76 protein-coding genes and 2 tRNA genes (2 of these 78 running past the window's edge) are annotated in these 115,343 nt (G+C 34.4%); 38 read left to right on the top strand and 40 right to left on the bottom strand.

The genetic code is table 11. The features are described 5' to 3' along the window. Both ACWA1F_RS10775 and ACWA1F_RS10770 read left to right on the top strand, forming a co-directional pair. Window positions 1-189: the 3' portion of a GH35 family beta-galactosidase gene (locus ACWA1F_RS10775; RefSeq protein WP_456893755.1), read on the top strand. It extends 1,434 nt beyond the left edge of the window; only the last 189 of its 1,623 coding nucleotides appear in the window; the start codon falls outside the window, past its left edge; it ends in the stop codon at window positions 187-189. Window positions 190-356: 167 nt separating this feature from the next. Then, complete coding sequence (locus ACWA1F_RS10770; RefSeq protein ID WP_456893754.1) at window positions 357-2,264, top strand: sialate O-acetylesterase; 1,908 nt, start codon at window positions 357-359, stop codon at window positions 2,262-2,264. Window positions 2,265-2,415: 151 nt separating this feature from the next. Here the strand turns inward: ACWA1F_RS10770 and ACWA1F_RS10765 are convergent, their stop codons facing one another. Further along, window positions 2,416-3,291 (bottom strand): LysR substrate-binding domain-containing protein, encoded by an 876-nt coding sequence (locus tag ACWA1F_RS10765; RefSeq protein ID WP_456893753.1) that lies wholly within the window; start codon window positions 3,289-3,291, stop codon window positions 2,416-2,418. Window positions 3,292-3,394: 103 nt separating this feature from the next. Between ACWA1F_RS10765 and ACWA1F_RS10760 the strand changes: the two genes are divergently transcribed. Beyond that, window positions 3,395-4,150: an MBL fold metallo-hydrolase gene (locus tag ACWA1F_RS10760; RefSeq protein WP_456893752.1), complete on the top strand. Its 756-nt coding sequence runs from the start codon at window positions 3,395-3,397 to the stop codon at window positions 4,148-4,150. Between the two features lie 95 nt (window positions 4,151-4,245). On the opposite strand, the gene ACWA1F_RS10755 is transcribed toward ACWA1F_RS10760, so the two are convergent. Continuing rightward, complete coding sequence (locus tag ACWA1F_RS10755) at window positions 4,246-4,857, bottom strand: RNA polymerase sigma factor (RefSeq protein ID WP_456893751.1); 612 nt, start codon at window positions 4,855-4,857, stop codon at window positions 4,246-4,248. Window positions 4,858-5,136: 279 nt separating this feature from the next. Here ACWA1F_RS10755 and ACWA1F_RS10750 point away from each other — a divergent pair, with 279 nt between their 5' ends. From ACWA1F_RS10750 to ACWA1F_RS10720, 7 genes are all read left to right on the top strand, one after another. Continuing rightward, window positions 5,137-6,288, top strand: coding sequence for a FecR family protein (locus ACWA1F_RS10750; protein WP_456893750.1), 1,152 nt, complete (start codon window positions 5,137-5,139; stop codon window positions 6,286-6,288). 281 nt (window positions 6,289-6,569) lie between these two features. Continuing rightward, window positions 6,570-10,166, top strand: coding sequence for a SusC/RagA family TonB-linked outer membrane protein (locus ACWA1F_RS10745; protein ID WP_456893749.1), 3,597 nt, complete (start codon window positions 6,570-6,572; stop codon window positions 10,164-10,166). A gap of 17 nt (window positions 10,167-10,183) precedes the next feature. Beyond that, entirely contained in the window at window positions 10,184-11,587 is a 1,404-nt protein-coding gene (locus tag ACWA1F_RS10740) for a RagB/SusD family nutrient uptake outer membrane protein (protein ID WP_456893748.1), read from the top strand. Between the two features lie 65 nt (window positions 11,588-11,652). Next, window positions 11,653-12,855, top strand: a complete 1,203-nt coding sequence (locus ACWA1F_RS10735) for a redoxin domain-containing protein (RefSeq protein ID WP_456893747.1) — start codon at window positions 11,653-11,655, stop codon at window positions 12,853-12,855. A 214-nt stretch (window positions 12,856-13,069) separates the two neighbouring features. After that, window positions 13,070-14,203, top strand: a complete 1,134-nt coding sequence (locus ACWA1F_RS10730; protein WP_456893746.1) for a redoxin domain-containing protein — start codon at window positions 13,070-13,072, stop codon at window positions 14,201-14,203. A gap of 120 nt (window positions 14,204-14,323) precedes the next feature. After that, entirely contained in the window at window positions 14,324-17,095 is a 2,772-nt protein-coding gene (locus tag ACWA1F_RS10725; RefSeq protein WP_456893745.1) for a M16 family metallopeptidase, read from the top strand. A 219-nt stretch (window positions 17,096-17,314) separates the two neighbouring features. Continuing rightward, window positions 17,315-19,318 carry a protein-disulfide reductase DsbD family protein gene (locus ACWA1F_RS10720; protein ID WP_456893744.1) on the top strand — a complete coding sequence of 668 codons (2,004 nt, stop codon included), beginning with the start codon at window positions 17,315-17,317 and terminating at the stop codon, window positions 19,316-19,318. Between the two features lie 80 nt (window positions 19,319-19,398). Here ACWA1F_RS10720 and ACWA1F_RS10715 read toward each other — a convergent pair whose 3' ends face one another. From ACWA1F_RS10715 to ACWA1F_RS10610, 22 genes are all read right to left on the bottom strand, one after another. Next, complete coding sequence (locus ACWA1F_RS10715; RefSeq protein ID WP_456893743.1) at window positions 19,399-20,235, bottom strand: DUF6734 family protein; 837 nt, start codon at window positions 20,233-20,235, stop codon at window positions 19,399-19,401. Window positions 20,236-20,239: 4 nt separating this feature from the next. After that, complete coding sequence (locus tag ACWA1F_RS10710) at window positions 20,240-20,818, bottom strand: hypothetical protein (RefSeq protein WP_456893742.1); 579 nt, start codon at window positions 20,816-20,818, stop codon at window positions 20,240-20,242. Between the two features lie 2 nt (window positions 20,819-20,820). Then, the gene (locus ACWA1F_RS10705; RefSeq protein WP_456893741.1) at window positions 20,821-24,534 is read right to left on the bottom strand and encodes a tail fiber domain-containing protein; all 3,714 of its coding nucleotides are present in this window, start codon (window positions 24,532-24,534) and stop codon (window positions 20,821-20,823) included. Window positions 24,535-24,679: 145 nt separating this feature from the next. Then, window positions 24,680-28,186: a tail fiber domain-containing protein gene (locus ACWA1F_RS10700; RefSeq protein WP_456893740.1), complete on the bottom strand. Its 3,507-nt coding sequence runs from the start codon at window positions 28,184-28,186 to the stop codon at window positions 24,680-24,682. 202 nt (window positions 28,187-28,388) lie between these two features. Next, window positions 28,389-29,267, bottom strand: coding sequence for a DUF5977 domain-containing protein (locus ACWA1F_RS10695; protein WP_456893739.1), 879 nt, complete (start codon window positions 29,265-29,267; stop codon window positions 28,389-28,391). 11 nt (window positions 29,268-29,278) lie between these two features. Continuing rightward, window positions 29,279-30,076, bottom strand: a complete 798-nt coding sequence (locus ACWA1F_RS10690; RefSeq protein WP_456893738.1) for a DUF5977 domain-containing protein — start codon at window positions 30,074-30,076, stop codon at window positions 29,279-29,281. 343 nt (window positions 30,077-30,419) lie between these two features. Beyond that, window positions 30,420-30,692, bottom strand: a complete 273-nt coding sequence (locus tag ACWA1F_RS10685) for a hypothetical protein (RefSeq protein ID WP_456893737.1) — start codon at window positions 30,690-30,692, stop codon at window positions 30,420-30,422. Window positions 30,693-30,726: 34 nt separating this feature from the next. Next, entirely contained in the window at window positions 30,727-33,705 is a 2,979-nt protein-coding gene (locus ACWA1F_RS10680) for a hypothetical protein (protein ID WP_456893736.1), read from the bottom strand. A gap of 95 nt (window positions 33,706-33,800) precedes the next feature. Then, window positions 33,801-39,575 carry a VWA domain-containing protein gene (locus ACWA1F_RS10675; protein WP_456893735.1) on the bottom strand — a complete coding sequence of 1,925 codons (5,775 nt, stop codon included), beginning with the start codon at window positions 39,573-39,575 and terminating at the stop codon, window positions 33,801-33,803. 12 nt (window positions 39,576-39,587) lie between these two features. Next, window positions 39,588-46,901, bottom strand: a complete 7,314-nt coding sequence (locus ACWA1F_RS10670) for a hypothetical protein (protein ID WP_456893734.1) — start codon at window positions 46,899-46,901, stop codon at window positions 39,588-39,590. A gap of 757 nt (window positions 46,902-47,658) precedes the next feature. Next, window positions 47,659-48,132, bottom strand: a complete 474-nt coding sequence (locus tag ACWA1F_RS10665) for a hypothetical protein (RefSeq protein WP_456893733.1) — start codon at window positions 48,130-48,132, stop codon at window positions 47,659-47,661. After that, window positions 48,113-51,496, bottom strand: a complete 3,384-nt coding sequence (locus ACWA1F_RS10660) for a pyroglutamyl-peptidase I family protein (RefSeq protein ID WP_456893732.1) — start codon at window positions 51,494-51,496, stop codon at window positions 48,113-48,115. The genes ACWA1F_RS10665 and ACWA1F_RS10660 overlap by 20 nt, the downstream gene beginning before the upstream one ends. Before the next feature lie 2 nt (window positions 51,497-51,498). Continuing rightward, window positions 51,499-54,585, bottom strand: coding sequence for a S8 family serine peptidase (locus ACWA1F_RS10655; RefSeq protein ID WP_456893731.1), 3,087 nt, complete (start codon window positions 54,583-54,585; stop codon window positions 51,499-51,501). Beyond that, window positions 54,582-55,829, bottom strand: a complete 1,248-nt coding sequence (locus ACWA1F_RS10650; protein WP_456893730.1) for a hypothetical protein — start codon at window positions 55,827-55,829, stop codon at window positions 54,582-54,584. The genes ACWA1F_RS10655 and ACWA1F_RS10650 overlap by 4 nt, the downstream gene beginning before the upstream one ends. Before the next feature lie 135 nt (window positions 55,830-55,964). Continuing rightward, on the bottom strand, window positions 55,965-56,456 hold the full coding sequence (locus tag ACWA1F_RS10645) for a hypothetical protein (RefSeq protein WP_456893729.1): 492 nt from the start codon (window positions 56,454-56,456) through the stop codon (window positions 55,965-55,967). A gap of 28 nt (window positions 56,457-56,484) precedes the next feature. Continuing rightward, window positions 56,485-56,937 carry a CHAP domain-containing protein gene (locus tag ACWA1F_RS10640; RefSeq protein WP_456893728.1) on the bottom strand — a complete coding sequence of 151 codons (453 nt, stop codon included), beginning with the start codon at window positions 56,935-56,937 and terminating at the stop codon, window positions 56,485-56,487. Further along, window positions 56,934-57,221: a cell wall anchor protein gene (locus tag ACWA1F_RS10635; RefSeq protein WP_456893727.1), complete on the bottom strand. Its 288-nt coding sequence runs from the start codon at window positions 57,219-57,221 to the stop codon at window positions 56,934-56,936. Before ACWA1F_RS10635 ends, ACWA1F_RS10640 begins: the two co-directional genes overlap by 4 nt. Window positions 57,222-57,528: 307 nt before the next feature. Then, entirely contained in the window at window positions 57,529-57,774 is a 246-nt protein-coding gene (locus ACWA1F_RS10630) for a hypothetical protein (RefSeq protein ID WP_456893726.1), read from the bottom strand. 1,356 nt (window positions 57,775-59,130) lie between these two features. Then, window positions 59,131-59,370 (bottom strand): hypothetical protein, encoded by a 240-nt coding sequence (locus ACWA1F_RS10625; RefSeq protein WP_456893725.1) that lies wholly within the window; start codon window positions 59,368-59,370, stop codon window positions 59,131-59,133. Window positions 59,371-59,608: 238 nt separating this feature from the next. After that, window positions 59,609-60,316: a DUF3164 family protein gene (locus ACWA1F_RS10620; RefSeq protein ID WP_456893724.1), complete on the bottom strand. Its 708-nt coding sequence runs from the start codon at window positions 60,314-60,316 to the stop codon at window positions 59,609-59,611. Window positions 60,317-60,336: 20 nt separating this feature from the next. Then, entirely contained in the window at window positions 60,337-60,615 is a 279-nt protein-coding gene (locus ACWA1F_RS10615; protein WP_456893723.1) for a hypothetical protein, read from the bottom strand. Then, complete coding sequence (locus tag ACWA1F_RS10610) at window positions 60,608-60,745, bottom strand: hypothetical protein (RefSeq protein ID WP_456893722.1); 138 nt, start codon at window positions 60,743-60,745, stop codon at window positions 60,608-60,610. The genes ACWA1F_RS10615 and ACWA1F_RS10610 overlap by 8 nt, the downstream gene beginning before the upstream one ends. Before the next feature lie 299 nt (window positions 60,746-61,044). Between ACWA1F_RS10610 and ACWA1F_RS10605 the strand changes: the two genes are divergently transcribed. Next, a complete protein-coding gene (locus ACWA1F_RS10605; protein WP_456893721.1) occupies window positions 61,045-61,728 on the top strand; it encodes a S24 family peptidase in 684 nt (227 codons plus the stop codon). Window positions 61,729-61,806: 78 nt separating this feature from the next. On the opposite strand, the gene ACWA1F_RS10600 is transcribed toward ACWA1F_RS10605, so the two are convergent. After that, window positions 61,807-63,411 carry a class I SAM-dependent methyltransferase gene (locus ACWA1F_RS10600; RefSeq protein WP_456893720.1) on the bottom strand — a complete coding sequence of 535 codons (1,605 nt, stop codon included), beginning with the start codon at window positions 63,409-63,411 and terminating at the stop codon, window positions 61,807-61,809. A 235-nt stretch (window positions 63,412-63,646) separates the two neighbouring features. Here ACWA1F_RS10600 and ACWA1F_RS10595 point away from each other — a divergent pair, with 235 nt between their 5' ends. From ACWA1F_RS10595 to ACWA1F_RS10515, 17 genes are all read left to right on the top strand, one after another. Beyond that, window positions 63,647-64,108 (top strand): hypothetical protein, encoded by a 462-nt coding sequence (locus ACWA1F_RS10595; protein ID WP_456893719.1) that lies wholly within the window; start codon window positions 63,647-63,649, stop codon window positions 64,106-64,108. Window positions 64,109-64,510: 402 nt separating this feature from the next. After that, a complete protein-coding gene (locus tag ACWA1F_RS10590) occupies window positions 64,511-65,521 on the top strand; it encodes a LacI family DNA-binding transcriptional regulator (RefSeq protein WP_456893718.1) in 1,011 nt (336 codons plus the stop codon). A 200-nt stretch (window positions 65,522-65,721) separates the two neighbouring features. Then, window positions 65,722-68,814 carry a SusC/RagA family TonB-linked outer membrane protein gene (locus ACWA1F_RS10585; protein ID WP_456893717.1) on the top strand — a complete coding sequence of 1,031 codons (3,093 nt, stop codon included), beginning with the start codon at window positions 65,722-65,724 and terminating at the stop codon, window positions 68,812-68,814. An 11-nt stretch (window positions 68,815-68,825) separates the two neighbouring features. After that, on the top strand, window positions 68,826-70,340 hold the full coding sequence (locus tag ACWA1F_RS10580; RefSeq protein ID WP_456893716.1) for a SusD/RagB family nutrient-binding outer membrane lipoprotein: 1,515 nt from the start codon (window positions 68,826-68,828) through the stop codon (window positions 70,338-70,340). A 423-nt stretch (window positions 70,341-70,763) separates the two neighbouring features. Next, a complete protein-coding gene (locus ACWA1F_RS10575; RefSeq protein ID WP_456893715.1) occupies window positions 70,764-72,752 on the top strand; it encodes a beta-mannosidase in 1,989 nt (662 codons plus the stop codon). A gap of 331 nt (window positions 72,753-73,083) precedes the next feature. Then, entirely contained in the window at window positions 73,084-75,351 is a 2,268-nt protein-coding gene (locus tag ACWA1F_RS10570) for a GH92 family glycosyl hydrolase (RefSeq protein ID WP_456893714.1), read from the top strand. A gap of 186 nt (window positions 75,352-75,537) precedes the next feature. Continuing rightward, window positions 75,538-77,820 (top strand): GH92 family glycosyl hydrolase, encoded by a 2,283-nt coding sequence (locus tag ACWA1F_RS10565; RefSeq protein ID WP_456893713.1) that lies wholly within the window; start codon window positions 75,538-75,540, stop codon window positions 77,818-77,820. Between the two features lie 6 nt (window positions 77,821-77,826). Next, window positions 77,827-79,290 (top strand): glycoside hydrolase family 125 protein, encoded by a 1,464-nt coding sequence (locus ACWA1F_RS10560; protein WP_456893712.1) that lies wholly within the window; start codon window positions 77,827-77,829, stop codon window positions 79,288-79,290. Between the two features lie 22 nt (window positions 79,291-79,312). Then, window positions 79,313-80,212, top strand: a complete 900-nt coding sequence (locus ACWA1F_RS10555; protein ID WP_456893711.1) for an ROK family protein — start codon at window positions 79,313-79,315, stop codon at window positions 80,210-80,212. Window positions 80,213-80,473: 261 nt separating this feature from the next. Further along, the gene (gene tpx, locus ACWA1F_RS10550) at window positions 80,474-80,971 is read left to right on the top strand and encodes a thiol peroxidase (RefSeq protein ID WP_306158862.1); all 498 of its coding nucleotides are present in this window, start codon (window positions 80,474-80,476) and stop codon (window positions 80,969-80,971) included. A 13-nt stretch (window positions 80,972-80,984) separates the two neighbouring features. Further along, on the top strand, window positions 80,985-81,359 hold the full coding sequence (locus tag ACWA1F_RS10545) for a diacylglycerol kinase family protein (protein ID WP_125721653.1): 375 nt from the start codon (window positions 80,985-80,987) through the stop codon (window positions 81,357-81,359). Window positions 81,360-81,377: 18 nt separating this feature from the next. After that, window positions 81,378-83,834, top strand: a complete 2,457-nt coding sequence (locus tag ACWA1F_RS10540; RefSeq protein WP_306158858.1) for a DNA translocase FtsK — start codon at window positions 81,378-81,380, stop codon at window positions 83,832-83,834. A gap of 7 nt (window positions 83,835-83,841) precedes the next feature. After that, window positions 83,842-84,534, top strand: a complete 693-nt coding sequence (locus ACWA1F_RS10535) for an outer membrane lipoprotein periplasmic chaperone LolA1 (RefSeq protein ID WP_456893710.1) — start codon at window positions 83,842-83,844, stop codon at window positions 84,532-84,534. An 8-nt stretch (window positions 84,535-84,542) separates the two neighbouring features. Continuing rightward, entirely contained in the window at window positions 84,543-85,994 is a 1,452-nt protein-coding gene (locus ACWA1F_RS10530) for an LptF/LptG family permease (protein WP_456893709.1), read from the top strand. 5 nt (window positions 85,995-85,999) lie between these two features. Next, complete coding sequence (gene ribB, locus ACWA1F_RS10525; protein ID WP_456893708.1) at window positions 86,000-87,133, top strand: 3,4-dihydroxy-2-butanone-4-phosphate synthase; 1,134 nt, start codon at window positions 86,000-86,002, stop codon at window positions 87,131-87,133. A gap of 1 nt (window position 87,134) precedes the next feature. Further along, on the top strand, window positions 87,135-87,533 hold the full coding sequence (locus ACWA1F_RS10520) for an acyl-CoA thioesterase (protein WP_125721663.1): 399 nt from the start codon (window positions 87,135-87,137) through the stop codon (window positions 87,531-87,533). A 151-nt stretch (window positions 87,534-87,684) separates the two neighbouring features. Then, window positions 87,685-87,769 (top strand) — tRNA-Ser (locus tag ACWA1F_RS10515). A gap of 157 nt (window positions 87,770-87,926) precedes the next feature. On the opposite strand, the gene ACWA1F_RS10510 is transcribed toward ACWA1F_RS10515, so the two are convergent. Beyond that, on the bottom strand, window positions 87,927-88,124 hold the full coding sequence (locus tag ACWA1F_RS10510; RefSeq protein ID WP_306158928.1) for a YqaE/Pmp3 family membrane protein: 198 nt from the start codon (window positions 88,122-88,124) through the stop codon (window positions 87,927-87,929). A 282-nt stretch (window positions 88,125-88,406) separates the two neighbouring features. On the opposite strand from ACWA1F_RS10510, the gene ACWA1F_RS10505 reads away from it, so the two are divergent. Further along, window positions 88,407-88,491, top strand: a tRNA-Ser gene (locus ACWA1F_RS10505). A gap of 494 nt (window positions 88,492-88,985) precedes the next feature. Here the strand turns inward: ACWA1F_RS10505 and ACWA1F_RS10500 are convergent. The 9 genes from ACWA1F_RS10500 to ACWA1F_RS10460 form a co-directional block, all read right to left on the bottom strand. Further along, complete coding sequence (locus tag ACWA1F_RS10500) at window positions 88,986-89,243, bottom strand: DUF6952 family protein (protein ID WP_008462029.1); 258 nt, start codon at window positions 89,241-89,243, stop codon at window positions 88,986-88,988. A gap of 17 nt (window positions 89,244-89,260) precedes the next feature. Beyond that, complete coding sequence (locus ACWA1F_RS10495) at window positions 89,261-89,569, bottom strand: thioredoxin family protein (protein ID WP_007805605.1); 309 nt, start codon at window positions 89,567-89,569, stop codon at window positions 89,261-89,263. Between the two features lie 230 nt (window positions 89,570-89,799). After that, window positions 89,800-90,438 carry a peroxiredoxin gene (locus ACWA1F_RS10490; RefSeq protein WP_089054578.1) on the bottom strand — a complete coding sequence of 213 codons (639 nt, stop codon included), beginning with the start codon at window positions 90,436-90,438 and terminating at the stop codon, window positions 89,800-89,802. A 125-nt stretch (window positions 90,439-90,563) separates the two neighbouring features. Further along, window positions 90,564-92,177 (bottom strand): glycoside hydrolase family 3 protein, encoded by a 1,614-nt coding sequence (locus ACWA1F_RS10485; protein WP_456893707.1) that lies wholly within the window; start codon window positions 92,175-92,177, stop codon window positions 90,564-90,566. 2 nt (window positions 92,178-92,179) lie between these two features. Next, the gene (locus ACWA1F_RS10480; protein WP_456893706.1) at window positions 92,180-92,629 is read right to left on the bottom strand and encodes a GNAT family N-acetyltransferase; all 450 of its coding nucleotides are present in this window, start codon (window positions 92,627-92,629) and stop codon (window positions 92,180-92,182) included. Window positions 92,630-92,872: 243 nt separating this feature from the next. After that, the gene (locus ACWA1F_RS10475) at window positions 92,873-93,214 is read right to left on the bottom strand and encodes a tetratricopeptide repeat protein (RefSeq protein ID WP_456893705.1); all 342 of its coding nucleotides are present in this window, start codon (window positions 93,212-93,214) and stop codon (window positions 92,873-92,875) included. A gap of 22 nt (window positions 93,215-93,236) precedes the next feature. After that, window positions 93,237-94,508: an MFS transporter gene (locus ACWA1F_RS10470; protein ID WP_456893704.1), complete on the bottom strand. Its 1,272-nt coding sequence runs from the start codon at window positions 94,506-94,508 to the stop codon at window positions 93,237-93,239. Further along, a complete protein-coding gene (locus ACWA1F_RS10465) occupies window positions 94,495-96,066 on the bottom strand; it encodes a glycoside hydrolase family 10 protein (protein ID WP_456893703.1) in 1,572 nt (523 codons plus the stop codon). Before ACWA1F_RS10465 ends, ACWA1F_RS10470 begins: the two co-directional genes overlap by 14 nt. Before the next feature lie 253 nt (window positions 96,067-96,319). Continuing rightward, window positions 96,320-97,528 carry an anhydro-N-acetylmuramic acid kinase gene (locus tag ACWA1F_RS10460; protein WP_456893702.1) on the bottom strand — a complete coding sequence of 403 codons (1,209 nt, stop codon included), beginning with the start codon at window positions 97,526-97,528 and terminating at the stop codon, window positions 96,320-96,322. Window positions 97,529-97,713: 185 nt separating this feature from the next. Between ACWA1F_RS10460 and ACWA1F_RS10455 the strand changes: the two genes are divergently transcribed. Next, a complete protein-coding gene (locus ACWA1F_RS10455) occupies window positions 97,714-98,088 on the top strand; it encodes a hypothetical protein (protein ID WP_456893701.1) in 375 nt (124 codons plus the stop codon). 29 nt (window positions 98,089-98,117) lie between these two features. On the opposite strand, the gene ACWA1F_RS10450 is transcribed toward ACWA1F_RS10455, so the two are convergent. Then, window positions 98,118-99,014, bottom strand: a complete 897-nt coding sequence (locus tag ACWA1F_RS10450; protein WP_456893700.1) for a hypothetical protein — start codon at window positions 99,012-99,014, stop codon at window positions 98,118-98,120. Window positions 99,015-99,084: 70 nt separating this feature from the next. Here ACWA1F_RS10450 and ACWA1F_RS10445 point away from each other — a divergent pair, with 70 nt between their 5' ends. Then, window positions 99,085-99,525, top strand: a complete 441-nt coding sequence (locus ACWA1F_RS10445; protein ID WP_456893699.1) for a DUF6896 domain-containing protein — start codon at window positions 99,085-99,087, stop codon at window positions 99,523-99,525. A 135-nt stretch (window positions 99,526-99,660) separates the two neighbouring features. On the opposite strand, the gene ACWA1F_RS10440 is transcribed toward ACWA1F_RS10445, so the two are convergent. Continuing rightward, complete coding sequence (locus ACWA1F_RS10440; RefSeq protein ID WP_456893698.1) at window positions 99,661-100,263, bottom strand: hypothetical protein; 603 nt, start codon at window positions 100,261-100,263, stop codon at window positions 99,661-99,663. A 362-nt stretch (window positions 100,264-100,625) separates the two neighbouring features. Beyond that, window positions 100,626-101,276, bottom strand: a complete 651-nt coding sequence (locus ACWA1F_RS10435) for a mechanosensitive ion channel family protein (protein WP_456893697.1) — start codon at window positions 101,274-101,276, stop codon at window positions 100,626-100,628. Window positions 101,277-101,825: 549 nt separating this feature from the next. Between ACWA1F_RS10435 and ACWA1F_RS10430 the strand changes: the two genes are divergently transcribed. Continuing rightward, window positions 101,826-104,732 carry an FAD-binding and (Fe-S)-binding domain-containing protein gene (locus ACWA1F_RS10430; protein WP_456893696.1) on the top strand — a complete coding sequence of 969 codons (2,907 nt, stop codon included), beginning with the start codon at window positions 101,826-101,828 and terminating at the stop codon, window positions 104,730-104,732. Window positions 104,733-105,184: 452 nt separating this feature from the next. Here the strand turns inward: ACWA1F_RS10430 and ACWA1F_RS10425 are convergent, their stop codons facing one another. Then, entirely contained in the window at window positions 105,185-106,345 is a 1,161-nt protein-coding gene (locus ACWA1F_RS10425) for a Gfo/Idh/MocA family protein (RefSeq protein ID WP_456893695.1), read from the bottom strand. Between the two features lie 974 nt (window positions 106,346-107,319). Between ACWA1F_RS10425 and ACWA1F_RS10420 the strand changes: the two genes are divergently transcribed. Continuing rightward, complete coding sequence (locus ACWA1F_RS10420) at window positions 107,320-109,254, top strand: amino acid permease (RefSeq protein ID WP_456893694.1); 1,935 nt, start codon at window positions 107,320-107,322, stop codon at window positions 109,252-109,254. Between the two features lie 271 nt (window positions 109,255-109,525). Beyond that, window positions 109,526-110,620, top strand: coding sequence for a DUF695 domain-containing protein (locus tag ACWA1F_RS10415; protein ID WP_456893693.1), 1,095 nt, complete (start codon window positions 109,526-109,528; stop codon window positions 110,618-110,620). An 89-nt stretch (window positions 110,621-110,709) separates the two neighbouring features. On the opposite strand, the gene ACWA1F_RS10410 is transcribed toward ACWA1F_RS10415, so the two are convergent. After that, complete coding sequence (locus ACWA1F_RS10410; protein ID WP_456893692.1) at window positions 110,710-111,936, bottom strand: aminotransferase class I/II-fold pyridoxal phosphate-dependent enzyme; 1,227 nt, start codon at window positions 111,934-111,936, stop codon at window positions 110,710-110,712. Window positions 111,937-112,329: 393 nt separating this feature from the next. On the opposite strand from ACWA1F_RS10410, the gene ACWA1F_RS10405 reads away from it, so the two are divergent. From ACWA1F_RS10405 to lpdA, 4 genes are all read left to right on the top strand, one after another. After that, the gene (locus ACWA1F_RS10405) at window positions 112,330-112,788 is read left to right on the top strand and encodes an Lrp/AsnC family transcriptional regulator (RefSeq protein WP_456893691.1); all 459 of its coding nucleotides are present in this window, start codon (window positions 112,330-112,332) and stop codon (window positions 112,786-112,788) included. Between the two features lie 222 nt (window positions 112,789-113,010). Beyond that, a complete protein-coding gene (locus tag ACWA1F_RS10400) occupies window positions 113,011-113,256 on the top strand; it encodes a hypothetical protein (protein ID WP_456893690.1) in 246 nt (81 codons plus the stop codon). After that, on the top strand, window positions 113,237-113,536 hold the full coding sequence (locus tag ACWA1F_RS10395; protein WP_456893689.1) for a type II toxin-antitoxin system RelE/ParE family toxin: 300 nt from the start codon (window positions 113,237-113,239) through the stop codon (window positions 113,534-113,536). The genes ACWA1F_RS10400 and ACWA1F_RS10395 overlap by 20 nt, the downstream gene beginning before the upstream one ends. 497 nt (window positions 113,537-114,033) lie before the next feature. Continuing rightward, window positions 114,034-115,343: the 5' portion of a dihydrolipoyl dehydrogenase gene (lpdA, locus tag ACWA1F_RS10390; protein ID WP_456893688.1), read on the top strand. 94 nt of this gene lie beyond the right edge of the window; 1,310 of the gene's 1,404 nt are visible here — the first part of the coding sequence; its start codon is at window positions 114,034-114,036; the stop codon falls past the right edge of the window.

Below are 115,343 nucleotides of genomic sequence, written 5' to 3'. Positions count from 1 at the left end.
CTTACTTTTAAGTCTTTAAAAGAAAACCTAAATGCAGGAATTTTAAAAACAGATCAAGGAATATTTGAAAATGAAGTTTGGAGAACAATAAGGCATTTCAACGGAGATCAAACCCATCAAGGCAGACATTTAAGAATCTCAGTTGGCGATTACGAAATCCAAAAAATAAAATTATATACGTATGAGTAGATTTTTTAGCCACGAATTCACGAATTTTTCTAATACCTACTTTCTGCAAATTATTCAAATTTCACGAATTATAATTCGTGAAATTCGATTGTTGTAGACAAAGTAATGAATAAAAAATTCGTGAATTCGTGGCAGAAAAAAAACTCGCAACAAAAAGTAAAAACGTAATGAAAAAAGTATTATTAGTATTTTTAATAACCTTTAGCATAAACGCTCAAATAAAACTTCCGAGACTTATAAGCGACGGAATGGTTTTACAGCGCGATACCAAAGTCAATATCTGGGGCTGGGCAACACCAAATGAAAAAATAGAACTCGATTTCAATCATAAAACATACAACGCAACAACAGCTCAAGATGGAAAATGGTCGATTCAGATTCCGTCGCAAAAAGCAGGCGGACCGTACGAAATGATTTTGAAAGCATCCAACACAATTATGCTCAAAAATATTCTTTTTGGCGATGTTTGGCTGTGTTCAGGACAATCGAATATGGAACTCCCGATGGATCGCATTAAAGACAAATACAAAGAAGAAATTGCAAAATCGACTAATCCAAATATTCGACAATTTTTAGTGCCTGACGAATATTATTTTGCAAAAGAAAGAAACGATTTTTCATCTGGTTCTTGGGTAGAAGCAAATCCTATAAACGTTTTACAATTTACAGGAGTTGGCTATTTCTTCGCTTCAGAAATTTACGAAAAATATAAAATTCCAATCGGATTAATTAATAGTGCTTTAGGAGGTTCTCCAGCAGAATCATGGATCAGTGAAGAAAGTATTAAAAAATTCCCAGAATATGAGCAAGAATATTTGAAATTTAAAGACGGAAAACTCGAAAAACAGATCGACGAAAACGATCGTAAAGTAAGCTCAGAATGGTATAAATTAGTAAACAATACCGATCTTGGATTAAAAGATAAATGGAAAAATGAGATCGATAATTCCGATTGGAAATCCATGAATATTCCTGGTTATTGGGCAGATGGCGAATTGGGAAAAACAAACGGATCGGTTTGGTTTAAAAAAGATTTTGTTCTCGAAAAAATAAATGAAAATCACGCAAAATTGATTTTAGGACGAATTGTCGATGCCGATTCGGTTTTTGTAAACGGACATTTCGTTGGAACAACTTCATACCAATATCCGCCAAGAATTTACTCTTTTAATGCGAATGTTTTAAAAGAAGGAAAAAACGAAATTACCATTCGAATCATCAATAATTCGGGTAAAGGAGGTTTTGTAACCGATAAACCTTACGAGCTCATTATTGGCGATAAAACCATCGATTTAAAAGGAACTTGGAAATACAAATTAGGTTCAAAAATGGAGCCGCTTCCGGGACAAACTTTCGTGCGCTGGAAACCTGTCGGACTTTATAATGCCATGATCGCACCGCTAAAAGAATATCCAATAAAAGGTGTTTTATGGTATCAAGGCGAAGCCAATACTAGAAAACCGTTAGAATATGGTGCTTTGATGGAAGCTTTAATTTCGAACTGGCGTGCACAGTGGAAGCAGGAAAAATTGCCGTTTTTATTGGTGCAATTGCCTAATTTTATGGAACCAAAAATGGAACCTACTGAGAGCAATTGGGCTGCTTTGAGACAGCAGCAATTAAACACGTTGAAAGTTCCAAATACAGGATTGGCGATAACAATAGATTTAGGAGAATGGAACGATATTCATCCTTTAGATAAATACGATGTTGGAGCTAGGTTAGCATTACAAGCTAGAAAATTGGTTTATGGTGAGAAAAATCTAACAGCTTCTGGTCCGCTTTTTCAATCAATGAAACAAAACGGAAATAAACTAATTCTAAGTTTTTCTGATATTGGAACAGGATTGCAAATCAAAAATGGAAATGAATTAAAGGAATTTGCCATTGCAGGAGCTGACGGAAAATTTGTCTGGGCAAAAGCAATTATCGAAGGCGACAAAATTGTAGTTTGGAATGATGCCGTTGCAAATCCTGTAAAAGTACGCTACGCTTGGGCTGATAATCCTGCAGAAGCTAATTTATACAATAAAGAAAACTTGCCAGCTTCGCCTTTTGAAGCTAGTTTGAAGTAAGTTTTTTTTTAGCCACGAATTTCACGAATTACACCAATTTATTCACTTTGTGTTTTAATTATTCGAATTTTACGAATTAGAACAATTAGTGTAATTGAATTAAAATTAAAAGAAATTAGTGTAATTCGTGAAATTCGTGGCTAAAAAAAAATCATTTCAAATTCTCTGTCAAAACCTTCAAAAAAGCTGTAACCGCTTTTTTCTCATAAACTTCCTTCAAAGAAATAAGCATTGCGGTGCGCGTCATATTTTTACCGCTTATCGGAATTGCGTACAAATCTTTTTCGTTTTCAATTGTAGTTTTCGTTAAAATTGTATGCCATTTTCCTGTTTTAATTAATTCCAATAAAGTCGGAATATCATTTATTTCGATCGTGACTTTTGGATGTAAATTACTTTTTTCAAAAGCCTTGCTGATAAATTGAGTCGTGCTGAAACCGCCCGCTGGCATTGCAAGCGGCAATGTGCTGATTTCTTCCAGAGAAATGGTCTTTTTATTTTTTAAAGCAGTTTCAGATGAGGTAACCAAAGCCATTGGCGAGGTAAATAATTCGAGGTATTTAAAATGTGCTTCAGAAGCAATTTCTTCAAAAGTCAGAATTACATCAAGCTGAAAATGATTGAGTTTTTGAATGAGTTCCTGCGAAGTTCCGAAGATAATTTCGAACTGAATTTTTGGATATTCAGAACTAAATAAAATCAAAGCTTTTGTAACTACATGACGGAGTGCATACGTTACGCCAATGGCAACTTTTCCAGTTTCCAGATTATTTAAATCTTTTAATACTTCCAATCCGTCAGAAGCTTTGTTTACCGATTGCTGTGCATAAACGGCAAATAAATCTCCAGCTTCAGTCAGTGTAATTCGTTTTCCAATTCGGTTAAAAAGCGGTACTTGAAGTTCATCCTCGAGCTGTTTTATTTGCTGTGACAATGTACTTTGACTGATGAAAAGTGCAGAAGCAGCTTCGGTGAAATTCAGTAATTCTTTTGCTTTTAGAAAATATTTAAGCTGACGAAGTTCCATTTCTAAATCGGTTTTATCGATTGATTTTATCGAAAAATAAGGTTTTACAAATATAGAAATTCTTAAGAACTTTGCTTTATTGTAAAATTACAAGCAGAACAAAATGAAAATTATAGCTTTACAAGAAGGAAATTATATTGTCAATTCTCAAAAAGAATTTCAGCTTTTAGAAGAAAACACAACCGAAACTGGTTTAAAAATGGCGATTCAGCCCTTTCTTGTTATTACAGATAATGATGTTATTTTAATAGATTTCGGTTTAGGATTTGTAAATAACGGCGTTCCGTTTATTTATGAAATGCTAAGAAAAAATAATATCGAACCTCAACAGATTACTAAAATTCTGGTTTCGCATCTGCATAAAGATCATATTGAAGGAATCGGTTATTTCGAAAATAATCAATTCGTTCAAAATTTTCCAAATGCGAGAATTTATATTCAAGAACGAGAAATAAATTACGCTTTAGAACAATTGCAAAATCCGTCTTACGTTCCTGAAATATTAAATGAGCTGAAAAATTTACCAAACGTTGAATTGTTAAATGAGGACAGTGGCAATATAACTGACGAAATTTCCTTTGAAGTTACGGCAGGACATACCAAGTTTCAACAAGTATTTTGGATTAAAGCTGATGGCGAAATTGTTTTTTATGGAGCAGATGATTTGCCACAAAAAAGATATTTAAAAATTCCTGTAGCCTACAAAACCGATTTCGATGGAAAACGTGCCATGGAATCTCGAAAAAAATGGGAAATTGAAGCTAAAGAACAAAATTGGAAAGTGCTTTTGTACCATGATATGAAGACGCCTGTTTTGGATTTTACAGAAGAAGGAAGCGAGATGAGAGACGCTGTATAGAAACAAGAAGCAAGAGACAAGATTTTATTTTGAGCCAAAATAGAGAAGGAAGAAATAAGATATTCATTTATGCCTTGAAACAATAAAAGGAAAATTCAGATTAAATTATTTAGTCTGAATTTTTTTTTAGCAGAAAACAAAAGAAACAACACACTTCTAACTTTTTCCTCCAATGAAGAGCGCAAGATTGAAAATGCTTTTGTAATCTGCGCTTCAACCGTTTTAATGGAAACATCCAAATGTTCTGCGATTTCGATATTGGTTAAACCTTCTTTTTTACTCAGAATAAAAACCTCCTTGCATTTTGGCGGTAAATTTTGAATTTCTTTGTTTACCGCATTCAAAACCCTTTGAAAAGATTCAGAATCTTCTTCCTGGACAATTCCGTTTAAGGCATCATAATATGATTTTTCAAGAGAAAAGAGAGATTGGTTTTTTCGATATAAATCGATAAACTCATTATAGGCCAGTTTGTAAAGGAAACTTTTCAGCGAATGATCTGTTTTTAATCTCGTGCGCTGTTCCCAGACCTTAATAAAAACATTCTGTACGATATCTTCGGCACTGTAAACGTTCTTTACCAAGCTGTTAGCATATACACAAAGTTTATGATGATACGTGTCGATAAGGTACGTGTATGCGCTTTCATCTCCATTTCTAAGAGACTCAATTAGAATAGTATTATCGCTGTAATCATCAATCTTCATAAAAACAAATATATAAATTAATAGTTTTTTAGGTCAAAAAGTAAACTGAATTTGCTCAAATCGACCTCTTTTTTGCCTTTCTATTTGAAAATTATTACAAATAGAAAAATAAAAAAATGCAAATATAAATCATTTACTTTATAATTTCTACCAAATTAGTCGAGTTTTGTTGAAAGAAAACACTTGTGAAAAATAAAAAATTCATCAAAATGAAAAAAACTTTATCAAATTGTTAGGGTTTTGTTTTTTGGCTTCGTAATAATATTAAAAACGACTAAAATGACAGCAAAAAAGTCAGAGAGACTAATTGTTAAATTTATCACAAATCAAGCTTCTCAAGAAGAGATTGAGCAGCTTACAGAGTGGTTAAAAGAAGAAGAGAATCAACTTGTATTTAAGGATTTTGTAAAAACCAATTATGCAATTGATACTGCTTTGAACACTTTTGATTCTTCTGAAGTTAGAAAACAGCTTTCAGAAAGAATTTCGAAAGAAAATAATGTTTTTTATAAAAGAAGATTTTCATCGTATTATAAATATGCTGCGATTTTGGTTGTGGCTTTGGGCGGATTTTATTTCTATAAAAATTCTGGTTCCGAGCAAGTTAAACAAAACGTTATTATTCCGAGAGTAGACGAGATTGTTTTACAATTAGGAAACGGATCGTCGGAAACTATTGATATTTCTGGTGCAAAAAATGTAACGGATAAAGATGGAAATGTTATTGGAAAACAGGACAAAAACAAATTGGTTTACAACAAAGCTTTTACAGAAGGAGAATTGGTTTACAGCACATTGAAAATTCCGTACGGGAAAAAATTTGATGTACAATTATCAGACGGAACCTTGGTGCATTTAAATTCTGGAACCTCTTTTAAATATCCGGTGCAGTTTGTTAAAAATAAAAACAGGCAAGTCTATTTAACGGGTGAGGCATATTTTGAAGTAAGTAAAGACAAAAAACATCCTTTTACAGTAAATGCGCAACAAGTTAATGTTGAGGTTTTAGGAACCAAATTTAATGTAGACTCGTATAGTAACAATAGCAGTACTGATGTTGTGCTGGTTGAAGGTAAAGTTTCGCTTTATAAAGATCATAAAACCAACCAGAATCAGGTTTACTTAACGCCAGGTTCTAAAGGTTCGAGCGAGAAAGGACAGAGTGAAATTGAAATCGAACAGGTGAACACCGATTATTATACCGATTGGGTAAAAGGAAGTCTGGTTTTTAAAAATGCTTCTTTTGATGCTATTATAAAAAAATTAGAGCGCCAATACAATGTGACTTTCATTAACCGAAATAAAGCACTCGGAAAAGAAATTTTTAACGCTCGTTTTGACAATGAACCGATTGAAGTGGTTTTGAAATATTTTAGCGACAGCTACGCCATTGATTATACTATTGACCGAGATAAAATAACGATTAAATAGAATTAAGAATTAAGAATTAAGAATTAAGAATTAAGAATTAAGAATTAAGAATTAAGAATTAAGAATTAAGAATTAAGAATTAAGAATTAAGAATTTCAATAATCCACAAAGGATTAAATCTAAAATCTACAATCAGAAATCTAAAATAGAAGATGCCTATGTAACAAAAATCCAAAATGAAGGATCGTTATAAAAAAACCGGAAAATGCGCCAACATTTCCCGGTAGAGTATATGCGGTCAGTTAATTAACCAACCAACATTAAAAAAAACATTTAAAAGTATGAAAAAACTCTTGAACAGAATCAGGTTTGATAAGCCTTTTTTGAAATTTGATTTGAAAATGAAATTGACCACATTATTTCTGCTAACTGCCTTAACAGTAATGCACGCCGGAACCACTTATTCTCAAAAAAACAAGATTTCTTTTAATGCCAGCAATATGACCGTTGCCAAAGTGATTGAAAGATTGGAATATACTACAGATTATAGATTTGTCTATAATGTAAGATCTGTAGATTTAAACAGAGTAATCGATGTAAATGCATACGAAACCTCAATCGAAGTTATTTTAAATAGAATTTTTAATAATACCAGTACCGATTTTAAAGTATCTGGAAACCATATTATTTTGACTCCCAAAAAACTTTCTGCCGATAAACCAGCGGAAGAGAAAAAGCCTGTAGCCGATTTTATCGTAAAAGGTAGAGTTACAGACGAAAAAGGGATGCCTTTGGTAGGTGCAGCAATTTCTGATAATGGTTCAGGAAGAGGTGTTCAGACCGATTTTAATGGAGATTATCAGATTATTACGGTAGGCAGTGAAACGACTTTGGCTTTTGCTTATTTAGGATTTGTAAGACAAGAAATTAAAGTTGAAGGTAGAAGTGTTATCAATGTTGTTTTGAAAGAAGATGTTTTGGAGCTTGAAGGGCTAGTTTTAAAAACGGGTTATCAGGATATCTCTGCAGAAAAAGCAACAGGGTCTTTTTCTAGTTTAAAAGCTAAAGATTTTCAAGAGCAGCGTTTAAATAGTTTAGACAAAATTTTAGAAGGACGTATTGTCGGATATCAAGACGGAAAAATTCGTGGAACGACCTCTATGAATGCTAATGCTACAGCTCCGTTATATGTTATTGACGGTTTTCCTGTTGAAAATACTAGATTAACACCTTATTCAAATATCGAAGAAAATCTTCCTAACCTAAACTTAGAAGACATCGAAACAATTACGGTTTTAAAAGATGCGGCAGCTTCTTCTATTTATGGTGCTCGTGCGGCAAATGGAGTTATAGTAATTACAACGAAAAAAGCAAAAGAAGGAAAAACAAACATTTCGTTTTCTAGCAATTTGACTGTTACACCTTACCGAAATTATACTGGCAATCTTACTAGTTCTGCTGATATTATTGGTTTAGAAAGAGGATGGGCAGAAGGAAATCCTAATTTAAAAACCGCTAATGCCAATACTTATGCACAATCATTATTAAACAATGCAGCATTTACCAGTTTGGGAATGCAGACTATTTTAAATGGTTACGCCGGAAATATTACGCAGGCAGATATGAATAATCGTTTAAACCAACTGGGGGCTCAAGGTTATAAATACTACGATGATGTAGCAAAATATGCTAAGCGCGATCAGTATTTCATGCAGCACAACCTTAGTTTAGGGAAAGCAAGTCAAAACAATACTTTTAATGCTTCGATCACTTATAAAGACAATCAGTTGGAAGATATGTATTCTGAAAATCAGTCGGTTGGTATTAATTTGAAAAATTCGACTCAGATTAACAACTGGCTTTCTTTAGATTTAGGAACTTATTTAAACTACGGAATCGGAGATACTCAGTATTATAATCCTATTAATCCAGCAAATGTTTCAGACAATCCTGGATTTAAATGGCAACCATACAATCAATTAGTAAATAACGACGGAACTAATTTTGTTTCTACTGCTGCTTCTCGCTACAATAATTTTACGCTTAATTCTATGCAGACTTATGGTCTTTACAACATGGATATTACGCCGATGGACGAATTAGGAAGAAATTTAACTGAAAACAAAAATTTCTTAAACAGAACATTTGCCAAGTTTAATGTAAAATTCAGCCACGCTTTTACTTACAACGCTATGTTCCAATACGAGTTTGCTTCAGATCGTGCAAGTCAATTGTTTGCTAAAGAATCCTATTATGTTAGAAATAAAGTAAATGGTTTGGTAACACTTGCTAATAACAAAGCAGTTTACAATTTGCCTTATGGAGATATTATTAAAGAAACCAACCAATTCTCTAATGCTTATAATTTCCGTCAGCAATTGAACTTCAATCAGACTTTTGCAGAAAAGCATGATTTTTCTGCTATTGCAGGTATGGAAATCCGTCATTCTAAACAAGAATATAATGATAACACACGCTATGGTTACGATGCACAAGCCTTATCTTTTACTGCGATAAATCAAGCCGATTTATTAAAAGTATACGGAGCTGTTTTTGGTGGATATATGTCACAAAATGATTTTGGATTACAAAAAGAATTACAGAACCGTTATGTTTCTGTTTATTCTACAGGAGGTTATACGTATGACAAAAGATATTCTCTTACTGGAAGCATTCGTTGGGATCGTTCAAACCTTTGGGGAACAGATAGCAAATACCAAAACAAACCTATCTGGTCTGTAGGTGCGGGCTGGAATATTAACAATGAATCATTTTTTGATGTTGATTGGGTTGATGCTCTTAAACTGCGTGGTTCTTATGGTATTGCAGGAAACATTGCTAAAGATTCGGCTCCTTATTTAACCGCTTTTTATTATGCTAATGCCAATGTTGGAGGAACTTATGGAAGTGTGGGTAAAAGACCAAATCCTGAGTTGTCTTGGGAAAAAACAACAACAACAAATATTGGTTTAGACTTTTCATTCTTTAAAAGCAGATTAAGCGGAACTCTAGATTTGTACAACAAAAAAGGTCAAGATTTGTTAGCAACCAGTCAAGGAATTCCAACAGAAGGATTTGGATATTCTTCTTACACGCTTAATAATGGAGAAATGACCAACAAAGGTATCGAAGCTACTTTAAGAGGAACAATTGTAAAAACGCCTTCTTTCTCTTGGGATGCCGCTGTTTTGTATGCCTATAATAAAAATACAGTAGATTTTGTAAATGTAAAAGCTCCTGTGTACTATTTACAATTAGATTACCCAACGGCTTATCCTAGAATTGGAACCAGTTTTAACGCCATTTACGGTTACCAATGGGCAGGCTTGAGCGATACAGGAGTACCTCAAGTTTATGATGCTTCAGGAACTACAGTAAAATATAATCCAGGCCAGTTAGACGCAATTAAAGATTACGGTTCAACAGTTCCTACACACAGTGGTTCTTTTCATACTTCTGTCGATTATAAAAACTTCTCGCTTTCGGCTCTTTTCATTTATGAGCTAGGACATAAAGTGAGAAACACATTCCTACCGATGTTGAGTAACACTTACAATGGTGCACTGGGAGGTTATGTAACGGATATAACGGTGGTAAACAATAATATCGCAAATCGTTGGATGCAGCCAGGAGACGAAGCATATACCAATGTTCCGAGAGCGGTTTACGAATATGAAGCCGATTTTAATTCAGAATCTCGTACTATTTATTCTTATGCAGATATTAATATTTTGGATGCTTCAAATGTAAGATTGAGTAACATTTCGTTAGCGTATCAAATGCCAAAAGACATTATTAAAAGAGTAAAACTAGACGGAGTACGATTCAATTTGAATGCAGAAAACGTATACACTTTTGCCAAAAGCAGAGATGCCAAATACATGCTAGGCGGTTTTATATCTCCAAGTTTTGTTATGGGAGTAAATGTTAATTTCTAATTTATAAAGACTAGACGATGAAAAATATATATAAAAAAGTAGCGTGCGTATTGGCTTTAGGATTGACTTTAGCATCTTGCGAAGACTATTTGAACGATGTGCCAAAAGGAGCAAAATCGCCAGAAACATTAGCAGATTATGAAGCTTTTTTACGCGATGAATACAACACAAGATTAGATATTCTAGGAGCTAATCACGTATTAAATGACCAATTTGTAACAGCCGCTTCACTAACAAGCAATAGATTGTATAATGCCAATTATATGTGGGACGAAAATGCAGATCGTATTGCAATAAAGGTATCAGACGAATCGTACTATTATACAGCTTATAGCGGAATTTCAGCTTTTAATTTAATTATTGAAAATGCGCTTTCGACAACCCAAGCGACTGAGCAAGAACAGAGAGTGGTTTGGGCACAAGCAAAAATAATGCGTGCCATGAACTTCTTTTATGTAACTAATTTTTATGCAGATACTTATGTAGCTTCTACAGCTTCTACAAAATTGTCAGTTCCGTTAATTACAAGTGCCAATATTAATGCGCCAAGCAAACAAGTAACCATTCAGGAAATGTATGATTTTATTCTGAATGATATTAAAGAAGCTTTACCGTATTTGCCAAAGGTTTCTCAAACCGCTTTGCACCCTAATTTAGGAGCCGGTTACGCTTTTTATTCAAGAGTTTATCTACAAATGAATAACTATACAGAAGCTTTAAAATATGCAGATTTGGCATTGGCAGAAAATAATAAATTATTTGACTGGGTAGCTTTTTACGAAGCAAATAAGACAACTATAGATGTGCCAAATTCATACACAACTGCTGTATCGCCAATGGGTTATAACAATGTCGAAAATTATATGTTTAGACACGGATCAAATCGTTCATTAGGAAGAGAACCAAGTATTCCAGTAGAAAGAGCGGCGCGTTTTGAAACGGGTGATTTACGTTTAAAATCTCGTTGGAAAATAAGAACCGTGGGTGCTGACACTTATTACTATTCGATATTGTCAGGAATGTACAATTTTGGAGGACTTACAACTGTTGAGGTTTATTTAATTAAAGCCGAGTGTTTAGCACGTGATAATAAAATCAGCGAAGCATTGGCAATTTTAAATGCAATTCGTAAAACACGTATTCTTCCTGCATCGTATCAGGATATTGCAACTACAGATAAAACAACTGCTTTGAATGCTATTTTCAAAACAAAAAATAATGAATCTGTACAGACTCTTATTCCTTATGCAGATGCAAGACGTTTAAATGCAGAAGGTGTTTATAAAGTTAGTTTTAGCAAAGTTGTAAATGGAACTACTTACACCTTAAAATCTGATTCTCATTTATGGACATCGCCTTTCCCGCAAGGAGCAACGCAAAATCCAGGAAACGGAACAATTACACAAAACGTATCAAAATAATAATCTAAAAGCTTCCCGATTAGATTTCCCGAAAGGGAAGCTTTTTCTAAAAATATCAATCAAAAATGAAAGCAATTCAAAACAAAATACTAGGATTATGCATCTGCTTGTTTATGGTTTCAATAAACATTCAGGCACAAAAGAAAAAAACGGGACCAGCTCAAACTTCTTCTTATGCAATTGAAGGAAACATCACAGGTTTAACCGACGGAACAGCCGTAAAATTGATTCCAGGAGCAACACATTCATCTGAACTGCCAGTTGCTGAAACGGCATTAAAAGACGGGAAATTTACTTTTGAAGGAAAATTAAAAGAACCTCGTTTTTTCTATGTTGTCTTTGGTAAAAACAAAGGAAATATTTCTGTAATGGTCGAAAATTCAAAAATAAAAATTACAGCGGCTGGAACAGTTTCAGATAACGAAGGAGAATGGATTTCGTTTAAAAATGTAGTAATTACGGGATCAAAATCTCATGATTATTATCTGAAAGAAACTGCTTTTAAAGAAGAATTGAATAATGATTATGCTGAATATCATAAAGGGACTGAAGAATTAGGCAAATTGTATTCAAAAGCTAGAGTTGCAGGAAACAAAAAAACAATGGATTCAATTGCAAATACTCCAGAATGGAAAGCTTTTGAAGCAAAAGAAAAAGCCTTTTTTACGAAAGTAGAAAAAACAACATTAGACCTTATAGCAAGACATAAAACTAACTGGTGGGGACCATTTTTTATGATGACGCAATACAGCTATTTTACTCCAGAACAAAAACCGATTTACGAACAATTTTCTCCAGCTGCAAAGCAAAGCTATTATGGCCAAGTAGTAGATAAAGATTTGAATCCGAAATCATTAATCGGAACAAGCATTGCAAATTTTGGATTAAAAGATAAAGACGGAAAAACATTAAATGCAAAGGATATTGTTGCAGGAAAAAAATACATTTTAGTAGATTTTTGGGCTTCGTGGTGTGCTCCTTGCCGAAAAGAAATTCCGAATTTAAAAACAGCTTACACAGAATATTCAAATAAAGGATTTGAGATTTTAAGTATTTCGATTGATAAGGACGAAAAAGCTTGGCAGAAAGCGCTAGGTCAAGAAAACATGCAATGGCCAAATTTGTATGATGATGATAAAGTAAGCAAAGCATTCAATGTAAAAACCATTCCGGCAACTTATTTAGTAGATAGTAAAGGTGTAATTATTGGGGACAATTTAAGAGGTGCAGAATTGGAAGCTAAGCTGAAGGAACTTATGAAATCTTAAGGATTTTAGTGGTCAGTGACCAGTCTTTTAGTGTTCAGTTTACCAAATGAACTGATCTATAATATTGAAACATATAAAGAAATTTATTTTTTACACATAGAAAGCTATGTTTATTCTAATAAGTGAAACGTCTTTTAAAAGGCTTACAAAATCTATGATTCTATGTGTTTTAAAAAAAAAAAACATCGCAATCAATTAAAATAAAAAATATAACATGAAAAGTACAATTTTAAAATCGAGCCTATTCGCTTTAGCGATAGCGACAGCGCTTACTTCTTGTGCTAAGAAAGAAGGATATACCATTAATGGTAAAATTGCTGGATTGGACAAAGGAATCGTCTACTTGGAATATGCAGACGAAAAAGGAGATAAAAAGATCATTGATTCTGCCGAGGTAAAAGAAGGTGCATTTACTTTTACTGGAAAAACGGGAGAACCTTTATTTCATACAATAAAAATTAAAGGGCAAGAATACGGAGCGTATTTTCTTCTAGATAATGAAGACATTACGGTTGAGGCAAAAAAAGATTCTGTTTTTAAAGCTAAAGTAACAGGAGCAACTCAAAACGAATTCTACAAATCGTACTACGATAACGAATTCAAAAAAATACAAGCAATTGCAGGTCCGATTTACAAATTATCTGATTCGCTAACACAAGGCGGAAAAGTAAAACTAACTGCAGAACAGCAAACCAGGATGGATAAAAAATGGAAAGATTTGGGCGCTTTCGCGGATGATCTGACAGATAAATTCATTAGAAAAAACAAAGATAATTTAGGTGGAGCATTGGTTATCGAAGACCGAATTGTGTCTTACGGAACTCCTGAAAAAGTAAAAGAATATTACACGATTTTATCTCCAGAAATTCAGAAATCATTCTACGGAAAAAAATTAAAAGCTTCAATCGATCTTAATGAAAAAACGGCGATTGGTGTTGCTGCACCTGACTTTTCTCAAACGGATATTAACGGAAAAGTCGTGAAATTATCAGACTACAAAGGAAAATATGTTTTAGTAGATTTTTGGGCTTCTTGGTGCGGTCCATGCCGAAAAGAAAATCCAAACGTAGTTCTAGCTTACAAAACGTATCATGATAAAGGTTTTGATGTTTTGGGAGTTTCTCTAGACGACAAAAAGAAACTTTGGGAAAAAGCAATCGAAAAAGACGGCTTAACTTGGACACACGTTTCTGATTTAAAAGGATGGCAAAATGAAGCGGCTGTTTTATACGGTGTAAAAATGGTTCCTACCAACTACTTAATTGGACCTGACGGGAAAATCGTAGCTAAAAACCTTAGAGAAGCTGAATTGCAATCTAAATTGAAAGAGATTTTCAGCAAATCGTAAATTTTTAAGTATTCAGTGATCAGTTTTTTAGTGTTCAGTCCGATACCGAATTGTAACTGAACACTAAAGACCTGAACACTGAACACTAGATACAGAACACTCCAATAAACTCTAAAAAAAATGAAAAAATACATCTTTCTGGGCTATTGCTCATTAGCTTTCTGCGCCCTTATGTCAGCGCAAGGCAAATCGGTTAACTTTAAGAAAATTAAAGAATTAGGCGGAATCGAAGAATATTTATACCAGCCCAACGGAATGAATGTTTTGCTGTTGCAAGATAATGCTTCACCTGTTGCAACTGTACAAATTGTATATCGCGTAGGTTCTAAACATGAAGTTTTAGGAAACACTGGATCAACGCACCTTTTAGAACATTTAATGTTTAAAGGAACGCCAACTTTCAACAAGAAAAACGGAAACACAATTACTGATGTTCTGCAAAATACTGGAGCACAGTTAAATGCTACGACTTGGTACGATCGTACGAATTATTTTGAAACATTGCCAAGCGATAAAATCGAATTGGCACTTCAAATCGAAGCAGACAGAATGCGTAATTCTTTATTATTGAAAGAAGATAAAGAAGCAGAAATGACAGTGGTTCGCAACGAATTTGAGCGTGGAGAAAACAATCCGAATAGTTTATTAGATAAAGAAATTTGGGCTTCGGCGTACATTGCACATCCGTATCATCATTCTACAATTGGCTGGAAATCGGATATTGAAAAAGCATCGATTGAAGTATTAAAAAATTTCTACAATACCTATTACTGGCCAGATAATGCTACTTTAACGATTATCGGAGATTTCAAAAAAGACAATGTTTTTGAATTGATCGAAAAGTATTTCGGAAAAATTACAAAAGCGCCAAATGTAATGCCTCAGCCTTACACAGAAGAACCTCAGCAATATGGTGCGCGTAAAATTGTAGTGAAAAAACCTGGAGAATTGGGCGTTGTAAGCAAAGCCTATAAAATTCCAGGAGCGTTACATGAAGATCTTCCTGCGTTGAATATTTTAGCTCAGATTATTGGCGTTGGTCCATCAGCAATTTTAAACAAAACTTTCGTAGACACGCGTTTAGGAATATATTCTTATGCTGAAGCAACAAACTTTAAAGAAGTTGGACTTTTAACGATTGGAGTTGGTTTTCCAACCACTTCAAAACACGAAGATATTGATTCTAAAATCAGCGAAGTCGTAACTAAAATTCAGAAAGAAGGTGTAACTCAAGAAGAAGTAAACCGAGTTGTGGCAAAAATCAGCGCGCAGACTATTTTAGTACGTGACGGTTCTGGAGTTATTGCATCGGCATTAAACGAAGCGATTGCTTCTGGCGACTGGACAGATTACATTACAGGAGTTGACCGATTGAAAAAAGTAACTCCGGCGGATGTTTTGCGTGTAGCCAATAAATATTTGGTTGAAGACCAGAGCACAACAGGATATTTTATTCCGAAGCAGGCTGGCGCTCAAAATAATGATTCAGCAAAAGCCAGTAATTATATGCCAGAAAATGGTCCGTTTTATTACAGACATTCAGAGGAAGGACATATTCACGAAGAGGTTTCGTCAGTTCCAACTTCAATTAAAAATACCTCGCAAGAAGTAATTTCTACAGAAACGTTAATCGAAAAATCGGCTTCTGCTTTCAAAAGAGAAAAAGTATCTGGAATTGATGTAGTTTCAGTTAAAACTTCAGCAAAAGATTTTGTTACGGTTGCAGCGAGTATTTCGTTAGGAAATTATGCGAGCGAAACTAAAAATGATGTTATTCCAGCGCTGACTGCTTCGATGCTATCAAAAGGAACAACCTTAAATGACAAGTTTAAATTCTCAGAAAAACTGCAAAAATTGGGAGTTTCTTTAAATGTGAATGCTTCTACATTTAAGATAAATATTGGATTCAAATGTTTGAAAAAAGATCTGGATCAGGTCATTGCTTTATTGGCTGAAGAATTGAGAAATCCGTTGTTTGATGCTAAAGAATTCGAAAACTTAAAACAGCAATTTATCGGAAATACACAACAAGATTTGAATGATCCAGGCGAAAGAGGAAGCATTGCTTTATCGCAAGCCATTTATCCGAAAGGAAATCCAAATTACAGTTTAAGTGTTGAAGAAAATATTGCAAACATCAAAAACGCAACTTTGGATGAAGTAAAAGCTTTCCACAAAAAATATTTCGGAACAGCTTCTATGCGTCTCGTAATTGTAGGTGATACAGATGGCGCAAATTTAAACGCTTCTTTAAAAAAATCATTCAAAAATTGGAATGGCGGAGTTACTGAAAAACTGAAATTTGAAGAAGCTGTAAAAGCTGCTGCAAAAACAGAATTGGTAACCATTCCAGAAAAACCAAGTGCAGAATTATTCATCGGTCAGTTTACAGGATTAAAAAGAGCCGATGCTGATTATATTCCGTTTTACATAGGAAATTATACTTTAGGTGCAGGTTTCGCTGGACGTTTAATGCAGACGGTTCGTGATAATGATGGTTTAACGTACAACATTACTTCAGGTTTAGGCGGTAACATTGAAACTGGCGGTTACTGGTTTGTAAACGCTTCTTTCAATCCGAATTTATTTCAAAAAGGTCTAGATGCTACAATGGTTCAGGTAGATAAATGGGTAAAAGAAGGCATCACAGCATCTGAATTAGAAAACAAGAAAACCAACCTAATTGGAAGTTTTAAAGTAGGAATGTCTACCACAAACGGAATGGCGAGAACGATTTTAAGTTTTATCGAAAGAGGTTTAGAGCCAAGTTACATCGATCAGTATCCGAAAGATATCGAAAAAGCGACTTTACAGCAGGTAAATGACGCGATTAAGAAATACATTCAATTGGATAAAATGATTATCATTAAATCGGGATCGCTTGATAAATAGTTTTCAGTCTTGAGAATTCAACTTTGTCAAAGTTTCAAACTTTGACAAAGTTTTCCTGGATCCAAAATCTAAAATCAACAATCTGCAATCTAAAATTTTTAATAGTCGTCTTTCATTATTTCATTTTAGAATCTGAATTAGTAAGCCATTTTCTATGAAAGACCAAAAGAGCTGTTTTGCCGACAGCTCTTTTTTTCAACCAATCAAACCAAAAAACAAATGAGAAATACCATAATTGCATTCCTGTTATTGCTCTCGGTTTCCATGTTCGGACAAATGTATAATCCTGTAAAATGGTCGACAGCTGTAGAAAAAATTTCAGATAAAGAATATATTTTAAAAGCCCAGGCCGTCATACAATCTGGCTGGCATTTGTACGGACAATATATTGAAGAAGGCGGGCCTTCGCCAACGGCTTTTACTTTTAAAAATCAGCCTAAAAAATTCGAATTAATCGGAAAAACGACTGAAGATAAAGGACACGAAACAGTCGATAAAATCTTCGATATGAAAATTAAATATTTTGAAGATAAAGCGGTTTTTACACAGAAAATCAAATTCACTTCAGAGATTTCAAATATTGCTGCAGAAGTAGATTTCATGGTTTGCGATGACAGCAACTGCTTACCACCATCTACAGAAGAATTAACTTTTAAAATTCCGAGCGAAAAGAAATTGGCTTCCGCCGAAGAAACTCCGATCGTAAAAGAAGATTCTGTAATTACAGAAGAAAAAGCGGTTTCTGAGAAACCAGAAAAAAAATCAAATGAAATTACAGATTCGCCAAAGAAAAGCGAATCAAGAGGATTACTGACTATTTTTATTTTAGCTTTTTTATCAGGATTTGCAGCATTGCTAACACCTTGCGTTTTCCCGATGATTCCGATGACGGTAAGTTTTTTTACCAAACAAAGTAAAAGTAAAGCGGCTGGAATTAGAAACGCAATGATTTACGGATTTTCAATCGTAATTATTTACGTTTTATTGGGTTCGATCGTAACCGCAGTTTTTGGTGCCGATTCGCTAAACGCACTTTCAACAAACGTTTGGTTCAACTTAATTTTCTTTATTTTATTGGTCGTTTTTGCCTGTTCGTTTTTGGGCGCTTTCGAAATTGTTCTGCCAAGTTCATTAGCCAACAAAGTAGATTCGCAAGCCGATAGAGGAGGGCTAATTGGAATTTTCTTTATGGCATTGGCTTTAGCAATTGTATCTTTTTCGTGTACCGGACCAATCGTAGGAACTTTATTGGTTGAAGCAGCTTCAAAAGGCGGAATCGCTCCGATTGTTGGAATGTTAGGATTCTCGATTGCGATTGCATTGCCATTTTCATTATTTGCTGCTTTTCCGGGTTGGTTAAATGCACTGCCAAAATCGGGCGGATGGCTGAATACGGTAAAAGTAGTTTTAGGGTTTTTAGAACTGGCTTTGGCTTTCAAATTTTTATCCAATGCCGATTTAGTATTGCAATTGCACTGGTTAGAAAGAGAAGTTTTCCTTGCGGTTTGGATTGCCGTTTTCGGAATGCTGGCTTTTTATTTATTTGGAAAAATTACATTGCCGCATGATTCTCCGTTAAATCATATTTCAGTTGGAAGATTAGGTTTCGGATTGATCGTTTTGAGTTTCACGATTTATCTAATTCCAGGGCTTTGGGGTGCACCGTTAAAATTAATCAGCGGATTTCCACCTCCAATGCAGTACAGCGAATCTCCAAACGGACTTGGAGTTTCAGGCAATTCTGAATTGAAAATAACAGGCTCGTTGCCAGAAGGAGCAGAGCACGGTCCGCAAAATATCATCACTTTCCACGATTACAATAAAGGAATGGAATATGCTAAAAAAGTCGGAAAACCAGTTTTATTAGATTTCACTGGATATGCCTGCGTAAACTGCCGAAAAATGGAGGAACTGGTTTGGTCAGATCCGAAAGTATTAGGCGTTTTAAACAATGATTTGGTTTTGATTTCGCTTTACGTAGACGATAAAAAAGAACTTCCAAAAAGCGAACAATATGTTTCTGAAACTACTGGAAAGAAAATCAAAACCATCGGCAACAAATGGAGCGATTTACAGATAAAAACCTATAAAGCGAATGCACAGCCGTTTTATGTAATTGTTGATCATAACAGTGCCAACTTGGTTGAGCCGTCTGCTTATAATCCGAATATTGAGGAGTATTATAGTTGGCTGCAGAGTGGGGTTGGGAAGTTTGGGAAATGATTGTTTATTATGATATAAAAAGAAACCTCCAGAGTCTAAATTTGACTTTGGAGGTTGTTTTTATCTACTACATTAAAATTTTACGATTCTTTTTTATCAAATTTTAATAGTTCTTCTATTGATTGATAATAATTAGGATAAATGTTTTTTACATGTTCATTAAAACTAGTTGCAATTTCTTCTTTGTATTTATCAATTAACAAATGAAAATACCCTGTTTCAGATGCTAGTTTGTATTGTGGATCTATAATTGTACCGATAGACATTTTTAATTTATCAGCAATGAGAGCCCAAAAATACTGTTCCCAGACAACACATAATTTGTGAAGCGGAACAAGAGATTTGAACTTTTGCTCATTATTATCAATGAAGTTAAATACGGAATTGCAGAATAATTTATTGAATTCAAGATTGTTACATCCGTAAATTCCAAGATTTACGGCGTGTTTTTTATCAGAGAATCCAATCGGCAAATTTGTTCCATGATTTTCTAATAGGTCAATATATGGAACATATGTTTTATTATAATTATCCATACTGAAAGGTTCAAAGTTTTGAACATATAAATCATGGTTGAGTAATTTTTGTGAAAAAGGTTCAAACAAAATTACATCCAAATCAACATGCAAAAATGGCTCTTTCTGAATACTGTACGCTTTAATTTTTCCCAAAGCCCATGAACCTTTGTCATATTTTTCTAATTCATCAAGATCAGTTTTGATGGATTCGAAGGGCAATCCTAATTTTTCAATCCATATTTTACTTGCACTATCAGTAACCATTTCTACTCTTCCGTAATGTTTGTAGCTATTAAGAACTGATATTACCATTGATGACAACATTAGCCTTGAGCTAAACCAATTGCTAGGCTTTTTCAAGCCATCACCAGTATCCCAGTAACTGTATACAACTTTCATTGAATTATTTTATATGAATTATGATAGTGTATTGGGGGCCAGATGATGTGACTGTCGCTCTTAAACTACTGCCAGTATTGGAAAAATATCCATTTGTACTGTTATATCCTGCGTTCATATAAAAATAATTTGATGACGTTAAACCTACAGTAGGGGTATATAAATCTAGAACAAATGTTCCATTAGAGAATATAAGGTTAGTATATGAAGTGCTAAAATTGAAGCTTGCTCCACTAGCAAGAGTAGGAAGAGTAATATTGGCAACTGTAGTTCCGTTTGCTTTAACTGTCATATAAGTCGCGCTAATGGTGCGTCCTGTCTCATTCCAGATTACACCAGTATTTACTGTTCCACCTCCACTAGAACCACCTCCAGAAGAAATTGCTTTATGATTATATCCTCTCCATTCGCTCATAGAGGAAGGCGAGAGGCCATTTGGTTTAATAGTGCTATTCTGGTTAATAGCGATGTCATAGCCATTTTTCTCGGCATCATTTAATGATATTTGCAATGATGGTGAGTTTCGTTGTAATTCTGTATTGATCTGACTCATCGATATTGGTTCTGTTGATAAAATTGCCATTTTTAATTAATGTTTAAATGTTTAAGAATTAGTTTCAATTTTTCACTCTGCTCTTGAATCTGCGCCTGTTGTTTTTTAACTGCTTCAAATAATACAGCAACCGCATTTTGATATTTAACAGCTTTTGTTCCGTCTTCTCTGGTAAGAACCAATTCAGGAAAGTTTTCTTCAAGTTCTTGAGCAATAAATCCGATATTGTCTTTTTGGTCGTTATCAGTTCGATCATAAACAACTCCTCGTGAAGCTTGAATTCTTTCAATTACATTTGAAATTGGTCTGATATTTTCTTTAACTCTCGCATCAGAAAAAGCGGTAACATCTCCAGAGACAGTTAAAGAAGCTCCTGTAATTGCTCCTGAAAATGCGGAGAATGCTGCATAATTACCAGAATGTAAAATGTCATACCATCCTCCCCATGTTGTATCAATTCCTTTTCTAAGTCTAAGACCAGGTAATCCAGAACCATTTACACCGCTTTCATTTCTAAATGCTAATTGATATGAAGAGTCCCCCGTTGAAGATGTGTTGCCATCCCAAGGAGCAAAGGTCATAACTCCTCCATAATTTCCTGATCCTCCAATTGCGGCAGCATGCGCAAAATCAAAATTAACGGTTCGTGCAAATGTATTTGGTAATCGGTCAGCTAAAGTTCTTGGTCCATCTGTAAAAGTTATTCTTCTTGTTGAAGTTGAAGTTTCAGCATTTCCTCCAATGCTTAGTGAACCAGCTGTCCCAGTTAGACCAGCTCCGCTTCCACTAAAGTTATTAGCAATTACTGTTCCTGTGCTTGATTGAATTTTTACAGCATCACAGGAAAATGCATAAGTCGAAGCATTACCAGTCATTGGATTTGTTCCTTGACTAACTCCCCAAAGGATTGGATAAGCCGCAACATCAGTTCTATTAGCTAACAAATCGACATATCTTGAAGAACCTCCAGCACTTCCTGTAATATTTATGCCCCAGTTTCCATTGGCACCTGTTCCTGTTAAAGTTGGTGAATATGAATTGTAATTACCCTCATGCAATAGTCGTCTCCATGGCGTAAAAGTTGTTCCATTTGAGCTCCATCCTCTAAACCATAATGAATCATTATTATGGCCTCCAGCTATTTGCAACCCTGTATCGATACCTTTAGCAACAATTAAGTTGTTGTAAGATGAGCCAGGACCATTTGTTCCTGTTGAATTAACATTGTAAAAGCCTGAAGTAAGAGCAATATTATAATTAAGATCTGATCTTGTTCCGTCTTGATGAGGAACTTTATCAGTATTATTAATTGGAATTATAATATTTGCAGAACCATCAAATGAAATACCGTTAATTGTTCTCGCTGTTTGTAATTTAGTAGCTGTAGCAGCATTTCCTCCAATACTGAATGTTTGCGAGATGCCTGTTAAACCTGAACCATTTCCGGTAATTGTTCCTGATGTCCAAATTCCGTCACCAATTGCAGATTTAGCTACTCCATTATTGCACCACACCATTTGATGTCCGCCAGCCATAGTTCCTTCTGATGGATTATTGGTGTGTTTATATGCAAGGCCATATAAAGTGCCAAAAGTTGAACCATCAATAGAGCTTCTATAAGCCGTTCCAATAGACCAAATTGATTGCGTTTTTGTAGAATCGTAAGTTCCAAAAATTCCTTCTGAGCGATCAGTTCCAGGAAATATAATATCTCCGCTCATCGTTCCGCCAGCTAACGGCAATTTTGTTGAATCGGCTATAGTAATGTTTGCAGAACCATTAAACGACACTCCATTAATTGTTCTTGCAGTTTGAAGAATAGTTGCTGTTGAAGCGTTCCCTGTTAAAGCTCCTGAAAAAGCTGGTGCCGTAACTGTACCTGTAAAGATAGGAGAGGCTAGAGGAGCTTTTAAAGCATCATTTCCATTTAATTTATTAATAGCTGTTAAAATAGAATCGGTTGCGACAATAGTCCCCGCTGTTGAAGTATAGCCAGTCAGTACCGAAGCAATTGATCTTGCATTTGAAAAATATAAGTTGCCAGATTCAGGAACATTGGCCGTAGTTAAAACCTGCCAAGTTTTATCTCCTCTCCAATATTGAGAAGTTGTACCCGCAGCAATACTATTTTCTTTTGTTGAATCAGCAATCGTAATGTTTGCAGAACCATCAAAAGAAACTCCATTGATTGTTCTAGGACTTGTTAATTTCGTAGCAGACAAAACATTTTTAGCAGTATCGGCAGTATTATCCACACTTCCAAGACCGACATCAGATTTAGCCAATGTTACAACGCCAGTTTTCCCCGCAACGCTATCTACCGCACCACTTGTAATGTAAACATATACTGATCCTCCCCAACGATAGGTTTTGTTGGTGTCTTTTGCAATATAAATTTTACCAGTTTCGCCAGTTGTTGGAAAACTAGCCAAATTTGTAAATTCCAAAACATCATCTACATAACTTGGCAGTTGTGATGTTAGAATAATACCGCTGGCATCAAGTGTAGCCACTCCATTAGCGGCACCTTTTTCGCTAGAAGCAATTCTTGGAGTTGAATCTGTAGCACTGATTGTGATATTTGCAGAGCCGTCAAAAGCAACTCCATTGATAGTTCTGGAGGTTGTCAGTTTGGTTGCAGATAAAACATTTTTAGTGGCATCAGAAGTATTATCTGCGTTAGGCAAACCAACAGCAGTTTTGTCTAGCGTCTGCCAGCTTTTATCACCTCTAAAATATTGACTTGTAGTGCCTGAGGCAATGTTTGCTTGTTTTGAGTTTAGCTGTGTCTGAATACTAGATGTGGCATCATTAAAAGTATTTTGATTGGCCGTTTGAAATTTTCTCGATGCAGTTTCACTAATTTGATCGGCTGTATAATCTCCTGTTTGAGAGGCAACAGCTCCGTTACGGCCAAAAACAGTCGTAACAGCATTTGGCGGAGTCAGCAATTCTTGCCAATCGCTTATTAATGTTGGATTTGTTCCTTTTAAGACATAAGATTTATTTACATCGCTTCTAATTGCCATATCTCCTGTTTCTGCAATTAATGCTAACATGGCAGTTTGGGAAGCGGCTACGAAAGTATTTTTAATTGCAATTGAAGGCAATTGAGCAGCGATAAGTTTTCCGTCTGCTCCTAGTCCTGCATAACCATTAACTGCATTTTTGTTTGCAGTATTTTCAGGAGTAAATCCGAGAGCAGATTGTTTTGCATTCCAAGTGGCTTTTTCAGCATCAGAAACAAAACGATTATTAGCATCTTGTGCGATTATGCTCGGAGCATGAGTTGTTGGATGTGTGTAGTTTACAAGTGTCCCCAGACGCGTAATTTCTGAATCAGAAAGAAGGCTTTTTCCTGCTGCCTTATCAACTTTATTGTTTTGCAGCACTTTCCCCATTTCTGCAGATAATGCTTTTGTAGCTCCACCAGTTGTAAGGTCATTTACCAAAATATTATTTAGCGACGCTTGGATTGCTTCGATAGCATCTACTAATTCCTGAACGGTATTTAAGTTTGCATTATCAGAAGCAAGTAAAGCATTAATATTGTCAATAAGACCTTTTAAGATTTTACCTTGTCTGGCATCCAGAGATTTGCCTTCTAGGGTATAATCCAATGCATTGTAACTGATATTTTTAATATTGCTAAACTCTAATTCGCCATTGGAGTTTGTAATTAAAATTTGATCAGAACTGTTCGTTTCTAGGTCGGATACTTTTATCCTATTATGATTTGTATTCATATGAATTGATTAAATTATTTAGTTTTTACTGGTTTTAGAAAAAATAGAAATAAGTAGAAGCTTTTGTATTGAAAGCAAAATAGACAGTTCTAGATAGGTTTCTCTATGAATTATAGACAGTAAAGCATAAGGAGAATTTAAAGTTCTATTCGCCAATTTTAGCTAATAAATAATCTATCTGAGCTTGCTGTTCTTTTATAGCTTCCACTAAAAGAGGAACTAGTTTAGCATAGTTAACAGTTAAATAGTTTTCACCAGATTTAGAAATTTCCTCTCCTTCTTCTGTAACTTTTCTATCAAATGGAGCAGTAGTAACAACTTCAGGCAAAATGGCTTGTACTTCTTGTGCAGAAAGTCCGATTTGCAAATCAGTAGATTTATAACCAAAGCTTTTCGCCAAACGATTGTTCTTATAATAAAAACCATTTAAAGTTTTAACTTTATCAATAGCATTGGTAATATTGCCTTTTCTCGTTTTTAATCGTTCATCAGAATAGTAAGCAGTTATATCTCCAGTTGCAACAATACTATTATTAACCAAAAGTTGTTTATTGCCATAAATTTCTACGTTAGTTGAGTTTTGCATCCAAATTCCTCCGCCATAAGTAGAACTGTACCAACCTGATTGTCCTCCAGATCTGAACCACCCATCGCATGAAAATGAGTTTGCAACTCCTGCATCATACCCAGCAGCAAATCTTGATCCGGTAACAGCTCCTGAAGTCCAAATACCAGTACCAATAGCTGTTTTAGTAGTTCCAGCTTCCATAACTAATAGTTGATGGCTAAGTCCAGCGATTGACTGACCTCCAACATTAGAATGCGTCCAAGCTAATCCGTAGCAGTTGTTAGTGGCAGTTCCATCTGCAGATAATTTATAGGCATCACCCATAGCATAAACTCCCTGATAACGTGTTGAAGAATAAACACCAACAACACCATTACCATAGTTGTCATCAATATAAAGGTTACCATTTGCTCGATCTGTTCTATCAGAAATTCTTGCAGAGTCGACTCTAAGACCGTAAGTATTAGCGCCATTCCATCCCATTAGAGATGGGTAAGTAGAAGACCAAGGAATTTGAGCATTGACATTATTTACAGAAGTGCCTGAAGGAGATACAGATGCCGAAGCGTCAAAAATAGTATGGCCAGCGCCATAATTATTCCAGTTCATCTGGTTGGCTATTGTTGCAGTGCTGGCATTTCCAGATAATGGCCCAACAAATGTTGATCCAGTAAAGACACCATTTGCGCTAATACTAGCAATATTGTTGTTAGCCAAGCGAAATATCCATCCTCGATTTGAAACTCCCTCCATAGTAAAATAGGTTGCCCAATCTCCACTTACAGATCCATGCCCGCCATAATTTGATGTTGTAGCAAACATTAAACCGTATGAAGGTCTTCCATTTACGGCACCAGCATATAAAGAAAGACCTTGTCCGTCTCCTGTCGTTTGAGCTACACCTAATGCGGTACTTGTAGTTAATCCTGATGTAATGAAATTTCCATTGTTAGCGAAGATGAATTGTGATCCCGCATTTGTTGCATTTCCAAAATGGATTCCAATTGAATCTGTGCCATATTGACCAGCACCGCCTTGAAAAAAACTAAGGCCATACTGATCTGAATCTCCAAAAGACCAAATTCTGTTTCTTGTATTTGTGGCATAATTGGCAGTTTGGAAACCTGAACCAGAAGATACTATACCGGAAAATGCTGAATAGTTTTTGTAAGTATTCGTATTTATTGCCGGATAGACCGTTGTGTTTAATGTTTGATTTGGAACTGATGAATCATTTGTGATTGTCCATCCATTATTCCAATCAGCTTCCCTATATCCACCAACAACATCAAAAACTGCAGCACCAGAATAGCTTCCACCTGATAGCCATACATAAGCTTTTCCGTCAGAATCTTTCCCCATAATTACATTTAGAGGGCTAGTTCCACATATCATGACCGCTTTTGGAGAATACCAATTATCAATAGTTTCGTATAAATAACCAGAAAATTGAATGTCATAGGCTTCATATGATTGATATAATCTAACCGTAAACGATACCATTTTTGCAGAATTTGCTGCGAATGGCAGTTTTACTTTTAAGCCACTTACTGTACCACCCGTTAGGAAGTATGTTGCAACTGGCGTACCACTATCTTTGTTAGAAGAAATTACAGACGAAGTTGTTGCTAATCCTAAAGTATTTATAAAATTTTCAGGAGTATAATATCTTAAATATTGATCATTAGATGCAAAAATTCTGTTTATTGGAGTAGCTCCGCTATCACCAGAAATGGTATTGATCCATCCCGCTTGGATATAGCCATTTTCATCTGTTCTGACAATCTTATTTGCCTCATTATTTCTTGACGAATGAACTGCTAATCCACCCGCGGTATTTGCATTTCCAGTTACATTGATATTCCATGTGCCCGAAGCTCCTGAACCTGTAGTAGACACTTTCGAATTTAATTGTGTCTGAATCGAACTTGTAGCATCATTAAAAGTTTGTTGAGTTGCAGTTTGAAATTTTCGAGAAGCTGTTTCAGTAATTTGATCAGCATTGTAGTCGCCAGCTTGAGCAGTAACGGCACCATTTCTTCCAAAAACTTTTGTTACCTCGCTCGTTGGCGTTAGTAATTCCTGCCAGTCAGTTAAAAGAGCTGAATTGGAGCCTTTTAAAATAAAAGATTTGCTCAAATCGGTTCTTACTGCGATATCTCCCGTTTCTGCAGTTAATGCTAACATAGCCGCCTCTGAAGCAATAACGAAAGTGTCATTTACGGTAATTGCAGGGAGTTGAGAAGAAATTAGTTTTCCATCTGCTCCTAAACCAGCATAACCATTGGCAATATTTTTATTCGAAGTATTTTCAGGAGTAAATCCCAAAGCACCTTGTTTCGCGTTCCAATTTGCTTTTTCAGTATCCGAAACAAATCGGTTTTCTGAATCTTGTGCAATAATATTTGGAGCGTGAGTAGAAGGATGCACATAATTTGATAGTGTTGCCAAACGAGTAATCTCAATATCAGAAATTAAGCTTTTTCCAGTAACTTTATCGACTTTATTGGTTTGCAAAGTTTTTCCCATTTCAGCCGATAAAGCTTTTGTAGTGCCTCCAGTACTTAAATCATTTACGACTATTGTGCTTAGAGAACTGCGGACCACTTCAATCTCATCTCCTAATTTTTGGAGTGTATTTAAATCGACATTGTCTGAAGCAAGCAGTTCGTTTGCATCATCAATTAAATCTTTTAAGATTTTTCCTTGTCTAGCGTCTAAAATTTTGCCAGGAGCAATATAATCAAGAGAATTATAAATACTTGTTTGAATGCTATGTATATCTGTAGATAAGGTACTTAAAGAACTGTGGACCACTTCAATCGCATCTCCGAGTTTTTGGAGTGTATTTAAATCGATGTTGTCAGAAGCAAGCAAATCGTTTGCATGATCAATTAAATCTTTTAAAACTTTTCCTTGCCTTGCATCTAGGGCTTTACCTGGAACAATGTAATCAAGGGAGTTATAGCTGATATCGTTTATACTACTAAATTCTAATTCACCATTGGTATTGGTCATTAAAATTTTGTTTGGGTCATTTTTTTCTAAGTCGGCGACTTTTATTCTGTTGTGATTAGTATCCATTTTTGTTTATTTATAATTGCTACGTATTTGAAGCATTTCTTTGGAAATGACATACACGTAAATCCAAATTCTACATTCTTTTTTTGACTAAAGATTATTTGATGGCCAATTTTAAAAAGAATTGTTCTGTAGAATTTGGATTAAATACTTGTAGCGTTTTTAAAAGAAGAAGCTATTTTATTACTTTAATTGGCGCTCAATTTTAATTATCATTATGATTTGCCTCTTTATAGTTGTGAGTTAAAATTCCATTTGCGAAATAGGTGTGAAATGGATTTAAAGTCATTGGATAAATATTTCGTTTTTCTAAATTGACTACTACTGAGGTCACCGGAATAATTTCTTGATCTATTTTATATAAATTATCGCCAACCAAAATTTCTCCTAGAGGAATAAACCTCCAATATCCGTTTCGCTGAATTAATTGTAGGTGGGTAGGAGTAGCCTCTAACAACCCTTCATTAACAATAATTGTTTTATCGGCAACTTGTTTTGCAATTTTTGTAATAGGTGATATAATTCTGTTTTCAGATAAACATTCACATGACCATTTGTATAATTCGTCAGGAATATTGGTATCGTTAAGCGTTTCAATTTCGGTAGAAAGCAATAATTGGTCAAGCGTAAGTTTTTCAATTGCTTTTCTTGTTCCGTCAGGTAATGTTATTAGCGTGCCTTCAACAAAACATCCGGTACCTCCGCCTCCGCCTCCGCCAGAGGTTGGAGTGACTTCGCATGTTCCTGCAATATTTGCATGAGACTGTACATTTGTTGCTAACCACACGTCTGCTTGTGCATTGGCATCTGCAAGACTTACGGTAGAAACAAATTGATTTGTAAGAGCAGTAAGTGTAACGGTGCTTCCGCTGTATCCCGATCCACAATCGTTCTTTTTCGCGCTTAATCTTTTTTCTACACTATAATATCTTATACTAGGAGCACATGTTGTAGTGTCTAAAACAGGTGCGATATAATCAGGATCTGTAACTACATTTGGTTTAGTTGGCTGTCCTGTTGGGCTTCCGTCATCAACATAATATAATTCGAGTGCCCCAAAAGATTTGTATCCTGTATTTCCCATATTTTTTGTTTTTAATATTTAATTACGATTTTTCCTGTAGACGAGTCTTTGATGTAGGTAACGTATCCAAGATTAGTAACGGCTTCAATGTTTTTAGCCAAATTGGTTCCTTGGATTGGTACTTTTTTAGAAAAGTTCTTTCGATCAACTAGAGTTCCGCCAACATTAATGATGTCATAACCTGATTTTTGCATTGTGCCGCCGAGATACGTAACTATTTCGACATCTATATTTCCTGTTTCGACAGTTCTATACCATGAACCAGCCATTCTTATCTGAACAGTACTTAAAGTAGGGTAGTCTGTTGTTATTTTACTGAAATTAACAAGACAGGCTTCAACACCATTTGCTTGCGTATTATCACCCGCCCACATGATGTAAGAATCTGCAGCTAGGGCATTTTGTGGAATTTCGTTATTAAATCCGTGACCCCAACCCATCCATTTATTATCTAAGATGGTTCCTGAATTAATGATTCCGGTATAAGTGTCAAAATCTTGTCCTGCTCCTAATGCCCATTTGTATCTAATAACCATGTAGTTAAAAGGGGATAAGTTTACATCAGGTTCAACAACACAAGACGGATTCACTCCTCTCCAGGCTGTAATTCTGCACGAACCTACGTTATTCGCATAGGCCTGAACATTTGCAGCTAACCATGCATCAGCTTTTGCATTGGCATCTTCAACACTTATTGTTGATACAAATAGGTTTGCATTGGCAGTAAGTGTAACGGAAGTTCCCATGACTCCGGCAGCGCAATCATTTTTTGCCGCAGTCAATGACTTGGCTATATTGTAATATTCCATACTTTGTTTATAATTGATTATGATTTGTCTCAACTTAGCGAAAGACTGCTTTAAGCAAAAACTAAGTTTGATGAGGTGAAAAGCTATTGTATGCGCTTTTTGATTTCACCTTTTTGAAGTGCTATTTATTTTATCGCTGAAAAATTGAATTTTATAAAAAAGCAATAATTTAAATGAAGCAGATTGTCTGGAAGTAAATAGACGAAGACTGCCAATAGGAAGTATGAACTTGATTTGTACAAATTCAAAAGCTGTAAAGCCCAAATAAAAGTTAATAGGAACCACGTCAGAGACTGGTAAACTTGTGGTTCCTAAATAACTATCTAAAAATTATGATCAAGAATTATTCTTGTTCTTGCTTTACAATTTCGCCAGTTTCAATGTTCACGCGAATGTCTCCGTATTCTTCTTTAATTGCTTTTTCCAATTCATTGAAGTTTTGCTGTTGAACAGCAATCTGGCTTAAAATATCTGCTTTTTGAAACTCGTATTGAATAGACAATTCTCCCAATGATAATCTTGCCTTATCCATAAAGACATTAAAATCTTGCAATTTCTTTAATTGTTCTGCTTTGATTGTTTTTGCTTCTTCTTTGTTGATTTTTGTATTTTCCATTTTTATTATTGTTTTTTATTTTGACTTTTAATGTTTAATTATAAACTCGAATTTCTACAAATATTGACATACTATCGGTTGCGCTTCCGCCATTTTGAACTCTAAATTCTATGGTGTCAACGCTTTGAACACCAACAGACAATGTTCCTCCAGCACTATAAATAACGCCGTTTGCAAATGATCCAAGACATACAGTTTTTAAAGTATTAAATGTACCTGCTAAAGTCATTGCATAATAACCAGCACTAATTCTTGAAAAAGTTGGAACACCTCCTAAAGTGTTTTCTAATATTAATGCAGTTGGAGGATTTGTTCCGGATTGTGTCAATTTGGCTGTATAGACTTTATAGGGTAACGCTTGAGGAGAAGATGTTGTTACAGACCCATCTGCCATTAAGTATTGTGAGCTTGTACCGCCAGACTTTTTATACGAATTGGCAGTGATATCTCCTTCTTTATTTAGTCGAAATGTTGAAGTTCCATTATTTATTGATTCAATAGCAAATCCTGTTGATGCTGGACCGGCAGCCAATACAAGATTTCGTCCTACTGTATCATTTTGAATTGAATTAATACATGTACTGCCGAGTCCGGAGTTTGTAAGTTTTATAAGAGGTATAGATCCTCTTGTTGAGGTCATAGATATCATACCTAAATCTGTGCTGCTACTATTAAAAGTCTTAATCCCTGTTATAGTTTGATGAGTTGTTTTATCAACATAATTATCCAGTTCAGATGCTTTTGCATATTGAACATCTTCTAGATAAGTTGTTTTTATGACTTTCCCTACGGAATCAGTTGTAAGAACATTTTTAGAGATTGAACCACTTACTTTAATGATACTATATAGTTGACCTACAAGAATCTCATTTAAGTTTAAAATGACAAGGCCTGTGATTGAATATTCAAATCCAGAGGCATAGATAATCGGAGTTCCTCCTCCAAAAGGGACTCTGTATACAACATTAAGATAATGGAACAAAATGTCACCATTAGAAAATGAAAGTAATCTTCTAAATGAGTAATTACCACTTAGATATACTGTTTTAGATCCCCCGCTAGGTGGAATTTTATAAAGAGTCATACTATCATTGTAGCCATCTGCGACTATAATATCTCCGTTTGGGAGCTCAGTAATTGATCTAAGTGCAGTAAATCCGGTGGCAAATACAGTTGACGTTCCGCCTCCAAAAGGGACCTTATAAACGGTAGTGTTAAAAACTCCTAAAAAGTCACCATTTGCAAGTATAACTATATCATCATACTTTCTTTCACTTGAATAAACAACTTTGCTTCCTCCTCCAAATGGTATTTTTTCAACATTAGTTCCATTTGAATTAGAAAGTAAAACATCTCCATTAGGGAAAGACTTCATATAAGAAGTAGAGTTGTATGATGTCACATTATATGATGAGGGAGTACCTCCACTCGATGGAGTTATGCTAACATTGTAAGGAGCTCTTGCTGATTGAGTTAACAAATCGCCATTTGGAAGTCTACATAGATTATAATCATTATCAAGTCCTGTAGAATACGGGGCGCTATTTATAAAAGTAGGTAATTTACTTAACACAAATCCACTGTTACCATTTGTTCCACTATCAATAACTAACTCTCCAGTTTTGGTTTCGGTAGCATATCCTGTTTTATGTAAAACATTATCTAAGTCACCACCGCTTGCACCAATCTTCTTCTCAACCCCATCACTACCCATTACATACATATCAGTATTAGTACCGTCTTTTTTGGCATATAATTTAGCATGATCTGCTATTGCAGTTGGAGTAGTAGAACCCGCTAAAGTCAAGAATCCATCCGTAATATCAGCTTTTTCGTTTAAGGTTGTAAATGAAGTTCCAGATACGTTTCCATCGTGTGTGATAAATGCTTTTTCTTGTGTTTCTTTTTGAATGCTAATCGCCTTTCTGTTGACATTTGGAGTGCTAGTATCAAAAGTTGAAGTGGTAGCATTAGAACTTGAGTTTTGAATTAATTTTAAACAGTTCGCACTATTATTTTTCTCAATTGTTAAAACATCATTTGCCGAAGTATTGTGTGTTAACTTTAAGGCACCATCTTTAGTTTCATTGCCAGTGGTATGAATTACAATTGCGTCTTCAGCGTAAACTTTATCATCAAAAGAACCGTCTCCTTTTACAAATTTTTCAGCTGTTCCGCCTTCGGTAACAAATTTTTTAGCTGTTACAATTCCCTCCGCATCAATTTTGGCTTTTACAACATTATCTTTCGATACTTGCAAAGGATCTCCTGTTGCGGTTGAAGAAGAATTTACTTGTAAACCTGCTCCAGCTCCAGTGTTTGATACTTTAACACCAGTTCCTGTTGCTGTATTTTGAACCGCAATACCGCTTCCGGCACCGCTAACTGTTACATCCAATACTTTTGCGGCAGCATCGGCACCGCTGTTTGTTAATACAATTCCGCTTGTTGAGGTAGGAGTTGTGTTGTTAAAAGTCAGGATTCCGTTTTTAGTCTCATTTCCTGAAGTATGTAAAAAACTTGTAAAGTCAATTTGTTCGCCAGTACCGCCTCCTGGATTTGGAGTTAAATTTTTATACCAATAATCGACTTCAATATTTCTATTATCAATGTTTCCCGAAAAAGTAATTTTGGCCATTTCGTAATTGATGATGTAATCTCCATCATTTCCTTTGCCTTCTTTCTCAAGCAATAATTGTCCATTTTTAAATACTTTAACACTAAAATTAACTGGTGCATATTGTAAATTAATGGTATTGCCAACAAAATTGTCAAAATGCTCTTTAAGAGGCATGTAGCTATTTCCTGTAATGATACCGATATTTTGTAAACCTGCGCGTAAAAGAGCAGGAGTTACATAATGCTGGTCATCGGTTCCTGTTTCGACCATTTGAAAATCGGCTTTGTCTTCGTCAATATGAACGAAACTTTTAAATACCTCTTGGAAATCTTCGTGTGACGGAATATCTCCTTTTTCGAATTTGTAGCCAATGTTAGTTCTGTCTGTTGCCATGTTGTTTGAAATTTATTTTCTTTCTGTAAATATTATTTTTGATTAGCTTGATTTTGAATCCCAACAAATAATTTCGTTGGGATTCATTTTAGAATTTATAGGGTTAGAATTTTTTCTTCACTACTAAACATGCCTGAAGAGTTTTCAGCAAGCACTTTGAAATGATGGTAGATTCTTTCATCATCAGCATTTTTAATAGTTAATTCATCGGTTTCCAATTTGGTCTCCAGTAAAGCCAATGTCACTGTGTTTTCATTAGAAATTTTCTCTTGAATCTTATCCCAGTTTCCTTGATTATTCATTTTATACAAATGATATTTACCATTATGGACCGTTTTCTCCCAATTGAATACAATTGGTTTCAATACAGATTCATTTTCTCCAGTTGGAACGCCAGTAGCTGTTAATTCTGGAGATTCTGGAGCTCTATTATCAGCAATTATTGTAGCAGTAATTTTTGATGGTTGAGACGGCGTATAATCTATATTGATAATTGGGTTAAGATCGGTTGAGCTAGGATCAGCGTATTCAATTTCTCTTGAAACCGTAATTCTATAGAAAAGACCATCACCAAAAGGAACGCTTTCTAAATCTTCAAATTCATCATAAACCGTCCAAACACTATTAAAATCAGTAGATAAGGTGTCTTCATTAATCAGAATTTCTTTGACAGGAGTCATTGTTCTAATCGATTGTGCATCAAGCATATTTTTTGCACGATAGATATTTATTTTTCTGATGTTGTATTCTGGTTTGTAAGCATTTAATTCAATTTGAATAGAAGGCTTGATTCCTAAAACCTGATTTTCTAAAACAGGCATAATTCGCTTAATTTCTGGTGTTTGTGGCGGACTTGAAGGAACTAGTTTCACAGGTCCTAAGAAAGTGCTAAACTCACTGAAATTCATTTTGATATCCATTTCACGAACACCATAGAAATAAATGTTTTGTGAATTACCGTCTAGATTAAAATCTGTAAACTGCGTTCTAAATTCTGCTGCATTTGTGATTTTCATCATTGGAGCAATGTCTAAATCAGGATGCGGATATTTTAAAACATTACCATTCTTGTCTTTGATGGTTTGCTTTTTATTAACCGGCACATAGTCATTATCATTAATATATTCGTAAATGACAGGTACTTCAGTAAGTGGTACAAAAGTGGCATGAATGACTTGTTCTATAAAGTGTATTGCTAATAAATCTTCTTCAATTCCCCCTGTCTTAGGAATAATAACTTGATTAAGAGCTGTTAAAGTGGTTACGTCTGGAACACTTTGATTTTGTGATGTATTATGCCATTTAATAAATTCATTAATTTCATCTCTCAGTAATTTGCTGTCAGGAACTGGAAAATGATAATTTTCTTCAGAAACAGATTCAGGAGGATAAGCTTCGTAATTAGCTTTATTCTGTAATCCGTTAAAGTCTAAGAAATTTTGCCATCTATTAGTAAAATACGCTTCATTATTTCCGCCAAGTTTACTAAGCTCTTCACGAATTGCGGCAATTGTTGCGGTCTCGTATAAAGCACTTAATAAAGCTTGATCATTTGCCCTGTAATGCAGCATTCCGTAAGGTTTGTGCGTGTATCTAGTTGTGAACGTGTATGTTGATCTGTTGAAAAAGTCAGGTCTAGTGGCATACAAAGCTCCTTTTACATCCTCAGGTTTTACAGGTTTTTCAATTCTGACCGCATACATTGGAGTTGGCGCACTAATTTTAGAATCATAATCGTAACCATTCGAATGGCTGCTAATTCCGAAAATTGAATAATGGGTATTTTCTCCTTCTCTTGGCTGAATGTTTGCAGCTGTAATTCCGTTTGAAGGATCAGAAAAAAGATATACTTTGTAACTTGGATAATAGTTTACTTTTTGCTCTTTTGGGTTGTGGTTTGCATCCTCTTCAAGAATAATATGATCATAAGTCGGATCCATTTCTTGGGTTCCGTCTTTTTTAATTTTAAAATTAGGATCATTGACAATTAACACTAAATCCTGGTCAGTTCCGATATTGTCTGCACGAACAACTTTAAATTCTTTTCTAGATTTTACAGGAATAGGATTAGAGCCTTCAAAACAGCTTGTAGTAAATAAACGTACAGTACCGTTCATCCATTCAACCGAATGTTGGTTGCCATTATTGAATTGTGGATGCTGAGCTAATTTTAACCCTTTGAAAGTAAGCTGATACAAACCAAAATGTTTTTTCTCTGTCGTTGGAAGCGGAATTGGGTTTCCGTCTTTATCTAATACATATTCTCCATTGGCATCTACTTGATAAGCTTGCTCTAGAACTTTTTTAATTTCTACTTTATCATTCCAAATTCCTCTAGTTTTTTCTACTTGTAAAGTGTCATTTCCTGGACTGTCTTTTTGTGAAACAATTTCTCTATTTACAGTTTTTAAGGCTTGCGGTATTTGAACCTGAAAACCAATTGGACTTGGCTGGCGCCAGTTTGCAGGCGTTAGCATATTTTCAACTAAAGAACATAATTCGTTAACTGGTTTTTTGATTTGCTTAATCTGTTCAGAATCAATTGTTGCATTCCCATCAGAAAGGCTTTGACCTACTTCTTTTTTAAGTACTTCAACATCTGCATATCCAAACTTTCCTGCTGTAGTAACAACATTAATATTCTGAATGATATAGTTTTCCTCACCAACTGTTAAAATACCTCCGATAAATCTATCTTTATTAGCATTGGTTAAATTGATTTTAATGTCTTCGCCGCTACTTAGAATTTTGTATTCGTTAATTCTAATAATTGATGTAAGTTCATTTGAAGGACTATCAGTAATGTTTGCAATTTTTGCATGTTCAATCTGAGGAAGACTATCTCTAAAATAAACTTTAAAATAATCAGCAAACAGCTCTTCGTTATCTGGATAGATTTTATCAGAAAGTAAGGCGTCCTCTTTAGTCATTCCATCTGGAATACTGTAACTTAATAATTCCTGAGCAGAATAATATTCAAAAAGAAGTCGGATGTAAGTTTTATCAGTTATTGCATTATTGTCTAAAAGCGTTTTCAGTTTAACCTGCTCATTCATCGAAGTAAACATCAACGGATTTTCTTCTGTAATTAATAAAGAATTAATTCCAGTTGGAGGCATTAGCGTATTATTCGGTTTAATATGAGAAGTAATCTCTAACTGTCTCCCAGAAGTCGCTCTCGAGAAAATATTAATACCATAACCTTGATATACATAGGTTTGCAAACCTGTTTTTTCTTGGCGAACATTCAAAAAAGATTTTCCGGACTCAGGAATAATAATTGGTGAAGGTTCAAAAGAAGCATCGGCTAAATCTTTGGTAACGTTGGAATAAGCTGTGTCACAGGCTAATTCTGGTTTTTGCCAATTCAACTCACCTTTAAATTTATAATCAACTCCAGCATAGATAGGGAATGTAAAAGAACTTCCGTCAAATTCGTCTGCAGAATCAAAAAAAGAAGTATTTACACTATAATCTGCAACGTCATTCATAAACAAACTCACATACCTTTTCTTTCCATCAAAACTATAGCCGTTAGGATCTGTAATTTTTGCTGATTGATCGTCTTCATCTGAACCTGCGTTAAGGCCAGGTAAATATTTACTCAATTGTACAGGAAGAGGCAAACGTTCTGTGTTTACAGAAGTTGGAATACTCATCGAAAGGTGCTGTACTTCTTTTGGAGTTGTGCCTCCTTCTAAATTTTTAAAAGTAACGTACTCTGTCAGATAGATATATTCACCAGAAAGAACCGTTTGATCAATATCAATGCATCCTAAACCTAACATTCTGGCAATATGATAATCATTTGCAGCAATGTTCAATAAATCAAGATTCGATATTTCAGTTGTATTTTCTTCAAATTTTGCTTCATCTCCAGGTGCAGGTTCGTTGGCAGGAATATTATCTTGAAATTTGATAGTTTCTACTGCAGTCGGATTTGTACCGTCAAGACTCAATTGGATGTAACTTTCAACAACTTGTTTGATGTTTTTATCATCCTCACCTTTAGGGAGGCTCCATTTATTTTTATAGTTGTTTACGTTGACGTATTCTCCATCATTAAATTTTAACCATTTTCCGTGAACAGCATTTAGTTTTGGTTCTAATTGTTCAAATGCTTTACTGTCAGTAGTCGTTAAAGCATATTTTCCTTTTAAATCCCAATTTCCACTTGTATTTGCATTTTGGATAAAATCACCATAAAATTCAAAATTGATTTCGCTTAACAAACATTTATTTGCTTTAAAGCGAAGGCTTCTTCCGTTTTCAGCAACAACACGAATAGCATTAACCTGTGCAGAAGAATAGGATTTACGATTTGTAACTCTTTTTGATGCAGCAATGCTGTTTTCAGCTACAGATAATGTTTCTAATTTAACAGTGCCTGAGATATCTGCAGCATTAAATTTAAGTTCTGCAGCAAAAAACAATTCGGTTTTGTTTTCAATCTCAATGATTTCGTTTCCATAAGCTTGAATAAAACCAGATGGATCTGTCATCGGATTAATGCTAGCTCTTGTTAAAAGATATTTTGCTTTGTTTTTGAAATAAACATAGATTGATCTTTGCAGAGCAGGAGTTTTATAAACCCATAATGCTTTATTGTTATCTACAGACTGAGGTTTTTTCGTTAAATCTAATTTATAGGCGACTTTAGCATAAGGCGCTCTGTACAGTTTTACGAAATCGTCTGGTTTGTTAAAATTAAGATTACCGCCTTTATATAAATCTCCTTTTGGAAGGTGGTTTGCTCCCAATTCTCCAGCCAAAAGCCAACGAAGATGAATACCTTTTGTACTATCAATACCTTTAGAACCTGCCGCTGCGATCTGCAAACTTGTAGATTGCAAAGCAGTTTTGCTAGAATTAATATCAACAATATAAACCTCTTTGGTTACAGTAAAACTGATTTTAAAATTGTTAGGATTTAAAACACCTGGTAAAACAATTAAAGCATTGTGGCTTTCCATTGCAGAAGGCGTTCCGTCAATTCGGATTTTTGCTTCTACGCTCGCCAAACCAGAAATAACAACGGTTTCTTCAAGTCTGAAAATCAATCCGCCAAGATTACTTGCATTGTGAATTCGTATTCCCGCTGGCAAAGTAATAGGAACGCGGCTTTTGTTTCTTAGAACCAAAGTTCCTGCACTTTCGTGTACGGCAAGACCTTTCTTTAAAACAGGATAAACCAATTTATTTTGAATAATGCTCACATTAGGCAAACATCCAATTTGCGCCCCTGATAAATCACTACTTAACTTATTTAATTCTGCTCCTAAAGTGCTAAAATCAGGAACTCTGATATAGTCTGTATTTAGCATAGAAAGACCGCTGTTTTTTAGCACAGGCGTTTTTCCTAAAAAGTTAGTAATTGGTGTTACCAACTCGGTAGCATTGTTTACGGTGCTTGTGACACCGTAAACAAAAATATGTGATTTATCATCCAGATTTTGATATAAATTTTTCAGCAAATCGGTATCATTGACCTGAAAACCATCTGTAACAACTACGACAACGTCTGGAATTACGGTCAAATTATTCACCACTTCTAAACCAGAAGCCCAGTGATCAGATTGAGGATCGGCCGATCTTGAACCAAAACCGTTAATCCAACTTAAAAAACTCGAAGTATTTCCCGAAATTCTTTTTTGAATAACATGCTCTGATCTTGAATTGCTGTCGCTGCTAGACATTCCGATTAACGAAAGTGTAATTTTGCTTTGAGCTTGAGAATTGATAAATGAAGTCAGCCCATCTCGTATTTGCTGCGCTTCATTGCCATTTATCGAACCCGACTCATCGACAACGATAGCGATGTACGTTTCGCAACCTGAGGATTGGCTTTCTTGAAGATTTATAGAACTCATTTTTATTGTTTTTTAAAGATTTATATTTTCAATAGTTAAGGTTACCGGCTCAGCAGCACGAACTGTTAATGGCGTTGAATTGGCATCAACAGTTCCGTTGTTATTCCACATTCTGTATTCGAACTTGATATTTAAACTTGAATCAGTAATTTTTTTACTGTCATTCATAATTAATACCTGAGCATAGTCTTTAGAATGAAGGGCTTTATAGTTTGCTTTTGCTACGCCAGCATCATCAACTACTGAAATGGTATTTTGAATTTCTTCTAATGGAATTTTAGGAATGTTAAATGGCTCCGGATTACGAACTAAAAGCGCTACGACTTCACCAGTATTGGTATTGATAATTCGGTTAACTTCTGTAGACTGAGCTGGATCCAAAGGAGACATTTTTAGAATTCCTTCAAAAGCGCGATCAAATAAATGCTGATATTTTAATGCCAATGAATTGCTTAAAGTGTCATCAAGTCCTAAGACAACATTGTTTAAAGATGTAATCTGATCTTCGCTTAAACTCAACGGAATATCAAATAAAGCTTTTCTTGCTTCAGCTTGGTGAAGAACATAGCTGTTGACTTGCTCTGCAAAAACTCTATATCGAGAGGTTTGGAAACCAAATTGGTGCACCAATACATTTTCTGAGTCTTCTATTTGATTATTTTGATTTTTATCGAAATAGTTTTTCGCTAAAACAGTATATAATTTCGAAGGTTTTAAATCTGTTAATTTTACTTCATATCCATACGATTTTGGTTTTAAAGCATCTCCAATTGTAATGTCACATTTTATTTTGCCAGTACTTCCTTTAATCATGTTTTGCAACATTTGAATATTCAAAGGAATTCTAGGATCGTTATCATCAACCCATTTTGTGTTTTCTTTTTCTGCACGCGGATACGTAGTAGGATTTTCTACTGTTTGTACTGGTAACGGATATGGAATTAAGACATCGTTTAAAGGATCTTTAATAATAAGATTTAAAGCACCACCAATTTTTGCTCTGCTGTCGTAAACATCCCATTCTTTAAGCATATGATACACATAAGGATTTTTAAAGAACAACGACACTTTACATTGCTCATTTCCGTAGAATGAAGGTTTAGATAATAATAAACTTCCATCGGCATTTGGATAAGAACGGTTGTAGTCTAAATACTGTCTCAATGAAGTCAATGGTGATTTTGATAAATCGGTCAATTCATTTTTAGCAGGAGCATCTTGTCCAGCAGGAACTATAGGATCTGGAACAGGGTAGTGACCTACAGGTCCTAATGTTTTGAAACCATAATAATAATCGAATCTAGTTGTGTCTTTATCATCGACTCTATCTGCCAAAGTGAATTTTAAGCAATAAGTTGAATTTGGTCTCCAAATCGGTTGAACTGTATTTTGAATTGCAGCTTCCATTGCTTGATTATCTTCAGCAACAGCATCAGAACCAGGAATAGTTAAATTGTGCATTGCGCTTTCCTTAGTCAACCATCCAATTTCTTGAATAGAAGTAGAGTAGTTTACTTCGTTATCATCATCAGAATCTCCTCCAGCAGAACAAATAAGAGCGTTAATCGTCAATAAATTTGAAGATTTTGTTCCTCTTGTATAAATCACTTTATCGGTGCTTCCTAAGTCTGTTTGAGTCACAGTCGAATCTGTTAGAGCAGATGCAGACGAAACAACTGAAACAGTTTCTTTTGGATTTAAAGAACAGTTATCAAATTGATCATTAAATAAAGAGAAATAAATTCCTCTCTCATTTTGTTTCGAAGAAAGCATTAGAATCTCATTTTCGGAAGGTTCATTTTGAATGTTAATAATAGAGGCCTGATCATTTGCACTTCCTATTTCAATTAATCTTGAAAGGTTCAATGAGGTATTAAATACAAATAAATATTTTTCATTATAAGCAATAACAGAATTGTCAGCCAAAGTCTTATTCGATAAATAAATTGCAGAATCAAAAATTGTATCGTTTTTGACAACCGTAATAGCAGTTCCGTTAATTTGAACTAATCCGAATTTTCCGTTTGCTAATTTAACCGTAAGCAAGACTTTGTCGTTGGCAATTACTGCATCTGTAATTTCAGAAATGGATGTTTCTGAAACTAGTTTTGTATCTGTTACTGTAATTGCTTTAGTGCTAAGATTGATGCTGAAACGAATAACTTTTTTGTTTTTAGTAATCAAACTGAAATCAGTGCTGTTATGCTGAAGAACTTTGATAGCGACTTCGTCAACCTTTAAGCGACGTAAAAGAGAACGATCTGTACCGTTAATCCAGTTAATTTGAGTTCCATCTGACAAAGTATTAATCCAAAGCAATTCATTATTTGACAATGAAATAAGCTTATTGAAACCTTCAGAATACGTATTCATATATTGCATTCCAGAGTTTCTATTTAATTCAGAATCTAGTTCAATAATGGCAGTTGCAGCAGCAGGAGCTACGCAGCCCACAACAAAAGTGTCATCAACAACAGCTTCTCCAATTCCTTTGCATTGCGTTGCATCCAAAGCTTGAGTAATCAATAAATTGTTATTTACAATTTGCATTGATGTTACCAAACCATTCAATAAACGTTCTCTCAACAAATTTCCTTTTGCATCAATTTGTGCGACAACAGTAGTTTTCGGTGTTGGATGAAATGAAATTAAATAGGTGTCATTGTATTTAAAAACTTTATCAAAAGCAAAAAGAGACCTTCCGTTGTATCCGTAAAAACGAGTAAATGTTAATGGCTCAGAAGTTCCAGTTGGATTATCGTTACCTGCTTCAGCTTTTAATTGCTCCAATAGCGCCATTAAACGATCGTATTCTGCGATATCGCTTGGTTCTGATACAATAAATTCTCCATCAGTTGAAGCGTAAGTAGCATTGAATAACGCAGCAATTTTATTTCGAACATCTAAAATAGCGTCAGCATTTGCAGCCACTGGACTGATGACAATTTTATCAATTTTCTTTTTCGATAAAATATCTCCGTTTTCATCAAATAAAGTTATTGGCAATCTCAGTTCAGCTTTTGTGTAAGCGATCTCTTTTAAAGCTGGCGAATTTATAGCCTTACGTATTTTAACTTCTTCATATTTAGCTAGTTTGTCTCCTTCTTCAAAAACCGAAGTATAGGCAGTAATGTTTACCGTTTTGGCTTGAGTTGTAAGTTTTAAAGTCGGTTCAATAGCAGATTCAGGGAAAATGATTTCGACTTTATCATAATTTTTGAATGAAAGCGATCTTCTAAAACCAAAAGGATTGCTTTCTCCAGAAATGCTCATAAAATCTCCGCCAGAAAGCTTGCCATCCACGATTTCAGGAGTTTCACCAACGAGTTTAAAGAACAGACCATTGATTCTATCTGCTTCATATTGAGTAGGTACATAATAACGTTTTCCTATTTTTTTATTTTTAAAGTTGACATATTCTGCTTCAATGCTATCAGAGACACAGAATAGCTTAGAAGGTGTGATTCCGAATTGTTCCGGAACATGCCAGCCAGGCTCTCCCGCGCTTAAGTATGAAAATGGATTAGTTGCCAATACACGAATGCTATCGTACTGATCGATTACTTTTTGCCATTGCGCCCAAGGCAAATCTTTTACAAGTTCTCTAGAGTCTTTATCAACAACAGCTTTAAAAGGATGATAAGCTTCCCAAGAGTTTCCATTTGCAGAAAGTAATTCAATCGATTCAATTGAATATTGGTGTTTCACCTGACGAAGTTTTCTACCTGCTTTTGATGTTCCTTCAGGTGGCATTAAATCAGTATAATTTTTTGCATCAGCTGTGTAGCCACCTATTATTTTAGAAAGACTAGTATTTGGCAATACCCCTTTAGTCATTTTAATATCGATAAAAGTGTCTAGCGGAATCACTTTAGAAATGGAACTAGGACTAGGCATTTGATTAAAATAATCAAGCAAGAAAGCTTCGTTGGTAAGCATGTGGACTCCTTTTACAGAATCAGCAGTTCTGTTGTCATTAGCATCTCCATGTGTGCCTTTAGGAAGCGGACTGTAAGGCGTACGATCGACAATTCTGTTGATATCCCATTGAAGCTCAATCAAGAAGTTTTTACGTACTCTAATGAAACCAAGTTTAACACGTACACTTAATTCTAATTTTGCATAAATCAAGAACGGTTTAAATGATTCTACAGAGAAGATGGTGTCTAAGACAATTTCAACATTAATAATCCAGATTTTAATCTGAATTCCTCCACCAGCGGCAATGTAACCACCCATTTGAGGACGTTTAAATGAAATTTTTCCGCCCATTTCCAAATATGCCCATAATTTGACTTTTGCAGGTCCGAAGCTTTTCTCCAGTTTAAAGTCTAATCGTGCTCCTGCTTCAATTCCTTGTGCCGAAAGCATAAGAAAGGCTTTAGCTGTAAATAAGGTTAAGATTCTAGCCGTAATCGGATCTTTTTTAGAACCAAGATTAATATACCAAGGTTTCTGGTTTTTGAAGAAAAATCCAGCTTCTAATAAAGCATGCAATTGAATTATCTGTCCGCCATCTTTTGGCATTTGAAAATCTGCTCCAGCGGCAAGTTCCAGTGAATTATCTCCGAAAGCAACCATTGCAAAGAATGGGGGAGTGCTTTGATCTTTCTCAATAGGGCCTAATCGATCGCCAAGAACATTTAATCCTGCCTCGATATAAAATAGAGTAGGCAGAGAGAGTAATAACATGGCTCGCATGTTTAAAATAGTTCCCCCTGTTGATTCAAATGTTGCACCCGCTCCAATAGAGAAAGGTGATTTATATTGCATAGAATCTGGTGGCCCACTGAATTTTCTAATGTTGATTCCCGCTTTTGGATGTTTGTAGAATTCGTACCAAGAATTTTCGGTTGTTAAGCCAGCTGCTTTTTTAGTAGCCACATATCTAAATCCTAATAAACCTCTGAAACCTGTGATTGAAAGAAATCCAAGCGGAATACCTGTTGGCAATTCAATACCTGCATCAACTAAGAACGCAGGGTATTTAGGCGCAAAACGCATTCCTACGCTTCCTGTAATTTTAGCTTTAGGCAATTTTAAGGAAACCTCTCCCATGAATTCTTGTGATTCTCCTGGCTGAGGTAACGAAATCATACCATGAATAATAGCCATCGCAGATTCTTCTGAAGCTGTTCCCGGAATCATCAAATCGACTTCGATAGTTTGGATTCTGATGAAAGAATCTTTGAATCCTTCTTCTGTGCTGTAATAGTATTTAATACCCTCACCACGAGCATCTAATCCAAGAGGATTGACACTGATAGCACCATCAAATCCCCAGAAATTATATTTATGTCCATTAATTTGTGTTGAACCAAAGTTGATGTTGCTTACCGCCATCTGAACTGGTCCAAGATTCACAGATAAATTAATCGGAATCGGAATAGAACCTCCCTCAACTTCAATATTTCCATCGCTATAAATACGAAGTTTTTCAACATCAAAACCTTGACCTTTAGCCAATCTGTTCATTAATGTTCCTTCAGGGAAAGAAACGTAGCAAGAAGTTCCTACATAATAATCGTCATCTTGTTTTCCTAGCTCAAAACTGTGGAAATCGAAATCTACAAGTCCGAATAAATTCGCTTTTGGTTCGCTTGCTTTATCAAAAGAAGCAGTTAGGTTAAAATCGCCATCATCATATAAGTGGCCTTCAAGCGTTGCGTGGAAAGAACTTCCGTCAGGATTCTTTAATTTGTTTATAATTAATTGTCCTTTGATATTAGATCCAATAACCTTGTTTTGTTTGAAAGAAATATCAAATTTGTTGAAACCAATTTCAAAACCACGATTAGGATTACCTATTTTCTTCCAAAGCGTATTATCTGGTGCAAGTTTTGATAAAAAAGTTTGATATTCTTTAGCATTCTTAAAAGTATAAATAGTAGCTGGACTAACTTCTGAAGATACTAATGTAGACTTAGTGGTTAATGTTAAAGGATAACTGAAAGGATAAGGTAAAGTACTTGAAGCGCTAAATTCTTGCAAATAATCTAGCAATTCATTGTAATCGGCAATTTGTGTGATTTCAACGACATCTGTTTCTTCATTCCTTTGTAACATTGAAAGAGGATACTGAAAATCGAACTTATCGCCGAAATAGCTAAAAATACCAGTACTTACAGGAACTGTCTCTAGGTATATATCTCCAGAAATTCCGCCTGTTCCAATTAGTAAATCAGATGCCCCAATTCTTAATGTTGTAGCTGTATTTCCTTGTCCTTCTTTCTCATAATCATGAAACCATTTTGAAGGTAAAGTTACAGATACCGCGCGAGCGTAAACTCCCAAGAAATCATTTGGTCTGCCATCTGCGGTAGCTTCTGGAATGTTTGTTTTTTTACTTAAATCGAGTTTTAAATTTTCAATTTGAATAAGCATACCCGTTTTCCCAATTTCGCAATACTTAGGAGACAAAGTTCCTGCTAGCTCCAGATTGTACCCCATTCCAGCTTCTGTATCAGCATATAGCAGAGCTTTTGCAAATTGAAAACGGGCAATATGCGTTTCATCTTCATCTCTTTTAGTACCCTCTTCATTCCAAGGCACTAACATTTTTCTTGGAAATTCAATTGCAGCCGCTAATTCAAGAGTTACTCTTGACTTTGGAGTAATAATTTTTTTAATGTATTCTTCAATATCATTAGGGATGAAAGAAGAGAAAAAGGTCTTGATTTTAGCTTTAGTTTCAGATAAATCTGTTGATAGTAAATACAAAGAGAAGATAGCAGGAGCAACTTTTTTATCTAAAAGATTAATCTGTACAATTAACTCTTGTAATTTATTTTCTGAAGATTCATCAATTGTAATCGCAGTGTTGTATAATCTGTTTATATCTTGCACAAGCTGTCCAAATTTTGAAAGTGCTGGACTGCTTTGAACTACAAAAGTGTTAATAGCTAACTGAATAATTTGTTCTTCAGAAATGTTCAAAACCGTAAGGGCAAGATCATAAAAATCTTCTACGGAAAATGAAAAGCTATTATTGTTGAAATATTTGAGATAGCGCATTACTTCCCATTCCCAAAAAACAGTGACTGGAAACGAAGAGATTTTTGAATCTTCATAATCAGGATTTAAAACGAAGAAAACTCCAGTTCCGGGTAGTTCTAAAGCTAATTTTTTTCTACTGATAATATCCAAACTATAAAAAGCGCTACTTCCTGAAGTACTTTTAGAAGTTTGATAGTCTTTGTAATACATTTTATCAAAGACACTTTGTAGTCCATCTTTTATAAAACTTAAGAAATCGGGAAGATCTTCAGGCTTCATTAAGTCCGACAGGGATGGGTAGTATTTATATTCTGTTGGCGTTGTTGACATAGTTTTAATACTATTTGTGTTGTTATTTGTATTTTTGATTTACCGTTTTGTAGCTTACTTGACGGAGTTTTTGGTAGTTGCCTATAATCTTTGCATCTTTTTATTTCAATTTATTGATGCTTTGGATTTATAGAATGGCATCATGAATAGCACAGATAATTATTTGATCCCAAAACACTTAGTATGTATAAGTTTTCAGTTTTTTTAATCTATACTTTGATGGATTTTTGTTGTTGTTTCAACTTCACAAGGCAAATATGCGGTGGAATTTTTGCTTTAGAAATTAAGTGCAAGGATGCTGAACTCTTGTGTTTGCAGACTGTACAAAGTTGTACAGTCTATAAACACAGAATTACTTGAAAGTTCAAGAAAAGATTTTAAGTATAAGTAGATCTTGAAAATATTTTGTTGCTAGGGAAATACTCAACGAATTATAACAGTTTTTATCTGATCTATCAGATTATGTGTTTTAAAAGAGTTTTTTAAAATTGTAATAATTTGAAGGAAAACTTACGAAAAGAGTATTCTTTATTGAGTAAAGTGATTTTAAATAAAAGAATATAAAGTTTTAGTATAAGTTTTTCGAATTAAAGGTTGTGATCGTTGAGATGATGACAGTTGTATTGGATAGAACATCTTACCGACTTCCTAGCGTTTAGGTTGATTACTTAAGTTTCGAATAAGATTTTTAAGATTTGGAACGACTCTCTATAGTTTTAGGTTTAAAATAAGTATTATCTGAAATGAAATATTAATTTTAATCAATTATTCTTTTTAATTTAGGAGTCAGGTCCATACCCATAAGGTTTTTATGAACTTTTAAATCTTCAGCGCGATTAATTTGAAGAGAAAAAATATTAGGAGAAAACTCAATGTCTAGGACATAATATATATACGGTTTCAAGCTTCCCCCCATGAAAATTATCATCTTTTCACTTTTTAGTTTTTTATTGGTCACTATGATTAAAAGATTATTTTCAATCAAGTTGTCAATAGATTTTATTATTGCAATATTTGCATTTTGATCATGTGTTATGATTTTTAATTTTGAGAACTCACTGGTATCATGTGAATCTTCAGTATAGGAATAGGAATCGATATCATATTTTTCGGTATTTATATTGATAAATAAATTCGTTTGTCCGCCGAGTGGCTGAGCAGTTGTATTATTAATTACTAATATTAAGAAGCTCAACAAAAAATAATATTTTTTATAATCCCAAAATTGCATCTTGTAATATTTTAGTTGTTTCTGATATAAAGCTACTCGCCGAATCATAGTCGTTTACAGTTAAAACTGGAACATGCAAATGCCCAGATTTTAAACTATCGTTCAAATTTAAGTGATTTCTTAATACAGAGACTCTAAAAAATATTTCATTTGAAAGATATGTACCACCAGAACCTTCTTCAGCTATTTCTCCTGGGGAAGGAGCGTTTAATTTTTCAATACCTGAATCTTCTGGTGTATATCCTTGTTCTGATTGGTCACTTACATACCTTTGATTATATACGACACGTTTATTGGTAAGAGAACCTGGTATCATTTGACTCAATGGCAAAGTCGTTTCTAAAAATTCAGGAATATCACTCAAATCTGCCTTTTTTATTTCATTCATATTTGGGAGATAAAATACATGCGTAGCATTTTGAACGTCCAAGTTATCTGTGAGTACTTTACTTCTATATTTGGAAGCAAATCTTTCGATATCAAATCGTCTCCTTCCCTGACTTACAGTTATGATCATATTTACTTTTGAAATGTGAGGATAGATATATTTTTCTACATAACCTTTGTCAAAATCATCATATCTAACTGGAAAAATCATGGTTTGAATAATTGCATTTCCTATTGATTTACCATGTAAAGACAAAATAGCAAGTCCACTTGGATTCCATTGTTGAATATTATCATTTAATTGAAAAGGATCAAATCCTGTAATTAATATTTTTGTCTTATCATTAGGAAAATTAATGCCATTATAATTTCTGCTTCTTTCTTCGAATAGTAGGATAAGATTTTCTAGCTCGTCTGCATTATTTCCTCCATTAAAGTAAGGATGGCTTTTCAGAGCTACTTGCATTTTTATTCTTGCCCAATATAAGGGTCTGTCATCTGGTGTTGTATTAGTATTTGTTTGTAAAGTTGTCACAGCTTGATTCCAGATAGCCAAAGCACTACTCTCTACTAATGTTTTTGCACTATTGTAAAAATTAGAAGTTTTCTTTATTTTATTAAATGCATTGATAAACGCATCTACTTTGTTTTTCATTCCACTATCTTTTTCAATGAACCAGTCTTCATAGGTTTTACCTTCACTTTTAATTGTTAAACCAATTTGTTCTTCATTATTCCTTACGTAATCTGTAGTGGAGTATTCTTGATAATCAGAATATTCTTTCGAGAAAAAATAAAAATTATCAACTGTATAAACAAAAACTTCATTTGCAGTTTCTGGAAACAAAGTTGATATGTTTCCTTCATTGTTTTCAAAACGAAGACCGACTTTAAACTTTTTAGCATTTGAATTATCGAAAGTTAAATCTTCTTTAAGATGAAAAAAAACATTATCAGCGTCATTGGGTAAAAATTGAGGCATTGCTGTTGCGGTAATCTCTGTCGGAATATTATTTTGACCGTAAACTAGTTTGTTGTACTCTTCTTCTGTTATACCCAAATGAAAATAGCTATACTTTTTAGAAAAAATACTTTTGTTACTTAATGATAAAGAGTTTATATCATTTCCAGTAGCAAATTTTCTTTTAGAAACCAAAAAATCAATATTGTTATAAATATTTTGAACGTATTGCTCCGGTTCAGATCCAAATTCAGGTTCAGGTTTAGGCTTTGGAACGTATTTGTAGATTCCAGATGTTACAGTATTAATATTTAAAGGATCATACTTAATCTTTAGACGATCATTATGCTCGCTGTTACGTTTTATGATGGCCATATATAGTCGACGAGCCTTTCTTGATGAAATACCAAGAATTACAGGCCCTTTTCCATTGTCAAAAACCAATTTATTCTGGATTGATGCTCCAGCATTTATAACATAATCAAGATTAACCATCCTGTTTTTGTCGTAAGTTGCCCAAGAACTCAAGTTTTCTGTTTCAGCGATAGGTAATGAAAAATTAGTGCTGAAATTTACAGGGAATAAATCGTTATAATATTTTTTTAAAGGAAATTCCTGTTTTAAGTTTCCATATATAATCAAAAAGTTAGCACATGATTTCGTTTCATTAACTTGAAAAATAACTGAAATAGGAGCAGTTTTACCAACAATAAATCCAGGAATTGTTTCAGGTTGAATTGGCCTGTCAAGTGAAGGATATTTTGAAGTGTTTTTATTAGGAGAAATAACATCTAATGCTACATGTCTTTCGGTTTTTGGAATTCGAACATCTATATTATAATCTAACTTAAAAGAGATTAACTCAGTGGAAGGGACAGTATCAGTGACTGTTAATTCTTTTATAATAATTGGCCATCCCGAAGTATTATGTAATTCTCCCTCCGTAGAGAATCCATAGACTTTGCGGGTAGTATCGTAATAATTATAACTTCGATTATTTTCACCTTGGATATAGATGTATATCTTATTTTTGGTTTGATATTTATTAATAATTTTGGTAAAAATATCATTATTAGATTTTAGAGGTGTTTCGCTATTAATTGTTTTGATGCTTCCACATTGTATGTGTGATCCCCAAAAAGCAGCGGCATCCATAAACTGATGAATGTATTCTCTGTATCTTTTCCTTTTCGTATCGGTAACAGACGGAATATTTCCTGTGTCAAAAACATGTTCTTTTGCGCGGGCAAACTTCAAATCAAATTTAAATAATTCTTCTTGATTTTGTAATTGATAATCACCGTGATCTAAGACAATATCTAGTCCAATTTCTCCAGTAAAGTTTCCTAAATGTTCTCCAGCCTCACATGATGGAATCTGATAAGAAATATTGATTTCCTTCTTTGTAAAATAATTTTCAATAAGTGTTGTGTCTGGCTGATTTTCGTCGTAACCAATCAAAACAGAAGGAAATTCAGTAGGGGCAGGGAAATTCTCTCCAGTACTTGGATCTTTCAAAGAGGTATTAAATGCGATATATTGCTTCCATAACCTCTTTAAAAAAATAGGTTGATTAGCATCATCAGCTACTGATTTAAGGGTGTTATTACCAATTAAATCTGCTTTATTAATTCCTCTGTAAATAAAGTACTTGATTTTTAGCGGAGCATAAGAATCTTCAGGCTTTAAAATTAAATTTACTTTTGTGCTGTCTTCAGTTTGTGGTTGAATTAGCACTTGACCCTTACAAATTGCAAATACTTTTACAGGATCTGTAGCTGTTGCTCTGACTTTTGATGTTGTTCTGTAATCTGTAGCTAAACGAGTGCTTACTGGACCAAAGGCATCTGTGGCGTAATTAGTAGTAATGGGAGCTGTTAGTTTTGATTCATCTACAAAAAAATAAGAAGCTGGAGAATATTCTTTTTTAGCGTTCCCCGCAGCAATATTATTGAGAACTTCATTTTGAGATGCTTCACTAGTTAGTGTATAAGTGAAATTATAATTTGTTGACATGGTTAGGAATTTATGATTTCTAATTTAATTTCTTCTTCCTCTTCGTTTATTGTTAACTTATGTGAGAAGATCACATTTTTATAGCCATTATGGACAGAAATTGATTCTTTTGGCGCTTCAAAAGCAATCCAATCGGAATTTCCACTTTCCAGTGCCCAACTTGTCCCTGTTTTTTGATATATAACTTCTTCAATTTTTTGATTACCTCTATTTTTTTTGGAGGCTTTAATTTTTAATACATCAAATTCTGAAGCCAAAACATTTTCTAAGTTTAAATCAAAAGTTTTTTCTATATCATTAGTTCCTACTGTGATATTTAATTTATTTCCAGGAATATAGGCAGTTCTGTTATTAACACCGTTATGAGTAACTATGATTTCTTTACAAGATAATTGCTTGTTGTGTCTAATATTAGCCAGTGAAAGATTAATAGGATTTGTAGGGTCTGAATTATCCATATCAAATATGCCATCAAATGGAGCAATGTGAGCTAAAATATAAGCTCTTTTTCTTTTTCCGCTTGGAACCAAAACCCCACCTGCTGTTGGTAGAGGATTGTTATCTTCCCAAAAAGCAGCTATATCATTCCATGGTATTTGAATGATAATTTCTGAATTTGGAGCAATTATTGGAATTTCTTTAACGGCCAATAACTTAACACAAGGTTTGCTGTTGGGTGGTGTGGCATCTTGATTAGGATTGTAATCATACCATTGTTCAGGAAATGGAAAAGCGGGATTGTCTTCATCGGTAAATGCTACCAATACTCTTAAATCACATTCTTTAAAACTCTTTCTGTTTCCTGTGTTTCTGACTCTAACACAAATTACTTGATTATCTGTTGTAGTGATAGTGTTAAAAAGCTGTGTTCCGGATGGTGGTAACATAAGATTCGGATCACTTATTGATTTTACCCATATATCTGGACTAATTACAGGGTTGTTTGGAGTAACTTGTTCTATTACGTTAGCATTTAACTTATCAGCAATTTCCATTTTTGGCTTCTGTAAAGTTGCAGATGTATGCCATTTTAATGCTAGGTCAACAGCGGCACCAGCATCAACTAATCCAGTTCCGTAATGAGTATTATGCATATATCCGTCACTGTTTAACGAATAAGCTGGTATACTGTGAGGAGTGCTTAAATTTGAAATTGTTAGGGTAGATGATGCCGTTTCTTTAAGAATATGTTTTACTTCTGCGGCGCTTAAATCTGGATTTGCAGACAGTACTAGTGCAGCGACTCCAGAAACAAATGGAGTAGCGGCAGATGTACCAATAAATTGATCTGTTATATCACCGGTAGCCATATTTTTCACATATTTTGTCCCCGGAGTTTGTCTTGTAAATGACAAAGGTTCTTTTAAAGTAATAATTTTATTGGGTATATCAATAGTTAGAATATTTGAATACGCATCTGATTCGTCTATATCTATAAACCCTCCAGGAAAGAAACCTTCAATATTTTGCACCATAATTTTGTCACTGTTATTTCTATTGCCAGAGATAATTACAGAACTTTTTCGAGGAAAAACAACATAGTCCCCAACATTAACAGTAGTGCCAGATACAAGGGTTATTTCATCATTTATTGAATCTACTCTACTAATATTTCCTGAAATTCCAATTGAACTATCACCTAAAGTGCCTATGTAAATTTTATCTGTTGTAGACGCAAAAGCTCCCTTGCTATATTCAACTTTGAATGTTCTATTTGTGGATATAGATACAATTTTGGTAAACATTGGGGAAAATTCTAAAATGCTTCTATTAACTGTGCCACTTGAATCTATCAAGTTTGTATAAGCTGTTTTCTTCATTTCTTTTATTGAAATCTTATTGCCTGGAATTACTGCATCTACATAATATATTTCATAGTTATTTAAACTACTGAATTCTCCTATAATTATTGCTTGTCCGGCATATACTCCATTCGTGTTATTAAATTCCAATTCAACTGAAGCAAAATAATCAGCATTTGGTGGGGAGAATTCAGTTGTACTAACTTTTGTCTTTAAGGAAAGTTTTAAAGGACTATTTGAACAAATATTACCAGCTCCTTTTACAGTAGTAGAGAAAATTTTGTTTTTATTTTGGAGACCTAATGGAGGTGTGAATGCTGGGTCATCACCTTCTCCTCCTCCTGGCGCACAAATGTCTACTCTTGCTCCAAAATTGCTGTAATTTGATTTTTTTGAATTTGCAGGCGGACTATTTGTCAGCCAATTATATCCATTATCAACCGATACTGCCCCAACAATTATGGGTTTGTTGCTATAAGCAAATTCATTTAAAAATTCATTTGGTCTTGGTTCAATGTCCAGACCATTATTACCTGAACCAATTACTGATAAAGCGCCTCTACCTTTTCTACCAAAAAAACTAATTTCATTAAAAATTATTTTTGAATAATTTTCATTAATTAGGCCCGGAGCATTTAGTGCTTGAATACTTAAACTAAAAATATCAGCATACGAATCGTTTAAGAAAAAATTTAAATTAGAACCAGCATTTGTTGTTCCTCTATCTTTAAATAAATTATATACAGTTATTTTGTCTGTAGTGATATTATAAGCATCATTTAGGACATTCAATTTAGGAGATGTGTATTCTAAACCAGCTAATGCGAACATTGAAAATAACCTGATTCTAGGTATATTATTAGTGCTAATAGAATAGAAAGAGCAATTTGGAGCAACTCCTATAATTCCTTCTCCATTATATGCTGATAAATTGTTTATTTGTGCTTTTGCCATTGCGATGCCACTAACTTCCATTCCATGGGAACCTCCTAAGAAATCTTTAATATCAAAGAATGGTTGCTGTGGATATTCAAAAGCTATATTTTTTAAAAATTTAGGATTACCTACAGTTGTTTGCCCACTAAAACTTTTATGGACAGATAGGTTGTTTTTTGTTTCAACTCCTTGATCGACAATTGCAACATTTATAGTAGGGCTACCAAAAGACTTTTCATTTGAACTACCATTTATTGATTGAGAATTATTTAATAAATCCCAGGCTTTTTCAACGTTTATTAATTTTAATCCCCATTGTTGATTAAAAAATTTGTTATTTACTGTAATCATTTAGTAATATTTTTTTCAATTTTTTGATATATTTTAATTCCTAATAAATTATAATACTCTATTAAGTCCATTGTGCCTGATGGGGAGGCTATATTGTTTTTAAGTTTATAAATTTCTATTCCCTTATTTGTTTTTTTTGACTCGATTAAAAAATCTTCTTTTTTATAGTTATGGTTATCCTCATTGTCATAATTAATTTGATAGCAAAATTCATGGTTTTTATAAGTGATACTAATTAACTCATTACGCAAGATGTCAGAAGTAGCTATATATTGCTTTAGATAATTTTGATCATTAGGCATGCTTGTAATTCCACGTGTTTTTTTGCAATTGACAAACATTGTATCACTATTTTTGAAATTATTTAATAATTCTCCCTTATTAATTCTTATCTGCTCAGAATTGGATAAATTTTCCATTTCTTTTTTATTACGTCTGTAAATATTGTTTTTTATCAAGCCATTTTTTAATTTTTCTTTAAAATCGCTATATATATATGATGGAAAATTTTGAATATCACATTGAGAATATTTAATGTAGTTGGGAATATACAATGGCATACCATCTAAATCAAAATAAGTTTTTTTTTCATCTTTAGTAAGCATAAGTATAGCATATATTGCAAGAATATTTTTATCAGCATTTATCTCTTTAATTAAAGGATCATTAAATCTTTTAAATTTTTTTTTATCTTTTTTTTCTACTATTATAGTACTTAATCCCATAGGACCAAAGTATAATTCATCTTTAACTATAAGACTTTTGTGAAATTTAGCTATGTATTCTTTAGCAAAACATAAAGACTTAGAATCAAAATCTGAACAGGTTTTTAATGCATTCACTATAGTATCACTAAATAAAATGTAAATACGAAAATCGTCTTCTTTATAAAAATTAGTAGAATCGCCTGGTATTTTCAATCTATAAGGAGAATATAATTTAAGATTCAATTCTTTCGGTAACCTTTCCAAATTTTGATAACCCTTCTCATTATATTTTTTATGGTAAGCCATGATTGTATTATACCCAGCAGGTATTTTATCAAAATAATAAAACTTACCTTTTTTGTCATACAGACCAGTAATCGGAGGAATTTCGAAACCTTCAAGAGTTACTTTTGCATCATCAATGTTCTTTCCTGTTTCAGCATCTTCAAGATAGATTTTTATTTGGTGCGTCTCTTTTTGCTGAGCATAGATAAACAATGATAGGAAAGAGAAAACGAATGTAAAGACCTGTTTCATAGTAGTGTGATATTGTTAAGTTGATTTGAGACGAATTTTGTTTTATAACGCGTTCTAGTTTAGCATAGAAGCTTATCAAAGCTAATTTAATAACAATAATCAAAAATCTAACCAATTTATATCATTATACACTTGTTAAAATAAATGATAGAATCTCCTAATGAATCTTACGAAGTAATAAACCAGTACCAACAGAAAAATCCTTCCCAGCCAGATTTGCACCTTTTGCCAGAAATTCAAATAATTGACAAATTTTGTGGTGTTGATGGTTTTTACTTCGGTTTCTTTTACCTGTTGCGATTTCCAGCGGGCGTAGAGTTCCTGCTCTTTAAGTTCGCAGTCAACGTTAAGTTTATTGTTATCAAGACGAACCTTTGGGCTTTTTAATGTACGCCCTGGTTCGGCTTGAGTAACATTCTTAACAACTACTTTTCCGTTTTGGCATTCTAATAATGCTTTGAAAGAACTGCTGTCTTTCTGAATTTTAAAAACAGTATCATGTACCATTTCTTTGATTGTGATCGTTTTGGTTTTTTCTTCGCTTAGAACTGGCTTCGGACTTTTGCACGAAACCAGAACTAAGACTGAAAAAAACAAAAAAACAAGACGTTTTAAATTATTTATCATAAATTATAATTTGTTTATTAAGTGTGTTTTAGAGCCTCAAAAAGCCTTTAATGCTCTTAATTTCTCTTTTTCTTCTGGCCACTTTATAGCCTTCTCGTCCTCCCATGTCGTTTGTATTTCCTTCAATGGTGTAAATAAGACTTCCTGCGACTTTATCAACAATTCCAGCATGACCTGTTCCATTTTTAAAATCGATGATAAAAACATCACCAGGCTGAGGATCTTTTTTTACTAGAGGTTTGCTAGAATTGTATTGGTCTAAAACGCCTCCTGTTTTCTTCAAAGGATTTTTGACACCCAATTGCAATGCGGCTTTTTGAGTACACCAGTAAACAAAAGCCATGCACCAAGGATATCCTTTTGGCAGTCCGACGCTTCTTAAATAAATTTCGACTTCAGGGCCAGCGTTGCTATTTCGAGGCATTTCTTCAACACCAACTTGAGCGTACGAAATTTCTAATGTTTTTTGGGCTAATGTCATTGTTGTTTTCCGTTTAGTTGTTTAAATTTTTGAAGCTCATCTACCAATTGCTGATTTATGAGCATGAGCTCCTTGTGTTGTATTTCCATTTTTTTGATGGTTTCGGTTGCCGTGGTAAGTCGAGCGGTAAGGTCGTCAAGTAAGTCACGATAATATTTTACAGCGCTCACGGCGTTATCAAGTTCAGCAGCTCTATCTTGAGCTAATGATTTTCTCATTGAGAAAAACCAGGTAATAAATGCGGCAAAAAAAGCGGTAAGAGTGGGGTATAGAAACTGTTCCATTTAATGTTTTGAAAATATGTGTTAGGATTAAAATTTGTTTTTGAGAAACTGCTTTAAGTATTGTTTTGTGGAAGAAATCTGGCCTTAATTTTCTGTAGTAATTGCTGTAGCTGTTTCCTTTTGTGGGTACAAAGATTGCCTTAAAAAAGCAGTAAAAAAAACGAATGAAAGGCACTTAAACACTTGTATTCTGGTCCTTTACAGAGTTGTTCAGTCAACGAACAGTCGCTGTTTTTACTGAGAAAAACACCGCATCTTTGCAGAGCGATTCAGATAAAATAACAGTAGTCAATTTGGTTTTACTGTTTTATAAATTCTTGGTCTGATTCGAGAGCAGTTCTTCTATTTTTTTAAGTTCAGAAGTTATCGGAGTACAAAGAATCTCATACAAAGTGGTACGAGAAATAGGGTAGACCGGATAGATGTATTTACGCCAAACTACAGTAGTAGGAATATCTTCAGTTTTGTGTTTTTGATACAATTCTTTGATAAGCTTATAACGTAAGAGTTTATTTTTTTGAATGCCTAGACTTCTGTTAGTAGATATTGCCATAATGAAAGAATAAAATGATTTAAAAAAGAATTGTTTTAGAAAGAAATACAGCCATTCAAGGCTTAAATAAATACATAAATGCATTACAGATAACCAAAACCATTTGATCCTTATATATCAATGGCCTCTCTCCTAATGCCGAAAATCGTCTGGAACTTCGTCCTGAAGTTATTCTTGCATAACACTTAATGATTTAAGTTAGCAGAGTCCGCACGACAATTTGTTCCTGAGTTATAAACTTGGAACATCCTGGGAAAAAGAATGGTTTTGAGTTATTTGATTAGGGCAGAAAGCGCCCGCTTTTCGGTTCCTGATTTTCTTAAAATAAGTTAAGAAAACAGGAACCTTTTTTATTTGCTGCAGTTTTAAAAACAGTCGGGTTTTGAGTGGGAAAAATTCATATCAAACTATTTCTGTTTGATATGAATTTTAATAAGTAATAAGGATGTGAAATTTAATTTACAATTTGTGATTGTCCTTTTTTTTAAGCTCATTTTTGTATTGCTTAAAAGTTGAATTTATTTTGAAATTAATCCATTCGCGAAAATCCAATATCGGTTTTAAATATGTTGCAATTAAAAGAGCTCCTAAAAGAAGAGAAGCATAAATGTCATGGTTTGGTAACATCGATTTATAGGTTTTTGGGTTATGTAGAGAAGTCTTAATGTCAATTTATGTTGACTATTTTTCTTGGTGTTTATTCATGTTTACGCAATTGTAAAATAGTTCTTAATTTTTTCAGATCGTATTCAATTAGGCTTCTTTCAGCACTATTAGGATTTTTAATTAGCCAAGATTCTAGTTCCTGTATTTTTTCGATAATTTGAGAAATAGTCATTTTGATTTAGGATTTAAAATAGGTCGATTTTTTTTTGCATAAATGAGTTTATGGATTTATAGTATTGGGATGTTATTTTTTTGTAAATGATTGTCTTGAATTTACAGATGGAGAAGATTGTTTCAAAAAGTGAAATCAGAAAAAAATGAGACTTTTTTTGATTCACGCTAGAATATAAATTAGAAGCTTTTATAAGATAAAGCTAAGAGGAAGCGGTACGTTTATAAAACGTTTTTAAGATCAAAATCGAGTTTTGATTAGAAGAAAAAGCCTGTAAAATAAATTGTTACAGGCTTTTTCTTTGATTAAAATGTCAAAAGAACGTATTTCAATACTATGATTTTAAATCAATTTAGATGATTTTTGATTCAGATTTTTAAAAATTGAATCTAGTTGAGAGAGCAAAGATCTGAGCTTTATATGCTTAAAAAAAGTCAATGCAAGGTGGTTGAACACCAATGTTCGAAGTTTTTACAGACTTGTACAGAAAAGCAATTTTAGCTGAATTTATTAAGTAATTATGAAGCCATTTTTTGGCTCAATTCTTCGATTTTTTTCAATTCGATTGTAATCGGAGTACACAGAACTTCGTAAAGTGTAGTTCTTGAAATAGGATAAACAGGATAAATATATTTACGCCAAACAACTGTAGTTGGGATATCTTCCGTTTTGTGTTTTTGATATAAATCCTTGATAAGTTTATATCGAAGTAATTTGTTTTTTTGAATTCCGAGGCTTCTTTGACTTGAGATTGGCATGATAAAAAGATTAAAGTGATGAAATAATGAAGTGCAGTAATTTGTGGTATTTGGTTGAACTTAATTGCCTAAAAAAGAATTTTGTGATCTGTTTTTAACTTTGTTTTTGAGTTCATTTCTATATTGTTTGTACGTAGTGCTTATTTTAAAATTTAGCCATTCATTAAATATCAAAATAGGCTTTAGATTGGTTGCAATTAATAAAAGCGCTAAAAGTGCCGATGCGTAAATGTCATTATTAGGCTGCATTGGGATGTTCGTTTTGTTGGTTAAAAAAATTGAAAACATATCCTTGTAAAAAATCAACAGAAGACATAGACAATGGAATATTAGTTCTTGTTCCATTTTCGTTAATTGTGCTTGCTTCAATAAACCAGCTTGAACGAATTGGTCTAAATGATGAAGCAATGATTTCGACGCCATCAGTGAACTCTTCATTGTTGAATTCTTTGGTAAGCTTCTGTAGTTCAAGAACTCTCGATCCTTTCAGATTTCCTTTAGCATCCTTTTTTAAAAGATTGAAAACAATTTTTACCAATGAAGCCGTTTCTTTATTTGTAGAAAGTGATGCTATGTAATTTTGTACTTTTTCAATACCGATCGTTACCGTATCATCCCAGCCTTCGTTAATTCGGTATCCAATTGTGATTTCTTCATTTTCATTAGAAAAGGTATGAGACATTTGTTTTTCCTTAAAACCGTAAACTTGATTTTTTAAATCTAGAATAGTTTCGAAAAGCTGAAACGTTTCTGTTTTTACATTTTGAATCATTTCAGAGGTCTTTTTTAATTTCAATAATGCTTTTGGAATGGTCTCCGCGACTAGTTTTTTATAGGTATCTCTTTCCTGATTTTTTTTGCTTTCAACTCTAATTAAGGCTTCTTTTAATTGTTTGGCTGAAAATTGAGATAGGTCAATTGTCTGGTTGCTGATAATTGTGTTCATAGTCTTTTGGTTTTAAATTTTTATAAAGTCGTATCAATTTCTTCTTTAAGTGGATCTGCATAATAAGGTTTAAAGTTATATTGTAGAGCTAGTTTCGATATGGCTATGATTTTGTTTTCTATAGCAGATGAAACAGGTCTTGGAGCAGCTTCTTCGTTTTCTAAAATATGCATCCACTGAAAACGTTCCTGATTAATACAGATTCTTTCTCCGGCGGTAAAAGTTTTCTTTTTTTCAGAACAGTATTGAAGTGCCAGATATAATGTTGCAATACGTTCTTCGATTTGTGCGTTACTCATGATTTTTTTCTAATTGATTTTTTAATTTTTTAATGTCAGATTCGATTAAACTCCTTTCGGGGCTGTTTGGATTTTCAATAAGCCAATTTTCCATTTCCCGAATTTTTTCTTTGATTTGATTTGTTCCCATTTCGATTTGGATTATAGATTAATGTTATTTTTTGATTCTCGTTAAGTATTATTTTAGATACGTAGTATTTTACATTATTTTTGAATTTTTAGGGTAAAATTTTTACGTATCATGTATTTGTTATTTTGTTTGTTGTAAATCAATTAATTGTGTTTGTTTTTGGGTTTTGCTTATTTATGTTTCAAATATATTTTCTGGCTTAACCCCTTGTTTTTCAATTTTATTTTTCTTTACTTTGCAAATATAATGTAAAATAATACATTAAAACAAATTTTTAACGTAAAATAATACATCTTTTTATGGGGTCAACGGAAAGAGTACGGGAATATCTTGATTATAAAGGGATTACTAAGTATAAGTTTTGTAATGATTTAGGTTTTTCTAATAAGTTTTTAGACAATAGCAGTAATATGGGAACTGATAAAGCGTGTAAAATATTACATCATTATCCAGACCTAAATTCAGAGTGGCTGTTAACAGGAAACGGACCGATGATTAAAGAAGAAAATACTAGCGTAATGATTATGAATAGTGATAGAAAAACAGTCGATTCGCTGCATGCTGCTCAAGAAATACCTTTATATGATCTAGAAGCGGTTGCGGGTTTAAGAGAATTGTTTAGCAGTGGAGAACCGCAAAGAATTTTGGATACGATAAAAATTCCTAATCTTCCAAAATGTGATGGTGCAATTTCCGTTACTGGAGATAGTATGTATCCTTTATTAAAATCGGGAGATATTATTCTGTATAAGGAAACAGAATTTGAAAATATCTTTTTTGGCGAAATGTATCTTTTAAGCGTAAAACTGAACGATTGGGAAGAATACATTACAGTGAAATATGTTCAGAAATCTGATCAAGGTCAGGAATTTGTGAAATTGGTTAGTCAGAATTCGCATCATCAGCCAAAAGATATTCACGTGTCAAAAATATCTGCTTTGGCACTTATAAAAGCAAGTATCCGTATTAATACGATGATGTAGTTGTTTCCGTGAATTTCATGAAACTAAATCTTAAATAAATTATGGACGATTGGTAATTCTTTAGAAATCTTCCATAATTTATTTCCCTTTCAATAAATTAATGCTCACCGTCGCCGTATCAGCATCTGGAAATCTTTTAAAAATCGCTTTATCCGGAAACAAACCAGCCTCTGCCGCAATGGCATTAAAAACGTCGATTTCAACAATATACTGATCCGAAAAACCGTGAGTTGCATCGTAAGCTGTTGCGGGTGTTCGGCCTAAATGGCCGGCAGTCAATTTCGGATTTATGGTATGCAATTCTATTAGCAGCAAACCAAATTTATGCACATAAGGAGACCATTTTTGCAAATGCTCCAAAAGATTATCTTCGACTAGATTGTTGCTAATTCGCTTTCCTCTGTAAGAAAACGCTCCAGTCGAGTTGCTGACTCTGTTTGGATTAATATCTTTTGGCTCCTGCCAGATTCGGTTATGGTCTAAAAAAGTCCTCACATTGAGAAGATCTTTCAGGTCAATATTATAATTTTCTTTCAGATCGTTGGCAAGTAAATCAGGTCGGCCAATATCGCCCCAGATTACTTTTGCCCAAATATCTGCATTTATAAGATTGGCTCTCGTCACTTTCAAAGCAGTCTGATTGTAATCTACTCCGACTATAAATAACGGATATTCATCGAGCATTTTTCCTCGTAAAGTCTGTCTGTCGATTACCTCGAAAATGTGCTGTAGAAAGGCGCCATTTCCGCATCCCATATCCAGGATTCCTTTTGGCTGTTCTTCGATAGGAAGATTGAAAAGTTTGATTAGAATTTCGTCCACGACTTTAAAATAAGTATCGTGAGCGCCGCCGCTTCCCCAAACATTCATTTCGCGATCCACATGAATTTCATTTTCGCCTTCAGCAGTTCGTAAGGCATCCGGATTGCCGAAAATTAATTCTTCAATTTTAGCAAATGTTGGCAGATAAGAAACTGTAACGCCATAAGCACTGGCTCTTTTGGCAAAAAACAAACCTGCTTCTGTAAACTGATAATTTCCATTTTTTTCTAGAAACCAGTCCAAATGCACAAAAAAATCTAAAATCTTTTTAAAGTTTTCTGGTGATTTATGAAATTCTTCGGGTCTGAAAGAAGTTTCCATAAAATATTTATGAAACATTCCGTTCATGGCCAGACGCACGATAGTCGGACCAATTAAATAGCCTTCAACATGTTTTAAAATTTGTTCCTGAATGCTATTGATTAGAGGATCGTTGGAAGGCTCAATTCCGTATCTTTTTTTATATTTTTCAAAAATTACATTAAGTTTTTCAAAAGGCGTATCTTCAAACAAACGCGGATGAAATTGTATCGATAACTGAAGCAGTTTAGCTACATCTTCATAAAGATAAAACAGCGAAAAAGCAGTTTCGGTTTTCTCATTTACAGCAATTGAAATAATCTGTGTTTTATTGTCAACTTCATAATCTAAAAAACCTTGAGAAGCCAAAACTCTTAAAGCGACATTGAGATAGCCTTCATTGGCATTAAAAGCTGTCGTAAGTTCAGATAGTGTTGTCTGCTTTTTGTCTAAGATAAATGGTAATACAGATTTATTTTTTAGGGCAATTGCTACAGGTGCAGTAACCAAGCCGTCAAGATGCCTGAAAATGGAACTTAGAAGTTGTGATTTATCGGTCATAATGCAAAAATGAAGGTTAGTTAAAAATAGTGATTTTTTTCTTACTTACTGCATGTTGTTTTTTTTGTTAGGAAGAGGTTTTTTTTGGATTTTATTCATTCGTTTGATATAAATATTTTTAGCATTTTAGGAATTATTTTTTCACTTAGAATGATTTACTTTTCTGCTAATCCTTGTGAAATTAATTTGTAGGTTTGGGTAAAAGAAAATTCATGTTAAATAAGGAATGGTTATTATGAAAAAAATTGGCATTAAAATAACTGGTGTGATTTCTGTAATTTCTATAATCTCATTTTTTTTATTTTTTCTATTCTTACTTTTTGAGGGGGCACTTATAAGAAAAGACATTAAGTTTAATGGTAAAATTTCTGTTGGGAAATGTATTTTACATCGTAAATACAATAGAGCGCAAATTGATTATTTAATTTACAATATTGATGGAATAAGATATCAAGGAGAAGGAGGTGCTTCGGTTGGCTCTTCGGAAAATGTTGGTAGGTTCTACAAGATTCGTTATTCTGAAAAATTTAAGGGGTCTTTAGAAGTTTATTTTGATCAAGAAGTTACAGACACTTTGGAAATCCTTGAAGCGGGCTTTAAAAAAAGCGAAATTAATACATTAGGAGGTAATTCCATAATTGCCCGTGAAGCATCACTTAAACAAGAAATATTTGCAATACTCAACATTAGAGAATAAATCGGTTTTGGAGAAAATCCATAAATGTTTAAAGGAATCTTTAATTAGTAATTATGATATAATTTGCGTCAAACGATTTTTGATGTATTGGTTTTCTTATTCAACTTTCTGAATTTCTATATTTTTTGTCCTTCTCAGAACTGAAAAAAAACTATTTTTTCGTTTTTTATGGCAATAATAATGTCCAAAATGCAGTTAAAATCAATATCAAAATCATAAAATCTATATTAAAAGTCAGAATGACAATAACGGGGATAAATCCAGCAATTACTGAATATTTTGTTATTTTTTAGCTATAAAAAAACATTTTATTGAAAATAAATTTTACTAAAACGTTTTTGTAAGTTGTACTTACATATATTTGTGATGTACTAAAATATGCAACAATAAAATAATTACCCGATGAAAAAGATTACAATTAGAGATATTGCTAAAAAAGCTGAGGTTTCTATTTCTACTGTGTCTTTTGTGATCAACGGGAAGGGTGAAAAAATGGCTATCAGTCCGGCAGTAATCAAAAAAGTTCAGGACGTAGCACAAAAACTGCAATACAAACCAAGTATGATCGCGAGCAGTTTGCGAACAGGAAAAACAAGATCGATCGGACTTATTGTAGAAGATATATCCAATCAGTTTTTTGCAGATTTGGCGAGAGTGATCGAAGACGAGGCAAAAAATATTAATTATAGAGTTTTTTATTGCAGTACAAACGACGATAATGACCGTTCTGAAGAATTGGTGCAAAGTCTTTTGCAGGCAAATGTGGAAGGTTTTATTATTACGCCAACACGAAATTTGGAAAAAACAATCAGTCAGCTTTTAAAATTGCAGAAACCAGTTGTGCTAATCGACCGATATTTTGCCAATCAAAAGGTAAGTCATGTTGTGATGGACAATTACGAAGGTTCTTACGCTGCTGCTAAATTTTTGATGAGTAAAGGAAGAAAGAATATTGCAGTTGTGAATAATAAGTCTGGAATGATTCAGATGAAATTGAGAGAAAAAGGATATGTTGAAGCCTTAAAGGAAGAAGGAATTTATAACGAAAAATATACGCTTCATTTAGATTATCATGCGAGTGAACAAAGCAGAATTGAAGCCATCATAAATTTCTTTACAGAAAATAAAGAGATAGATGCCGTTCTTTTTCTGGCAAATTATCTTGGACTTGCGGGACTTCAAGCTTTTCGAGATTTGAAATACAAAATTCCAGACGACATTTCGGTTATCAGTTTTGATGATCACGACAGCTTCAAACTGCATACGCCCACAATATCTGTAGTTGCCCAACCGATAGAACAGATAGCGGTCAAATCCATACAATTGCTAATGAGTCAAATGACAAACCTGGACGATTTTAAAATTGAAAAAGTTCTCGAAAAAGGCAATTTAATTATAAGAGAATCAATTTAAAAAAATATAAAATGAAAAGTGAGTTTAGACTTTTTTTTAGTCATTTCACTAAAACGTTTTAGTTAAAAACAAAAACAGCAACCCTAGTAAAAATGGGCGCTGAGACATTGAGACAGAGTACAATTTTTTATTAATTATTTAAAAACAAACAGAGTAGAACAAACACAAAACGAAGTCAAAACCAATAACCAAAAAAGCTTATGAGACAAATATTAGCAGTGTTAGGCGTGATATTGCTTAGCAGTTTAAGTGCTGCCGCGCAAAATCGATTAATAACCGGCATAGTTACAGATGTAGAGAACAAGGGAGTTGTTGCTGCATCAATCGAAGTTCAAGGAAAACCATTTAGTGCAGTTACAGACGCTGAAGGTCGTTTTAAAATGAATGTTCCAGAAGGTAAAGTTACCCTAAATATATCTTCTATAGGGTTTCAATCACAAACCGTTGTGCTTCAGGAAAAAGACACCAGAGTTACTGTTGCGCTGGTTGAATCTACACAAGAATTAAAAGATGTTGTGGTAACTTCATTTGGAGTTAAAAAACAAAAGAAAAGTTTAGGTTACGCCGTTGGAGAGTTAAAAGGCGAAGATCTGACAAAAAATAAAGAAATTAATTTAGGAAATGCTTTACAGGGCAAAATTGCCGGTGTAAATGTTTCGGCGCCAGTTACAGGACCATCTGGTTCTAGCCGTGTGGTTATTCGTGGAGCGACTTCGGCTTCTGGATTGAACCAGCCGCTTTATGTGGTAGACGGAATTCCAATTGACAATACGCAGCAAGGTAATGCAGGAATGTGGGGAGGTGCTGATAAAGGAGATGGAATGTCTTCTTTCAACCCAGATGATATTGCTTCGATGTCGGTTTTGAAAGGTAGTGCCGCTTCTGCGCTTTACGGGTACAGAGGTTCAAATGGTGTTATCTTAATTACGACCAAAAAAGGGAAAAGCGGTACAGGAATAGGAGTAGATTTTAGTACAAATTCTACTTTTAATACGCCTGCAAGCCTTTTAAAATGGCAAGATCAGTATGGCGCTGGAGCTCCAAACGCGAGCGGTGTACCAACAAGATTTACTAATTTACAAGAACTTAGAGATTCGTACTATTTTGCATGGGGAGATAAGTACGACGGAACGCCTTCTTTGTCTCTTGACGGTTCTACAAGACCTTATCAGGCTTACGGAAAAGATAATGTGGAGAATTTCTATAGAACTGGATATTCTTTCAGTAATACTTTAGCGATTTCTGGCGGAAATGAAACTACAAACTTTAGATTATCTTTCGGAAATACCAAAGATGAATCTATTTTGCCAGAAACTACTTTTGGAAGAAATAACGTGGCTTTAAGTTTAAATTCGGCTCCAAATAAAAAAATCAGCGTAGAAACTAATGCGCAGTATATTTCGGAGAAAAGTCATAACCGCCCATACTTAAACGATTCGCCAAGAAACCCGTCTTTCCCAACCACTTTTATGACTCCGGGAACAGATATTAGATGGTTAAGCAATCCGTATGATGCAAACGGCGGCGAAGAAGATTATTTAGGAGCAAACGTATACCATACCAATCCTTATTTTGCTACGAAATCTCCTTTAAACGATGACCTTAGAAAGCGTTTTATCGGATCTGCAAAAGTAAATTATAACATTACAGAAAAAATTTATGCTAAAGCTGTTATTGGTATTGATGATATTAATTATGAATACACTGAAATTGAACCTACTGGAATAAACTACAGCCCAGGAGGATCAATCGAAAACAGAGTGGAGTCACGTTCAGAATGGAATGCTTCTGGTTTCTTAGGTTACAAAGGAGATATTGTTAAAGATCTTTCGCTAGATGCTTTTATTGGTGCAAACCGTCAGCATAACCGATACAGCGGTATTAAAATGAAAGGAAATAATTTTATTGTTCCGTTCAAATATTTCTACGGAAATACACAGCCCGATAAAACAGAAAAATTATTCTCAGAAAGCGAAGTAAACTCACTTTTCTATTCTGCCGATATTGGATACAAAGATTATTTATTTCTTAGCTTAACAGGCCGTGAAGATTGGTTTTCTACTTTAGATCCGTCAAACAATAGTACTTTTTATCCTTCTGTAAGTTCAAGTTTTATTTATTCTGAAGTGATTGGTCTTCCAGAATGGATTTCTTACGGTAAAATTAGAGCGGGTTGGGGTAACGTAGGAGGTGCATTGCCAGATGCTTATGCTTTATCTTTAACGTATATAACTCCAGACGGACAAACAGATTCTTTAGGACAGCCAATTTTGGGTGTAAATGGAGAAACTATTCCAAACAGAACTTTAAAACCATACAACGTAAGTACAATTGAATTTGGTTTTGAAAACACATTTTTCAACAATAGAGTAAGCACAGATTTAACTTTCTACAGCAAAAAAACAACGAATGATATTACGGATGCCGATGTTTCTCAAGCTTCTGGATACAGAACGACGAAAATCAATGTTGGGGAAATCCTAAACAAAGGGGTGGAGTTTGCTATTAATGTAAAAGCAGTAAAAACAGAAAGTTTCACTTGGAACGTAGGTTATAATTTTGCTTATAATGATAGTGAAGTGCTGAATCTTTCTGATAAAATCACAACGAAAACATTAGAAGGAAATAGAGACGGAAGAGCTAATGTAGTTTTAGAAAAAGGACAGCCTTTTGGAGTTATTAAAGCATACGATTATTTAAGAGATACAAACGGAAACATTGTTTTAGATACAAATGGTAAATTTTTGAGAGGAGATTTAATCATTGCAGGACAAGGTGTTGCACCGCTTTCTATGGGATTCTCAAATGATTTCTCTTATAAAAATTTCACTCTTTCTGTTTTTATGGATGCTAAATTTGGAGGAGAAATCTACTCTGCGACAAATCAGTTAGGAACGCGTTACGGCTTAAGTGAAATTACGCTTCCAGGTCGTGAAAACGGAGTTGCAGTAAGCGGAACAGATGTAAATGGAGCTCCTGTTAATACAACAGTTTCTGCTTATGATTACTGGAGAAGTTACAGCGACGTAACCTCAAACTTTGTTTATGATGCCGATTTTGTGAAGTTGAGAGCCATTTCTTTTGCGTATAATTTCCCAAAAGCATATTTGAAAAAAACACCATTTCAGTCTGTTAGCTTAGCCTTTTCAGCACATAATTTATGGACTATTTATGACAAAGTTCCAAACATAGATCCAGAATCCAATTACTCAAACAGTAATGCGCAAGGTATGGAGAGAGCTTCTATGCCATTGACAAGAAACTATGGTTTTGCACTTAATGTCAAATTCTAATACTAAAAAAGATGAAAAATAGATATATCAAAATATTTTGTGTCGCAATTGTTAGTGCTTTGACATTAGCTTCATGCGATAAAGGATTCGAAGAAATGAATACGAATCCAAATGCTTTAACAGATCCAGCTGTAAAATCGATGTTTACACTTGCCGAAATTTATGTTGACGGACAAGATTTTTCTAACACAAGAGGAAATAATATTTACGCAGCGCAGATTGTGCAGCAATTTTCGTCACCGAGTGGCGCAGGTTCGAAATACGCCTATTCTTCTGAATATTCGGCTGCTCTTTTTGGAGAAACGTACGGAAAAGGATTAAATCAGATTTTCCAATTATTATCTGTAGTAGAAGATACGCCAGAAAATACAAATATGATTCAAGCTTGCAGAATCATGAAAGTTTTCTTGTTCCAAAAACTGACCGACACTTATGGTGAAGTTCCTTATTTTGAAGCAGGAAAAGGATATAACGGAAACGTTTTTTCTCCAAAATATGATACGCAAGAAGCCATTTATAATGATCTTTTAAAAGAATTGGACGAAGCTGGAACGGCGCTAGACGCAGGAAAACCTTTTGTTGGAAATGCTGATTTATTTTACCAAAGCGATGTGGCAAGATGGAAAAAACTGGCAAACTCCTTAATGTTAAGAGTGGCTATGCGTTTGTCTAAAGTAAATCCTGCAAAAGCAAAAGAATTTGTAGAAAAAGCATTCGCTAAAGGTGTTTTTACTTCAAATGATGACAGTTTGGTTTTGCGACATGATGCAGGGCCTCCAGGAGTAAAAACAAATCCGATTACTTCTTCATGGGTTAGAAATGATTTGAACGGAGGAGAATCGAATATCAAATTCAGTAAAACTTTCATCGATTTATTGAAAAACACAAACGACCCTCGTTTAAGAATTTATGCAAAATTAGAAGCAACAGGAGATAATAACCCTGCAAATCAGCAAGGTTTGGCAAATGATGCAAAAGAATTTCCAGGCGGAGACAAAAAGCTTTTCTCAGATCCAAATACATCAACCGTATTGCGATATGATGCTCCAACGCTAATTATGTCTTATGCTGAGGTTCAATATTTATTGGCAGAAGCCGCAGTAAAAGGATGGAATGTTGGCGGATCTGCTCAAACGTATTATGAAAACGGAGTAAGAGGAGCGATGAATATTTTAGCCATTTTTGGAGACAAAGTGCCTTTGGTTTCACCAGCAGAATATACCACTTACATTACCACTTATCCGTTCAAATCTGCAGGAACAGAAGCAGAAAAAATCGAACAGATTATCACTCAAAAATGGATTTTGTTATTGTTTAATGGTTTTGAAGCATTTTCAGAATACAGAAGAACAGGTTATCCAGTTTTAGTTCCTGTAAATGATCCAACTGGAGAGACAAAAGGAACAATTCCGAGAAGATTAATTTATGATCAGTCAGAACTAATTACAAACGAGGCTAATTATAAAGAAGCGATTCAACGTCAAGGTTTAGATTTAATGACCACAAGAATCTGGTGGGACAAATAGATTTTTAAATTTGGTTGGTTAGTTAGTTAAATAAGTCGGGTAATGAGCATACCCGGCTTATTTTCAAACCAAATAAAGAATTGATCTCCAAAGTGTAATTGAAAGTTATTTTGCAGATTCAAATGCTTTTTTTTCGCAGAAAAACAAAACTGTATTCTGCTGAAAAAGATGGATTTATTTTCAGCATTTAAAAAAAATATACTTAAAGTTTATTTCATTATTTGAATTTAAACAATACAAATCAAAACCAATATAAAGCATAGGCAGTGGTAAAGAAAATATTTCTAGTTGTATTTTAGAGTTACTAACAAAGAATAAATTCTGCAGAGAAGGAATAACACGGTCAGTTCTTTCCTTCTCTAAACTGCCAAATTAGATGCCTTTTTACTAATTTTAGAAGGTATTAATATAGTATTCCAAAAAATGAATCATCACAAAAAACTTCACTGGCTACTGAGCCTATGTCTGGCAAGCTTTACATCGATTGCTTTTGCACAGCAAATCGATCTAAAAAACAATTGGACATACCGTGAAGAAAAAACTAAAAAATGGTATCCCGCAACAGTTCCGGGAGAAATTCATACCGATTTATTGAACAATAAATTGATTCCTGATCCTTTTTATAGAGACAACGAAAAAAACTTGCAGTGGATAGAACGTAAAAACTGGGAATACAAAACTGTTTTTCAGGTTACAGCAAAAATGCTGAAAAAGAAAAACACAGAGCTAGTTTTTGACGGATTAGACACTTACGCATCCATATATGTAAACAATCAGCTGGTTTTAAAAGCCGATAATATGTTTCGTCAATGGCGTGTTGAGGTTAAAAAGAACTTGAAACCAGGAAATAACGATTTACGAATCGTATTTCAATCGGCGCAAAACGTTGTCGATTCATTGGCTAAAAAAGATCAGCCATTTGTAATTCCAGACAATCCACGTGCTTATGTACGTAAAGCGCAATATCATTTTGGATGGGATTGGGGACCAAAATTTACCACTTGCGGAATATGGAAAACGCCAAGATTAGAAGCTTATGATGAGAAAGAGCCTGAGAAACCTTATGTTTTAAATCGAAAAATTGAATTGATTCAAGAACCTGATAGTTTGGGCAGATCTTTTTATTTTAAAATTGATGAAAAGCCCGTTTATATGAAAGGAGCAAATTATATTCCGTCTGATGCTTTTCTTTCGAGAGTAACCAAAAAAGAATACGAAAAAATAGTTTTATCGGCAAAAGAAGCCAATATGAATATGCTTCGCGTTTGGGGCGGAGGCATTTATGAAGATGATTATTTCTACGATTTATGCGATAAATACGGAATAAATGTTTGGCAGGATTTTATGTTTGCCGGCACAATGGTTCCTGGAGACGATGCTTTTTTTGATAATGTAAAAAAAGAAGTTCAGTATCAGGTAAAGAGATTACGCCATCATCCAAGCATCGTTTTATGGTGCGGCAACAACGAATCTGACGAAGCTTTTAAAAATTGGGGTTGGATGAAAAGCTTCAAAATCTCCAAACAAGATTCTACTCGTTTATGGAAAGATTATACGCGTTTGTTTCACGACAGTATTCCGAAATGGGTAAAAGAAGTTGACGGAAAACGTCCTTATTTAAGTTCATCACCTTTGCATCATTGGTCAAAAGCCAAAAGTATAACCGAAGGAGATAGCCATTATTGGGGTATTTGGTGGGGATTGGAAGATATTGAAGCTGTTCAGAAAAAAACGGGACGATTTGTGAGCGAATACGGAATGTTATCGTTGCCTAATTATTCTTCAATTGAAAATTTCACCTCAGAAGAAGATCGTCATTTATATTCAGATATACTAAAAGTACATTTAAAAGCGGGTAAAGGTTTTGAGAAGTTAGACTCTTATCTCGGCAAATATTTTATCGATGCATCTAAAATAAAAAAGATGAATTTGGAAGATTATGCATACTTGAGTCAGTGCCTGCATTATTATTCTATAAAAAATATTGTCGGTACCCATCGTTCAAAAGCCCCGTATAATATGGGAACTTTGGTCTGGCAATTAAACGACTGTTGGCCAGTTGCCAGTTGGAGCATAACCGATTACGAGAACCGACAGCCTAAAGCAGCTTGGTATGCTATAAGAGAAGCTTATCGAGATGATATCAAACCAGAAATTGATTTCACTCGTCCGATAAATTTAAAACTGGAAGATCCAAAAATAAATTGGCAAATAAAAGGAAATGCAATTATCCTAAAAGCAGAAAAAGTAGCTAAATATGTTTGCATTTCAGCCAAAGGTTATAACGGAAAATGGAGCGATAATTATTTTGATTTACAAGCGGGAGAAGAAAAAACAATTTCGTTTGAAGGAAAAGTCAATAAAGAAAATATTAAGATTTATTCTTTATATGAGGTTTTGAATAGGTACTAAGGTACTGAGATGCTAAGGTTCTAAGTTGCAAAGAGACAAAGAGACAGAGGGACAAAGTTTTTTCCGTAGAGGCGCACCGCAGTGCGTCTCCCTTACGAAGACGATAATTTATCCTTTATTGGGTGTTTTTATAAATTTTTATGTAGAGGCGCACCGCAGTGCGTCTCCTTACGAAGACGATAATTTATCCTTTATTGGGTGTTTTTATAAATTTTTATGTAGAGGCGCACCGCAGTGCGTCTCCTTACGAAGACAAGATTTTATTCTATTACTAGGGTTATATAAAAGAAGAAGGGATTCTTTATGAATTCAAAAAAATAAAAAAATACAAATGATAAACAGCAAACTAATTTTTAGCGGAGTTTTAATTTTTAATCTGTTTTGCGGCGGTATTGCATTTTCTCAAAAAAAGAAAATAGAAAATGCGGCAAATTATACACAATATGTCGATCCAATTATCGGATCTGCTGGTCATGGTCATGTTTTTGTGGGGGCTAATGTTCCTTTTGGTGCGGTTCAGCTAGGTCCGGTAAATATTTTTGAAGGTTGGGATTGGTGCAGTGGTTACAACTACGCAAGTAATACGATTTTAGGCTTTACGCATACACATTTAAGTGGAACCGGAATTGGTGATTTAAATGATATTTTGGTGCTTCCTGTTAGCGGAAAAGTCGGCTTGACGAAAGGCACAAAAGAAGATATGGTAAACGGTTACGGTTCGTATTTTTCTCATAAAAACGAAGTGGTTAAACCTGGATATTACAGCGTTCTTTTAGATAAATATAAAGTGAAAGCCGAATTAACGGCAAGCGAAAGAGTTGGTTTTCATAAATATACTTTCGAAAATACAAACGATTCTCATATTTTAATTGACCTCGCTGACGGAATTGGCTGGGACAGACCTGTAAAAACATTCATTAAAAAAATCAGCGAAAATAAAATAGAAGGATATCGTTATTCGGCAGGCTGGGCTTCAGATCAGCGCATTTATTTTGCAATGGAATTCTCTGAACCAATTACCAATATGGCTGTTTATGATAATACAGCTGTGGTTAAAGGAACAGAAGGTGAAGGCTTAAAAATAAAAGCTGTTTTAGATTTTAAAACCTTAAAAAATAAACAAATTCTAGTAAAAGTTGGGATTTCTCCAGTGAGCACAGAAAATGCATCGGCGAATATAAAAACAGAAATTCCAGATTGGAATTTCGAAGCGATTGTAAAATTAGCAGATTCAAAATGGAATAAAGAACTCAATAAAGTTCAGATCAAAGCCAATGAAAAAACAATGAAAGTTTTCTACACAGCATTGTACCACACGATGTTTGCGCCTTCTATTTTTAATGATGCCAATGGAGATTACAGAGGAACAGATAAAAAAGTGTATGAAAAAGCCAATTTTACCAATTACACCACTTTTTCGCTTTGGGATACTTATAGAGGTTTACATCCTTTATATACTATAGTGCAACCTGAAAAAATTAATGATATTGTAAAATCATTTTTAGCGATTTATCAGCAGCAAGGCAGATTGCCAGTCTGGCATTTAATGGGCAACGAAACCAATACCATGAATGGAAACCATTCTATAGCCGTTATTGTCGATGCGTATTTAAAAGGATATCGTGATTACGATACAGAATTAGCTTACGAAGCAATCAAAAAAACGGCGATGCAAACGCGTGACGGGATGGATTATGTTCAAAAACTCGAATATATTCCTGCTGATAAACATTTGGAATCTGTTGGAAATGCTTTAGAATATGCCATCGATGATTATTGTATTGCTTTGATGGCAAAATCGCTTAACAAAACAGACGATTATAATTACTTCACGAAAAGAGCCAATTTATACAAATTGTATTTCGATAAAGAAACCACTTTTATGCGTGGAAAATTGACTAATGGAAATTGGAGAACACCGTTTAATCCGCTTTCCTCTGCTCATAGAAAAGACGATTATGTAGAAGGAAATGCTTGGCAGTACACTTGGCTGGTGCCGCAAGATCCATATGGATTGATTGAATTGTTTGGAAATGAAGAAAAATTTATCGCAAAATTAGATTCGCTTTTCTTACTAACCGATAAAGTAGAAGGAGAAGATGTTTCACCAGATATCAGCGGTTTAATTGGACAATACGCACACGGAAATGAGCCGAATCACCATATTCCGTATTTGTATGCGTATGTAGGACAACCTTGGAAAACAGCCAAACTAATTCGCGAAATCGACGATAAATTTTATTCTACAAAACCAGACGGATTGTGCGGTAACGAAGATTTAGGGCAAATGTCGGCTTGGTATATTTTATCTTCAATGGGATTCTATTCGGTTAATCCAGCAAACGGAATTTATGTTATGGGAAGTCCGTTGGTAAACAGTGCCGTGATTCATCATACAAAAGAGGTTTCTTTTACAATAAATGCGGTTAATAACAGCGCTTCAAATATCTATATTCAAAAAGTAGAATTCAACGGAAAACCGTATACAAAATCATACATCACACAAGATATGATTGTAAAAGGCGGAGAATTGAAATTGTTTATGGGAAGCAAACCATCGGCGACTTGGGGAGTGAAGAAGGAGGATAGACCTGAATAATTTTAGATTTTTGGATTTTTAGATTTTAGATTACGCGTTCCTGCAAGGTTTCCAAAACCTTGTAGGTATGATTTAAAGTTCAGATTTACCGTCGCTTTAACAAAGTTTAGACAAGTGAGATTTAAATTTCGCAAAAAAATAAACGCCTACAATGTTTTGGAAACCTTGCAGGATAACACATATAATATGAAAATAAAAAGTTTAATTTTTCTTGGATTAGTGCAATGCAGCATCTTTTTAAATGCACAGGTAAAGTCTTTAGATCCTGTAGAATATGTAAATCCTTTAATGGGAACACAATCGCTACATAATCTTTCAAACGGAAATACGTATCCAGCAGTCTGTCGACCGTGGGGAATGAATTTCTGGACGCCTCAAACTGGAAAAATGGGCGATGGCTGGGCATATACTTATACAGCCGAAAAAATCAGAGGATTTAAGCAAACGCATCAGCCTTCACCGTGGATGAACGATTACGGTCAGTTTTCGATTATGCCTGTTACAGGTAAATTGGCTTTCGCCGAAGACGAACGCGCGAGTTGGTTCAGTCATAAAGCTGAGGTTTCAAAACCCTATTATTACAGCGTTTATTTGGCTGATCATGACGTTACCACCGAAATTACCACAACAGAAAGAGCAGCGCATTTTCAGATTACATTTCCAGAAAACGAAAAATCTTCCATTATAATTGATGCATTCGATAAAGGTTCTTATATCAAAATAATTCCTTCAGAAAATAAAATAATTGGTTATACAACACGCAACAGCGGCGGAGTTCCTCAAAATTTTAAAAACTATTTTGTTTTGTTGTTTGATAAAAAGTTTGAAGCGAATTCAACTTGGCTGAATAAAGATTTAGCCGCTGATAAATTAGAATCAGAAGGGAATCATGTCGGTGCAGTTATTGGATTTAAAACCAAAAAAGGAGAGAAAGTCAATGTGAAAGTGGCTTCTTCTTTTATAAGTTTTGAACAGGCCGAATTAAATTTAAAAGAATTAGGAACAGCAACTTTTGAAGAAACAGTTTTACAATCTAAAGCAGAATGGAATAAAGTTCTTGGAAAAATCACTGTTGAAGATACCAATACAGATCAGTTAAAGACTTTTTATTCGTGTTTATACCGAACTGTTTGTTTTCCTCAAAAACAATATGAAATTGATAAAGATGGAAAAATTGTGCACTACAGTCCCTACAACGGAAAAGTGCTGCCGGGATATATGTATGCAGGAACTGGATTTTGGGATACTTTTCGTGCTTTATATCCTTTGCTAAATCTGGTTTATGCTTCGATAAATAAAGAAATGCAGGAAGGATTAATAAACGATTATAAAGAAGGCGGATTCTTGCCAGAATGGTCAAGTCCAGGATTTAGAAATGTAATGGTAGGCAACAATTCTGCTTCTGTAGTTTCTGATGCTTACATAAAAGGATTACGCGGTTATGATATCAATACTTTGTACGAAGCTTTGCTGCACGGAGCTAATAACGAAGGTCCGCTAGAAGCGGTGGGGAGAAAAGGAGTGGAGTATTACAATACTTTAGGATATGTTCCGTATGATGTAAAAATCAACGAAAATGCGGCTCGAACTTTAGAATATGCTTATGATGATTTTACGATTTGGAAATTGGCAAAAGCGTTAAATCGTCCGAACAAAGAAATCAGTTTGTATGAAAAACGAATGCTGAATTATAAAAAACTCTATAATCCAGCAGTAGGATTAATGAGCGGACGAAATAAAGACGGCAGTTTTCCAGCCAACTTTAATCCGTTTAAATGGGGAGATGCTTTTACCGAAGGAAATAGCTGGCATTACAGCTGGAGTGTTTTTCATGATATTCAAGGGTTGATTGATTTAATGGGCGGAGAGAAAAATTTCACAGCAAAATTAGATGCTGTTTTTACGACGCCTCCAATTTTTGATGACAGTTATTATGGAGCTGTTATTCATGAAATTCGCGAAATGCAGATCATGAATATGGGGCAATACGCTCACGGAAACCAGCCCATTCAGCATATGATTTATTTATACAATTATGCTGGAGAACCTTGGAAAACACAATATTGGTCGAGAGAAGTCATGAATCGTTTGTACAAACCAACTCCAGATGGCTATTGCGGAGACGAAGATAACGGACAGACTTCTGCATGGTACATATTCTCAGCCATGGGATTTTATCCAGTTTGTCCGGCGACAGACGAATATGTTTTTGGGGCGCCTTTATTTAAGAAAACGACATTACAGTTAGAAAACGGAAAACAGCTTGTCATCAACGCGCCAAATAATTCGGAAACCAACAAATATGTAAACGAATTGAAATGGAATAATGCTCTTCATATTAAAAATTACATCAATCATTTTGAGGTGTTAAAAGGTGGAGAGTTAAATTTTGATATGACCAATTCGCCTAATTTTAAAAGAGGTACAACAAAAGAAGCATTCCCATATTCTTATTCAAATTCAAAATAAAAAGATATGCAGTCACGTAGAAAATTTATAAAAAACGCTGGCATTTTTTCAGCAGGATTATTAGCCATTCAAACAGAAGCTTTCGGCTTTAATTCCGATACTTTTCAGTTTCCTTTAAAAGATTTTGTTTCGAAAAGACCTCCAGTTGCCGAAAGAAAATTTACAAGTAAAGCCATTGAAGCTGCAATTGTACGCGTTAAAAAACAAATCGGCAATCCAGAATTGGCTTGGATCTTCGAAAACTGTTTTCCAAATACATTAGATACCACGGTCGATTTTGAAATTATAGATGGAAAACCAGATACGTATGTCATTACAGGAGATATCGATGCCATGTGGCTTAGAGACAGTACAGCGCAGATTTGGCCGTATATTCCGTTTGTAAAAGAAGATCCAAAGTTGGCCGAATTAGTAAAAGGAGTAATTAATCGTCAAGCGAAATGTATTCTGCTCGATCCGTATGCCAATGCATTTTATAAAGATTTTACGAAGGAAAGCGAATGGAAAAATGACCTTACCAAAATGCAGCCCGGAATTCATGAAAGAAAATGGGAAATAGACAGTTTATGCTATCCAGTTCGCTTAGCGCACGGGTATTGGAAAGAAACGGGAGATATCAGTTTATTTGATGCCAAATGGAAAGAAGCGATGCTATTAGTTCTGCAAACTTTTAAAGAACAGCAGCGAATGGACGGAAAAGGCGGACCTTATAGTTTTCAGCGTCAGACAGCATGGGCAACAGATGGAGTTCCGTTAGGCGGTTATGGCTATCCAGTAAAACCTTGCGGATTAATTGTGTCGACTTTCAGACCAAGTGACGATTCTACTTTGTTCGGTTATTTGATTCCGAGTAATATGTTCGCCATTGAAATATTAGGCTATCTAATCGAAATTTTCTCTCTTCCAGCTTTAAAAGACAATGATTTGGTTGCAAAAGCCACAGAATTAAGAGATCAAGTTCAAAAAGGTTTGAACGAACACGGAATTATCAATCACCCAAAATTCGGAAAAATTATTGCTTTTGAAGTAAACGGTTATGGCAGTTTCCACATGATGGACGATGCCAATGTGCCTTCGTTATTATCATTACCTTATTTAGGTGCTATTGCTCCAAATGATCCTTTGTATTTGAATACAAGAAAAGTAGTGCTATCAGAAAACAATCCATTTTTCTATAAAGGAAAAGCAGGCGAAGGCATTGGAGGCCCACACACAGGAGTCGATACCATCTGGCCTATGAGTATTGTTTTAAGAGCGATTACAAGTGTAGACGAAAAAGAAATAAAAGCCTGTATTAGCAATTTAATTAAAACCAATGCCGATACTGGATTCATGCACGAATCTTTTCATAAAGACGATGTGAACAAGTTTACTCGTAAATGGTTTGCTTGGGCGAATACCTTATTTGGCGAAATGATTGTGCACACCAGTATTCATTATCCTCAAATTTTAAAAGATAAAAATATCTAGTACTAAAGCTAAAAAAGTAAAAATGAATACATCACATGCCATTGGGCTAGATATAGGAGGAACGCATATTACTGCCGCGGTCATCAATAAAACCGATATGAAAGTTTTGGACTTTTCGCTCTACAAAGAATCTTTTGATTCGAATAAGTCCGTAGCTGAGGTCATGAATATCTGGAAAAAAGTAATCTGCACCGCAATAGAAAATTCTAAAATAAAAGATATTACGGGAATAGCAGTTTGCATGCCGGGGCCATTTGACTATAAAAACGGTATCTGTTGGATTAAAGACCAGTCGAAATACGAACATTTTTACGGATTGAACATTAGAGAACTCCTTTTGCAAACTCTTGGTTTTCCTGCTGATTTTCCAGTTCTTTTTGAAAATGATGCTGTTTGTTTTGGGAAAGGAGAAGTCTTTAAACAACAAGAAAACCTTTCTAAAAAAGTAATGGCAGTTACCTTAGGCACAGGATTGGGAGCTTGTTTTATTGATAAAAGAGTATCAATTAGTTCAGGAAATTCTGTTCCTGCTGATGGAGAAATATATAATTTGCCTTATCAAGAAGGTATGGCAGAAGATTATGTTTCGGTTAGAGGTCTTTTGTCACATTACAAATCTTTAAGCGGTACGGATCTTAATAATGGTTTGGAATTGTATGCTTTAGCGAAAAATGGAGATCAGTCAGCCATTGCAGTTTTTGAAAGAATGGGGGAGGATTTAGCAAAAGTTGTTATTCCATGGATTAAAAACTTCACTGCAGATCACATCATTATTGGCGGAAAAATTGCCAATGCGAGCGATTTGTTTTTATCATCATTTAATAAAATAATCCAAGAATCGGATTTAAAAGTTGAGGTTTCCATTTCAAACGATAATGAAATTGCTGCCTTACTAGGAGCCGTCAGTTTTCTTTGCGATTAAAACAAAAATGGATGAGTAAACCAACTCATCCGTTTTTGTTTATAATACATACGATTGAAGTGCAACTAGCTAAAGCTGGAGGCAATTTATATCGAAAAAATTTGTCAAATTTTTAAACTTCGACAAATTTTCTACATGTAAATTAGTGAATTCGTGGCTACCCCAAAACCATTCTTAATCTCTCCTTAAACCCATAACAAATACTTTTAGATTCAAATTTTAATCCTTACTTTTGAGCCTCATTAATTTTAAACAAAAATCATGGCATCTATCACATTAGGAGGAAATCCAGTTCATACATCAGGCGAATTACCAGCTGTTGGGTCACAATTAGCTGATTTTAAATTAGTCCAAAACGATTTATCAGTTGCGTCTTTGAGCAATTTCGCTGGTAAAAAATTAGTTTTAAACATCTTCCCAAGTGTAGATACAGGAACTTGTGCAACATCGGTTAGAACTTTCAATGCAAGTGCAAGCGGATTAGAAAACACAACTGTTTTATGTATCTCTAGAGATTTGCCTTTTGCTCAAAAACGTTTTTGCGGTGCTGAAGGTTTAGAAAATGTAGTAAACTTATCAGATTTCCAAACTGGTGCTTTTGGTAAAGCAAACGGACTTGAAATTGTTGACGGACCATTAGCAGGTTTACATTCAAGAGTAATCATTGTTGTTGATGAAAACGGAAAAGTTCTTCACACAGAACAAGTTGCTGAAATCGCAAACGAACCAAATTACGAAGCTGCTTTAGCTGTACTATAATATTTTCCCTTAAATGGAGTTTCAAAAAGATAATACCTTTGTTACAGGTCGATTAAAAAGCATGAAATATGCTTTTAATGGAGCTGTAAAATTAATAAAAACCGAACACAGCATTATGGTGCAATTCTCATTGGGAATCATCATGACTATAGCTGGGTTCTATTTTCATATTTCACAAACCGAATGGCTATGTCAGACATTAGCCATTGGTTTTGTTTTAAGCATTGAAGGATTAAATACGGCAGTTGAAAAAATAGCCGATTTTATCCACCCCGATTTTAGCAGACGAATCGGTTTTATAAAAGATATTGCTGCAGGGGCAGTATTTTTTGCTGCAATGACTGCAATAGCAATAGGCTTGATTATTTATATTCCAAAATTTATTTAGGCAAAGGAAAACGCAAGAATGGCAAAAAATAAAAAAGAAACTGTAGATAAAAAAAACGATAAACAAGAAGGAAATAAAAGATCTTTTAAGATGTCTAAACAACAAAAATTTGTTTTAGGATGTCTTTTGGTTCTTTTCTCTATTGCTCTTTTGGTAGCATTTATTTCTTTTTACGTTAACGGACAATGGCAAAACGATCAAAGCGTTGTAAACCAGCTTGGCGATCGCACTGAAGTGGCTGAGAACTGGCTCGGTAAATTCGGAGCTTATCTTGCCGATTTGATTATCTACAGAGGTTTCGGTCTTGCATCTTTCATATTCGTGCGTTTATTTTTCCTTACGGGAATGTTTCTCGCATTGGAACTTTCTACCCAAAAACTCAAAAACACTTGGTTCTGGGATATTTTTGCCATCATTATCGTTTCTGTTTTATTTGGCTTCTTTGCAACTTCTGCACCAGAATTAGGAGGTACAATTGGTTACGAATTAAATATATTCCTTCAAGATTATATCGGAAAAACAGGTACTTTGCTTACGCTGCTTTTTGGTTTAATTGTATACTTGATTTTCAAAATCAAATTATCTCCAGAAAAAATCCAGTCTTATTTTGATTCGACTAAAAAAGAATTAAAATCAGAATTAGACACATTAAAACCAGCTGTTGCACAACCAGAAAGTGCTTATAATCTGGAAGAGTTTTCTATTAAAGAAGAAGAGGAAGAAAACGATCCTGAATTGGATAATATCCATATTAAAACTGTCGATTCTCAATTCGAAATCAATAAAGAAGCTTTAAAACCAACTATTTCTCATTCGTCTGAAATTGAATTAAATCCTATTTTAAAACCAATTCAACCAGCTGTTACGCAAGTTACTGCTACTCCAGATGAAGCTTTTGTTATTGAAAAAGCAGAGGAGGAAGATATAATCGAAGAAAACTTAGCTTCTCGTCTAGTTGCCGATTTTGGACTTTTTGACCCGACTTTGGATTTATCGAATTACAAATTCCCAACAATCGATTTATTGAAAGAATATTCGACTGGCGGAATTACCATTAATCAGGAAGAATTAGAAGAAAATAAAAATAGAATTGTAGACACACTTCGTAATTACAAAATTGAAATTGCACAAATTAAAGCTACCGTTGGTCCATCGGTTACTTTATATGAAATTGTTCCTGAAGCGGGAATTAGAATTTCAAAAATTAAGAGTTTAGAAGATGATATTGCTTTATCATTATCTGCGCTAGGAATTCGTATTATTGCGCCAATTCCAGGAAAAGGTACTATCGGTATTGAGGTTCCGAACAAAAACCCAACTATGGTTTCTATGAAAAGCGTTATTGGAGCAGCAAAATTCCAAGAAGCTGAAATGGAATTGCCAATTGCATTAGGAAAAACCATTTCTAACGAAACTTTTGTAGTCGATTTGGCAAAAATGCCTCACTTATTGATGGCAGGAGCAACGGGACAAGGTAAATCTGTCGGATTAAATGCGGTTTTAACTTCGCTTTTATACAAAAAACATCCTGCAGAAGTAAAATTTGTTTTGGTTGACCCGAAAAAAGTAGAGCTTACACTTTTCAATAAAATTGAAAGACATTATTTAGCGAAGCTTCCAGACACAGAAGATGCTATTATTACAGACAATGCAAAAGTTGTTAATACTTTAAATTCGCTTTGTACAGAAATGGACAATCGTTATTCTTTATTAAAAGATGCGATGGTTCGTAATATTAAAGAATACAACGAAAAATTCAAGTCTAGAAAATTAAATCCAGAAGCAGGTCACCGATTTTTACCTTACATCGTTTTGGTTGTCGATGAGTTTGCCGATTTGATTATGACAGCAGGAAAAGAAGTCGAAGTTCCGATTGCCCGTCTAGCTCAGTTAGCCCGTGCTATTGGTATCCACTTGATTATTGCAACACAAAGACCTTCTGTAAACGTAATTACAGGTTTAATTAAAGCCAATTTCCCTGCTAGAATTGCCTTTAGAGTAACTTCTAAAATCGATTCAAGAACCATTTTGGACACTCAAGGTGCAGATCAGCTTATTGGACGTGGGGATTTATTATACACCAATGGAAATGATGTCGTGCGTGTTCAGTGCGCCTTTATTGACACTCCAGAGGTGGAAAAAATTACAGATTTTATTGGTGGACAAAAAGCTTATCCAAACGCTTATTTGCTTCCAGAGTTCGTTGGAGAAGAAAGTGGCATCAATCTTGATATAGATATTTCCGAAAGAGATACTTTATTTAGAGAAGCGGCAGAGATAATTGTCAATGCACAGCAAGGTTCTGCTTCTTTATTGCAGCGAAAATTAAAATTAGGATACAACAGAGCCGGTCGTTTGATCGATCAACTTGAGGCAGCAGGTATTGTTGGTCCGTTTGAAGGCAGTAAAGCACGCAGTGTAAACATCTTAGATTTAAATGCTCTTGATCAATTTTTTAATAATGAACAAAATTAATCCAATCATGAAAGCAAAAATTCAAGAAATCAACAACAATTCTATCACAAACATGACTAAAAAGTGTTTTCAAATGGCAGTTATATTGCTTTTGAGCTTCACTTCTATTCAAGCTCAAGATAAAAAAGCGAAAGATTTATTGAACGAAGTAACTTCTAAAATTAAAAGCTACAACAATATTGTTATCGATTTTAAATATTCTTTGAATAACGCCAAAGAAAACATCAATCAAGACAGTAAAGGAAACGTTACGATGAAAGGAAATCAATATGTTTTGAATTTTATGGGCGTTACCAAAATTTTTGACGGCCAAAAAACGTACACTATTGTTCCTGAAGATGAAGAAGTTACTATTTCAAAAGTAAACGAAAAGGATGATAACGCTATTACTCCTTCTAAAATGCTTACTTTCTTCAATTCTGGCTACAAATACAACATGGATATCGTTCAGAATGTAAAAGGAAGAAAAATTCAATACATCAAATTAGTTCCTACGAGTGGAAAAGATCAAAGAAAAGAGATTCTTTTAGGTATTGACGTTCAGACAAAACACATCTATAATTTGATTGAAACTGGAAAAAACGGAACAAAAACAACTTTAACCGTTAATTCTTTTAAAACCAATCAGCCATTATCAAAAAATCAATTTACCTTTGTAGCGAGTAAATACCCGAAATACTACATCAATAAATTAGATTAATCAGAAGGTTGAAAATTCTAGACAAATACTTATTAAAAACATTCTTATTTACATTTACTACGGTATTTGTAATCTTATTTTTCATATTCATACTTCAAACAGTATGGCTATTTATATCAGAACTAGCAGGTAAAGATCTCGACTTAATATTGGTCGTGAAATTCCTGCTTTTTTCTATGCCTCGTATTATCCCGCTTGTTCTACCGCTTTCGGTGTTATTGGCTTCGATTATGACTTTTGGAAATCTAGCCGAAAATTATGAGTTTGCAGCCATGAAATCTTCAGGAATATCATTGCAAAGAGCAATGAGGGTTTTGATTATTTTTATTTTCGTTTTAAGTATTGTTGCATTTTGGTTTGCAAACAATGTTATTCCGTATGCCGAATATAAGTTTGTCAACTTTAGAAAAAACATTGCACAAGCAAAACCTGCAATGGCTATTGCCGAAGGTCAGTTTAACGATGTTGGCACTTACAATATTAAGGTTAACAAAAAATCTGGCGAAAACGGAAATCATCTGGCTGGCGTGACAATTCACGAAAAGGCCAATACTATGGGTGAAAACAAAACCGTAATTAAAGCTAAAACCGGCGAATTGGTCAGCAATGAGAAATCCAGCATTTTGAAACTGGTTTTAAATGACGGTTATTACTATCAAGACGTTACTCCGAAAAAATATGAGGATCGTGCAAAATTGCCTTTTATAAAAGGAAAATTTAAAAAACAGATCATCAATATCGATTTGTCTGAACTTAACAAAGTTGACGACAGTAAAGAAAGTATTGCAGGAACAAATGCTATGTTGAATGTTAATGAGCTAGGCTATACTTTAGACTCATTAAACAAAAATTTAGACAGCGAAATTGCTTCTTTTTCTGAAAACATTAATCAGAGAGTTGGAATTAAAAGATTTGCTAAAGATTCTCAGAAAAACATTAAAAAGAAACCGCTTCCAAACGACGTTTTGTCTATTTATTCAAATAAAGATAAAGTAGATATCTTAAAAATGGCTGGAAGCAATATTACGAGTAATATTTATTCGATCGAAACAACTCAGCGAGATCTAAAAGACAAACAGCGAGAAATCAACAAACACTACAATGCATTATACGAGAAATTCGTTATTGCGTTTGCTTGTTTCTTAATGTTCTTTATCGGAGCTCCACTAGGTGCTATTATTAGAAAAGGAGGACTTGGGCTTCCTATTGTATTTGCTGTTTTAATTTTTATTACATTCCATTTCATCAATACATTCGGAAAAAGACTGTCTCAAGAAGGCGGAATGGCTCCATTTTTAGGCTCTTGGATGTCTTCATTCATATTATCGCCGTTAGCTGTATTATTAACCTACCGCGCCACTAACGACAACGGATTGATTAATTTTGATGCGATAACAACGCCGATTTCACTGTTTTTTCAAAAAATTTCTGAGCGGTTTTCACCTGCTCAAAAGCAATAATAATTATGTCAACAATAAAAATACAACTGAATACCATTGAAGAAGCTATAGAAGATATTCGTCAAGGTAAAGTAATCATTGTAGTCGATGATGAAGATCGTGAAAACGAAGGTGATTTTTTGGCTGCTGCCGAAAAAGTAACTCCAGAAATGATCAACTTTATGGCTACTCACGGACGCGGATTAATCTGTACACCACTTACAGAAAGCCGTTGCAAAGAATTGGATCTTCGTGCCATGGTTACCAACAATACAGACCACATGGAAACCGCTTTTACGGTTTCTGTTGATTTAAAAGGACACGGAGTTACGACTGGTATTTCTGCAGCCGACAGATCTAAAACAGTTCAGGCATTAATTGATCCCAATACAAAACCTCACGATTTAGCTCGTCCTGGACATATTTTTCCTTTAATTGCAAAACAAGGCGGTGTTTTAAGAAGAACTGGACACACTGAAGCTGCAATTGATTTTGCACGTCTAGCTGGATTTAAACCTGCTGGAGTAATCTGCGAAATTCTGAACGAAGATGGAACAATGTCTCGTTTGCCAGAATTGATTAAAGTGGCTAAAAAATTCGATTTAAAATTAGTTTCGATCGAAGATTTGGTTGCTTATAGAATGCAGCACGACAGTTTGATTGTGAAAAAAGAAGATTTTGATATCGAAACCCGTTTTGGAACTTTTAGATTAAGAGCTTACGAACAGACTACAAATAAACAGATTCATATTGCCTTAACTAAAGGAACTTGGAGTTCTGGGGAACCTATTTTAACTAGAATTCACTCTTCTCAAGTAAATAATGATTTACTAGGAACACTGACTAATAATGCCGAACAGCAATTAGACGATATGTTTAAAGTAATTAACGAAAACGGAAAAGGAGCTGTAATCTTCATTAATCAAGACATGACAGCTGTTAATCTTTTAAACCGAATTTCTGAGCTTAAAAATTTACAGGCCAACGGAACCTTAAAAGCTCCAAAAGTTATTATTGACAGCAAAGATTATGGTATTGGAGCTCAAATTCTTCATGATATCGATATTTCTAAAATCAGATTGGTTTCAAATACAGAGCAAACAAAACGAGTTGGTATGATTGGATACGGACTTGAAATTACAGAATACGTTAATTATTAATATGGGAACAGTAGAAGAAAGAATTCAAAAATCAGAAACTCGAATTTTTAAAGCAGTTTTCCCTAGCACAACCAATCATTACGACACTTTATTTGGAGGAACAGCATTGCATCTTATGGATGAAGTTGCTTTTATCTGTGCTACGCGTTTCAGCCGTAAGAAAGTAGTAACAATTTCAACAGGTCAGATTGATTTTAAAAAAGCAATTCCTGCGGGAACTTTAATTGAATTAGTGGCAAAAGTAGACAGTGTTGGAAGAACAAGCTGTAAAATTCATGTCGATATTTTTATGGAACAGATGTATTCTGAGCTTCGCGAAACGGTAGTTTCTGGAACTTTTTCGTTTGTTGCCGTTGACGAAAACAAAAAACCAACGCCAATTTTGGATGATTTGGATTAATTTTTGAAAAAATCTCATTTTCGGAAATATTGATAATTAGATACTTGGAAATTATTTTTAAAAAGTTCAAAAATAATTCCAAAAAAAGTTTTGATAACCGAAAAACCGTCTTATATTTGCACCCGCAATCAGACAATGAGAGCGACATACTGGAGAAATGGCAGAGCGGTCGAATGCGGCAGTCTTGAAAACTGTTGACTGTAACAGGTCCGGGGGTTCGAATCCCTCTTTCTCCGCAGACTTTAAAACCCTTAACTTAGTTAAGGGTTTTTTCTTTTTTTAATACTTTCTTAAAATTTTGAGTTTGCATTTAATTTCGAATTTTGGATGAAATTTGCCATCGCAAAATAAAGTTTAGGAAAGGTAGGGAAGTAGTTAGAAGAGATAGCTAAATTATCGATTTCGCATTGCTTTTATCAATTTCTCATTGCGTCTGTCCGCTCTTGAATTCTGAAGTGATATCACAGCCCATATTGCAGCCGGCACCCATCCGATTAAAGTAAGTTGTAAAATTAAACAGAGTAATGCCGTCAAAATTTTACCTCTTAGAACAAAGGAAATACATGGGAAAAATATTGCTATAAGTGTCATCATTTTATTTAGTTTATTTATATGTCGCAGATCTCATAATTTGTTACTTAAAATCTTTCCGCAAAGTAAAATTGCGCTAATCAGAGGAAAGATAGATATTTCATAAAAAAAGTAAGATCTCAATCTTTTTGCTTCTTCCTCAATTTGAAACCTTTAGCTTTATCTAGGATTTTCTTTTTTATATACCTATCATTTTCTTTGCAAATAGTTTCAAAAAAGTTTTCTCAATCGAAAAAACGCATTATATTTGCACTCGCAATCAGATAACGATTGCGACATGCTGGAGAAATGGCAGAGCGGTCGAATGCGGCAGTCTTGAAAACTGTTGACTGTAACAGGTCCGGGGGTTCGAATCCCTCTTTCTCCGCTGAAAATAATTTCAAAGGAAATTAAAAAAACTAAAGCCTTTTAATCTTACGATTAAGAGGCTTTTGCTTTTAAAAGCATAAAAATTCACAATCTTGTCATCCTTCCTTTTCAGGATAACACCGAAAAGAAATAAAAATATCTTTTGAAACCGTCCCGCGAGAGGGATAGGAGTAGTCCGCCGCAGCGGAGCGGATAGCCCGACAGCTTCCCGATAAAAAGGGGTATAAGCGCAAAGAGAATTTCCCTTTTTATCGGGATGGTGGCTCGCCCAAATTATTATTTTAGATTTTAGAAGGTAGATTTTAGAAGGTAGATTTTAGATTTTGGATTGCGGAGCTACTTTGCGCCCTTCGACTTCGCTCAGGGTGACAAAAGCGACTTGCTAAGAACTCTAAGGACTAATAACTAAGGACTAGGCACTAAAAAAAGCGTCCCTAAAATAGAAACGCTTTCTTAGCCTTGTTTTTTGTATTTAATCTTGGAGGGTGTCGATTACTTATCGATAGAACCTAAAACACGTTTCATGAACGTATTTAGAGCTTCTTTTTTGTCGGTTCCTTGAGCTACTAATTTTTGAACTTCAAGGGCGCCGTACATATTGGAGATCAATTCGCCGATTACGTCTAATTCTTCGTCTTTTAGAGAAGGAATTTCGGTCATCGCTTCTAGAACTTCGATAGTTTCAATGATATAATCCTGATCGTTTTCTTCGATGAATTGTGTTAAATGCTTTATTACTGGTAATTTCATGTTGTGGAGTTTATGAATTAAGCAATTGCGTTTACAAGATCGATTAAAACTTCTTGTTTGTTAGTTTGCGTTTCGCCAACCAATTGTCCGTTTACGAAAGTTGCGAAAGTAGGCAGGTTGCTTACGTTTGCTAATTTTCTTGATTCAGGAGAATTTTCTGCATCAACCAAAACAAAAGTGATAGCTTCATTTTCTGTTGCTAATTTTTTGAATTTTGGTTTCATAATACGGCAATTTCCACACCATGAAGCTGAATATTGTACTACTACTTTTTCGTTTTTAGCAACTAAATCTGCTAACGTATCTTCGTTTAAGTCGATTAACATGTTTTTTGTTTTTAAGGTGCTAAGCCGCTGAGGTACTAAGGTTCTAAGTTTTTTAGCCTTAGTCCATAAAATGACTTAACGTTAAAATTATTTTTTGAGATCTAAAGTCATCCAGGTTCTAAGATTCTAAGTGTTAATCTTAGAACCCAATGACTGTATTGTAGAATTGTATTTATTAAGTTTCAAAAGCTTAGCGCCTTAGAGGCTCAGTAGCTTAGAAGCTTAAAAAATTAGTTTGCGCTTAAGTATTCAGCAGTACTAAGTCTGTCAGCAGACATTGCTTCTTTACCAGCTTCCCAGTTTGCAGGACAAACTTCACCTTTAGTTTGGATGTGCGTGTAAGCGTCAACCATTCTTAAGTATTCGTTTACGTTACGTCCTAATGGCATGTCGTTAACACTTTCGTGGAAGATTTTTCCAGTTTCGTCGATTAAGTAAGTAGCTCTGTAAGTTACGTTTGAACCTTCGATGATAACTGAATCTGTATCTTCGCTGTAGCTTGTTGATTCGATATCTAAAATACCTAAAATGTTAGCTAAGTTACGGTTTGTATCTGCTAAGATTGGGTAAGTTACACCTTCGATACCACCATTGTTTTTTGGAGTGTTTAACCAAGCGAAGTGTACTTCGTTAGTATCGCAAGAAGCTCCGATTACGATAGTATTTCTTTTTTCAAATTCTGGTAATGCAGCTTGAAAGGCGTGTAATTCAGTTGGGCAAACAAAAGTAAAATCTTTTGGGTACCAGAACAATAATACTTTTTTGTTGTTGTTTACTGCTTCTTCAAAAATGTTGATTTTTAAATTATCACCCATTTCTGAGATAGCATCTACTGCAATACTTGGGAATTTTTTTCCTACTAAAGACATATTTTTCGTTTTACGTTAAAAATTTATTTCTGGTGCAAAAGTAGGGCAGAAGTACATGTTCTTACAATAAGATGTGATTATAAAAATTTATAAGTTGATAAATTTTGACTATTTAATGTTTTAACTTATTGAATTTCAATGTTTACAGGCAAGCCGCCTTCAAAACTATTTTTTTCTAAAAATTGAATTCCTGCAGTTTTTTGAAATTCTTCAAAATCTTGATACGCTTCTACAAGCCCTGTAGCCTTTTTAAGGTTCGGAATTAAAGGCAAAACGTAAGGATTTCCGAAAACGTAAACAATGCATTTTTTGGTTTGCAATAAGTTTGAAAGCAAATCGAAAACTTCATTGTCGATTTCGAAATTATTTAAGGGTTTCGCTTTTGGCGGAAATAAGGCAATTACTATACTATCGAAATTTTCAAGCTGTTTTTCGATTTCGGAAATGTTAGAATTTTCTAGATTTTCAATAGCAAATTCTGCTGAAGGCAATTGTGTATTTAAAGTTTTGAAAAATGTATTGTCGGTATTTTTATATAAGCTTAGTTTAGCTAATTTGTTGTTTTTTTGAGATTCAAGTGCTAAATCTGAAATTCCGTTATCGATGACTTTTGTAATGGCATTTTGAGCAATTTCAAGATTTAAATCTGATGTTTTTTTGAAGTTTAATTCACCAGAAGCAGCGGTATTTCCAGATAGAATTCCTGCTTTTTCTTTGGCTTTCATGATTCTATTATAGCTTTCGAAAATTCGGTCTGGTGAAGCATTTTTGTAAATAGCCTCAATTCCTTCTGGAACATTTTCAGCGAAACATAAAACGTCGTTTCCTGCGTTGAAAGCTTCCCATTCTAATTGTCCTTTTACATCGTATAATTTCGAAACGCTGTGCATGTTTAAAGCATCTGAAATTACCAAACCGTCATAACCTAATTTATCTCTCAATAAATCCTGAATTACGGCTTTTGATAAAGTTGCAGAAGTATCTTTTCCGTCATTTAAACTCGGAACGGCCAAATGTCCAATCATAATCGAATCGACATTATTTTCAATTCCTTTAATGAACGGAACTAATTCGTTTTCTAATAATTCTTCTAAAGTTTCTTTTAAAACTGGTAATCCTAAATGCGAATCGACATTAGTATTTCCGTGTCCAGGAAAATGTTTCAGACAGCCTAAAACACCAACTTCTGATTGGCCTTTTAAATATTCAACGGCAAAATCGGCTACCTTTTCTTTGTTTTCGCCAAAAGAACGATAACCAATAACAGGATTATTTGGATTGTTATTAATATCTGCCAAAGGCGATAAATTGTACTGAATTCCGGCAGCTTTTAAATCTAAACCAATTTGTTTTCCAACTTCGTAAACTAAATTAGATTTGGTTGAAGGTAAAGCGCCAAGCGTAATTGCATACGGATATTGTGGTGTTTTTTCAATACGCATGGCCAATCCCCATTCGGCATCAATACTGATTAAAAGTGGAGTAGAAGCGGCTTTTTGATAACGAACAATTAAGGCTTTAATTTTTTCGTAGCTGTCATCATTAAAAACGACTTTTTTCTTGCTTTCGTAATTGGTTGCAGCGCTTGCACGGCTGTGGAAAAAAGTTAATCCACCAATATTGTGTTCTTTGATTAAACGTTCGGTTTCTTGAATGTTTTCTTCGGTATCGTTGATGAATACGGCAGGAAAAAAGAATTGTCCTATTTTCTGTTTTAATGCTTCGGCTGTAATTTTCATTATTATAAAGTCTTTTTCATGCAGACACTATTTTCCATCTTTTCGTAAGGCGGATAATTGGGTATGATGGTATAATTTAATTTTTGATATAAGTTGATGGCTTCAGGCTGATTTTTACCTGTTTCTAAAATAGTGTAAGTATAACCAACTTCTTTTGCCCAGATTTCGAGTTCATTTAAAATCGCTGAAGCGATTCCTTTTTTGCGGTGATCGGGATGAACATACATTCGTTTGATCTCCGTTTTGTCTGTTTCTTTTTCGCGGAAAGCGCCACAGCCAACAGGAACATCATTTTCATAATAAACAATCGTGTGTTTTATTTTATCAGTTTTATTAAACTGATTGTAAAACGCATGATCTTCGCCGTCTCTAATCGCTAAATCTTGATCTAATAAAGCAACCAGATTTATAAAATCAATATCGTCGGAATTGGTTCGTTTTATGTTGATCATGAATTAGTGGTTTTAGTTGTTGAGCTTTTAAACACATAGAAACATAGATTATTAAAGCGTAAAAAAGGCGTTTCACTTGCTTAAAAAACATAGCGAGATGTCAATTCTTTACGCAAAGCTTTGTCAAAGTTTAAAACTTTGACAAAGCTACTAACGTTTAGCTATGTGTGGAGAAACGAGTTTCTCTTTTATTTACTCTTTTACACAAAAGAAAATCTATGTTTCTATGTGTTAAAAATGATCTTATTTCAATTTAGCTTTTTTCTGTTTTGCTAATTGCTTTTTAGTTTCAATCGCTTTTTCTAATCGGTTTTTAAAACGGAAAAGTTTTGGCAATCCTTCCAAACGATCTTCAATTGTAATTATTTCGTAAACTACAATTGCTTTTTCTAAAACCCGAATTTCGTTCTCGAGGTCATTTTCGTTTTTGTAAATCGTTGCCAATCGATCGTAAGGATGATTTCCTTTAAAGCCTTCCGCAACATTTTCTTCATACAATTCAATTGCTTTTTCAAGATTTCCATTTTTCTCGAACTCAGCTCCTTTCAGATTTCGTTCGTTCTGCAAATTTTCATTGATTTCCATAGGTTAAAGTTTGATTTGGGGTTTAAACTTCTTCTGATTTCTTCCCAAAATCTTTTGGGAAAGTTAAAAAACGTGATAAAATAAGACCTGGAATTGTAGCTATGAAAACCCAAATAAAGAAGTTCTGATAGCCTAAATATTTTTGTATAAAACCGCTCAACATTCCTGGAAGCATCATTCCTAACGCCATAAAACCAGTTGCAAGTGCATAATGTGCTGTTTTTGATTCTCCTTCGGCAACATGAATTAAATACATCATAAAAGCCGTAAAACCAAAACCATAACCGAATTGCTCTACAATAACAACGGCATAAATATAATAAATTGAGGTTGGATGAAAGAAAGCCAATAATATAAATCCTAAAATAGGAAGGTGCATAGCCAGAAACATAGGAAACATCCATTTCGTAAGTCCTTGTTTTGAGATTGCAATTCCGCCCAAAATACCGCCGATAGTTAAGGCTGCAACACCGCAAGTTCCGTAAATAATTCCAACGGCTTCAGTGTCTAATCCCATTCCGCCAGATGCTTTAGGATCTAATAAAAACGGACTTAACATTTTAAGTAATTGCGATTCTCCTAATCTGAAAATGAGAATAAAAGTCAGAATTAATCCGATTTGTTTTTTCTTGAAGAAACTGATAAAAATTGTTGCAAAATCTTGAGAAGGTTTGGCTTCTTTGTTGGCAACAGTATTAATTTCGTTTTTTGGCGTAAAAATAAAATTATAAGCTGTGATGAAAGCCATCAGAAAACCTACGGAAATCATTGTATAAGACCAAGCTTTGGTATTATCTCCAAATTTATGTTCTAAATAACCAGCAAAAAGTACCACTAATCCGTTTCCTGCAAGCATAGAAAGTCTGTAAAAAGTACTTCTGATACCAATAAAAAAAGATTGTTTGTCTTCTGGTAAAACCAATAAATAAAAACCATCGCTGGCAATATCATTTGAAGCCGAGGCAAAAGCTGCAACCCAAAAAATAGACAAAGTCATGATGAAAAATCCATTTGTCGGAATCGTAAATCCAACCAGCAAAAAGGCAATGGAAATGATTAACTGCATCATTAAAAACCATTTTCTTTTGGTTCCAATTAACTCAATAAGCGGACTCCAAAGCGGTTTAATAACCCATGGCAAGTAAAGTAAACTGGTATAGACACCAATATCTTCATTAGAAATTCCGAGATTTTTATACATAATTACCGAAACGGAGATAATTATTGCATAAGGCAATCCAGAAGCAAAGTTAAGTAGCGGAATCCAAAACCATGGTTTATTATCTATTTTCATTTGGTTGAGCTGGTATATAGGTTTTTAAAGGCTTTTTTAGATCTATTGCAGTTGGCGAACTTTCGTTAGCATAATAATCAATAAAAGTTACAGCGCAGGCTTTGTAAAGATTTAGTTTTCCGGCTGCAATGGCAAAACTGATTTTTCCGTCGACTTCTTTTACCGTTACTTTTTCTACAATTTTTGTAGCATCGTTCGTATCGATTTTCGAAACATGCTCGGCTCCGTAAACTACCATATATCGAACTTTTGTATTAAGCGGACTTTTGAATGTGAAGTTATATTTAATGCTGTCTTTATTGTATTCCAGTACTTGCGGCGTATCGATAATAACGTGTCTTAAATTTGGGACAGCGATTGGAAGTGCAGGATATTTATACTGGTTTTCTTGCAGCAAACGCACCACATCATAGTTTTTACCGATGAACCATTTAGCGCTAAAATAAGCGCTTCCAGATACATTTTTGAAAGTTCTTAAAAAATCTACTTGAGTTGGAATTTCAGTTGCAAAATTCCAGCTTTTGTCGCCATCGCCTCTAATTTTATACGGTGCGTGACCAATATAAATGGCTGTACCGTTAGCGTTTTCAGACCACCATTTTACTAATTTAGAATAAGAAGCTCTTGGATTATTCATACTCCAATACAATTGAGGCATAATATAATCGATCCATTTTTGGTCCATCCATAAAACTGGATCGGCATAAAGATCGTCGTAATTAGAAGTTGACTGTGTTTCTGAACCTTTTGGATCTTGAGATTTATTTCGCCAAACCCCAAACGGACTGATTCCGAATTGAACCCAAGGTTTGCTTTCTTTTATAGTTACAGAAATCGAATGCACAAAGTTGCTCACATTTGCACGGCGCCAATCGGCACGGCTTAAGCCTGAACCATATTTTTGGTAAGAAGCATTGTCGTTAAATGTTTTTCCTGGAACAGCATACGGATAAAAATAATCATCAAAGTGAATCGCATCAATATCATATTTATCAACGACTTCTTTAACAACTTTGGTTAAATGCGCTTGAACTTCTGGTAAAGCCGGATCATAATACCATTTTCCGCCATATTCGATCATCCATTCCGGATGTTTAAAAAGATCGTGATTGGGACTTAAAAGATTTTTATTTAAATCGAAAGTAGCGCGATACGGATTCAGCCAAGCATGAAATTCAAAACCTCTGTTGTGCGCCTGTTCGATCATCCATTCCAAAGCATCATAATAAGGATTGGGTGCCAGACCTTCTTTTCCTGTCAGAAATCGTGACCAAGGCGCAAATTCTGAAGGATAAATAGCATCACCAACGCTTCTAATTTGTACAATTACAGCATTGTAATTCAGTTTTTTATATGCTTCTAGAATTTCAAGATAATCGGCTTTTTCTTTCTCTACATTATCGATGATTGCTTTCGGCCAGTCGATATTGACAACCGTTGCAATCCAAACACCTCTAAATTCATTTTTAGGATGCATATTTTTTTCCTGCGCAGTAGAAATCGAAATAGAGAAAAATGAAAATAAAAGAAAGAATATTACGTGCTGATTTTTATGCATTTCAATGTTTTTTAACAGGAATCAAAAATAGTTTTTTTTCTGCCACGAATTCACGAATTATTTTTAATTAAAGTTTTTTCGCCACGAATTCACGAATTTTTTAATCAAAGTTTTTTGCCGCGAATTGCTTCGCTAGTTTGCTTTCGCTTAATCACGAATTATTTTTTAAATGATTATGTGTTTCCGCCACGAATTCACGAATTTTTATTTTCTCAAAGTATGAAAAAAATTCGTGAATTTGTGGCTATCTTTTTTAATCTGGAAACGAAATTTTCCCCATTGTTACCGATGGAATTCCTTTGCTATTTCCGAAATTGTAATCGCCTCCAGCCATTGTTTCGTTTGCTAAAAGCGCAAATAAAACCGCTTCTTTGGCATCGCTTAAAATACCCAAATCATCGCTGGTATGAAATTGGCAAGGCAATAACTCCTTTAGCCATTTTACCAGTAACGGATTATTTGTTCCGCCTCCCGACATATAAATATGAAAATCCTCTGCCAGAATTGGAGTATTTTTTATGCTGAAATAAATCGCTTCTGCAATCGTTTCAGCACTCAAACGTGTTAAAGTCGCCAGCAAATCTGATGCCGAAATGTTTTCTAAATTGCATTTTACTAAAGCCGATTGTACGAAATCGAAATTAAAAAGTTCTTGACCAATCGATTTTGGGAAGCTTTTCTGAAAGAAATCATCTTTTTTCAGTTCGCTTAAAAGCTCTTGATTTACAGTTCCCTGTTGCGCGATTTCTGCATCTTTATCGTAACTTTTTTCAGGGAAATAATGTTTTGTGAAAATATCGATTAACGTATTTGCTGTTCCCGTATCGGTTACAAAAACTTCCTCGGCGTTTAGAGAGGCTGGGAGATAGGTATAATTCCCGATTCCGCCCATGTTAAGCATAATTCTGTTCTCGCCTTTTTTTCCGAATAACAGATAATCGCCGTAAACAGCCAAAGGTGCGCCTTCGCCACCCGCAGCAACATGTTTTTGTCTGAAATCTGAAAGGGTAATAATTCCCGTTTTTACCGCAATATGATCGCCGTCGCCAATTTGTAAAGTCGCATTCGGAAATTTTTCCTGCCCGTGCAAAAACTTAGGTGCATGCAAAACAGTCTGTCCGTGCGAAGCGATTAAATCTACTTCGCCTGACGAAATATTCCATTTTGCAAGACAATCGTTAATCATGCCGCTGTGCAAAATTCCGATCCATTCGTTTAATAAAGCCAAATGCTGAAAATCGATTGTTCTCTGAGCAAACACTTTTCTGATTTCGGTTTTAATGTCTTCCGAATAAGAAATCGTTTCAAATTCTAAGATTTTAACGTGTGTATTTTCGCCAGATCCAGAAACAGCACAAAGCGCAATATCGAGTCCGTCGAGAGAAGTTCCAGACATTAAACCTAATATTTTTCGGGTTTGTTTTTGAGCTATGGTATAGAGTGCAGTTATATTTTTATTCATTATAAGTGAGGCTTTATAGAAGTCAGTTTATTGATAACGCTAAAATGGGATTAATTTGGATATTAATGGTAAAAAAAAGAAAATTTTGTTGGTTTTAACTTGTGATGTTTTAATCTTTAAATTTGTGTATGAGGTTGTTCGTAAGCGAATAGAAAAAAACTTCATAATATATAAAATTTAGGAAAGTGAGTAGATTTAAAAATCTAGATTCGAAGCTAGTTGACTTAACAGCTAGGCTCCAGGGAAAATTAACTAAAGATAGACCTAGTTATCCTCAATCATTAAGAACATTTGAAGAAAGAAGAATTGATTGGATAGACAATGGCATAATGAAAGCTATTATAATTCAACCTAATTTTGAAGTTAATGGCGTAAATTCAAATGTTTGGAACTTTATTAATGTTGCTATTTTTGATGATGGTTATTCGTTTTTAAGACCAAAATGGATTAATATCTTGGTTGATCAGAAAGATTTTGCTTTTATTGAAAACAATTTTGAAGAATTGCTGTTGAAATCGGAAGAAAATTTATCTAATATTTCAATTACAGATTTAATGTGAATTAAGATTTGATAAAATATTTTAAATTTTTAAAACTCGCAAAGTAAAGTTACAGGATATTTTTCTTCACGAAATATTTTCATATGATTATCAAGATCAGAAAATATGCTTTCAAATCTATCAAATGATGATTCATAACCATAGCTTCCATCTTTTTTGAAACTTTCTTTAATTTTAAGTTTACCAACAACTTCAAATTTATCTTTAAAAGAAATAATATTTCTGTGAGTTACTAAATGATAGGTAAGTCCAAATAAAAAATTATCTTGATTAGTATATTCCCAAATTTCGTCTACATTTGGTTGTTGCTCTAAAATGGTTTTCCAATCATAAGTCGAAGGAATTTTTCTGCCAGAAATGAAACAAGATTTTAAATCTTCAACAGTTGGTTTATTTTTGGCTTTATATGTGGTAGTAGCCAAATCGTATGTACATTGACCTCTTTGTTGTGTAACTTTTGCGCAAATTACCGCATAATAATGATTGTCTGAAAGTTGGAAAGTTAGTAAATCATTTGGCTGAAAATATAGATTTTTAATAATTCTGTATTTTTTTCTTTTTCTAACTTTCAAATTTGGCTGACTTATTTTCTTTAAGAGTCTATCGAGCTCTTTTTGTCTTTTTTTACCTTCATTAGCATCACATTCCTCAGTCCAGATTTTTACTCCAACTTTTAGCTCGATAACACGTTTCGCTTCTTCAAGAATTTCTTCGGTTAATTCACCAATTTCCCAAAAAGCAAGTGCATAAGAAGTTACGAATATTTCGTGATAAAAATCTGTTTCGTCGCCGTAATTTTCTATGATAAAAGGAATTTCGTTTTTAATGGTTTCTATAGTAGCGTCGCTGTCATATAAATCCATTATTGATTCGTAAATATCTCGAGCCAAATCGCCATCGATTATTTTTACGCCGTCTGTTGCCATTGTATTTTTGGAATTATTTTAAAAGAATGTCAGGCTAAATATAAAAAGTTTTGGATATTTGTTCTTAATTATGATCGAAAAAATCTTAACTGACTACATTACATTTATCAGAAGCTTCGAAGCTTTATTAAAAGATAAATACAAACAAGACATAAATCCATGTTCTTTTTCTCATACTTTTTTTGAAAGAGTAGGCTCAATTAACGGAATTGAATATCATTTTCATGGAAGTGGATGCACTGCTAATAAAGATGGGATTATTTATGCTTATGATATTTCAATTTTTGAAAAAGATGTTATCGAGTTTTCGCAATGGAAACTTACAGAATTTATAAGAACACATCCAGAGTATCAGAAATTAAATTATACTGAAGACTATATTGAATATGAATTGTTTCAGTTTATAAACAAAGGCATTTTAGAATGGTTAACAATTGAAGGAATTGAAGGAACTCCTTTTGGTTGCGTTTTTATGTGCTATAAAGTTGTGCAGGAATCGTTCTTTGTTTGAGTAATTAATTCTTCAGTGAATATAAATATGAAACCGATTCTCTTAGCCCAGATGGAAGCGGCATCCTTTTGCGTCTCGTTTTTTAACGAGACACAAAAGATATAGCGGACAGCTGGAAATAGCTCCTGAAAAAACTTATTTAAGAGGCCAGCCAAATTTTAAAATATGCTGTACAAAATCTTCGGCTTCTTTGTTGGTTTCGATTACATAATCATATAAAGAAAAATCTACAGAGGGTTCTTTTGTAACGGTTGCAAATTTGATGTTATCAACAGAAAATTCGATTGCCAGTTTATGTTCGAAATCTTCAGGGAAACAATCAATTTCATAAATCTCGTATTTGTTGAAGGATTCATAAAAGGTTATTTGTGAACTAAATGTGGTTTTTAAATAATCTTGGAAATTTACTACGTTTATTTCTCCTCTATTAGAGTCGTCTTTTATGGTGTTTTTTTGTTTGTTTTCAAATACAAAATCAGAGAAAAGTAATACCGATAATATGATGTTTAGACACCATACAGAATTGATAAATGAAAATCCGTAATAATAAAGATCGAAGTCTTTTTTTATATACGTTATGCTAAAACCTGCAATGAAAATTAGAATAGTTATAAAATTTATACCCGCACTAGGTTTAAGATTAAAACAAAACCTTAAAGTAACTAGTTGAATTGCCAGATAGGCAATTAAAACGACTAGAAAAGCAAAGAATTCAATTCCGAAACTGAATGTGAGCATTACGAAATAAAAGAGGCAAAATACCAGTCCTATGAAAAAGAGTGCAATAGTTATGGTGAGAAAATTGCGCAAATATCTTTTATAAACACAGCAATGAAAAATCCCTAAAAAAGCGCAATAGATTACATAAGAATTAATGAAAGATCTATCGTTTATTTCGTTTTCAAGATAAGAGGTTCCGAAAAATAAAAGTAGGTTTATTAGTACTCCAAACAAAATAAAAAAGGCAATTCTTTTTTTTACTTTGTCTGTTAGAATGCCAAGAATATTATCTTCCATCTATATGTTTTTGAATTTGAAGATAATATTACGAATAAAATAAAGAAGTAAAAAAAACTTTGGTTTTCTAAACGTTTGCATGTCTATTTCAACACAAACTCATTCTCCTTCAGCTTTTTCAAAACCGCAGCAATAATTTTAGAACGGCATTCAGAATTTTCATTATACGGACCAGTTTTAACCCAATATCTTATATTTAAATGAATGACACCAGCGGCTGCAACATCGGTAATTACGGCGGCGTTTTCGTGATCTTTTTCGGTTACATTTTCGTCGTTGCCCAAAACTTCTTTTACGAGTTCGATAGCACGGGTATAGTCAGAACCATATTCTAGTCCGACGGTGAAAGTCTGGAGCAGAAAACCTTCGCTATTATAGTTAATCAGCGTGTTTTTTATGAGAAGCGCGTTCGGAATATAAATAATTTTAGAATCGCTTTTGATTTCGGTGTCTCGCAGGTTAAGGTTGATGACTTCGCCTTTTACACCGTTACTTTCGATAATATCACCAATATTAAAAGGACGTTTGAACGCAAGCAGAATTCCGGCAAGGAAATTTTCGCCAATATCTTTAAGCGCAAAACCAATTACAAAAGCTGAGATTCCGGCACCTGCGAGCATACTGGTAGCAACGCCTTCGAGACCTATAATACGGAACATCATAAGAATTCCGATGATGAGTAAAACCGATTTGATTAAGCGGGCAATAAATGTCGCCAAAAGACGATCGTGCATTCTGGCTTTGAGTCGGTTTCCGGCAAACATACCGACGCGGCTTGCAATGAACCAGGAAACGAGAATGACCAAAATGGCGAGAATGAATTTTGGCGTGAGATCGACAATGCTGTTGTAGTAACCTTCGAGATGGTTGATGACGTCCTGAAAGAAATTTTCCATAATAATTGTGGCATAAAAAAAGTTGTAATTCGTTGGGTTATTTTTTTAACACATAGAAACATAGATTTTTAAAGCTTATAAAAGGCGTTTCACTTGCATAAATTCACATAGTTTGCTATGTGTGAGAAATATGTTTCTCTTGGCAATCTTTCTGCATAAATGAACCTATGTTTCTAGGTGTTTAAATTTTATTCATTTCCAAACGAACTAAAATTTTAAAATTAGCTTTTTAGTAAATGAAATGCTTTACAGGATTCTCTTAGAATTTTATAAAATCTTTCGGAAGTGTTATATAAATTCCCAAAATAGAATCGTTTTGCCCTGCGATATTTTTATCTTTGTGGTCTGAGTTTTTTCAGGAAATATTTTTATAAAAAGCACATTTACATGTTGACCCAATCTCATTTAGAGCAATTAGCCGCTAGTCTCGAAGGCACACTTTTATTCGATGAGCTTCATAAAACGCTTTATTCTACAGATGCTTCGGTGTACCGAATTAAGCCGAATGCCGTGGCAATTCCTAAAACAACTGAAGATATTGCGAAGCTGATCAAATTTGCAACCGAACATAAGCTGTCGATTACACCCAGAACTGCGGGAACTTCGCTGGCAGGACAAGCAGTAGGCGACGGATTGGTGATTGATATATCGAAGCATTTTACTAAAATTATTTCGTACAATGCAGAACAGAAAACCGTAACGGTTCAGCCAGGCGTAATTCGCGATGAGCTGAATTTATTCTTAAAACCTCACGGCGTATTTTTTGCTCCAATTACATCAACCTCAAACCGCGCGATGATTGGCGGAATGGTGGGAAATAATTCATCTGGAACGACTTCGATTCGTTACGGAGTTACAAGAGATAAAATTGCTGAAGTAAAAGCACTTTTAAGTGACGGATCTGAAGTGGTTTTTAAAGACCTGACTTCGGCTGAATTTATTGAAAAAACAAAAGGCGGGACTTTAGAAAATAAAATATACAAAACGATTTACGACGAACTTTCGGTTACAGCTGCTCAGGAAGAAATTGTAAAAGAGTTTCCAAAACCTGAAATCCACAGAAGAAATACAGGTTATGCCGTTGATATTCTGCTGAAATCTGAATTATTTGGCGGAACTGAACCAACCATAAATTTAGGAAAATTGCTTTGCGGAAGTGAAGGAACTTTGGCTTTTACAACCGAAGTGACGCTGAAAGTTGACGATTTGCCGCCGCCTCACAGCATTATGGTTGTTGGACATTATCACACGATTCAGGAATCTTTAGAATCGGTCGTGGTGGCGATGAAACATCATTTGTACACTTGCGAAATGATCGACGACACGATTTTAGATTGCACGAAAACGAGTCGTGAGCACGTTAAAAACCGTTTCTTTTTGGTTGGAGAACCTAAAGCAATTATGTTGTTTGAAGTCGCTTCGCACACTTTAGAAGATGCTGAAAAACAAGCTGATGCTTTAATTGCCGATTTAGAGAAAAACAATTTTGGTTATGCTAAAGTAAAAATTTATGGAAACGATATTGACAAAGCTAACGAACTGAGAAAAGCGGGTCTTGGACTTTTAGGAAGTATTGTAGGCGATGATAAAGCAGCCGATTCTATTGAAGATACTGCGGTTGAATTGAGCGATTTGCCTGCTTATATTGAAGAATTTTCGGCGATGATGCTGCGTCACGGACAGGAAGCGATTTATTACGCACATGCGGGAGCGGGTGAATTGCACCTTCGTCCGGTTTTGAATTTGAAGAAAACATCTGATTTAAAATTATTCAGAACCATTGCTACAGAAGTAGCGCATTTGGTGAAAAAATATAGAGGTTCGCTGAGCGGTGAACACGGTGACGGAATTGTGCGCGGTGAGTTTATTCCGTTTATGATTGGCGAGAAGAATTACGAATTACTGAAAAGAATAAAATTGGCATTCGATCCGAATTCGGTTTTGAATATCGGGAAGATTGTAAATGCTTTGAAAATGGACGAAAATCATCGTGTAGTTTCAGGCAGAATTGAACCAGATATCAAAACATTTCAGGATTTCTCAGACAGTTTAGGGATTTTGCGTGCAGCTGAAAAATGCAACGGTTCGGGAGACTGCCGAAAACTGCCATCAGCAGGAGGAGTGATGTGTCCGAGTTATCGTGCTACTAAAAATGAGAAAGAAACAACTCGCGCGCGAGCTAATGCTTTACGCGAATATTTGACGTATTCGGAGAAAGAAAATAAATTTGACCAGAAAGAATTATACGAAGTTTTTGAGTTGTGTGTAAGCTGTAAAGCCTGCGCCAGCGAATGTCCGAGTAATGTGGACGTCGCAACTTTGAAAGCCGAATTTTTATACCAATACCAAAAAGCAAACGGATTTTCGACCCGAAATAAGATTTTTGCGAACAACGCCAAATTGAACAAAATGGGAAGTAAATTCCCGTCGATTACGAATTTTATTTCGAATCAGTCTTTCGTTAAAAAAAGTATGGGAATTGCACCAGAAAGGCAGGTTCCGCTTTTGGCGAAAAAGACTTTTAGAAAATGGTATGCGAGTAATAAACCTTCAACGACAGATTTCCCGAACGGAAGATTGTATTTGTTTGTAGACGAATTCACGAATTATTATGATGTGAATATCGGAATCGACGCTTTTGAATTATTGACGAAATTGGGTTATCAGGTTTTGGTAATCGATCATGAAGAAAGTGGAAGAACGTATCTTTCAAAAGGATTTTTGGAAGAAGCGAAGCAGATTGCGAATCACAACGTAAATATTTTTAAAGACTTGGTTTTAGCGAACGCACCTTTAATAGGAATCGAACCTTCGGCAATTTTGACTTTTAGAGATGAATATTTGCGTTTGGCGGATGATAAAGAAGCAGCAGAAAAATTATCTCGAGATTGTTTTACAATTGAAGAATTTTTCAAAAAAGAAATCATCGACGGCAAAATCACAGCCGATTCTTTTTCTGAAGAAACTAAAGAAATTAAAATCCACGGGCATTGCCACCAGAAATCTCTAAGTTCTGTTGAAGCAACTTTTGCCATGCTGAATCTTCCTAAAAATAATACGGTTACCATTTATAATACGGGTTGCTGCGGAATGGCAGGTTCTTTTGGTTATGAAAAGGAACATTATAGTGTAAGCATGCAAATGGGAGAGGATACGCTTTTCCCAAAAGTGAGAAACACAGCCGAAAATGTAAAAATCGCTGCAGCAGGAACTTCATGCCGTCATCAAATTTATGACGGAACGAAGAGAGAAGCGCAGCATCCTGTTTCGATTTTGAGAAATTGCTTGAAGTAAAAAGGTTGCCACGAATTACACGAATTAAAAAGATTTTTTGTTTCCCGCAGATTTGGCAGATTGAGCAGATTAATTTTTGTTTCACGCAGATTTTGCTGATTTCAGCAGATTTATAAAGGATTTTTTTACCTCTCGCAGATTTAGCAGATTGTGCAGATTTATTTTTAAGTTTTAATTATCAAAAATCTGCGCAAATCTTTTCAGCGAATCAAAATCTGCACTATCTGCTAAATCTGCGTGAGAAAAAAATATAGCCAACAGATTAAAATGATTAGAAGATTTAGTTTCCTGCAGATTTTGCTGATTTGAGCAGATTCTACAGATTTAATTTTTAAAGATCTGCGGAAATCTTTTCAGCGCAATCAAAATCTGCACTATCTGCTAAATCTGCGTGAGAAAAAATATAGCCACAGATTATAAAAAATAATTCGTGAATTCGTGGCGAAAAAAACTTATTTCAAGCTTACTTTTTTACCTGTTTCAGCGGCTTTATAAATGGCGTTTATGATTCTAACATCTTTAATTCCTTCTTCGCCCGTAATATGATTTGGAAGTTTTTGGTTGGCTAAAATCACTTTACAAATTTCATCCATTTGAGTTTGCTGCTGGTTGATAACCGGAAAATTAAATGGTTTTCCGTCAGATCTTTTACCAACAAAAGGACCATAACTTACGGCAGGACTCATTTCGAAGAAACCTTCATCGGCAGCAGCATGAAATCGGTCGATACCGAAACCATACGAACTACAGCAATTAGCTACAGCGCCACTTGGAAATTCCATTTGCCAGGTAATATTTTCTTCTACCTCTTTAAATCGGTTTTTGTTATTTATAGTCCCAAATTGAGCCGTAACCGCAATTGGTTCTTCGCCCAAAACATAACGCGAAACCTGAATGCAATAAACTCCTAAATTGATTAAAGTTCCGCCTCCTGCAAATTTTTTAGTCAGTCGCCATTCGTTGCGGGCGTTTAAATCAACGGCCTTATTAATGTCATGAATGTCATAAGTGCTATAACCCAGAGCGGCTTCGATATAACGAACCTGTCCTAAAACTTTTTCCTGTCCCAATCGTTTTACTTCGAGATGATTTGGCTCGTAATGCAGACGATAACCCATTGCCAATTGCACATTATTGTCGTTGCAGACTTTAATCATTTCTTCGCAATCTGCAACCGTAATTGCCATTGGTTTTTCGACAATAACATGTTTCCCTGCTTTTGCAGCGCGAACTGTAAACTCTTTGTGCAATGAATTTGGCGTTACCACATATACCAAATCTATATCTTTATTTTTTACGATTTCATCGAAATTTTCGTAGTTGTAAATATTTTTATCTGGAATATTATATTGCTTTTTCCATTTCTCGGCTTTAGAAGGAGTTCCAGTTACAATTCCAGTAAGTTGGCAATATTCAGAAACCTGAAGGCCCTCAGCCAGCAAAGAAGCATAGTTTCCTAAACCGCACAAAGCAATGTTTAATTTTTTTCCGGTATAAGGTATTCGAACCTTTTCTGTTTCGGTTATAAAAGAAGGAAGCGAAGTCATGACAACCGAAGCTCCAACGCCAAGTCCAAATTTATTTACAAAAGAGCGTCTTGTAATTTTTTCCATAAGTGAATCGTTAAAAAATTAAACATTTTACAGATTAGTAGATTAGTTTTTAGAAATGTTACAATTGATTTGCTGGCTATTTTGTTTCACGCAGATTTAAATAGATTAAAGCAGATTGCAAAGGATTTTTTTATCTCTCGCAGATTAGGGAGATTGTGCAGATTTTTTTTTAAATTCCAATTATAAAAAATCTGCGGAAATCTTTTTATCGTAATCAAAATCTGTATTATCTGCCAAATCTGCGTGAGAAAAAATATAGCCACAGATTAAAAGAATTAAAAAGATTTTTGTTTCACGCAGATTTAAATAGATTGAAGCAGATTAAGCAGATTTTTTTAAATTCTAATTATAAAAGATCTGCGGAAATCTTTTTAGCGTAATCAAAATCTGTATTATCTGCCAAATCTGCGTGAGAAAAAATATAGCCACAGATTAAAAGAATTAAAAAGATTTTGTTTCACGCAGATTTAAATAGATTTAAGCAGATTTTTTTAAATTTTAATTATAAAAGATCGGCGCAAATCTTTTTAGTGCAATCAAAATCTGTATTATCTGCCAAATCTGCGTGAGAAAAAATATAGCCACAGATTAAAAGAATTAAAAAGATTTTTGTTTCACGCAGATTTAAATAGATTGAAGCAGATTAAGCAGATTTTTTTAAATTCTAATTATAAAAGATCTGCGCAAATCTTTTTAGCGCAATCAAAATCTCCATTATCTGCTAAATCTGCGTGAAAAATAATTTAGACATAGATTTTAAAAAAATCTGTGTCATCAGTAGCAAAAATAAAAATTAGAGAAAATTCGTGAATTCGTGGCAAAAAAAACTTTACGCCTTAGAGTCTTCGTGGCAGAAAAAAATAGCACCATAAAACAAAATCGTTTTATATATTTGATATAAGGATAATTTTTGCATTATTTGCAAAATAAAAGCATTAAGTCTATATTAAATTAATTTAACCGCAAGGCACTATATGGCATTTTCAAATTTATTCCGAAAAAAGACGGTACAAGATATTTTAAAACAAGTTGCGAAAAATGAAGCAGACGGACATGAGGCGTTGGGAAAGCACTTGACGACTAAAGACTTAACGGCTTTCGGAATCGCGGCTATTGTTGGTGCGGGAATTTTTAGTACTATCGGAAAAGCTAGTGCAGACGGAGGGCCAGCTGTTATTTTTTTGTTTCTTTTTACTGCTTTAGCCTGTAGTTTTGCCGCTTTTGCTTACGCAGAATTTGCTTCTATGGTTCCAGTTTCAGGAAGTGCTTATACCTATTCTTATGTCGCTTTTGGAGAAATTATCGCCTGGATTATCGGTTGGGCTTTAATCATGGAATATGCTGTCGGAAATATAACGGTCGCCATATCGTGGAGTGATTATTTTACAGGACTTCTCCAGAGTGGCGGAATTCATCTCCCGCAATGGATACAAATGGATTATCTAACCGCTTCCAACGGATTTAACGATGCAGAAGCGTTAATGCGAGGCGGAAAATCATTCGAAAATTTAAGTACCGCTTTACAGCAAGCGCACACAGCTTGGACAACAGCACCAACAATAGGATCATTTCACTTTGTAACTGATTTACCTGCATTGTTTATTATTATTCTGATTACGGCTTTGGTTTACAGAGGAATGAAAGAATCTCGTAATGCCAGTAATTTAATGGTTGTAGTAAAACTTTGCGTCGTTCTTTTAGTAATTGCAGTTGGAGTATTTTACGTTGACACTGCCAATTGGGATCCGTTTGCGCCAAATGGAGTTAGCGGGGTTTTAAAAGGAGTTTCTGCCGTATTCTTTGCTTATATTGGTTTTGATGCCATTTCTACAACAGCAGAAGAATGTAAAAATCCGCAAAGAGATTTACCTCGTGGAATGATGTGGGCGATTATCATTTGCACGATTCTTTATATTGCGATTGCTTTGGTTTTAACCGGAATGGTAAAATACCATGAATTAAATGTTGGAGATCCTTTAGCGTTTGTTTTCGATAAATTAGACTTAAAATGGATGTCCGGAATTATAGCGGTAAGTGCAGTTGTAGCTATGGCGAGCGTCTTACTAGTTTTCCAAATGGGACAGCCTCGTATCTGGATGAGTATGAGTCGTGATGGACTGTTGCCAAAGAAATTCTCAACGGTACACCCAAAATTCAAAACACCTTCTTTTGCTACAATTGTAACAGGATTTGTGGTTGCAGTTCCAGCATTATTCTTAAACTTAACGATGGTAACCGATTTATGCAGTATCGGAACTTTATTTGCCTTTGTATTGGTTTGTGCAGGAGTTTTGGTTTTACAAAACAAACCTGAAATTCCAAGAGGAAAATTCAAAACACCTTATATCAATTCAAAATATATTTTACCTGTTTTAATGATTGCAGGCTTGTATTATGCCTTTGCTTTCAACAATAAAGCAACAATGGCATTTATTAATAATGAAGCGCAGACTTTTGATGCCACATCAATTGTAACATCATTAAATAAAGAAGAATCAGCAAAAGTTTTCAATTATTTGAAGAGTATCGATGTCGATAATAAAACTGCCGAAACATCAGATTTAGAGCATTTATTAAGCCAATATCAAGACGATGAGGTAAAATATGCTGAGGTTGTAAAAGGACTTCCAATCAGTGATTCATTGAAATATGAAACTGGTTTCAGTTTATTTAAGCACAAAATTCCAATGTGGATTTTCTTATTCGTGTTGGTTGGGTTAGCAGTTTGGGCATTCAGAAAAAACCTTTCTTTAATTCCGCTTTTAGGACTAATCTGCTGTTTGTATATGATGGCCGAATTAAGCGTTTGGAACTGGATTTATTTCACCGTTTGGTTGATAATCGGACTGCTGATTTATTTTGGCTACAGCCGAAAAAATAGTAAACTGAATACTGAAACTTTAGCGTAAAAGTTTAAAAAATATAATAAAAAGCCGTTCTGGATATCTCTGGAACGGCTTTTTCGTTTCACACAGAGGTCACAGAAGATTTCTAATAAAAAAATCAAATTAATCTGCCCAGATCTGTTTAAATCTGCGTGAAACAAAACATTATATGCGTAACTTATTTACTTCCAATATGTTTTAAAAACCTTACGTTTTTATACAAATAATCTTATGTTTTAAAATAGCTTTTCCTTAAGTTTGTTTTCGGTAAAATTTTAAAATATAGTCGATATACATGGGTTTTCTTGATAAAATATTGGGCAGGGAAGAGGCTCCAATACAATCTTATAATGATTTCTGGAATTGGTTTTTAATGAATGAAAAGAAGTTTTTTAAAACTGTTCAAAATGGAGAAAATATACACCAAGGTTTTTTTGACAGATTAGCTCCAAAGCTGGATGAAGTGCATGAAGGAATTTATTTTCTTACGGGAATGTTTGACGATCAAACAGCCGAATTAGTGCTAACTCCCGACGGTGCAATCAGAAATATTTATGTAATCGAAGAATTAGTTAATACAGCTCCAAAAATCGACGGTTGGAGATTTACAGCTTTAAAACCCGCTTCAGATATCAATAATGTTAGTATTACGTATCAAGGTTTTGAATTTAGAAAAGAAAACTTAAAGTTTTTCCCGCGTATTCACGAAGCATATCCTGACGAAATAGATTTAGTAATTGTTTACGACCATTTTATTGAAGAAAAAAAAGCAAATGTAACTAACGGCGTATATATTTTCCTAGACAATTATTTGGGCGAACTGCACTCTGTAACTTTAATTGATAATCTTGTAGTTATCGGACCTAATGATACTTCTGAAGAATTAATTCCAATCGAAAAATTAAAGGATTATTTAATTTGGAGAGAAAAAGAATTTGTGGAGAAATACGTAGGAACCCGACACAATACAGAAAACGATGGTTATGCCAATTTTGAAGGCAAAAGAGAGGACGGCTCTATTGTGCTGGCTTTAATTAACACCACTATTTTAGAATGGGATAAAAAAGCATCACATCCATGGGTTTTTATAGTGGCAATCCCTTTTGATGACTGTGATAACGGCGGATTGCCAGATGAAAAAACATACAAACTCTTAGACGAGATTGAAGAAGAAATAATCTACAGTTTGCCAGATTCTGAAGGCTATTTAAATATAGGAAGAGAAACTGCAAGTAATAAAAGAGAAATCTTTTTTACCTGTAAAGATTTTAGAAAACCAGCACAAACTGCCGATGAATTGATTAAAAAATACAGCGGTGCTTTTGAAATAAGCTACGAAATTTACAAAGACAAATACTGGCAGTCGTTCAGACATTTTGAGCCGAGATAAATTGCTTTTTTTGTTGAAATTAGAAAAAAAATCCGCTTAGAGAAAATCTCCAGCGGATTCAAACAAACTACTAAAAAAATCTTGCAAATTTATTTATAGAGAAGTGTTTCTGTTTTTAAGACGCCAAGTTCCATCATGCAATCCTTCATCATCTCATAAGTGCGCTCGATGTCATTATCTAATCCGATAGAAAAACGAATTAAACCATCTGTCAAGCCCATTTCTTGTTGTTCGTCTAACGGAATCTCACTCGAAGTCGAAGTTCCCGGCGCACTGAATAATGTTTTATAAAAACCTAAACTCACCGCCAGATAACCCAAATTTCTTTCCTGCATTAACTCCATTAATTCGTTCGCTTTCGCTAAAGTGCCAACGTCAATCGTCAGCATTCCGCCAAAGCCATATTCAGGATTTATCATCGTTTTGTACAATTCATGACTCGGGTGACTTTTCAATCCAGGATAAACCGTTTTTAAGCCGTCTTTCTCAAATTGATCAGCCAAAAAATGCGCATTATGACTGTGCTGTTTAATTCTGATATGCAACGTTCTTAGATTTTTCATCACACTCGCAGAACGCAAACTATCCATAGTGGGCCCCAAAAGCATACTCGCACCAGAATTTACATTTTTTAACGAATTAATAAATTCTTTCGAAGCGCAAGTCACACCGCCAACCGTGTCACTGCTTCCGTTAATATATTTTGTCAAAGAATGAATCACAATGTCAGCGCCCAATTTTGCTGGAGAAACTGATAATGGCGAAAACGTATTATCGACAACCAGCTTTAAATTATGTCTTTTAGCGATTGCTGCCAAACCGCGAATGTCAGCCACTTCCAATAACGGATTACTCACCGTTTCGCAATACAAAACTTTAGTTTTAGAAGTAATTGCGGCTTCCACAACATCCAATTTAGTGATGTCTACAAAACTCGTTTCAATGCCAAATCGGGGCGTAAAATTCTTTAGAAAAGCATACGTTCCACCATAAATCGTTCGGCTCGAAACAATATGATCGCCCGCACCGCACAACTGCAATAGAGTAGGCGTAATCGCGCCCATTCCCGAAGCCGAAACATTTGCCGTTTCCGTTCCTTCCATCGCCGCCAAAGCCTGATCCAAATACAAATTACTGGGCGAAGAATGGCGCGAATACAAATAACAGCCTTCCATATTGCCTTCAAAAGTATCAAACATAGTTTTAGCCGATAAAAAAGTATAAGTCGAAGAATCAGAAATCGACGGATTCACGCCGCCAAATTCGCCAAAGTATTGTAAATCCTGAATTTTATCTGCTGGGTTAAAGTCTTTCATTTTTCTGTCTTTGCGAGGAACGAAGCAATCGCCCTCTAATTAGTTATTTATTTTTTTTAAGGAGCTGTTTCCTGCTGTCCACTTTATCTTTTATGGTGAACCCCACCATAAAAGGATGCCGTTACCATCAGGGCTAGAGCACTCGTTTTCAAAAGAAATCTTTGTCAAAGAAAGAATGGTTTAGATAATTAATCAACCTTTAATCTAATAATTGGATTTTAAAACTATAAAAATTAATTTTAAATGATTTTTAATCTAAATTTGATAGTCAGAATACAATTCTGTAGATTTTCTTTCATTTAAGAACAAACAATAAAATTAACCAGAGGATGAGATTAGCTAACGCTCAGTTCGCTTGCGCTCGAGTGCTTCGTTCCTCGCAATGACATAACCATGACATTAGACGAAATAGATAAAAAACTCCTCCTTTTACTTCAAACCGATAGTAAAAAGACAAATAAAGAACTATCATTGAAATTGAATCTTTCGGTAACAGCAGTTTACGAACGAATCAAAAAATTGGAACGTGAAGGCATTATAAAAAACTACGTTGCTTTAGTAGATAAATCCAAAATTGAAAAAGGATTTGTGGTTTTCTGCCATTTAAAACTCATTCAGCATACCAAAGAATTTCTCACGAAATTTGAAAGTGAAGTCATAAAACTTCCAGAAGTTTTAGAATGTCATCATGTAAGCGGCGATTATGATTATATCCTGAAAGTTCTAGTGAAAGATATGGAAGCATACAGAGAATTTTTAGTAACCAAACTGACTTCGTTACAACACATCGGAAGCACACAAAGCATGTTTATGATTAGTGAGGTGAAGAATTCGACGGTGATTTCTTTCTAAGGAGCTAAGGTACTAAGATGCTGAGGCTCTAAGGTTTTTCTTGTAGTGTTGAACGTATTTTTTGTCATTTCGAGGAACGAGAAATCTCCGCGAGAAACTCTACAAAGATTGGCGATTAAAAAACTTTGCGCCTTTGCGAGCAAAAAAATAAAATTTCTTAACATAATTCAAACTTTAAAAATCTTAAATTTGATTCCAAAATGGACGTAAAATGCAAGTAAAATGGAAGTAAAGGAATTAAGACGTAAGCTTATAAATGATTTTGGGAAGTTCATTGATGATGATTCTAAATTAGAAATTTTAGAGAGCGTTTTTGATGCCATAAAGCAGGATGAAAAACAATCTGTTGTTCCAGATTCGCACTATAATTTAGTTGCCGAAGAAAGAGAAAAATATCTTTCAAGAGATGTTGAAGCAAGTTCGTGGGAAGAAGCTGAAAAGCGTTTGAATGCGAAGTATGGTTTTTAAGGTCAAAATTTTACCATTAGCAGAAAAAGAAATTGACGAAACTATCGAATTTTATGAAAGCAGAAGTAAAAGCTTAGGAAAACAATTTCTAACTTATTTAAGATCTTATCTAAAAGTTTTAAAAACAAATCCAGAATTATTTGCAATAAAAAAAGAGCCAGGTTATAGAGAGATGACGTTGGTTAAATTTCCATTTGTGATTATATATGAGATTATTGAAACAGAAATAATCATTTATTCGGTATTTCACACTTCAAGAAATCCTGAAAGAAAACCGTAATTTTTTTTAGCTTCTAAGCTTCTAAGATGCTGAGCTTCTAAGTTTTTTTAATCGCGCAAAGACGCTAAGGCGCAAAGTTTTTGAATTGCTTCCAGCTTTAGCTGGAGGAATTAAGATTTGAAATATAAGGGCTTTAGCCAAAACTCATAAAGTTTGGCTAAAGCCTTTTTAAGACCACCATAATTTGCATCCAGCTAAAGCTGGATGCAATTATTAACTTTTAAAAAAAACTTTGCGCCTTAGCGTCTTTGCGCGATTAAAAAAGCCTTCATGATCTTTACATCGAAACTAAAATCAAAAAACTTCGCGTCTTAGCGCCTTCGTGGCAAAAAAAAACAGCCCAAGAAAAACAAAACCTTTGTGAAGCTTCGCGTAAAACCTCCGCGAATCTCTGCGCCACAAAACCTCAAAATTTCACACAAAAAACATTGGAATTTAAACTTTAAACAAAACTTTATTCCTTAAATTTGTGACGCTTAAAATAAAATAGATAAACTATGAGTTCATTTGACGTAGTCATTATAGGTTCAGGTCCTGGCGGATATGTATCAGCAATTCGTTGCGCACAATTAGGTTTCAAAACTGCTATTGTAGAAAAATATAATTCATTAGGAGGAACTTGCCTTAACGTAGGTTGTATTCCTTCAAAAGCATTATTATCATCTTCTCATCATTATGCTGAAATTGCTCATTTTGCAGATCACGGAATCGAAGTTTCTGGAGATGTAAAAATCAATTTAGAGAAAATGATCGCGCGTAAGCAAGCAGTTGTAGATCAAACCGTAGGTGGAATCAACTACTTAATGGATAAAAATAAAATCACTGTTTTCAATGGTTTAGGATCTTTCGTAGACGCAACGCACATCGCTGTTGCAAAAGCAGACGGAACATCAGAAACTATCGAAGCAAAATATACTGTAATTGCTACAGGATCAAAACCATCTTCTTTACCATTCATCAAAATTGATAAAGAAAGAATCATTACTTCTACTGAAGCTTTAGCTTTAAAAGAAGTTCCAAAACACTTAGTTATCATCGGAGGAGGAGTTATCGGAATCGAGCTTGGACAAGTTTACTTGCGTTTAGGAGCTCAGGTTTCTGTGGTTGAATTCATGGACAGAATCATTCCAGGAATGGATGGTTCATTGTCTAAAGAATTAACTAAAGTGTTGAAAAAACAAGGAATGAAATTCTACGTTTCTCACAAAGTAAAATCAGTTGAGAGAAACGGCGATGCTGTTGTGGTTCAAGCTGAAAATGCAAAAGGAGAAACAATTACTTTAGAAGGAGATTATTCATTAGTTTCTGTTGGTCGTCGTCCTTACACAGACGGATTAAACGCTGACAAAGCAGGAGTTAAAATCTCAGACAGAGGACAAGTTGAGGTAAACGATCATTTACAAACTAACGTTCCAAACATCTACGCAATTGGTGACGTTGTTCGTGGAGCAATGTTAGCACACAAAGCGGAAGAAGAAGGAGTAATGGTTGCTGAAATCTTAGCAGGTCAAAAACCGCATATCGATTATAACTTAATTCCTGGTGTAGTTTACACTTGGCCAGAAGTTGCAGCTGTTGGACAAACAGAAGAGCAATTGAAAGCTGCAGGAGTGAAATACAAATCTGGAAGTTTCCCATTCAAAGCTTTAGGGCGTGCAAGAGCAAGTGCTGACTTAGATGGATTTGTAAAAATCTTGGCTGACGAAAAAACAGACGAAGTTTTAGGCGTTCACATGATTGGTGCTCGTACAGCAGATTTAATTGCTGAAGCGGTTACTGCAATGGAATTTAAAGCTTCTGCTGAAGA

It is taken from the genome of Flavobacterium erigeronis, from assembly GCF_054075165.1.
Note: the sequence above shows the minus strand (reverse complement) of the source record. Positions and strands in the feature narration are given on the sequence as shown.

Coding starts and splice junctions, on each gene's coding strand:
- ACWA1F_RS10770 (WP_456893754.1), top strand. CDS start 357: ATGAAAAAAGTATTATTAGTATTTTTAATAACCTTTAGCATAAACGCT.
- ACWA1F_RS10765 (WP_456893753.1), bottom strand. CDS start 3,291: ATGGAACTTCGTCAGCTTAAATATTTTCTAAAAGCAAAAGAATTACTG.
- ACWA1F_RS10760 (WP_456893752.1), top strand. CDS start 3,395: ATGAAAATTATAGCTTTACAAGAAGGAAATTATATTGTCAATTCTCAA.
- ACWA1F_RS10755 (WP_456893751.1), bottom strand. CDS start 4,857: ATGAAGATTGATGATTACAGCGATAATACTATTCTAATTGAGTCTCTT.
- ACWA1F_RS10750 (WP_456893750.1), top strand. CDS start 5,137: ATGACAGCAAAAAAGTCAGAGAGACTAATTGTTAAATTTATCACAAAT.
- ACWA1F_RS10745 (WP_456893749.1), top strand. CDS start 6,570: ATGAAAAAACTCTTGAACAGAATCAGGTTTGATAAGCCTTTTTTGAAA.
- ACWA1F_RS10740 (WP_456893748.1), top strand. CDS start 10,184: ATGAAAAATATATATAAAAAAGTAGCGTGCGTATTGGCTTTAGGATTG.
- ACWA1F_RS10735 (WP_456893747.1), top strand. CDS start 11,653: ATGAAAGCAATTCAAAACAAAATACTAGGATTATGCATCTGCTTGTTT.
- ACWA1F_RS10730 (WP_456893746.1), top strand. CDS start 13,070: ATGAAAAGTACAATTTTAAAATCGAGCCTATTCGCTTTAGCGATAGCG.
- ACWA1F_RS10725 (WP_456893745.1), top strand. CDS start 14,324: ATGAAAAAATACATCTTTCTGGGCTATTGCTCATTAGCTTTCTGCGCC.
- ACWA1F_RS10720 (WP_456893744.1), top strand. CDS start 17,315: ATGAGAAATACCATAATTGCATTCCTGTTATTGCTCTCGGTTTCCATG.
- ACWA1F_RS10715 (WP_456893743.1), bottom strand. CDS start 20,235: ATGAAAGTTGTATACAGTTACTGGGATACTGGTGATGGCTTGAAAAAG.
- ACWA1F_RS10710 (WP_456893742.1), bottom strand. CDS start 20,818: ATGGCAATTTTATCAACAGAACCAATATCGATGAGTCAGATCAATACA.
- ACWA1F_RS10705 (WP_456893741.1), bottom strand. CDS start 24,534: ATGAATACAAATCATAATAGGATAAAAGTATCCGACCTAGAAACGAAC.
- ACWA1F_RS10700 (WP_456893740.1), bottom strand. CDS start 28,186: ATGGATACTAATCACAACAGAATAAAAGTCGCCGACTTAGAAAAAAAT.
- ACWA1F_RS10695 (WP_456893739.1), bottom strand. CDS start 29,267: ATGGGAAATACAGGATACAAATCTTTTGGGGCACTCGAATTATATTAT.
- ACWA1F_RS10690 (WP_456893738.1), bottom strand. CDS start 30,076: ATGGAATATTACAATATAGCCAAGTCATTGACTGCGGCAAAAAATGAT.
- ACWA1F_RS10685 (WP_456893737.1), bottom strand. CDS start 30,692: ATGGAAAATACAAAAATCAACAAAGAAGAAGCAAAAACAATCAAAGCA.
- ACWA1F_RS10680 (WP_456893736.1), bottom strand. CDS start 33,705: ATGGCAACAGACAGAACTAACATTGGCTACAAATTCGAAAAAGGAGAT.
- ACWA1F_RS10675 (WP_456893735.1), bottom strand. CDS start 39,575: ATGAGTTCTATAAATCTTCAAGAAAGCCAATCCTCAGGTTGCGAAACG.
- ACWA1F_RS10670 (WP_456893734.1), bottom strand. CDS start 46,901: ATGTCAACAACGCCAACAGAATATAAATACTACCCATCCCTGTCGGAC.
- ACWA1F_RS10665 (WP_456893733.1), bottom strand. CDS start 48,132: ATGCAATTTTGGGATTATAAAAAATATTATTTTTTGTTGAGCTTCTTA.
- ACWA1F_RS10660 (WP_456893732.1), bottom strand. CDS start 51,496: ATGTCAACAAATTATAATTTCACTTATACACTAACTAGTGAAGCATCT.
- ACWA1F_RS10655 (WP_456893731.1), bottom strand. CDS start 54,585: ATGATTACAGTAAATAACAAATTTTTTAATCAACAATGGGGATTAAAA.
- ACWA1F_RS10650 (WP_456893730.1), bottom strand. CDS start 55,829: ATGAAACAGGTCTTTACATTCGTTTTCTCTTTCCTATCATTGTTTATC.
- ACWA1F_RS10645 (WP_456893729.1), bottom strand. CDS start 56,456: ATGATAAATAATTTAAAACGTCTTGTTTTTTTGTTTTTTTCAGTCTTA.
- ACWA1F_RS10640 (WP_456893728.1), bottom strand. CDS start 56,937: ATGACATTAGCCCAAAAAACATTAGAAATTTCGTACGCTCAAGTTGGT.
- ACWA1F_RS10635 (WP_456893727.1), bottom strand. CDS start 57,221: ATGGAACAGTTTCTATACCCCACTCTTACCGCTTTTTTTGCCGCATTT.
- ACWA1F_RS10630 (WP_456893726.1), bottom strand. CDS start 57,774: ATGGCAATATCTACTAACAGAAGTCTAGGCATTCAAAAAAATAAACTC.
- ACWA1F_RS10625 (WP_456893725.1), bottom strand. CDS start 59,370: ATGCCAATCTCAAGTCAAAGAAGCCTCGGAATTCAAAAAAACAAATTA.
- ACWA1F_RS10620 (WP_456893724.1), bottom strand. CDS start 60,316: ATGAACACAATTATCAGCAACCAGACAATTGACCTATCTCAATTTTCA.
- ACWA1F_RS10615 (WP_456893723.1), bottom strand. CDS start 60,615: ATGAGTAACGCACAAATCGAAGAACGTATTGCAACATTATATCTGGCA.
- ACWA1F_RS10610 (WP_456893722.1), bottom strand. CDS start 60,745: ATGGGAACAAATCAAATCAAAGAAAAAATTCGGGAAATGGAAAATTGG.
- ACWA1F_RS10605 (WP_456893721.1), top strand. CDS start 61,045: ATGGGGTCAACGGAAAGAGTACGGGAATATCTTGATTATAAAGGGATT.
- ACWA1F_RS10600 (WP_456893720.1), bottom strand. CDS start 63,411: ATGACCGATAAATCACAACTTCTAAGTTCCATTTTCAGGCATCTTGAC.
- ACWA1F_RS10595 (WP_456893719.1), top strand. CDS start 63,647: ATGAAAAAAATTGGCATTAAAATAACTGGTGTGATTTCTGTAATTTCT.
- ACWA1F_RS10590 (WP_456893718.1), top strand. CDS start 64,511: ATGAAAAAGATTACAATTAGAGATATTGCTAAAAAAGCTGAGGTTTCT.
- ACWA1F_RS10585 (WP_456893717.1), top strand. CDS start 65,722: ATGAGACAAATATTAGCAGTGTTAGGCGTGATATTGCTTAGCAGTTTA.
- ACWA1F_RS10580 (WP_456893716.1), top strand. CDS start 68,826: ATGAAAAATAGATATATCAAAATATTTTGTGTCGCAATTGTTAGTGCT.
- ACWA1F_RS10575 (WP_456893715.1), top strand. CDS start 70,764: ATGAATCATCACAAAAAACTTCACTGGCTACTGAGCCTATGTCTGGCA.
- ACWA1F_RS10570 (WP_456893714.1), top strand. CDS start 73,084: ATGATAAACAGCAAACTAATTTTTAGCGGAGTTTTAATTTTTAATCTG.
- ACWA1F_RS10565 (WP_456893713.1), top strand. CDS start 75,538: ATGAAAATAAAAAGTTTAATTTTTCTTGGATTAGTGCAATGCAGCATC.
- ACWA1F_RS10560 (WP_456893712.1), top strand. CDS start 77,827: ATGCAGTCACGTAGAAAATTTATAAAAAACGCTGGCATTTTTTCAGCA.
- ACWA1F_RS10555 (WP_456893711.1), top strand. CDS start 79,313: ATGAATACATCACATGCCATTGGGCTAGATATAGGAGGAACGCATATT.
- tpx (WP_306158862.1), top strand. CDS start 80,474: ATGGCATCTATCACATTAGGAGGAAATCCAGTTCATACATCAGGCGAA.
- ACWA1F_RS10545 (WP_125721653.1), top strand. CDS start 80,985: ATGGAGTTTCAAAAAGATAATACCTTTGTTACAGGTCGATTAAAAAGC.
- ACWA1F_RS10540 (WP_306158858.1), top strand. CDS start 81,378: ATGGCAAAAAATAAAAAAGAAACTGTAGATAAAAAAAACGATAAACAA.
- ACWA1F_RS10535 (WP_456893710.1), top strand. CDS start 83,842: ATGAAAGCAAAAATTCAAGAAATCAACAACAATTCTATCACAAACATG.
- ribB (WP_456893708.1), top strand. CDS start 86,000: ATGTCAACAATAAAAATACAACTGAATACCATTGAAGAAGCTATAGAA.
- ACWA1F_RS10520 (WP_125721663.1), top strand. CDS start 87,135: ATGGGAACAGTAGAAGAAAGAATTCAAAAATCAGAAACTCGAATTTTT.
- ACWA1F_RS10510 (WP_306158928.1), bottom strand. CDS start 88,124: ATGACACTTATAGCAATATTTTTCCCATGTATTTCCTTTGTTCTAAGA.
- ACWA1F_RS10500 (WP_008462029.1), bottom strand. CDS start 89,243: ATGAAATTACCAGTAATAAAGCATTTAACACAATTCATCGAAGAAAAC.
- ACWA1F_RS10495 (WP_007805605.1), bottom strand. CDS start 89,569: ATGTTAATCGACTTAAACGAAGATACGTTAGCAGATTTAGTTGCTAAA.
- ACWA1F_RS10490 (WP_089054578.1), bottom strand. CDS start 90,438: ATGTCTTTAGTAGGAAAAAAATTCCCAAGTATTGCAGTAGATGCTATC.
- ACWA1F_RS10485 (WP_456893707.1), bottom strand. CDS start 92,177: ATGAAAATTACAGCCGAAGCATTAAAACAGAAAATAGGACAATTCTTT.
- ACWA1F_RS10480 (WP_456893706.1), bottom strand. CDS start 92,629: ATGATCAACATAAAACGAACCAATTCCGACGATATTGATTTTATAAAT.
- ACWA1F_RS10475 (WP_456893705.1), bottom strand. CDS start 93,214: ATGGAAATCAATGAAAATTTGCAGAACGAACGAAATCTGAAAGGAGCT.
- ACWA1F_RS10470 (WP_456893704.1), bottom strand. CDS start 94,508: ATGAAAATAGATAATAAACCATGGTTTTGGATTCCGCTACTTAACTTT.
- ACWA1F_RS10465 (WP_456893703.1), bottom strand. CDS start 96,066: ATGCATAAAAATCAGCACGTAATATTCTTTCTTTTATTTTCATTTTTC.
- ACWA1F_RS10460 (WP_456893702.1), bottom strand. CDS start 97,528: ATGAATAAAAATATAACTGCACTCTATACCATAGCTCAAAAACAAACC.
- ACWA1F_RS10450 (WP_456893700.1), bottom strand. CDS start 99,014: ATGGCAACAGACGGCGTAAAAATAATCGATGGCGATTTGGCTCGAGAT.
- ACWA1F_RS10445 (WP_456893699.1), top strand. CDS start 99,085: ATGATCGAAAAAATCTTAACTGACTACATTACATTTATCAGAAGCTTC.
- ACWA1F_RS10440 (WP_456893698.1), bottom strand. CDS start 100,263: ATGCTCACATTCAGTTTCGGAATTGAATTCTTTGCTTTTCTAGTCGTT.
- ACWA1F_RS10435 (WP_456893697.1), bottom strand. CDS start 101,276: ATGCACGATCGTCTTTTGGCGACATTTATTGCCCGCTTAATCAAATCG.
- ACWA1F_RS10430 (WP_456893696.1), top strand. CDS start 101,826: ATGTTGACCCAATCTCATTTAGAGCAATTAGCCGCTAGTCTCGAAGGC.
- ACWA1F_RS10425 (WP_456893695.1), bottom strand. CDS start 106,345: ATGGAAAAAATTACAAGACGCTCTTTTGTAAATAAATTTGGACTTGGC.
- ACWA1F_RS10420 (WP_456893694.1), top strand. CDS start 107,320: ATGGCATTTTCAAATTTATTCCGAAAAAAGACGGTACAAGATATTTTA.
- ACWA1F_RS10415 (WP_456893693.1), top strand. CDS start 109,526: ATGGGTTTTCTTGATAAAATATTGGGCAGGGAAGAGGCTCCAATACAA.
- ACWA1F_RS10410 (WP_456893692.1), bottom strand. CDS start 111,936: ATGAAAGACTTTAACCCAGCAGATAAAATTCAGGATTTACAATACTTT.
- ACWA1F_RS10405 (WP_456893691.1), top strand. CDS start 112,330: ATGACATTAGACGAAATAGATAAAAAACTCCTCCTTTTACTTCAAACC.
- ACWA1F_RS10400 (WP_456893690.1), top strand. CDS start 113,011: ATGGAAGTAAAGGAATTAAGACGTAAGCTTATAAATGATTTTGGGAAG.
- ACWA1F_RS10395 (WP_456893689.1), top strand. CDS start 113,237: ATGCGAAGTATGGTTTTTAAGGTCAAAATTTTACCATTAGCAGAAAAA.